Source organism: Frankia alni ACN14a (assembly GCF_000058485.1).
Lineage (GTDB): Bacteria > Actinomycetota > Actinomycetes > Frankiales > Frankiaceae > Frankia > Frankia alni.
In genome coordinates, this window is record NC_008278.1 from 3,847,796 (window position 1) to 3,959,251 (window position 111,456).

The 111,456-nt window shown below is 72.8% G+C and carries 110 protein-coding genes and 4 pseudogenes (1 of these 114 running past the window's edge); 62 read left to right on the plus strand and 52 right to left on the minus strand.

Annotation, left to right across the window (positions count from 1 at the left end; all coding sequences use genetic code 11):
• The 3 genes from FRAAL_RS15505 to FRAAL_RS15515 all read right to left on the minus strand — a co-directional run.
• On the minus strand, positions 1-118 hold the beginning of the coding sequence (locus FRAAL_RS15505) for an AzlD domain-containing protein (RefSeq protein ID WP_011604689.1). 206 nt of this gene lie to the left of the window's left edge; the window shows 118 of its 324 coding nt (coding positions 1-118); the start codon lies at positions 116-118; its stop codon lies beyond the left edge, outside the window.
• On the minus strand, positions 118-840 hold the full coding sequence (locus FRAAL_RS15510) for an AzlC family ABC transporter permease (RefSeq protein ID WP_231861014.1): 723 nt from the start codon (positions 838-840) through the stop codon (positions 118-120). The genes FRAAL_RS15505 and FRAAL_RS15510 overlap by 1 nt, the downstream gene beginning before the upstream one ends.
• Positions 841-1,098: 258 nt before the next feature.
• On the minus strand, positions 1,099-2,715 hold the full coding sequence (locus FRAAL_RS15515) for a TetR/AcrR family transcriptional regulator (RefSeq protein WP_157892110.1): 1,617 nt from the start codon (positions 2,713-2,715) through the stop codon (positions 1,099-1,101).
• A gap of 335 nt (positions 2,716-3,050) precedes the next feature.
• On the opposite strand from FRAAL_RS15515, the gene FRAAL_RS15520 reads away from it, so the two are divergent.
• The 3 genes from FRAAL_RS15520 (at position 3,051) to FRAAL_RS15530 (ending at position 6,926) form a co-directional block, all read left to right on the plus strand.
• Positions 3,051-3,878: a mycofactocin-coupled SDR family oxidoreductase gene (locus FRAAL_RS15520; protein WP_041939357.1), complete on the plus strand. Its 828-nt coding sequence runs from the start codon at positions 3,051-3,053 to the stop codon at positions 3,876-3,878.
• Positions 3,879-3,967: 89 nt separating this feature from the next.
• Positions 3,968-5,467, plus strand: coding sequence for an aldehyde dehydrogenase family protein (locus tag FRAAL_RS15525; RefSeq protein ID WP_011604693.1), 1,500 nt, complete (start codon positions 3,968-3,970; stop codon positions 5,465-5,467).
• The gene (locus tag FRAAL_RS15530) at positions 5,460-6,926 is read left to right on the plus strand and encodes a class I adenylate-forming enzyme family protein (protein WP_011604694.1); all 1,467 of its coding nucleotides are present in this window, start codon (positions 5,460-5,462) and stop codon (positions 6,924-6,926) included. Before FRAAL_RS15525 ends, FRAAL_RS15530 begins: the two co-directional genes overlap by 8 nt.
• A 25-nt stretch (positions 6,927-6,951) precedes the next feature.
• On the opposite strand, the gene FRAAL_RS15535 is transcribed toward FRAAL_RS15530, so the two are convergent.
• The 3 genes from FRAAL_RS15535 to FRAAL_RS15545 form a co-directional block, all read right to left on the minus strand.
• On the minus strand, positions 6,952-8,181 hold the full coding sequence (locus FRAAL_RS15535; protein WP_041939358.1) for an ABC transporter substrate-binding protein: 1,230 nt from the start codon (positions 8,179-8,181) through the stop codon (positions 6,952-6,954).
• A gap of 239 nt (positions 8,182-8,420) precedes the next feature.
• Positions 8,421-8,717 (minus strand): hypothetical protein, encoded by a 297-nt coding sequence (locus FRAAL_RS15540; protein WP_011604696.1) that lies wholly within the window; start codon positions 8,715-8,717, stop codon positions 8,421-8,423.
• 88 nt (positions 8,718-8,805) lie between these two features.
• On the minus strand, positions 8,806-9,888 hold the full coding sequence (locus FRAAL_RS15545; protein WP_011604697.1) for a Gfo/Idh/MocA family protein: 1,083 nt from the start codon (positions 9,886-9,888) through the stop codon (positions 8,806-8,808).
• Positions 9,889-10,379: 491 nt separating this feature from the next.
• Here FRAAL_RS15545 and FRAAL_RS35850 point away from each other — a divergent pair, with 491 nt between their 5' ends.
• Positions 10,380-11,846 (plus strand): TetR family transcriptional regulator, encoded by a 1,467-nt coding sequence (locus tag FRAAL_RS35850; protein WP_011604698.1) that lies wholly within the window; start codon positions 10,380-10,382, stop codon positions 11,844-11,846.
• Positions 11,847-11,893: 47 nt separating this feature from the next.
• Here FRAAL_RS35850 and FRAAL_RS15555 read toward each other — a convergent pair whose 3' ends face one another.
• A complete protein-coding gene (locus FRAAL_RS15555; protein WP_011604699.1) occupies positions 11,894-12,586 on the minus strand; it encodes a TetR/AcrR family transcriptional regulator in 693 nt (230 codons plus the stop codon).
• Positions 12,587-12,662: 76 nt separating this feature from the next.
• Between FRAAL_RS15555 and FRAAL_RS15560 the strand changes: the two genes are divergently transcribed.
• The 3 genes from FRAAL_RS15560 (at position 12,663) to FRAAL_RS15570 (ending at position 15,884) form a co-directional block, all read left to right on the plus strand.
• Positions 12,663-13,718 (plus strand): phosphotransferase family protein, encoded by a 1,056-nt coding sequence (locus FRAAL_RS15560; protein WP_011604700.1) that lies wholly within the window; start codon positions 12,663-12,665, stop codon positions 13,716-13,718.
• 2 nt (positions 13,719-13,720) lie between these two features.
• Positions 13,721-14,482, plus strand: a complete 762-nt coding sequence (locus tag FRAAL_RS15565) for an SDR family NAD(P)-dependent oxidoreductase (RefSeq protein WP_011604701.1) — start codon at positions 13,721-13,723, stop codon at positions 14,480-14,482.
• Between the two features lie 73 nt (positions 14,483-14,555).
• Entirely contained in the window at positions 14,556-15,884 is a 1,329-nt protein-coding gene (locus tag FRAAL_RS15570; protein WP_011604702.1) for an acyl-CoA dehydrogenase family protein, read from the plus strand.
• A 46-nt stretch (positions 15,885-15,930) separates the two neighbouring features.
• Here the strand turns inward: FRAAL_RS15570 and FRAAL_RS15575 are convergent, their stop codons facing one another.
• The gene (locus FRAAL_RS15575; protein WP_011604703.1) at positions 15,931-16,608 is read right to left on the minus strand and encodes a TetR/AcrR family transcriptional regulator; all 678 of its coding nucleotides are present in this window, start codon (positions 16,606-16,608) and stop codon (positions 15,931-15,933) included.
• A gap of 254 nt (positions 16,609-16,862) precedes the next feature.
• On the opposite strand from FRAAL_RS15575, the gene FRAAL_RS15580 reads away from it, so the two are divergent.
• The 3 genes from FRAAL_RS15580 to FRAAL_RS15590 all read left to right on the plus strand — a co-directional run bounded on the left by FRAAL_RS15580 (position 16,863) and on the right by FRAAL_RS15590 (position 19,458).
• Positions 16,863-17,510, plus strand: a complete 648-nt coding sequence (locus tag FRAAL_RS15580) for a TetR/AcrR family transcriptional regulator (protein WP_050997139.1) — start codon at positions 16,863-16,865, stop codon at positions 17,508-17,510.
• Between the two features lie 174 nt (positions 17,511-17,684).
• Positions 17,685-18,461: a polyprenyl diphosphate synthase gene (gene uppS / locus FRAAL_RS15585; protein WP_011604705.1), complete on the plus strand. Its 777-nt coding sequence runs from the start codon at positions 17,685-17,687 to the stop codon at positions 18,459-18,461.
• A gap of 97 nt (positions 18,462-18,558) precedes the next feature.
• Positions 18,559-19,458 carry a 3-keto-5-aminohexanoate cleavage protein gene (locus FRAAL_RS15590; RefSeq protein WP_157892111.1) on the plus strand — a complete coding sequence of 300 codons (900 nt, stop codon included), beginning with the start codon at positions 18,559-18,561 and terminating at the stop codon, positions 19,456-19,458.
• 33 nt (positions 19,459-19,491) lie between these two features.
• Here FRAAL_RS15590 and FRAAL_RS15595 read toward each other — a convergent pair whose 3' ends face one another.
• The gene (locus tag FRAAL_RS15595; RefSeq protein ID WP_011604707.1) at positions 19,492-20,172 is read right to left on the minus strand and encodes a TetR/AcrR family transcriptional regulator; all 681 of its coding nucleotides are present in this window, start codon (positions 20,170-20,172) and stop codon (positions 19,492-19,494) included.
• A 194-nt stretch (positions 20,173-20,366) separates the two neighbouring features.
• Between FRAAL_RS15595 and FRAAL_RS33060 the strand changes: the two genes are divergently transcribed.
• Together FRAAL_RS33060 and FRAAL_RS33070 are read left to right on the plus strand one after the other, a co-directional pair.
• A complete protein-coding gene (locus tag FRAAL_RS33060) occupies positions 20,367-20,507 on the plus strand; it encodes a putative leader peptide (RefSeq protein ID WP_157892112.1) in 141 nt (46 codons plus the stop codon).
• 278 nt (positions 20,508-20,785) lie between these two features.
• A pseudogene (locus FRAAL_RS33070) lies at positions 20,786-21,139 on the plus strand (ATP-binding cassette domain-containing protein); the annotation flags it as partial.
• Between the two features lie 35 nt (positions 21,140-21,174).
• On the opposite strand, the gene FRAAL_RS36370 reads toward FRAAL_RS33070, so the two are convergent.
• Positions 21,175-21,333 (minus strand): hypothetical protein, encoded by a 159-nt coding sequence (locus FRAAL_RS36370; RefSeq protein ID WP_231861777.1) that lies wholly within the window; start codon positions 21,331-21,333, stop codon positions 21,175-21,177.
• Between FRAAL_RS36370 and FRAAL_RS15600 the strand changes: the two genes are divergently transcribed.
• The 5 genes from FRAAL_RS15600 to FRAAL_RS15620 all read left to right on the plus strand — a co-directional run bounded on the left by FRAAL_RS15600 (position 21,268) and on the right by FRAAL_RS15620 (position 24,461).
• Positions 21,268-22,197 (plus strand): LLM class flavin-dependent oxidoreductase, encoded by a 930-nt coding sequence (locus FRAAL_RS15600; RefSeq protein WP_231861705.1) that lies wholly within the window; start codon positions 21,268-21,270, stop codon positions 22,195-22,197. The two genes, FRAAL_RS36370 and FRAAL_RS15600, sit on opposite strands and share 66 nt — an antisense overlap.
• A gap of 146 nt (positions 22,198-22,343) precedes the next feature.
• Positions 22,344-22,454: a mycofactocin precursor MftA gene (gene mftA / locus FRAAL_RS15605; protein ID WP_041940585.1), complete on the plus strand. Its 111-nt coding sequence runs from the start codon at positions 22,344-22,346 to the stop codon at positions 22,452-22,454.
• A gap of 8 nt (positions 22,455-22,462) precedes the next feature.
• Entirely contained in the window at positions 22,463-22,780 is a 318-nt protein-coding gene (mftB, locus tag FRAAL_RS15610; protein ID WP_011604712.1) for a mycofactocin biosynthesis chaperone MftB, read from the plus strand.
• Positions 22,777-24,051, plus strand: a complete 1,275-nt coding sequence (gene mftC / locus FRAAL_RS15615) for a mycofactocin radical SAM maturase (protein ID WP_011604713.1) — start codon at positions 22,777-22,779, stop codon at positions 24,049-24,051. The genes mftB and mftC overlap by 4 nt, the downstream gene beginning before the upstream one ends.
• Positions 24,052-24,104: 53 nt before the next feature.
• Positions 24,105-24,461 (plus strand): winged helix-turn-helix transcriptional regulator, encoded by a 357-nt coding sequence (locus FRAAL_RS15620; RefSeq protein ID WP_011604714.1) that lies wholly within the window; start codon positions 24,105-24,107, stop codon positions 24,459-24,461.
• A 142-nt stretch (positions 24,462-24,603) separates the two neighbouring features.
• Here FRAAL_RS15620 and FRAAL_RS15625 read toward each other — a convergent pair whose 3' ends face one another.
• Positions 24,604-25,167 carry a YceI family protein gene (locus FRAAL_RS15625; protein ID WP_011604715.1) on the minus strand — a complete coding sequence of 188 codons (564 nt, stop codon included), beginning with the start codon at positions 25,165-25,167 and terminating at the stop codon, positions 24,604-24,606.
• Positions 25,168-25,634: 467 nt separating this feature from the next.
• Here FRAAL_RS15625 and FRAAL_RS15630 point away from each other — a divergent pair, with 467 nt between their 5' ends.
• Complete coding sequence (locus tag FRAAL_RS15630) at positions 25,635-26,144, plus strand: hypothetical protein (RefSeq protein WP_197537197.1); 510 nt, start codon at positions 25,635-25,637, stop codon at positions 26,142-26,144.
• Between the two features lie 738 nt (positions 26,145-26,882).
• Here the strand turns inward: FRAAL_RS15630 and FRAAL_RS15635 are convergent.
• On the minus strand, positions 26,883-27,266 hold the full coding sequence (locus tag FRAAL_RS15635; RefSeq protein WP_231861016.1) for a hypothetical protein: 384 nt from the start codon (positions 27,264-27,266) through the stop codon (positions 26,883-26,885).
• Between the two features lie 188 nt (positions 27,267-27,454).
• Between FRAAL_RS15635 and mftD the strand changes: the two genes are divergently transcribed.
• The 4 genes from mftD to FRAAL_RS15660 all read left to right on the plus strand — a co-directional run bounded on the left by mftD (position 27,455) and on the right by FRAAL_RS15660 (position 33,176).
• Entirely contained in the window at positions 27,455-28,633 is a 1,179-nt protein-coding gene (gene mftD, locus FRAAL_RS15640) for a pre-mycofactocin synthase MftD (RefSeq protein WP_011604720.1), read from the plus strand.
• 663 nt (positions 28,634-29,296) lie between these two features.
• Entirely contained in the window at positions 29,297-30,496 is a 1,200-nt protein-coding gene (locus FRAAL_RS15645; RefSeq protein ID WP_041939361.1) for an ABC transporter substrate-binding protein, read from the plus strand.
• A gap of 713 nt (positions 30,497-31,209) precedes the next feature.
• Entirely contained in the window at positions 31,210-32,352 is a 1,143-nt protein-coding gene (locus FRAAL_RS15655; RefSeq protein WP_011604724.1) for an alpha/beta hydrolase, read from the plus strand.
• Positions 32,353-32,465: 113 nt separating this feature from the next.
• Entirely contained in the window at positions 32,466-33,176 is a 711-nt protein-coding gene (locus tag FRAAL_RS15660; protein WP_011604725.1) for an HAD family hydrolase, read from the plus strand.
• Positions 33,177-33,198: 22 nt separating this feature from the next.
• On the opposite strand, the gene FRAAL_RS15665 is transcribed toward FRAAL_RS15660, so the two are convergent.
• Complete coding sequence (locus tag FRAAL_RS15665) at positions 33,199-33,954, minus strand: alpha/beta fold hydrolase (protein ID WP_041939363.1); 756 nt, start codon at positions 33,952-33,954, stop codon at positions 33,199-33,201.
• A gap of 333 nt (positions 33,955-34,287) precedes the next feature.
• On the opposite strand from FRAAL_RS15665, the gene FRAAL_RS15670 reads away from it, so the two are divergent.
• Complete coding sequence (locus tag FRAAL_RS15670; protein WP_011604727.1) at positions 34,288-35,232, plus strand: phosphatase PAP2 family protein; 945 nt, start codon at positions 34,288-34,290, stop codon at positions 35,230-35,232.
• Between the two features lie 87 nt (positions 35,233-35,319).
• Here the strand turns inward: FRAAL_RS15670 and FRAAL_RS15675 are convergent, their stop codons facing one another.
• The 3 genes from FRAAL_RS15675 to FRAAL_RS15685 all read right to left on the minus strand — a co-directional run bounded on the left by FRAAL_RS15675 (position 35,320) and on the right by FRAAL_RS15685 (position 40,870).
• Positions 35,320-37,872, minus strand: a complete 2,553-nt coding sequence (locus FRAAL_RS15675) for a CaiB/BaiF CoA transferase family protein (protein ID WP_041939364.1) — start codon at positions 37,870-37,872, stop codon at positions 35,320-35,322.
• A gap of 178 nt (positions 37,873-38,050) precedes the next feature.
• The gene (locus FRAAL_RS15680) at positions 38,051-38,911 is read right to left on the minus strand and encodes a class II glutamine amidotransferase (RefSeq protein WP_011604729.1); all 861 of its coding nucleotides are present in this window, start codon (positions 38,909-38,911) and stop codon (positions 38,051-38,053) included.
• A gap of 108 nt (positions 38,912-39,019) precedes the next feature.
• Positions 39,020-40,870, minus strand: coding sequence for a sensor domain-containing protein (locus FRAAL_RS15685; RefSeq protein ID WP_050997140.1), 1,851 nt, complete (start codon positions 40,868-40,870; stop codon positions 39,020-39,022).
• 135 nt (positions 40,871-41,005) lie between these two features.
• On the opposite strand from FRAAL_RS15685, the gene FRAAL_RS15690 reads away from it, so the two are divergent.
• The 4 genes from FRAAL_RS15690 (at position 41,006) to FRAAL_RS15705 (ending at position 44,557) form a co-directional block, all read left to right on the plus strand.
• The gene (locus FRAAL_RS15690) at positions 41,006-41,530 is read left to right on the plus strand and encodes a MarR family winged helix-turn-helix transcriptional regulator (RefSeq protein WP_231861019.1); all 525 of its coding nucleotides are present in this window, start codon (positions 41,006-41,008) and stop codon (positions 41,528-41,530) included.
• Between the two features lie 12 nt (positions 41,531-41,542).
• Entirely contained in the window at positions 41,543-43,255 is a 1,713-nt protein-coding gene (locus FRAAL_RS15695) for an MFS transporter (RefSeq protein ID WP_011604732.1), read from the plus strand.
• A gap of 225 nt (positions 43,256-43,480) precedes the next feature.
• Positions 43,481-44,146: a hypothetical protein gene (locus tag FRAAL_RS15700; RefSeq protein ID WP_011604733.1), complete on the plus strand. Its 666-nt coding sequence runs from the start codon at positions 43,481-43,483 to the stop codon at positions 44,144-44,146.
• 162 nt (positions 44,147-44,308) lie between these two features.
• Positions 44,309-44,557, plus strand: coding sequence for a hypothetical protein (locus FRAAL_RS15705; RefSeq protein WP_011604734.1), 249 nt, complete (start codon positions 44,309-44,311; stop codon positions 44,555-44,557).
• Between the two features lie 21 nt (positions 44,558-44,578).
• Here FRAAL_RS15705 and FRAAL_RS15710 read toward each other — a convergent pair whose 3' ends face one another.
• Positions 44,579-44,980, minus strand: coding sequence for a PPOX class F420-dependent oxidoreductase (locus FRAAL_RS15710; RefSeq protein ID WP_011604735.1), 402 nt, complete (start codon positions 44,978-44,980; stop codon positions 44,579-44,581).
• A gap of 368 nt (positions 44,981-45,348) precedes the next feature.
• On the opposite strand from FRAAL_RS15710, the gene FRAAL_RS15715 reads away from it, so the two are divergent.
• Positions 45,349-46,554 carry a CaiB/BaiF CoA transferase family protein gene (locus FRAAL_RS15715; RefSeq protein WP_041940587.1) on the plus strand — a complete coding sequence of 402 codons (1,206 nt, stop codon included), beginning with the start codon at positions 45,349-45,351 and terminating at the stop codon, positions 46,552-46,554.
• Between the two features lie 88 nt (positions 46,555-46,642).
• Here the strand turns inward: FRAAL_RS15715 and FRAAL_RS15720 are convergent, their stop codons facing one another.
• The gene (locus FRAAL_RS15720) at positions 46,643-47,041 is read right to left on the minus strand and encodes a nuclear transport factor 2 family protein (protein ID WP_041940588.1); all 399 of its coding nucleotides are present in this window, start codon (positions 47,039-47,041) and stop codon (positions 46,643-46,645) included.
• 77 nt (positions 47,042-47,118) lie between these two features.
• Between FRAAL_RS15720 and FRAAL_RS15725 the strand changes: the two genes are divergently transcribed.
• The gene (locus FRAAL_RS15725; protein ID WP_173402692.1) at positions 47,119-48,207 is read left to right on the plus strand and encodes a LysR family transcriptional regulator; all 1,089 of its coding nucleotides are present in this window, start codon (positions 47,119-47,121) and stop codon (positions 48,205-48,207) included.
• A 105-nt stretch (positions 48,208-48,312) separates the two neighbouring features.
• Positions 48,313-48,495, plus strand: coding sequence for a hypothetical protein (locus tag FRAAL_RS36115; RefSeq protein ID WP_041939365.1), 183 nt, complete (start codon positions 48,313-48,315; stop codon positions 48,493-48,495).
• Positions 48,496-48,582: 87 nt separating this feature from the next.
• Here the strand turns inward: FRAAL_RS36115 and FRAAL_RS15735 are convergent, their stop codons facing one another.
• Positions 48,583-48,942, minus strand: a complete 360-nt coding sequence (locus tag FRAAL_RS15735; RefSeq protein WP_011604740.1) for a hypothetical protein — start codon at positions 48,940-48,942, stop codon at positions 48,583-48,585.
• Between the two features lie 344 nt (positions 48,943-49,286).
• Here FRAAL_RS15735 and FRAAL_RS15740 point away from each other — a divergent pair, with 344 nt between their 5' ends.
• The gene (locus FRAAL_RS15740) at positions 49,287-49,853 is read left to right on the plus strand and encodes a shikimate kinase (RefSeq protein ID WP_011604741.1); all 567 of its coding nucleotides are present in this window, start codon (positions 49,287-49,289) and stop codon (positions 49,851-49,853) included.
• Between the two features lie 151 nt (positions 49,854-50,004).
• On the opposite strand, the gene FRAAL_RS15745 is transcribed toward FRAAL_RS15740, so the two are convergent.
• Both FRAAL_RS15745 and FRAAL_RS33555 read right to left on the minus strand, forming a co-directional pair.
• Positions 50,005-50,883: an NAD(P)-dependent oxidoreductase gene (locus FRAAL_RS15745; protein WP_011604742.1), complete on the minus strand. Its 879-nt coding sequence runs from the start codon at positions 50,881-50,883 to the stop codon at positions 50,005-50,007.
• 526 nt (positions 50,884-51,409) lie between these two features.
• Positions 51,410-51,745, minus strand: a complete 336-nt coding sequence (locus tag FRAAL_RS33555) for a hypothetical protein (RefSeq protein WP_011604744.1) — start codon at positions 51,743-51,745, stop codon at positions 51,410-51,412.
• Positions 51,746-51,926: 181 nt separating this feature from the next.
• On the opposite strand from FRAAL_RS33555, the gene FRAAL_RS15755 reads away from it, so the two are divergent.
• Positions 51,927-52,481, plus strand: coding sequence for a Zn-ribbon domain-containing OB-fold protein (locus FRAAL_RS15755; RefSeq protein ID WP_231861706.1), 555 nt, complete (start codon positions 51,927-51,929; stop codon positions 52,479-52,481).
• A gap of 225 nt (positions 52,482-52,706) precedes the next feature.
• Positions 52,707-52,913 carry a hypothetical protein gene (locus tag FRAAL_RS33075; RefSeq protein ID WP_041939367.1) on the plus strand — a complete coding sequence of 69 codons (207 nt, stop codon included), beginning with the start codon at positions 52,707-52,709 and terminating at the stop codon, positions 52,911-52,913.
• Between the two features lie 13 nt (positions 52,914-52,926).
• On the opposite strand, the gene lpdA is transcribed toward FRAAL_RS33075, so the two are convergent.
• Together lpdA and FRAAL_RS15770 are read right to left on the minus strand one after the other, a co-directional pair.
• Entirely contained in the window at positions 52,927-54,330 is a 1,404-nt protein-coding gene (lpdA, locus tag FRAAL_RS15765) for a dihydrolipoyl dehydrogenase (protein WP_041940589.1), read from the minus strand.
• A gap of 78 nt (positions 54,331-54,408) precedes the next feature.
• Positions 54,409-54,915, minus strand: a pseudogene (locus tag FRAAL_RS15770) (MFS transporter); the annotation flags it as partial.
• Between the two features lie 381 nt (positions 54,916-55,296).
• Here FRAAL_RS15770 and FRAAL_RS15775 point away from each other — a divergent pair.
• Positions 55,297-55,743 (plus strand): MarR family winged helix-turn-helix transcriptional regulator, encoded by a 447-nt coding sequence (locus FRAAL_RS15775; RefSeq protein ID WP_041939368.1) that lies wholly within the window; start codon positions 55,297-55,299, stop codon positions 55,741-55,743.
• A 28-nt stretch (positions 55,744-55,771) separates the two neighbouring features.
• Here FRAAL_RS15775 and FRAAL_RS15780 read toward each other — a convergent pair whose 3' ends face one another.
• Both FRAAL_RS15780 and FRAAL_RS15785 read right to left on the minus strand, forming a co-directional pair.
• A complete protein-coding gene (locus FRAAL_RS15780) occupies positions 55,772-56,593 on the minus strand; it encodes an SDR family NAD(P)-dependent oxidoreductase (RefSeq protein WP_041939369.1) in 822 nt (273 codons plus the stop codon).
• 122 nt (positions 56,594-56,715) lie between these two features.
• The gene (locus FRAAL_RS15785; protein ID WP_011604750.1) at positions 56,716-57,234 is read right to left on the minus strand and encodes a MarR family winged helix-turn-helix transcriptional regulator; all 519 of its coding nucleotides are present in this window, start codon (positions 57,232-57,234) and stop codon (positions 56,716-56,718) included.
• A gap of 556 nt (positions 57,235-57,790) precedes the next feature.
• Here FRAAL_RS15785 and FRAAL_RS15790 point away from each other — a divergent pair.
• On the plus strand, positions 57,791-59,209 hold the full coding sequence (locus FRAAL_RS15790) for a WS/DGAT domain-containing protein (RefSeq protein WP_372665300.1): 1,419 nt from the start codon (positions 57,791-57,793) through the stop codon (positions 59,207-59,209).
• A 132-nt stretch (positions 59,210-59,341) separates the two neighbouring features.
• Here the strand turns inward: FRAAL_RS15790 and FRAAL_RS15795 are convergent, their stop codons facing one another.
• Complete coding sequence (locus tag FRAAL_RS15795) at positions 59,342-60,955, minus strand: MFS transporter (protein ID WP_041939370.1); 1,614 nt, start codon at positions 60,953-60,955, stop codon at positions 59,342-59,344.
• A 200-nt stretch (positions 60,956-61,155) separates the two neighbouring features.
• Between FRAAL_RS15795 and FRAAL_RS15800 the strand changes: the two genes are divergently transcribed.
• The 4 genes from FRAAL_RS15800 to FRAAL_RS15815 all read left to right on the plus strand — a co-directional run bounded on the left by FRAAL_RS15800 (position 61,156) and on the right by FRAAL_RS15815 (position 67,488).
• Positions 61,156-61,341, plus strand: coding sequence for a hypothetical protein (locus FRAAL_RS15800; protein WP_011604754.1), 186 nt, complete (start codon positions 61,156-61,158; stop codon positions 61,339-61,341).
• 183 nt (positions 61,342-61,524) lie between these two features.
• A complete protein-coding gene (locus tag FRAAL_RS15805; protein ID WP_041939371.1) occupies positions 61,525-62,472 on the plus strand; it encodes a class I SAM-dependent methyltransferase in 948 nt (315 codons plus the stop codon).
• A gap of 287 nt (positions 62,473-62,759) precedes the next feature.
• Positions 62,760-66,524, plus strand: coding sequence for a WD40 domain-containing protein (locus tag FRAAL_RS15810; RefSeq protein WP_041939372.1), 3,765 nt, complete (start codon positions 62,760-62,762; stop codon positions 66,522-66,524).
• A 244-nt stretch (positions 66,525-66,768) separates the two neighbouring features.
• Positions 66,769-67,488 carry an SDR family NAD(P)-dependent oxidoreductase gene (locus tag FRAAL_RS15815; RefSeq protein ID WP_050997141.1) on the plus strand — a complete coding sequence of 240 codons (720 nt, stop codon included), beginning with the start codon at positions 66,769-66,771 and terminating at the stop codon, positions 67,486-67,488.
• Positions 67,489-67,933: 445 nt separating this feature from the next.
• Here the strand turns inward: FRAAL_RS15815 and FRAAL_RS15820 are convergent, their stop codons facing one another.
• Positions 67,934-68,806 carry an NmrA family NAD(P)-binding protein gene (locus FRAAL_RS15820; RefSeq protein ID WP_041939374.1) on the minus strand — a complete coding sequence of 291 codons (873 nt, stop codon included), beginning with the start codon at positions 68,804-68,806 and terminating at the stop codon, positions 67,934-67,936.
• Between the two features lie 190 nt (positions 68,807-68,996).
• Here FRAAL_RS15820 and FRAAL_RS15825 point away from each other — a divergent pair, with 190 nt between their 5' ends.
• The 8 genes from FRAAL_RS15825 (at position 68,997) to FRAAL_RS33765 (ending at position 75,803) form a co-directional block, all read left to right on the plus strand.
• The gene (locus FRAAL_RS15825; RefSeq protein ID WP_011604760.1) at positions 68,997-69,566 is read left to right on the plus strand and encodes a TetR/AcrR family transcriptional regulator; all 570 of its coding nucleotides are present in this window, start codon (positions 68,997-68,999) and stop codon (positions 69,564-69,566) included.
• Positions 69,567-69,756: 190 nt separating this feature from the next.
• Positions 69,757-70,071, plus strand: a complete 315-nt coding sequence (locus tag FRAAL_RS15830; protein ID WP_041939375.1) for a hypothetical protein — start codon at positions 69,757-69,759, stop codon at positions 70,069-70,071.
• Positions 70,072-70,344: 273 nt separating this feature from the next.
• On the plus strand, positions 70,345-71,307 hold the full coding sequence (locus FRAAL_RS15835; RefSeq protein WP_083866807.1) for an ABC transporter ATP-binding protein: 963 nt from the start codon (positions 70,345-70,347) through the stop codon (positions 71,305-71,307).
• The gene (locus FRAAL_RS15840) at positions 71,300-72,589 is read left to right on the plus strand and encodes an ABC transporter permease (RefSeq protein WP_011604763.1); all 1,290 of its coding nucleotides are present in this window, start codon (positions 71,300-71,302) and stop codon (positions 72,587-72,589) included. Before FRAAL_RS15835 ends, FRAAL_RS15840 begins: the two co-directional genes overlap by 8 nt.
• 215 nt (positions 72,590-72,804) lie before the next feature.
• Entirely contained in the window at positions 72,805-73,746 is a 942-nt protein-coding gene (locus tag FRAAL_RS15845) for a ribose-phosphate diphosphokinase (protein WP_011604764.1), read from the plus strand.
• A gap of 244 nt (positions 73,747-73,990) precedes the next feature.
• Complete coding sequence (locus FRAAL_RS15850) at positions 73,991-74,374, plus strand: ArsR/SmtB family transcription factor (protein WP_011604765.1); 384 nt, start codon at positions 73,991-73,993, stop codon at positions 74,372-74,374.
• The gene (locus FRAAL_RS15855; RefSeq protein WP_050997142.1) at positions 74,371-75,543 is read left to right on the plus strand and encodes a cation diffusion facilitator family transporter; all 1,173 of its coding nucleotides are present in this window, start codon (positions 74,371-74,373) and stop codon (positions 75,541-75,543) included. Before FRAAL_RS15850 ends, FRAAL_RS15855 begins: the two co-directional genes overlap by 4 nt.
• 56 nt (positions 75,544-75,599) lie before the next feature.
• Positions 75,600-75,803 carry a hypothetical protein gene (locus FRAAL_RS33765; protein WP_011604768.1) on the plus strand — a complete coding sequence of 68 codons (204 nt, stop codon included), beginning with the start codon at positions 75,600-75,602 and terminating at the stop codon, positions 75,801-75,803.
• Between the two features lie 271 nt (positions 75,804-76,074).
• Here the strand turns inward: FRAAL_RS33765 and FRAAL_RS15865 are convergent, their stop codons facing one another.
• From FRAAL_RS15865 to FRAAL_RS15875, 3 genes are all read right to left on the minus strand, one after another.
• A complete protein-coding gene (locus FRAAL_RS15865) occupies positions 76,075-76,767 on the minus strand; it encodes a hypothetical protein (RefSeq protein WP_011604769.1) in 693 nt (230 codons plus the stop codon).
• 195 nt (positions 76,768-76,962) lie between these two features.
• Entirely contained in the window at positions 76,963-77,754 is a 792-nt protein-coding gene (locus FRAAL_RS15870) for an anti-sigma factor (protein ID WP_011604770.1), read from the minus strand.
• Positions 77,751-78,374, minus strand: coding sequence for a sigma-70 family RNA polymerase sigma factor (locus tag FRAAL_RS15875; protein ID WP_011604771.1), 624 nt, complete (start codon positions 78,372-78,374; stop codon positions 77,751-77,753). The genes FRAAL_RS15870 and FRAAL_RS15875 overlap by 4 nt, the downstream gene beginning before the upstream one ends.
• Positions 78,375-78,608: 234 nt before the next feature.
• Between FRAAL_RS15875 and FRAAL_RS15880 the strand changes: the two genes are divergently transcribed.
• Positions 78,609-79,097 (plus strand): multinuclear nonheme iron-dependent oxidase, encoded by a 489-nt coding sequence (locus FRAAL_RS15880; protein WP_063822638.1) that lies wholly within the window; start codon positions 78,609-78,611, stop codon positions 79,095-79,097.
• Positions 79,098-79,306: 209 nt separating this feature from the next.
• The gene (locus FRAAL_RS15885) at positions 79,307-79,750 is read left to right on the plus strand and encodes an SCO6045 C-terminal-like domain-containing protein (RefSeq protein ID WP_011604773.1); all 444 of its coding nucleotides are present in this window, start codon (positions 79,307-79,309) and stop codon (positions 79,748-79,750) included.
• Between the two features lie 291 nt (positions 79,751-80,041).
• Here FRAAL_RS15885 and FRAAL_RS15890 read toward each other — a convergent pair whose 3' ends face one another.
• From FRAAL_RS15890 to FRAAL_RS15905, 3 genes are all read right to left on the minus strand, one after another.
• Positions 80,042-80,893 (minus strand): class I SAM-dependent methyltransferase, encoded by an 852-nt coding sequence (locus FRAAL_RS15890; protein ID WP_011604774.1) that lies wholly within the window; start codon positions 80,891-80,893, stop codon positions 80,042-80,044.
• 383 nt (positions 80,894-81,276) lie between these two features.
• Positions 81,277-81,810, minus strand: coding sequence for an NUDIX domain-containing protein (locus tag FRAAL_RS15900; protein WP_011604776.1), 534 nt, complete (start codon positions 81,808-81,810; stop codon positions 81,277-81,279).
• A 72-nt stretch (positions 81,811-81,882) separates the two neighbouring features.
• The gene (locus FRAAL_RS15905) at positions 81,883-82,578 is read right to left on the minus strand and encodes an SDR family NAD(P)-dependent oxidoreductase (protein ID WP_041939376.1); all 696 of its coding nucleotides are present in this window, start codon (positions 82,576-82,578) and stop codon (positions 81,883-81,885) included.
• A 102-nt stretch (positions 82,579-82,680) separates the two neighbouring features.
• On the opposite strand from FRAAL_RS15905, the gene FRAAL_RS15910 reads away from it, so the two are divergent.
• A complete protein-coding gene (locus FRAAL_RS15910; protein ID WP_011604778.1) occupies positions 82,681-83,619 on the plus strand; it encodes a helix-turn-helix domain-containing protein in 939 nt (312 codons plus the stop codon).
• Positions 83,620-83,689: 70 nt separating this feature from the next.
• The gene (locus FRAAL_RS15915) at positions 83,690-84,331 is read left to right on the plus strand and encodes a class I SAM-dependent methyltransferase (RefSeq protein WP_011604779.1); all 642 of its coding nucleotides are present in this window, start codon (positions 83,690-83,692) and stop codon (positions 84,329-84,331) included.
• A 298-nt stretch (positions 84,332-84,629) separates the two neighbouring features.
• Here FRAAL_RS15915 and FRAAL_RS15920 read toward each other — a convergent pair whose 3' ends face one another.
• The 4 genes and pseudogenes from FRAAL_RS15920 to FRAAL_RS30475 form a co-directional block, all read right to left on the minus strand.
• The gene (locus FRAAL_RS15920) at positions 84,630-85,844 is read right to left on the minus strand and encodes an oxidoreductase (protein ID WP_011604781.1); all 1,215 of its coding nucleotides are present in this window, start codon (positions 85,842-85,844) and stop codon (positions 84,630-84,632) included.
• A 55-nt stretch (positions 85,845-85,899) separates the two neighbouring features.
• Positions 85,900-87,246: a DUF4158 domain-containing protein gene (locus tag FRAAL_RS36275; RefSeq protein WP_011604782.1), complete on the minus strand. Its 1,347-nt coding sequence runs from the start codon at positions 87,244-87,246 to the stop codon at positions 85,900-85,902.
• Between the two features lie 81 nt (positions 87,247-87,327).
• Positions 87,328-87,861 carry a hypothetical protein gene (locus tag FRAAL_RS15930; protein WP_011604783.1) on the minus strand — a complete coding sequence of 178 codons (534 nt, stop codon included), beginning with the start codon at positions 87,859-87,861 and terminating at the stop codon, positions 87,328-87,330.
• 236 nt (positions 87,862-88,097) lie between these two features.
• A pseudogene (locus FRAAL_RS30475) lies at positions 88,098-88,748 on the minus strand (alpha/beta fold hydrolase); the annotation flags it as partial.
• A gap of 14 nt (positions 88,749-88,762) precedes the next feature.
• Here FRAAL_RS30475 and FRAAL_RS15940 point away from each other — a divergent pair.
• Positions 88,763-89,146 (plus strand): annotated as a pseudogene (locus FRAAL_RS15940) (MarR family winged helix-turn-helix transcriptional regulator); the annotation flags it as partial.
• 104 nt (positions 89,147-89,250) lie between these two features.
• Here the strand turns inward: FRAAL_RS15940 and FRAAL_RS15945 are convergent.
• Entirely contained in the window at positions 89,251-89,706 is a 456-nt protein-coding gene (locus tag FRAAL_RS15945) for a nuclear transport factor 2 family protein (RefSeq protein WP_197537198.1), read from the minus strand.
• A 115-nt stretch (positions 89,707-89,821) separates the two neighbouring features.
• On the opposite strand from FRAAL_RS15945, the gene FRAAL_RS15950 reads away from it, so the two are divergent.
• Together FRAAL_RS15950 and FRAAL_RS15955 are read left to right on the plus strand one after the other, a co-directional pair.
• The gene (locus tag FRAAL_RS15950; RefSeq protein ID WP_011604788.1) at positions 89,822-90,652 is read left to right on the plus strand and encodes a LysR family transcriptional regulator; all 831 of its coding nucleotides are present in this window, start codon (positions 89,822-89,824) and stop codon (positions 90,650-90,652) included.
• Positions 90,653-90,767: 115 nt separating this feature from the next.
• Positions 90,768-91,277 carry a GNAT family N-acetyltransferase gene (locus FRAAL_RS15955; protein WP_011604789.1) on the plus strand — a complete coding sequence of 170 codons (510 nt, stop codon included), beginning with the start codon at positions 90,768-90,770 and terminating at the stop codon, positions 91,275-91,277.
• A 283-nt stretch (positions 91,278-91,560) separates the two neighbouring features.
• Here FRAAL_RS15955 and FRAAL_RS15960 read toward each other — a convergent pair whose 3' ends face one another.
• Both FRAAL_RS15960 and FRAAL_RS15965 read right to left on the minus strand, forming a co-directional pair.
• A complete protein-coding gene (locus tag FRAAL_RS15960) occupies positions 91,561-92,772 on the minus strand; it encodes a beta-ketoacyl-[acyl-carrier-protein] synthase family protein (RefSeq protein WP_041939377.1) in 1,212 nt (403 codons plus the stop codon).
• A 388-nt stretch (positions 92,773-93,160) separates the two neighbouring features.
• The gene (locus FRAAL_RS15965) at positions 93,161-93,796 is read right to left on the minus strand and encodes a TetR/AcrR family transcriptional regulator (RefSeq protein ID WP_011604792.1); all 636 of its coding nucleotides are present in this window, start codon (positions 93,794-93,796) and stop codon (positions 93,161-93,163) included.
• A 97-nt stretch (positions 93,797-93,893) separates the two neighbouring features.
• Here FRAAL_RS15965 and FRAAL_RS15970 point away from each other — a divergent pair, with 97 nt between their 5' ends.
• The 3 genes from FRAAL_RS15970 (at position 93,894) to FRAAL_RS33085 (ending at position 95,936) form a co-directional block, all read left to right on the plus strand.
• Positions 93,894-94,118, plus strand: coding sequence for a hypothetical protein (locus tag FRAAL_RS15970; protein WP_011604793.1), 225 nt, complete (start codon positions 93,894-93,896; stop codon positions 94,116-94,118).
• A 183-nt stretch (positions 94,119-94,301) separates the two neighbouring features.
• Entirely contained in the window at positions 94,302-94,457 is a 156-nt protein-coding gene (locus FRAAL_RS15975) for a transposase (RefSeq protein ID WP_011604794.1), read from the plus strand.
• Positions 94,458-95,540: 1,083 nt separating this feature from the next.
• Complete coding sequence (locus tag FRAAL_RS33085) at positions 95,541-95,936, plus strand: hypothetical protein (RefSeq protein WP_157734401.1); 396 nt, start codon at positions 95,541-95,543, stop codon at positions 95,934-95,936.
• A 239-nt stretch (positions 95,937-96,175) separates the two neighbouring features.
• Here FRAAL_RS33085 and FRAAL_RS15980 read toward each other — a convergent pair whose 3' ends face one another.
• Genes FRAAL_RS15980 through FRAAL_RS15990 form a run of 3 tightly spaced genes read right to left on the minus strand, consistent with a single transcriptional unit; the run spans position 96,176 to position 99,731 of the window.
• Complete coding sequence (locus FRAAL_RS15980; RefSeq protein ID WP_011604797.1) at positions 96,176-98,461, minus strand: FtsX-like permease family protein; 2,286 nt, start codon at positions 98,459-98,461, stop codon at positions 96,176-96,178.
• Positions 98,458-99,210 (minus strand): ABC transporter ATP-binding protein, encoded by a 753-nt coding sequence (locus FRAAL_RS15985; RefSeq protein WP_011604798.1) that lies wholly within the window; start codon positions 99,208-99,210, stop codon positions 98,458-98,460. The genes FRAAL_RS15980 and FRAAL_RS15985 overlap by 4 nt, the downstream gene beginning before the upstream one ends.
• A complete protein-coding gene (locus FRAAL_RS15990; protein WP_011604799.1) occupies positions 99,207-99,731 on the minus strand; it encodes a PadR family transcriptional regulator in 525 nt (174 codons plus the stop codon). Before FRAAL_RS15990 ends, FRAAL_RS15985 begins: the two co-directional genes overlap by 4 nt.
• Positions 99,732-99,864: 133 nt before the next feature.
• Here FRAAL_RS15990 and FRAAL_RS15995 point away from each other — a divergent pair, with 133 nt between their 5' ends.
• On the plus strand, positions 99,865-101,100 hold the full coding sequence (locus FRAAL_RS15995) for an epoxide hydrolase family protein (protein ID WP_011604800.1): 1,236 nt from the start codon (positions 99,865-99,867) through the stop codon (positions 101,098-101,100).
• Between the two features lie 23 nt (positions 101,101-101,123).
• Here the strand turns inward: FRAAL_RS15995 and FRAAL_RS16000 are convergent, their stop codons facing one another.
• Positions 101,124-101,615: a TIGR03618 family F420-dependent PPOX class oxidoreductase gene (locus FRAAL_RS16000; RefSeq protein WP_110431406.1), complete on the minus strand. Its 492-nt coding sequence runs from the start codon at positions 101,613-101,615 to the stop codon at positions 101,124-101,126.
• A 179-nt stretch (positions 101,616-101,794) separates the two neighbouring features.
• On the opposite strand from FRAAL_RS16000, the gene FRAAL_RS16005 reads away from it, so the two are divergent.
• A complete protein-coding gene (locus FRAAL_RS16005; RefSeq protein ID WP_083866809.1) occupies positions 101,795-102,493 on the plus strand; it encodes an MOSC domain-containing protein in 699 nt (232 codons plus the stop codon).
• 158 nt (positions 102,494-102,651) lie between these two features.
• Positions 102,652-103,539 carry a hypothetical protein gene (locus FRAAL_RS16010; protein WP_041940604.1) on the plus strand — a complete coding sequence of 296 codons (888 nt, stop codon included), beginning with the start codon at positions 102,652-102,654 and terminating at the stop codon, positions 103,537-103,539.
• A 102-nt stretch (positions 103,540-103,641) separates the two neighbouring features.
• Here FRAAL_RS16010 and FRAAL_RS16015 read toward each other — a convergent pair whose 3' ends face one another.
• Entirely contained in the window at positions 103,642-105,093 is a 1,452-nt protein-coding gene (locus FRAAL_RS16015; protein WP_011604804.1) for an amidase, read from the minus strand.
• A gap of 179 nt (positions 105,094-105,272) precedes the next feature.
• Between FRAAL_RS16015 and FRAAL_RS16020 the strand changes: the two genes are divergently transcribed.
• Positions 105,273-106,109: an SDR family oxidoreductase gene (locus FRAAL_RS16020; RefSeq protein WP_157734400.1), complete on the plus strand. Its 837-nt coding sequence runs from the start codon at positions 105,273-105,275 to the stop codon at positions 106,107-106,109.
• A 35-nt stretch (positions 106,110-106,144) separates the two neighbouring features.
• On the opposite strand, the gene FRAAL_RS16025 is transcribed toward FRAAL_RS16020, so the two are convergent.
• From FRAAL_RS16025 to FRAAL_RS16055, 7 genes are all read right to left on the minus strand, one after another.
• On the minus strand, positions 106,145-106,420 hold the full coding sequence (locus FRAAL_RS16025) for a streptomycin-6-phosphate phosphatase (RefSeq protein ID WP_231861022.1): 276 nt from the start codon (positions 106,418-106,420) through the stop codon (positions 106,145-106,147).
• A 159-nt stretch (positions 106,421-106,579) separates the two neighbouring features.
• Positions 106,580-107,179, minus strand: coding sequence for a hypothetical protein (locus tag FRAAL_RS16030; protein WP_011604808.1), 600 nt, complete (start codon positions 107,177-107,179; stop codon positions 106,580-106,582).
• A gap of 2 nt (positions 107,180-107,181) precedes the next feature.
• Positions 107,182-107,640 carry a PadR family transcriptional regulator gene (locus FRAAL_RS16035; RefSeq protein WP_011604809.1) on the minus strand — a complete coding sequence of 153 codons (459 nt, stop codon included), beginning with the start codon at positions 107,638-107,640 and terminating at the stop codon, positions 107,182-107,184.
• Positions 107,641-107,758: 118 nt separating this feature from the next.
• Positions 107,759-107,965 carry a hypothetical protein gene (locus tag FRAAL_RS16040; protein ID WP_011604811.1) on the minus strand — a complete coding sequence of 69 codons (207 nt, stop codon included), beginning with the start codon at positions 107,963-107,965 and terminating at the stop codon, positions 107,759-107,761.
• A 295-nt stretch (positions 107,966-108,260) separates the two neighbouring features.
• A complete protein-coding gene (locus FRAAL_RS16045) occupies positions 108,261-109,409 on the minus strand; it encodes an HAF repeat-containing protein (protein WP_050997143.1) in 1,149 nt (382 codons plus the stop codon).
• Between the two features lie 279 nt (positions 109,410-109,688).
• On the minus strand, positions 109,689-110,396 hold the full coding sequence (locus tag FRAAL_RS16050; RefSeq protein WP_011604813.1) for a nucleoside/nucleotide kinase family protein: 708 nt from the start codon (positions 110,394-110,396) through the stop codon (positions 109,689-109,691).
• On the minus strand, positions 110,393-110,842 hold the full coding sequence (locus FRAAL_RS16055; RefSeq protein ID WP_231861023.1) for a hypothetical protein: 450 nt from the start codon (positions 110,840-110,842) through the stop codon (positions 110,393-110,395). Before FRAAL_RS16055 ends, FRAAL_RS16050 begins: the two co-directional genes overlap by 4 nt.
• 183 nt (positions 110,843-111,025) lie before the next feature.
• Between FRAAL_RS16055 and FRAAL_RS16060 the strand changes: the two genes are divergently transcribed.
• A complete protein-coding gene (locus tag FRAAL_RS16060; RefSeq protein WP_063822640.1) occupies positions 111,026-111,412 on the plus strand; it encodes a DUF4158 domain-containing protein in 387 nt (128 codons plus the stop codon).
• Positions 111,413-111,456: the final 44 nt, after the last annotated feature.

Consider the following 111,456-nt stretch of genomic DNA (forward strand, 5'->3'; position numbering starts at 1 on the left):
GTTCGGCCTGCGGCGGGAAGGCCAGCCGGGACCGCAGCACCGGTCCCGTGAAGCGGAAGAGAAACGTGCCGGCCGCCAGGGCCAGCAGCGCGACGAGCACCGCGGGTCGGTAGGGCATCAGACCGCCCTCTCCTGCTTCTCCGGGGCCGAGTTGAGGAAGACCGCGCACAGGGCCAGCAGCTCCGGCAACCCGGACGGCAGGAAGGGCGTCGTGGCCAGCGTGATCGCCGCCCCGGTCAGCACCGCCCGGAGCATCCCGCGTTCGTACAGTGCCGGCAGGATGAGGGCCAGGATCACCGCAGGAAACATCGCGTCCAGCCCGAACGCGTCGGTGTCGTGGATGACGTTCCAGGCCAGCGCTCCGAAAAGCGCCCCGGCTGGCCAGCAGATCAGAATGCCTGCCCCACAGACCCAGTAGGCGCCGCGCTGTCGGGGCAGGTCCGGCTGGGCCAGGGACAGCACCACGCTCTCGTCGTTCATGAGGTGAGAGGCCACAATCCGGCGCCACCCGGGCTGAATTACCCGGGGCGGGATCGCCAGCCCGTAAGGCAGGTGCCTGGCGTTGACCAGCAGGCCGACCAGGACCGCGGCTACAGGGCTGCCGCCAGCGACGATCACCCCGACGAACAGGAACTCCGACGATGCCGCGAGTACGAGCGTGGCGGCGAGGACCGGAAACCACATAGGGAACCCAGAGGTGACGCAGACTGCGCCGTAGGAGATGCCGATGACGCCCACCGACAGGCAGGCCAGCACTATTCCGCGCAGTAAGTCCCGATTCAGAGTTCTCCACGTCGATCGCATGTTGAATATAATGAACACGCGGAATCTGTCGGTCAACAACAAGGGATGTCGATGTCGCCCCAAGTTCGCCCGCCGCCCGACGGCGCCGTCCCGTCCGTTTTCGGGCCCATGAGATGGTCCCCGTTCTTCGGAAAGGTGTGAATAGCCGAGGCGGCATGAAGTTGACATAGTGCAACTACGTCGTGTCCGTGCAATGGACGGCGCCTCAAGTATCGGTAAACGCCTCGTAACAACGCCCTGCCCGATGGAGTAATACATTCCCTGCGGCGGGAAGATCGGGTGTGAGAGGGGGGATCAGCCAGAGCGGGTGGATTCCGCCCGTCCGTTGGTGACCGTCGCGTCCTGCAGGCCGAGGACGCCGCGGGCCATGAGCAGGGTCAGGCAGTGCAGCACCTGTTCGCGGGTGAGCACCGGATGGCGCAGCCAGGCGTTGTAGGGGAACTCGGTGAGCACCGTCCACAACACGATCGTCATGGTGGTCGGCGTCGTGTTGGTGGGCTCCGTGTTGGTGGGCGTCGTGGCGGTGGGCCGGGGGGTGGGCAGGCGGGCGACGACGTCCTCGAGATGGAGGCGCACCGCGCGGGCCAGTGGCCACAGCGGCGGGTTGTCCAGGATCTCGCAGGTCCAGATGTGGAACACGGTGCCGTGCCGCTCGACGATGCGCAGCCAGTCGTCGAGCCAGCAGGTCAGCTCGTCGACGGTGCCCACGGCGAGCAGCGCGTCGAAGTGGTCGCAGATGTGCACCGCGGCGCGGTGCGCCAGCGTCGTGAAGATGGCCGTGCGGTCGGTCCAGTAACGGTAGAAGGTTCCGTGCGCGACGCCGGAGCGGGCGATGATGTCGTTGACGCTGGTGCCGGCGAGCCCGCGCTGCTCGAAGGCCGCGACCGCCGCCTCGGCGATCGTCTCCACGGTGGAGCGCCCCCGACCGGTGACAGACCTGCGCAGCCCCGGCGGCAGCGGCGCGTCCCGCTGCGCGGGGACCTCGCCGGATGACGGGCCGGCGGTGCGAGCCGTGCCGGTGGGACCGGCGATGCCGGCGGCGCGGGCCAGCGCGGCGAGATCCGGGCGGGGGACGGGGCCGGTGGGGGACGGGCCGGGGGAGTGCGGGGTCGGTTCGCAGGAGCGGGGGGCCGGTTCGGGGGGCGGGAAGAACGAGCGGTGGATCATGCCGGCGAGGGCGTCGTGCAGCGCCTCGTCCTCGCCGGGGTGCCGCGCGACCCTGCCGCGGGCGTCGGAGACGATGTGCGTCCACTCGACGATGCAGATCACGGCGACGGAGAGCACCCGGGTGTCCACCCCGCCGGTGTCGGCGCGGGCCAGCCGCGACGGCAGGCTCGCGGCGAGCACCTGCAGGTACTCCTCGGACGGGTTGTCGACGGACGCGTTGTCGACGAGGGCGGCCTCCGCGGTGGACAGCGGCCATTCGGCGAACACCGGTGAGTGGCGGCGCAGCACGGCGCCGAGCTCGCCCAGCCAGGCCCGGAACACCGCGAACCCCGCTGGTCCCGCGCTGAGCACCGGCAGCCGCTGGAAGTGGTCGACCAGGTCGACGCCGAGCTCCTCGAAGAAGATCCGAAAGACCTCCAGCTTGCCGCGGAAGTACTGGTAGAAGGCGGCGTCGGAACGGCCGGTGGCCTCGGCCACCGCCTGGACGCTCGTGCCGTGGTAGCCGCGTTCGACGAACAGTCGCCGCGCCGCGGCGATGATCTCCTGGCAGGCGCGGGCGCCCTCCGCGCCGATCGCCTGGCTGGCCGGATACGGGGCACGCCGGCGCTGCGGCAGCCACGCGTCCCCGCCAGGAGCGGGCGTGACCCTTTCGGCGGGGAGCGTGTCCCTCCCGGGGATGGGGGAGCCGGCGTCCGTGGCGTCCTGGCGCGGGCCGGGCGTGGGAAGCGGATCGGGCGTCGGCAACCCGGCCTCCCTCGGGCCTCGTCGCAACGAGCGATTCCCGGACGGTGATTCCGGCATCGCGTTGCGTGCGCAACGAGTGTATGCGGACGGGCATCACGCCAGGTGAAGAGGTGTCCGTGGCGGCCTGCGGCGATCGGGGACCACCCCGGGGTTCCAATATGACAGGTGTCTTACTAGTGTGGTGGCTCACAGGCGGCCGGCGCTCGGGGGGAGCGTGCGGCCCCGCCGGCCGGACCACCGGCCGGACCACCGGCCGGACCATCCGTGCCGTCCGACCGGACCCCGCCCCTGCGGGCCACCGGTCCGCGGCCGACAGAGGCGAGAGAAGAGCATCCATGGGCTTGTTGGACGACCGGGTCGTGTTCATCACCGGAGCGGCGCGCGGGCAGGGCCGCTCGCACGCGGTGACGTTCGCCGAGCAGGGGGCGAACATCGTCGGCGTCGACATCTGTCGCGACCTCGAAGCCGTGCCCTACAAGCTGGGCACCGCCGAGGACCTGGCCGAGACGGCCCAGCTGGTGGAGAAGGCCGGCGGGCAGATGCTCACCGCCGAGGCCGACGTGCGCGACAAGGCCGCGCTGCAGGCCGCCTTCGACGCCGGGGTCGAGCGCTTCGGCCACATCGACACCGTCCTCGCCAACGCCGGGGTCATCCTCAGCAACAGCGACGAGCGCGACGCCGACGAGGCCCTGCGCCTGGGTATCGACATCATGCAGATCGGCGTGTGGAACACCTTCCAGGTCGCCATCGGGCACCTGATCGAGCGCGGCCAGGGCGGCAACCTCGTCGCCACCAGCTCCATGGCCGCGCTGCTGCCGCTCACCGACGGCCGCGGCGGGTCCGACGCCTACGGGATGGCCAAGAACGCCGTCATCGCACTGGTCCGCTCGTACGCGAACTGGCTGGCCCCGCACCGCATCCGGGTCAACGCGGTGGCGCCGACGAACTGCGCGACGCCGATGGTCACCGAGAACCCGGCGCTGTTCGGCGTGATCGAGGCGAACCCCAACCTCGTCAACGCGATGCAGACGATGCTGCCCGACCTCCCCATGATCGAGCCCGGCGACGTCAGCCAGGCCATCCTGTTCCTCATCTCCGACGCCGCCCGCTCCTTCACCGGCAGCCTGCTCAAGGTCGACGCCGGCATGGACGTCCGTCGCTAACACGGGCGACGGCCAGGCCCGGCCGCCCGCTCACCCGATCGGATCACCGCCCCCCGGCGTGGTGGAGGCGGAGGACTTGCGGAGGACCCATGACGAGCGCGACCCCCACCACCCCCACCGCTCCCGCCGTGGTCGGCGAGGCCCGGATGCTCATCGACGGCCGGCTGGTCGAGGCCACCGGCGGCGCCGTCTACGACAACGTCAACCCGGCCACCGAACAGGTGCTGGGCCAGACCAGCGACGCCGCGGCCGTCGACCTGGACGCCGCGATCGCCGCGGCGCGCCGGGCCTTCGACGAGTCGGCCTGGTCGACCGACCGGGACCTGCGCCGCCGCTGCCTGACGCAGCTCCAGCAGGCACTCGAGGGCGAGCGCGAGCAGCTGCGCGCCGAGCTCGTCGCCGAGGCCGGCGCGCCCGTCGCCGTCACCGGCATCGCCCAGCTCGACTGGCCGCTGGCCGACGGGCTGCGCGGCCCGCTGGAGCTGATGGACAGCTTCCCCTGGGAGCGGTCCCTGCCGGACACCCACCTGATGGGCCCCAGCCACCGGGCCGTCTGGCAGGAGCCGGTCGGCGTGGTCGCGGCGATCGTGCCGTGGAACTTCCCGTTCGAGGTCACGATCAACAAGCTCGGCCCGGCGATGGCGACCGGGAACACGGTCGTGCTCAAGCCCGCGCCGGACACGCCGTGGAACGCCACCCGCATCGGCCGGCTCATCGCCGAGCAGACCGACATCCCGCCGGGTGTGGTCAACGTGGTGCCCTGCTCGGACAACGCCGTCGCCGGCCAGCTCCTCGTCGACCCGCGGGTCGACATGGTGTCGTTCACCGGGTCGACGGGGGTCGGCCGCCTCGTCGTGGAGAAGTCGGCGGCGACGATGAAGCGCACCCTGCTCGAACTCGGCGGCAAGTCGGCGATGATCATCCTCGACGACGCCGACCTCGCCGCGGTCCTGCCGCTGGCCGGGTTCGGCGCCTGCCTGCACTCCGGGCAGGGCTGCGCGCTGCTCACCCGGGTGCTCCTGCCGCGCGAGCGCTACGCCGAGGGCGTGGAGATCCTCGCCGGGGTGATCGGCGCCCTGCCCTACGGCGACCCGACCGATCCCGCGAACCTCGCCGGCCCGCTCATCAACGCCCGCCAGCGCGAGCGGGTCCTCGGCTACATCGAGGCCGGCCGGGCGCAGGGGGCGCGGGTCGTCGTCGGCGGCGGGCGGCCCGAGCACCTGCCGCACGGCTACTACGTGCAGCCGACGCTGCTCGCCGACGTGGACAACACGATGACCGTCGCCCGGGAGGAGATCTTCGGGCCGGTGGTGTGCGCGATCCCGTTCGACGGTGAGGCCGACGCGGTGCGCATCGCCAACGACAGCCCGTACGGCCTGTCCGGCGGGGTGTACTCGGCGTCGGTCGAGCGGGGGTTGGGCGTCGCCCGGCGCATCCGCACGGGCAGCATCAACGTCAACGGCGGGATGTTCTACGGCTCCGACGGCCCCTACGGGGGCTTCAAGCAGAGCGGCCTGGGGCGGCAGGGCGGCCTGGAGGGCTTCGCCTCCTACACGGAGGCCAAGACCGTCGGCTACGTCAGTGCCTGACGGGGGCTGGTGGGAGCGTGTCGTCGCGGCGCATGCGGGCAGCGCCCGCCCGGCGGTGCTCGACGCCGGCGGGCCGGTCAGCGGCGCCGAGCTCGTCGGGCGGGCGACGCACGCCGCCGAGTTCCTCACCGGGCTCGGCGGCCTGGCCGGCGCGCCGGTGCCGGCGCTGCTCACCAGCAACCCCGACGCGCTGGCGCTCCTGCTCGGCGGGGCGGCGGCCGACCGTCCGGTGGCCCCGCTCGGGCCCCGGCTGACCGCCGCCGAACTCGCCGGCCCGGTGCGCGCCACCGGCGCCGGCGTCCTGCTCACCGAACCCGCCTGGGCCGCCGTCGCGGCCGAGGCCGCGGCGCTGGCCGGGGCGCGGGTGGTACCCGTGCCGGCGCTGCGGGCGTCGGGCGCGGCCCCGCCGGTGCCGCGCGGACCGGTCGCGCTGTACCTGCACACCTCGGGGACGACGGGCGCGGCCAAGCGGGTGCCGGTCACCCAGGACGTGCTCGCCGCGCGCACCGAGCTGCTGTCCGGCCTGCTCGACCTCGGCCCGGACAGCCGCTACGCCACGGGTTCGCCGCTGCACCACATCGGCGGGCTCGGCAACACGCTCGTCGCGGTGACCGTCGGCGCGACCGTGCTGCCGACGTCCCGGTTCACCCACCGGTGGTGGGCCGGCCTGGCCGACCAGGGCGCCACGCACGGCCAGCTCGTCCCGACGATGATCGAGATGCTGCTGGCGGAGGGGACGCTCGACGCGGTCCCGCTGCGCACCCTGATCTACGGTGCGTCGCCGATCAGCCCGGAGACGCTGCGCCGGGTGCAGGCGGTGCTGCCCGGGGTGCGCCTGGTCAACCTGTTCGGCCAGACCGAGGGCAGCCCGCTGACCTGCCTGACCCCGGCCGACCACGACCGGGCCGCGGCCGGCGCCCCCGACCTGCTCGCCACCGTCGGGCGGGCCGTGCCCGGGCTGCGGCTGCGCATCGACGACCCGGACGACGCCGGGGTCGGCGAGGTGCTCGCCGCCGCGGCGCACCTGAGCGTGCACGCCGCCGACGGCTGGCTGCACAGCGGCGATCTCGGCTTCCTCGACGACGACGGCTACCTGCACCTCGTCGGCCGGCGCAACGACATGATCGTGCGCGGCGGGGAGAACGTCTACCCGCTGGAGATCGAGCACACCCTCGTCGAACATCCCGGGATCGCCGACGCCGGGATCGTCGGGGTGCCCGACGCCCGGCTGGGGGAGACGCTGGCCGCGTTCGTCGTCCCCGCCGACCCCGACCGGCCGCCGCCCGTCGACGAGCTGCGCCAGTTCGTCCGCGACCGGCTGGCCGGGTTCAAGGTGCCCGCCTACTGGTACGTCGTGGACGCGCTGCCGCTCAACGCCGCCGGCAAGCTCACCCGCCCCGCCCTGCGCGCCCGTCACGACGCCGCGACGGCCGAGACCGCCGCCAGCACGTCGCCGTAGCGCGAGGGCGGGTACGGGCCGGGCGTCAGGAGCCGGTGGTGGCGGGCAGCTCGTGGCCGCAGAGGTTCTCGCGGACCACGCTGAAGGCGTCACCGGTGTGGTTCGCCTGCACGAACGACCAGCAGGTGGTCTGCTTGCCCCGGTCGCGGGCGATGTCCATCGGCTGGATCAGCCCGCCGGCGTCGTAGTCGTGCACCGCGTTGAGGGCGTTGACGAAGCCCTCGCGGGTCGGGCAGGCGCCGGCCTCGGTCAGCCCGCGCAGGAACAGGTCGGTGTCGATGTAGGCGATCATCGCCAGTTCCTGCTGCGGGTTGGGGACCTGCGGGGCGTAGCGCGCCATCGACGTGCGGTAGTTCGCGATCGCCGGGCCGCCGGCCTCGAACGGGCGGTAGAACACCGGGATGGTCACGCCGGCCAGTGCGCCGCCGGAGTCGTGCAGGAGCTGGGTGTCGTAGCCGCTGACCGACAGGACCACGCGCAGGTTCACCCCGGCGGCGCGCACGGCGGTCAGGACCGCCGGCAGGTCGGGGGCGTTGATGACGGTCAGCAGGGTGTCGGCGCCGCTGTCGGCGATGCGCCGGGCGACGGACGCCGGGCTGTCCGCGTTCGCGGTGTAGGCGATCTCGCCGACGACGGGGATGCCGGCGGCCTGGGCGCTCTGGGTCATCTTGGCGCTGGTGTTGCCGACGCCGGCCGACAGCGCGGTCCGCAGCAGGACGGCCTTCGTCCCGCCCTGCGAGCGCAGGAAGGTGCCGTAGGTGTCGGTCGCGGCGCCGGTGGTGGAGGAGAACGAGAACATGCTGCGGTACTTCGCCCAGACGTCGCCGGTGGCCAGCCCGCCGACCGGGACGCCGTGGTCGGCGAGGTACTGGGCGCTGCCGTCGGCGGCCAGGGAGTACTCCAGGACGCCGAAGACCTGCTGGCGCTCGACCAGGTCCTTCGCGGCGACGCCGTTGGACCCGGGGTCGCCCTGGTCGTCCCGCCAGTCGTAGACGATCTTGCGTCCGTGGATGCCGCCGGCGGCGTTCACCTGGCCGATGCGGGCGTCGACCCCGGCGCGGGTGGCGGCCAGCGAGGCCGCCGTCGGCCCGGAGTCGGGATAAAGAAGCCCGAGCCTGACCTCCGACGAGGTCACGCCCGGGCTGTCACAGGGTCCCGCCGACGACGCCGCCGGGGACGAGCACGCGCTCACCCCCGCGGCGACTAACGCCAGCACGGCGGCAGCGCTGGATAACGACAAGGAACGGCGACGCATCGTGAACCCCCGTGGGAACGGTCAGGGAAGAGAGTGGAGAACGGCGGGAAAGAGAACGGCAGGAAAGGGAAACAGATGTGCCCCGGCGCCGTGGAACGCCGGGGTCGAGGGGTACGTGCGCGGAAGGGTTACAGGCGGTGAGGGCCGCCGGGCCCGGCGGCGGGCGGGGGTCGGCGCCGCTCACCGGGCGCGGACCGGCCGCCGGGAAGGCGGCGCGGTCCGGGGAACCTGGAGCGGTCTCAGGACTCGTAGCGGGGTGTGCCGCGGTAGCCGAAGAAACGCTCGAAGTTCTCGTCGTTGATCGGCCGCCGCGAGTTGCGCTCCTGGGCGTCGCGCAACGCCGCGAGCCGGGCGCGCTCGCGCGCGACGCGCTCGGCGTCCACCGGCTCGGCCCCTTCCAACTCGGTGACCAGGACGGCCTGCGCCCTGACCTCCTCGGCGAGGCGTACCGCCACCTCGCCGTAGGTGAGCAGATCCTGGTCGTCGGTGTCCTCGCGCTGCGGGACGGCGGCGGGGTTGGATTCTGCGTCGGTCATGCGTACACCGTCCTTTCTGCGATCCTCGCGGGGGACTGTGACCCCCGCGTCGGAGCTCGAACCCCGCGTCGGAGCTCGAACCCCTGCGTCAGAGCTCGATGGGAACCCAGCCGGCGCCCTCGGACGACCGGTGCGCCGCGTCGATGATCTCCAGGCTGAGCAGCCCATCGGTGAACGTGGGAACCGGGGTGGGCTGGCCGTCGAAGGCGGGCAGCCAGTCCTCGAGCATCAGCGCCATCGCCCGGCTGCCGTGCCCGGCCAGGCCCTCGGGCAGGTGCTGCGGGAAGGCGGGCTCGCGCTCGATCGGGGCCAGCGGCGCCAGCCCCTTCACGTTCGCCGGGCCGGCCTGGTAGGAGGTGTGGCGCAGGCTGCCGTCGGCGACGATGGTGCCGTCCCCGCCCAGCAGCTCGAGGCGGAAGTGGTCGACGTTCGCGCCGATCGTGGAGACGCTCAGGATCGCGATCGCGCCGGAGGCGAGCCGCAGCAGCACCGCGGAGGTGTCGTCCGCGGTCACGGCCAGCTCCCCGCCGTCGGGCAGCACCCGCGTCGGCACCGAGCTGCGCACGTCGGCGCACACCGCCACCGGCGGCCCCAGCAGCGAGCAGACGAAGTCCAGGTCGTGGACGAGCATGCCGGCGAGGTAGCCGCCGCCCTGGGCGCGGTCGTACATCCAGGCGGCCTGCAGCGGCCGGCTGGGGTGCCAGTAGGAGGCACTGCGGCTGACCCGGGCCACGTGCGGGGTGCCGAGCAGCCCGGCCCGCACCTGGTCGGTGATGGCCAGCCACTCCGGGTTCCAGCGGTTCTCGAAGCAGCAGCCGGTCGGCCGGCCCGACTCCTGCGCCGCGGTGACCATCTCCCGCGCCTGCGCCGAATCGGCGGCCAGCGGCTTCTCGCACAGCACGGCCTTGCCCGCGTCCAGCGCGGCGAGGGTGATCTCGTGGTGCAGCGCGGTCGGGGTGGCGACCGAGATCAGATCGAGGTCGTCGCGGCGCACGAACGAGCGCCAGTCGGTCGAGGTGTCGTCGATGCCGAGCCGGGCGGCCACCTTCCCGAGCCGCTCCGGCGTGCGTGCGCACAGGGCCACCGGCTCGTACCCCTGCGCAGCCCGATAGGCCGGAGCCTGGACGATCGCCCCCCAGCCGACCCCCACGATGCCCACCCGCAGCGTCATCGGACCACCCGCGCCGTCGCAACCATCCGCGCCGTCAGGACCACTCGCGCCGTCAGGACCACTCGCGCCGTCATGTCGCCTCCCAGGGGACGGCCGTCGGCCGCCCTGCCGCATCATTGCGTTACCCAAAAATCAAGGCTAATTCGCTAGACATCAGACACTAGTGCGGGAGCACTACGAGGGGCAACGCAGGCCCGGCGGTCGGCTCGGCTCCGCCCGGTCACGGGCGTCGGGGACGTCCGGCGCACGTCCGACGGCCTGGCGCGGTTCCGCGGAACACCAAGATCATCATCGTCGGGTTTCGGGCTGAAGGGGTTCCCGGCACCGGCCCACCGTTTCCCGCGAGCCGGGCACGCGGTCGCAGGTCCGACCCGATCGGGGCGGTGGGACGGCGGTCGCGGGTCTTCTGCCTGACCGGCGCCCTAGACTTGCAGGCGGGAATGCCCGGAGTGGGCCGTGGGCGACGGTGCGGCGGGCGACGGTGAGGACGCGTGAGGGGGCGCCGGGTGGAGGTCGAACCCGAGCGCGACCCGGTCCTGCCCTCGCGGCGGCGCGAGCCGTATCCGGTCAGCCCCGTGATCGGTCCGGAGGGCGAGCGGGCCTGTGCGGAGATCGTGGCGGCGGCCCGCGACCTGTTCGCCCAGCGCGGCTACCACGGCACCAGCATCCTGGCGATCACGGAGGCCACCGGCCGCTCGGACACGGCCTTCTACCAGTACTTCCAGAGCAAGATCGAGCTGTTCGCCCTCTTCTACGAGCAACTCGGGCGGGACCTCGTCCGCCATTTCCGACGTCAGCGGGTCGTCGAGCCCGGACCGGCGGGGCTGGCGGAGTTCCGCACCTGGCTCGAGGGCCTCGACGACGTCCTTCGCCGGCACTCGCCCGTCTTCGCCGCCTGGCCGCTGGTCGCGGACGACGCCCTGATGCCGGAGGACCCCTCCGAGCAGTACCTGCGCGAGCTCGCGGAGGAGATGCGCCCGCGGCTGGCGCTCGCCGGCGCCGGTCCGGTGGACACCCGCGTCCTCGCGATCGCGATCATCAGTCTCATGCAGTGGACGCACGTGGTGCTCGATCCACGCCGCCCCGGCGTCCTGCCGCCCGAATCGTCGGTGCACGCCACGCTCGCGACGATCATCCACTCCTCGTTGTTCCCACCGCTGGCCGGTCCCACGGGCACCGCCGGTCCCACGGGCACCGCCGGTCCCACGGGCACCGCCGGTCCCCTGGGTGCGGCCGGTCCCGTGGGCGCCGACGGCGGCCCCCCGCCCTGGCCGGGCCTGCTGCTGGACAGCTGCCCGGATCGCGCGGATCCGCTCGGCGCATGGCGCGAGACGGCCCCGCTCGGCCTGCGCCGGCGGGTCACCCGGCGGTCCGAACCGACGATCCGGCGCATCCTCGCCGCCGCCAACCAGGCGTTCGAGCGCGGTGGGCTGGCCGGCACGAGCGTCGACGACATCACCGCCGAGGCCGGCGTCGCTCACGGCACGTTCTACCAGTACTGGGAGGACCGGTACGCGGTCTTCGCCACGCTCGCCCACCAGGCGGCGGTCGACATCTGCACCCACCTCGACGACCTGCTGCGCGCCGAGGACGAGGACGACATCCTGGCCTGGATCGACCGCTGGCTGGACGTGCTGCGACAGCGCGGCCCCACCCTGCACGTGTGGACGACCGAGGTCCTGCCGACCGCGCCGCTGCAGCGGCTGAGCCGCCAGCTGCGCGGTTACCTCGACGCGGTCACCGCGCGGCTGATGGCGCGGTGGGCGCCGGGACGGTCGCTGGACCCGTCGGCGGCCGCCATCGTGCTGTGGGTGCTGCTCGGCGAGTTTCCCTACCACGCCTGGCAGCGCCATCCGGTGCTCGACCGCGACGACGTCCACCGCTCGCTCGCGCTCCTGCTCGTCGGGGGTCTGCTCGGCGCCCGCGCCCCCCTGCCCGCCGCCGACTCGCCCCGCTGAGCGACTCGCCCCGCTGAGCGACCCGCCTCGCCGGGCGGGCGGCGGGGTCAGGCCGGCCCGGCGACGGCCGTGCAGAACGTGACGAGATGGTCGCGTTCCACGGTGTCGGGTCCCGTGCCGGTGGCGACGTGGCGCTCGAGCGCGCCGAGCACCACGTCCAGGATCGCCCGTGCGTCCAGCTCCGGGTGGGGGCGCCCGGCCGCGGCCAGGGGCGTGACCAGCAGCTCGCCGAGCTGGTTGTCGAGGGTGGACCGCCCCGGTTCGGGGCCGCCCGAACGCAATGTGAGCCGGCTGATCGCAATGCTCTGGGTGGCGATCTCGGGAAGGGTGAGCTGCGTCAGCAGCCCCTGCACCCAGGCGGCGACCTGGTCGGCGGGGCTGGCCTCCTTGGCCATCTGGTGGGTCAGGTAGGAGCGGACCCGTAGGACGCCGCGCTCCATCACGGCGTGCAGCAGCTCGCCCTTGCCGGCGAAGTAGCGGTAGAAGGTCTGGTTGGAGGTGCCGGCTTCGGCGACGATGTCGCTCACCCGCGGCTCCGCCGGCGCGACCCGCACCGCCACCCGCAGGGCGGCGTCGAGGATCTGCTCGAGCTCGTCGAGGGCGTCGCGCTGGTGGCGGCGCAGGGCCCGATCGACGGCGGCGCGCACGGACGCGGGCGCTCCGTCCCACTCCAGTCGGGTCGACTCCATGGTTGCCAGTGTGCCGTGCGCCGCGGGCGGAGCGGGGCCGGATCCGGCCATGTCGCAGAATCTGGTTCTGAGGGGACCAGAATGCTATTCTGCGCAGCGTCCCGCTCCCGTCGACGAGGAGGTCCGGATGGGAAACCCGACTGAGCCAGCCAGGCAGGGCGTGGCGCTCGACGCTGCCCGGCTGGCCCGCTGGCTCGACGCCGAGCAGGTGCCCGGGGCGGGCGAGCTGCCCGTCATCGAACGGCTCACCGGCGGTTCGCAGAACGAGCTGTACTCGCTGACCCGGGGCGGCGAGCGCACGGTGCTGCGGATGCCCCCGGCGGCGGCGAGCGCGTCTCGCGTCGACGGGCTGCGCCGGGAGCTGCGGCTGCTGCGCGCGCTGCGCGGGACGGACGTGCCGCACGCCGAGCTCGTCGCCGGCGACCCCACCGGCGACGTGCTGGGAATGCCGTTCTACGTCATGCGGGCCATCGACGGCTGGAGTCCGACCGCGACCTGGCCGGCCCCGTTCGACACCGACCCGGCCGCCCGCCGCGGGCTGGCGTTCGAGCTCGTCGACGGCATCGCGAAGCTGTCCCGGGTCGACTGGCGGGCCCGCGGGCTGGAGGGGTTCGGCCGCCCGGAGAACTTCCACGACCGCCAGGTCGACCGCTGGCTGACGTTCCTCGGCGCCTACCGCTTCCGCGAGCTGCCCGGCCTCGACGAGGCGGCGGCCTGGCTGCGGGCGAACCGGCCGGCCACCTTCGAACCGGGGATCATGCACGGCGACTACCAGTTCGCCAACGTGATGTTCCAGCACGGCGCCCCGGCCCGGCTCGCCGCCATCATCGACTGGGAGATGACCACGGTCGGCGACCCGCTGCTCGACCTCGGCTGGGCGCTGCTCGGCTGGGACGGCGACGAGCCCCGCACCGAGGGCTTCTACCTCGACGTTTCCGGCATGCCGCGCCGGGCCGAGCTGCTGGAGCACTATGAGCGGGTGAGCGGACGCTCGACCGCGGACATCGACTACTACCTGGTGCTGGCCAACTGGAAGCTCGGCGTGGTGCTGGAAAAGAGCTATGCGGCCTTCACCGGCGGCGGGACGGTCGACCCCAAGGTCGAGACGTTCGGGCCGCTGGTGCTGCAACTGCTGGCCACCGCCGCCGACCTCGCCCGCTCGCTGCCGGCCCGGAGAGGCTGACCATGGGATACGCCGACACCCTGTTCGACCTGACCGACCGCGTCGTGCTCGTCACCGGCGGCAGCCGCGGGCTCGGTCGGGAGATCGCCTTCGGCGCGGCGCGCTGCGGGGCCGACGTCGTCGTCGCCAGCCGCGACCTCGACTCCTGCACGGCCACCGCCGCCGAGATCGAGGCCGAGACCGGCCGCAAGGCCCTGCCCTACGCGGTGCACGTCGGGCGCTGGGACGAGCTGCCCGGCCTCGTCGACGCCGCCTACGAGCGCTTCGGCAAGGTCGACGCGCTGATCAACAACGCCGGGATGTCGCCGCTGTACGACACCCTCGGCGACGTCAACGAGAAGCTGTTCGACGCGGTCGTCAACCTGAACCTCAAGGGTCCGTTCCGGTTGTCGGTGCTGGTGGGGGAGCGGATGGTGGCCGCGGGCCGCGGCTGCATCGTCAACGTCAGCTCCACCGGCTCCATCCGCCCGACGCCGGCGATCCTGCCCTACGCCGCGGCCAAGGCCGGCCTCAACGCGCTCACCGAGGGCCTCGCGCTCGCCCTCGGTCCGCACGTGCGCGTCAACACCCTCATGTCCGGCCCGTTCTACACCGACGTCAGCCGGCACTGGGACCTCGACGCCGTCGCCGAGGCGGCGAAGTCGCACGCGCTGCAGCGCGCCGGCGACCCGCCCGAGATCGTCGGCTCCGCGCTGTACCTGATCTCGGATGCGTCCAGCTACACCTCCGGCGCGACCCTGCGGGTCGACGGCGGCATCCCGTGAGCCGCCACCGTCGCCGAAGCCGCCGCCGGCACGGGTGCCGGCAGGAAACGCGAATGCTGGGAGGACGATAGCCATGGCGTGGGACTTCTCGACCGATGCCGAGTTCGAGGCCAAGCTGGCGTGGGTCCGCGCGTTCGTGCGCGACGAGGTGGCCCCGCTCGACGTGCTGTTCCCGGGCTGCGAGTACCTGCCCCTCGACGACGAACGGCGGAAGATCGTCGACCCACTCAAGCAGCGGGTGCGTGACGAGGGCCTGTGGGCGCCGCATCTGGGCCCGGAGCTCGGCGGGCAGGGTTTCGGCGCGGTGAAGCTGACCCTGCTCAACGAGATCCTCGGCCGCACCGACTGGGGGCCGATCGTGTTCGGCACCCAGGCGCCCGACACCGGCAACGCCGAGATCATCGCCCGCTTCGGCACCCCGGAGCAGAAGGAGCGCTACCTGGCGCCCCTGCTGGCCGGGGAGATCTTCTCCTGCTTCTCCATGACGGAGCCGCAGGGCGGCGCCGACCCGCGGGTGTTCACCACCCGGGCGCGTCGCGAGGGCGACGAGTGGGTGATCGACGGCCGCAAGTACTGGTCGTCCAACGCCGCCGTGGCCTCGTTCCTCATCATCGTCGCGATCACCAATCCCGACGTCCCCGTGCACCACGGCGCGTCGACCTTCCTCGTCCCGCGCGACACCCCGGGCGTGGTGATCGAGGACAGCCACCACGTCTACGGCGCGCACCGCCACGAGCCGGGCCACTCCCTCGTGCGCTACGAGGGGGTGCGGGTGCCGGCGGACGCGCTGCTCGGCCAGGAGGGGCGCGGCTTCGAGGTGGCCCAGTCCCGGCTGGCCGGCGGCCGGCTGCACCACGCCATGCGCGCGATCGGCGTCGCCCAGCGGGCGATCGACATGATGGGGCAGCGGGCGCGCAGCCGGTTCACCCAGGGCAGCTCGCTGGCCGACAAGCAGTTCGTGCAGGGGTTCGTCGCCGACTCCTACACCGAGCTGATGCCGTTCCGCCTCGCCGTGCTGCACGCCGCCTGGCTCATCGACACGCAGGGAGAGCACGCCGCCCGCACCGAGATCGCGGCCCTGAAGGTGCTCACCCCGAAGGTCATCCAGTCGATCGTGCTGCGGGCGATCCAGGTCCACGGCGGGCTCGGCATCACCGAGCAGCTGCCGCTGGTCGACATGTTCACCACCGGACTCGCCCTCGGCCTCGCCGACGGGCCCACCGAGGCGCACAAGGTCAACCTGGCCCGCCAGCTGCTGCGGCACTACGAGGCCGACGACCCGGCGTGGCCCGAGGAGTTCCTCGGCCGCCGCCTCGCCGCCGTGCGGGAGAAGTACGGCGACCGCGTCGCCACCGTCCCGTCGGTGCCCGCGGGGCCGCCGGCGGCGCCGTCGGGGGTGTGACGGCGCCGGGGGTGTGACGGTGTCGGGAGTGTGACGGCGCCGGGGCTCAGGCCTCGAGCACCGCGGTGATGAACCCGCCGATGGTGTTGACGACGTCGGCGTCGTCGACCGGCAGGTGCTGGGCGTGGCAGTGGTACCAGGTGCGGTCCATCATCGACTGCACCGCCAGGCCCAGCGCCTCGGGCGCGTCGGTCGGGGTGCGCTGGCGACCCCGCAGGTGCACCCCGAGCAGCCAGGCCACCCGCATCTGCATCTTGTTGCTCGCCGCGCCGACGCTCTCGTCGGCCGGGCCGGACTGCGCCGACAGGATGAACGCGCCGTGCTGGTCCATGAACGCGAAGTACTTCCACACCCAGGCCACGGCGTCGGCCCGGGTGCAGGGCCGCGGGATCGTCTCCCACTCGGCGATGACCTGGAGCAGCTCACGGAAGGTGGCCTGGCCCAGGGTGTCGAAGATCTCCCGCTTGTCGCGGAAGTAGGTGTAGAAACCGGCGCGGGAGATGCCGCAGGCGTCGGTGATGTTGTTGATGCGGGTGCCGGCGTACCCGCGCTCCAGGAACAGCTTCTTGGAGGCGTCGAGGATCGCGTTGCGGGTGCGCGCCGCGCGCCAGCCCAACCGGCCGGCCGCGGTCTCGGTGCCGGCCGGCTCGACCTGCAGGTCCCGGGGATCGTCGTCGGGGGCCGCGCCCTCGTCGACGATCTCCGCGGAGGTGGAGTCGCCCATGGTCAGCCCAGTGTAGGAGAGCGGGCCGACGCAACGGTGACGGACGCGTCAGAGGTTGCTCACACACGTGACCTGCTCGGCCACGCGGCCGGGTGCGCCGTGCGGCGCCTGGTCGGCGATCGGCGAATCCGGTCTCCCGTATCATCCGACCTGAGCGGGCTGCGCCGCCGACCCGTCGACGCCGTCGTGCGGTGGCCGGTGCGGGCAACCGGTCAGGACGAGCGCGAAGGGGTGTGCCGGCGGGATGGGCCCCAGTGGCTGAGGCGGTGCTCCGGCTTGCCGCCGACGACCCGGACCGCGCCGAGCGGGAGCGTCGCGCGATCATCCGTGCCGCCCACCGGCTGATCGGCCGGGAGGGGCGCGCGGCGACGCCGCTGGAGGACATCCTGCGCGGCGCCGGGGTGAACAGGCGCACCTTCTACCGGCACTTCCCGTCCAAGGACGCGCTGGTCCTGACCATGCAGCGGGAGGCCGCCGCCGGGGTGCGCGACAGCCTGCGGGCGGCGGTGCGCGAGGCCGGCGACGCCCGGGCCGCCGCCGTGGCGTGGATCGAGGAGCTGCTCGCGATCGGCTGGGACGAACGCGCCAGCCGGGACGGGCGGACGTTCATGACCCCGGAGGTCGGTCTCGTCGTCGGCATCGCCGACGCCCTGGAGGACATCTACGCCGAGCACCGGGGCATCCTCGCGGAGGTCCTCGCCGCCGGGCGCACCGACGGCAGCCTGCCCGCCGCGCAGCCGGAGTGGGACGCGCTGGCCATCCACGCCGTCGTCGTGCGCTACCTGGAGATGCGGGCGCGCGGGCGGCTGGACCGGCCCTACGCCGCGGTGGTGGACGACGTCGTCCGCCGGTTCCTCCCGCCGTCGCCCGAGGCCGCCGGGCTGACCGGCACGCCGGGCTGACGCGGCGCCGGGCTGACCGGCTGGCTGGGCTGACCGGGGGCTGGGCTGATCCCCCCTGGTCGCGAACCCGCCCCGGACGATGGTCACGTTGGGCGGGTATCGTCACCATCCCGGTCGGTACCGGCCGGGAGTCGAGCCGCGCCGCGCGCGGACGTCGACCGTAGGGGAGTACACATGACGCCGGGTCCTCTTCTCTACGCGCTCTACAGCCGGCGGCTGCGCCGGCAGGTCATGGCCGGCCCGCTGCCGGCCCACGTCGGCCTGGTCATGGACGGCAACCGCCGCTGGGCCCGCGAGATGGGCCTGGCCAACCCCAGCCTGGGCCACCGCTACGGCGCCGAGCACGCCGAGGACGTGCTGTCCTGGTGCGAGGCCGTCGGCATCCGCCACGTCACCGTGTTCGTCTGCTCGACCGAGAACCTCCAGCGCCGCGGCGACGCCGAGGTCGCCTTCCTCATGCAGGTCATCGAGCAGGTCGTCAGCGACCGGCTCGCCCGGCCCGACGCCCGCTGGCAGGTCCACCTCGCCGGCATGCTCGACGCGCTGCCCGACAGCACCGCGCGGGTGCTCAAGGACGCCGTCGAGACGACCCGCACCGTCACGACCGGGTTCCACGTCACCCTCGCCGTCGGCTACGGCGGGCGGCAGGAGGTCATCGAGGCGCTGCGCGAGCACCTGTACGAACGCGCCGAGGCCGGCGACTCCCTCGCCGACGCCGCCGCCTCGCTGAGGATGGACGACATCGCCCGCCACCTCTACACCGCCGGGCAACCCGACCCGGACCTGGTGATCCGGACCTCCGGCGAGCAGCGGATGTCGAACTTCCTGCTCTGGCAGAGCGCCTACTCGGAGCTGTACTTCTGCGAGGCCTACTGGCCCGCGTTCCGCGAGATCGACTTCCTGCGCGCCCTGCGCAGCTTCGCCGCCCGCGGCCGGCGCCACGGCGCCTGAGCAGCCGCCCGCCGGCCGGGCACCGGGCGGCACATATGGCAGAAACTGCCATGGGCTGCTAGCGTCACCATCCTTCGTGAACTGAAGGAGAGTGGCCATGACTCCCACGTCCCATCCGGCTCCGGTCGTCCTCGAGGCGGCGATCTCCCCCCTGCGCGACGGCCGGCAGCTGCAGACCACCGAGGAGCTCATCGACGAGGCCCGGCAGTCCCTGGCCGCCGGGGCCGGCGTCATCCACCATCACCACAACTTCCGGCTGACCCGCGACGAGGCCGTCGCCCAGGTCCTGCGCATCCAGCGCGAGGTGCTCGCGACCTTCCCGCACGCCTGCCTCTACAACGACTACCTGCGCGGCGAGCAGGTCATGGCCGAGAAGAACGCCCACCTGCCGGCGCTGGCCCACGCCGGCCTGCTCACCATGGCGGCGCTGGACCCGGGGCTGACGCAGTTCGCCGTGCTCGACGAGGACGGGCTGCCGTCGCGCCACCGGCAGGGCGGCGCCGACTACGCGGCCGCGCACGAGGTCGTCGCGTTCGCCCGTCGCACCGGCGCCGCGCTGAGCATCGGGATCTACGACCCGAGCAACCTGCGCTGGACCCTCGCCTACGAGGCCAGGGGCATGTTCCCGGCCGGCTCCGTCATCAAGCTGTACTTCGGCGGCCAGTACCTGATCAACGGGGCGCCGACCGCGGGTTTCGGCCTGCCCCCCACCAGACAGTCCCTCGACATGTACCTGTCGATGATGGCGGGCTCCACCCTGCCGTGGGTGGTCAGCATCCAGGGCGGTGTGCTGCTCGAGTCCGAGCTGGCCCGCTACGCCCTGGAACGCGGCGGCCATCTCCGGGTCGGCATCGAGGACATGGCCGGGCTCAACCCGATGACCAACCGGGAGACCGTCGAGGCCGCGGCCGCGCTGGCGGCCGAGGTCGGCCGGCCGGTGGCGACCGGCGCCGAGGCGAAGGCCGTCCTGCGGGGCATCCGGGCCGCGGCGGCCTGACCTCTCATCCCCCGTCCCTGTCCGCCGTCCCTGTCAGGCCCTCCCCGCGTCCGTGCTCTCCCGGACCGGGGCCGGAGGCGGTGAGCCGGGGGCGGTGAACAGCCCGGGACCCACCATCGCCAGGGCGGTGGCGAACAGCTCGGCGGGACTCTCGCCGTGGCCCGCCTCGCCGTAGTCCACGGTCGACAGCCGGGCGGCCGCCGAGACCACCGCGGCGGCCAACGCGGCCTGGTGGGAGCGCGGGTCGAGGCCCAGCCGCGCCGCGATGGCGTCCGCCCACAGCCGCTCGCTGTCGGCCATGATCTGGAACCACTGGGCCCGGAAGCCTTCGGAGGTGCGCAGCACCCGGTACAGCTGCCGGAGCTGCTCGACGTGGGTGGCCGCCCAGGAGGCGGCCCAGATGACCGCCAGCGAGGTCTGCAGCGGCTCGCCGGGTGGCCGCTCGGTCAGCTCGGTGGCGATCCGCGCGGCCCCCGCGGTCAGGAAGGGCCGCACGACGTCCTCCTTGCGGGGGAAGTAGCGGTAGAAGGACCGCTCCGAGACGCCGGCGTGCGCGGCGAGCTCCCGGATGGTGAAGTCGTTCGTGCCGCGCTCGACGAACAGCTCGACGACGGCCCGGGAGGCGGCCAGCATCGCCTGTTCCTTGGCCTCGACCACCTCACGGGCCGTGCGGGCCGGCGGCTGTGTCTCGGCGCCTCGCTGGGGCCGGCTCATCCGTGTTCACCTCCGCGTCTCGTAGGCAGCGACGGTAACAAGTCGGTCCGCGGGCCAGGACGGGCCGCGGCCCGCGACGGTGGACTGCGCGAGGTTCGAGCCCGTTGACAGGCTTCCGGGGCCCATGGTTGTCTCTGCGTCCTTGCGGTGTCCGTCCGAAGGGCCGGGCCCCCGATCGCGGGGAAGGAGGCAGCGTGGCGCAGCCGTCCCGCCGCCCCACCGCGACCGCACGCCGCCGCGCGCTCATGATGTTCTCGCGTCGGCACATCGACCTGCAGCGGGTCACCAGCTGCCTGTGTCCCGGCGGGTGTCGCGAGGAGCGGCCCGGCGCCTGAGCGGACCGGCCGTCCTCGTGACGGCCGTCCCGGACCCGCCGGCCACTCTCCCCGCCTCATTCCCGCCCGCCGCCAGGCCGCCGCCACGGCACCGACGCCGCGACGCCCTCGATCCACCGGCCCGCCCTGCCTGCGCCGATCCGCACCGGCCTGCGCGGCCGCGGCGGTGGCGGACCCGGCGGTGGCGGACTCGGCGGTGGCGGGCCGGGCCGTGGCGGGCCTGTTGGCCCTGCGTGGGCTGCGGGTGTCGTACCGCGCGCGGCGGCGCGGTCGAGGCGGTGCGCGGCGTCGACCTCGACGTCCACCCCGGCGAGATCGTCGCCCTGGTCGGCGAGTCGGGGTCGGGCAAGTCGACCACGGCCCGGCTCGTGCTGCGCCTGGCCGAGCCGGGTGCCGGGCGGATCGTCTTCGACAGCGAGGACGTCACCGCCGCCCGCGGCGCCCGCCTGCGCGCCCTGCGCCGCCGGGCACAGCTGATCTACCAGAACCCCTACGCCTCGCTGAACCCGCGGTTCTCCGTCGCCGAGGTGATCACCGAGCCGCTGCGGGTGTTCCGCGTCGGCGACCGGGCCTCGCGCCTGGCTCGCGCCCGCGCGCTGCTCGACCGGGTCGCGCTGCCGGCCGCGACGCTGCACCGCCGCCCCCCGGAGCTCTCCGGCGGGCAGCGTCAGCGGGTCGCGATCGCCCGGGGCTGTCGTTCCTCACGCCGGGCAACTATCCGGACGACGACCCCCGCGCGGGCCTGGAGGACACCCTGCGGCTGTTCGAGTTCGCCGAACGGCTCGGCTTCGACGGCGCCTGGATCCGCCAGCGGCACCTCGAGCACGGGGTGTCCTCGGCGGCGGTGTTCCTCGCGGCCGCCGGCCAGCGGACCCGGCGGATCCAGCTCGGCACCGCGGTCATCCCGATCGGGTACGAAAGCCCGTTCCGGCTGGCCGAGGATCTCTCCCTCGCCGACGTGCTGTCCGGCGGGCGGCTACAGGTGGGACTCAGCGCCGGTACCCCGCCGCACGCCGAGCTGCTCGCCGACCTCGTCTTCGACGGCGACTGGCGTGGTTTCGACCTGTCCTACGGGCGCATCGCCCGGCTGCGCGACAACCTGCTCGGCGGCCGTCTCGGCGACGCCGACACCGTCATCCAGTCCCCGGGCAACGGCCAGCGTCCCCGTCTGCAGCCGCACGCACCCGGCCTCGCCGACCGGCTCTGGTACGGCGGGGGCAGCCTGCGCTCGGTGCGCTGGACCGGCGAGAACGGCCTGAACCTGCTCTCGGGAAACATCGTGTCCGGTGAGGGGACGGACGACTTCGTGACCGCGCAGCGGACCCTCATCCGTGAGTACCGCCGCCTGATCGGCGCCGACCGGCCGGCGCGGGTGGCCCTCGGCCGGGTCGTCGTGCCCTTCGACAGCGCCGACCGCGCCACCCGGGAGCGTTACCGGGTGTACGCCGCCGCCCGCCACGAGCGCACCCTGCGCCCGCACGGCGAGCGACGGACCCTGTTCGCCCCCGACCTCGTCGGCGACGCGCAGCGGATCCTCGACGGGCTGCGGGCCGACGCGGCGGTGGGGGAGGTGACCGAGCTGCGGGTGGAGCTGCCGTACGAGTTCGACCGCCGCGACTACGAGCAGGTCCTCCACGACGTGGCGCACACCGTCGCCCCGGCCCTCGGCTGGCGCCCCCCACCGGCCTGACCGTCCCCCCACCTCGACCCGGGCCGACCTGCCCGTTCTGGTCCGACATCTTCCCTTTGGCACTCGGTGCCATTACAGTCGTCTGCGCGGCGGGACCACGCGACACCGGTTCCGGACCCGGTCAGCTCTAGCGATGGGGAGTGCTCATGGAGGAGTCAGTGCAGGTCGACCAGGCCGTCGAGGCGTCCGCGGAGCCGGTCGTGGCGGACCTCCTCGTCGAGGAGGTCTCCATCGACGGCATGTGCGGCGTCTACTGAGCGCCGACGTGACGGACGAGCGCGGCGCGGCCGGCCTCCCGCCGGCCGCCGCCGCGTTCGACCTGGACCGGGCCTGGCGGCTGCATCCCCAGGTGTCCGTGCGGCCGGAGTCGTTCGGGGCGCTGCTCTACCACTTCGGCACCCGCAAGCTGTCGTTCCTCAAGGAACCCGGGCTGCTGGCGCTGGTGGAGGCCCTGCCGGCGCATGCCAGCGCGCGGGCCGCGGCGGACGCCGTCGGGCTGCCCGCCGCGGATCTCGGCCGCTACCAGCGGGCGCTGGCGACCCTCGCCGCGTCCTCCATGATCGTCGAGGGGAGCACCCCGTGACCTCCGCCGCCCCGGCGCGTCTCGTCGACCACTTCGCCCGCGGACTCGCCGCTCCCATCTGTCTGACGTGGGAGCTCACCTACGCCTGCAACCTGGCCTGCCGGCACTGCCTGTCCAGCTCCGGACGGCGTGACCCCCGCGAGCTGACGACCGCAGAGTGCCGCGCGGTCATCGACGAGCTCGAACGCATGCAGGTCTTCTACGTCAACATCGGCGGCGGTGAACCGACCGTGCGCGCCGACTTCTGGGAGCTGGTCGACTACGCCACCGCCCACCACGTCGGCGTGAAGTTCTCCACCAACGGCGTGCGGATCACCCCCGAGGTCGCCACCCGGCTCGCCGCCAGCGACTACGTCGACGTGCAGATCTCCCTCGACGGTGCGACCGCCGAGATCAACGACGCGGTGCGCGGCGCCGGCTCGTACGACACCGCCGTGCGCGCGATGGCGAACCTGGCCGAGGCGGGCTTCCGCGGGTTCAAGCTGTCCGTCGTCGTCACCCGGGCGAACGTCGGCCAGCTCGACGCCTTCGCCGCGCTGGCGGACCGCTACGGCGCCCAGCTGCGGCTGACCCGGCTGCGTCCGTCCGGGCGCGGCGCCGACGTGTGGGACGAGCTGCACCCGACCGCCGCCCAGCAGCGTGAACTCTACGACTGGCTCGTCGCCGCCGGCGAGAACGTCCTGACCGGCGACTCCTTCTTCCACCTGTCCGCCTACGGCCAGGCGCTGCCGGGGCTGAACCTCTGCGGAGCCGGCCGGGTGGTGTGCCTGATCGACCCGGTCGGCGACGTCTACGCCTGCCCGTTCGCCATCCACGACGAGTTCCTCGCCGGCAACGTGCGCGACGCCGGCGGCTTCACCGGGGTGTGGCGGACCTCGGAGCTGTTCGCGGCGCTGCGCGAGCCGCAGTCCGCCGGGGCGTGCGCGTCCTGCGGGCACTTCGACGCCTGCCAGGGCGGCTGCATGGCGGCGAAGTTCTTCACCGGCCTGCCGCTCGACGGCCCCGACCCGGAGTGCGTGGTCGGCCACGGCGTCGACGCGCTGCTCGCCCGAGGGGACACCGCCCCGCCGAAGCCGTCGGTCGACCACTCCCGCACGGTCGTGCGGGCCGCCGGGCGCCGCGGCGGCAGCGGGCCGGTGCCGGTGACGATCGGCCGCGCGCCGAGCGTGCTGTCCCCGGCGCTGCCGCCGGTCAGCGCCTGCCAGGAGGATCCCCTCGCCGGCTTCGACCCGGCCGCCGCCGGCCTGCCCGCTGCCGGAGCCGCGCGTTGACGGGTGTCAACCGAACGGGTGGTCGTCGTCGCCGGGCTCGTTAGCATGACCGCATGGTCCCGATGCCGCCGGACGCGGTGAGCTGCCAGGCGCTCACCCCGGTCTTCGCCCTGCTGGGCAAGCGGTGGAGCGGGCTGATCATCGGCACGCTGCTGGCCGGGCCGGCCCGCTTCTCCGAGATCGCGAAGCTGGTGCCCGGGGTGAGCGAGCGGATGCTGTCCGGGCGCCTGGCCGAGCTGTCCCAGGCCGGGCTGGTGGAGCGCGAGGTCCTCGACGGCCCGCCGCTGGCCACCCGCTATCGGCTGACCTCCTGCGGCGAGGCGCTGCGCCCGGCGCTGCACGCCCTGGAACTGTGGGCGCAGGAGCATCTCGTCCACGCCGACCCGCGGGCGGCCTCCGGTTGCGGCTGAGCCACGACGTCCGGGCATGCGAACGCCGGGTCCGGGCATGCGAACGCCGGGGCGGACCGGGGACGTCCCGGCCGGCCCCGGTGCCGTGGCGTGCTGGGGCTTGTGGTGCTGTGGTGCTGTGCAGCGTGGCTTTGCGGGTGGGTCAGGGAGCGATGAACTGCAGGTCGAGCTCGATCTTCACCTTGTCGGCCAGGGCGAGCTTGCCGGCACCGAGCGGCATGTTGAAGTTGATGCCGTAGTCACTGCGCTTGATCTCGCCGGTCGCCGAGAACCCGGAGCGGACGCGGCCGTCGGCCGGGTGGGTGTCGACGCCGTAGAACTCCACCGCGAACGTGACCGGCTTGGTGACGCCGTTGATGCTCAGGTCGCCGGTGAGCTCGTACTCCTCGCCGCTACCGGAGATCGAGGTCGAGACGAAGGTCATCGCCGGGTGCGCGGCCAGGTCGAAGAAGTCGGTGGAACGCAGGTGCGCGTCCCGGTCGGCCTGGTTGGTGTTGATCGACGCCAGGTCGATCGAGGCGTCGACGGCGACCGACTGGAGCGACTCGCCGACGGCGAGGGTCGCCGAGAACGTGTCGAACCGGCCGCGGACGTTGGTGACGCCGAGGTGGCGGATCTGGAAGGTGACACTGGAGTGGGCCGTGTCGAGCGTCCAGGTACCGGGGACGAGCGGCAGCGGTGCGAGCTCGGACGAGGGGGCGGTCACGGGACCTCCAGGGGCGGTCGGGCCGGAACACCGTTGCGGCTGCAACGGTGGGCGTACGAAACGATAGTGGCTAACGAAATGCAAGTCACCGGGGGGCCGGGCTCGAGCCGCCCTGGCGCCCGGCGCCGACCCGCGAGAGGGTCGGCGCCGTGAGCACCGAACCCCGGCCCCTGCCGCCGCCCGCTCCCGCCCCTGCTCGTGGTACCGGCTCTAGCTCCGGTCCTGGTCCTGCTCGTGGTTCCGGCTCTACCTCCGGTCCTGGTCCTGCTCGTGGTTCTGGTCCTGGTCCTGCAACGAATCCCAGCGCCGAGCCCGACGGACTCGCCCGGACCCGCCGCGCGCTGCACGCCGTCGCCGAGCATGTCCTCGCGGCGGCGCGTTACCGGGCCACCGGCCGCATCGGCCTGGCCGTCACCCCCGGCGGGTTCGCCACGCCTGCGTTCGGTCCCGCCGGGCGCACCGTGGCCGTGGCCGGCACCGACCTGGTCGTGCGCGACGGGGACGCCGAGACGGCGCGGAGTCCGCTGACGACGCTGCGGGAGGCGGCGCACCTGGCCGGCGTCGAACCGGGCGGCCCGGCGGCGGTCTACCGGCTGGCCACCCCCTGCCACCCCGACGAGCCGCTGGACATCGACCCCGACGCCGCCCGCCTCCTCGCCGACTGGTTCGCCCTGGGCGCCGCCGCGCTGCGCCGCTGGTCGGTCGAGATCGCCGCCGACGCGCCGAGCCCGCCCACGCTGTGGCCGGAGCACTTCGACCTCGCGATCCGCGCCGGGCAGATCAACTACGGCCTGTCGCCGGGCGACGAGGCGTTCGCGGCGCCCTACGCCTACGTCGGCCCGCCGCTGCCGCCGCCGAGCCTTCCCACCGGCTTCTGGAACGCCTCCTTCGGTGCCGCCCGCACCTGGACCGACGTCGGGTCGGTCGATGCCGTCGTCGACCTGTTCCGCCAGGCGCGCCGCCACGCCTCCACCTGACGATCCCCGCCGCGCCTGCCCCGCAGCCCGCCTGCCCCGCGGCCCGCAGCCCTCGCACTCTAGCCACTGTGCGTGATCGGTGAGGTGCGAAACTGCTTCAGCCCGAACCCAACTCTGGTGATCTTGCGGTTCCGCGGAACCGCCTCCCGGCCCCCGCGCCGGCGCGACCGTTCGGCGCCCGGGCCGAGCCTCGGTCGCCTAGTCACTGAGGGCGACGGCAGGCAGGGTGGTTGCTGCGGTGTGCGGGGGACCGGCGCCGAACACCCACCAGCCGCCAGCACGCTGCGCGATCGCCGCCGCCGCGAGCACGTGACACGGTCATGCGGATTCCACGCAACCGCGCCGCGCCGTCGGACGTCAGCCCGACGTCCCTGACGATCCCGAGCGCCGGGACCACCGCGTGTGCCCACGTCCTCGCCCCGACGGGATCCGGATCGGGTGGCGCAGACGAGCTGTCTGATCGCCGTCGGCGACGCGGCCTGGGAGCCGTCCACCGACTCCGCCTGCTGCGCGCGACCACTGCCGCCGGCGCTCCCGGCCGCCGCCCCGGCCAGAACGCGGCCAGAACACGGCCACATCATGCCGAGGCTTGGGCACGGTTTTCAGGTCGAAAAGCGTGTCCATCCCTCGGCACGATTCCGTGCGCGAACGACTGCAGAGGGGGACGAAGAATGTCGTAGCGCCCTCGGTCGTAGCGCCCTCGTTCGTAGCGCCCTCGGCCAATTCGGTCCGCGGCGGTCAGCCGGCCACGAGGCGCCGGGCATGCTCGGCCTCGTCCGGGCGGACCTCGCTCGGCCGGCCTGTCACGAGCCGCCACCGCGTGCGCGGTGTCGCGGCGGCGGGCTCGCCGGGCGGGTGAGCCACGGGCAGGTGACCGGCGGCCAGGGCGGTCGTCATGCGGGCGCGGACCTCGTCGGCCCGGTCCGGTTCGGTGGCGAACAGGGTGCGCAGCCGCAGCGTCCCGTGCTCGTTCGCGATCGCGGTGTGGTGGGAGGCCAGCGGGCACGGTGGGGGATGGTCCCAGTGCCCGCACAGCGCCGCCGTGATCGCGGCGCCGGGCGCGCGCTCGTCGCCGCCGGGCGCCAGGACCAGGACGAACTCGTGGGCGAACGGCCGGCGCACACCTCGGATTGTCCCGTCCGGTCGACCGGTGCGTACCGTCACCGGCATCGCTATAGTGGCACTCGGTGCCAAATCGTGCCCGACCCTGCCGTCCGATGTCCCGACACCCGCGGCTGCCCGGCCGGGCGAGGCATCCGGGGCCCGTCTCGCCGGTCGGCGGCGGGCGGACACGACGAGGTGGGAGTGCGATGGCCAGCACAAGGACATGGTTCGAAACGGTTGCCGAGGCCCAGCGCAGGGCGCGTAAGCGGCTGCCGCGGGGGGTGTACCAGGCGCTCGTCGCCGGGACCGAGGCCGGCGTGACGATGAACGACAACGTCGACGCGTTCGGTGAGCTCAAGATCCGGCCCCGCGTCGCCGACCTGCCGGCGACCCGCGACCTGTCGACGACGGTGATGGGGCAGCAGATCAGCTTCCCGGTGCTCATCTCGCCGACCGGGGTGCAGGCGGTCCATCCCGACGGCGAGGTCGCCGTCGCCCGGGCCGCCGCCGGCGCGGGCACGGCGATGGGCCTGTCCTCGTTCGCCTCCAAGCCGGTCGAGGAGGTCGGCGCGGTCAACGACAAGCTGCTGTTCCAGACCTACTGGGTGGGGTCGCGCGAGGAGATTCTCGCCCGTGCCGAGCGCGCCCGGTCGGCGGGCGCCAAGGGCCTGATCGTGACGCTGGACTGGGTGTTCGACTCGCGGCGGGACTGGGGCAGCCCGTTCATCCCGGAGAAGCTCGACCTCAGGGCGATGGCCCGCTACGCCCCGCAGGTCGCCCTGCGCCCGGGCTATCTCGCCCGCTGGCTGCGCAGCCGCTCGCTGCCCGACCTCGGTGTGCCCAACCTCGGCCCGCGTGAGGCCACTCCGCCGACCTTCTTCGGTGCCTACGGTCAGTGGATCGGCACGCCCCCGCCCACCTGGTCGGACCTGGCCTGGCTGCGCGAGCAGTGGGGCGGCCCCTTCATGATCAAGGGGATCACCCGGCCGGACGACGCCCGCCGCGCGGTGGACGTCGGCGCGAGCGCGATCTCGGTGTCGAACCACGGCGGTAACAACCTCGACTCCACCCCGGCGTCGATCCGCTGCCTGCCCGGCGTCGTCGACGCGGTGGGTGACCAGGTGGAGGTGCTGCTCGACGGCGGGATCCGCCGCGGCAGCGACGTCGTCAAGGCGCTCGCGCTCGGCGCGCGTGCGGTGCTGATCGGCCGCGCCGCCCTGTTCGGCATGGCTGCCGGCGGCGAGCGGGGGGTGACGAACGTGCTGGAGATCCTCCGGCAGGGCGTGAGCGAGACGCTGCTGGGGCTCGGCCATGCGTCACTGCACGAACTGTCGCCCGAGGACATCCTCGTCCCGGCCGGCTTCGCGATCGACCGGAAAGTCTAACCGTCCACGGTCGACCGGATGGGTAGAGAAACCATCCGGATACAAACTGGAAACGGATTACCGGTGACGCGGTTCGGGGTGCAACTTCTTGTTGCACCCCGAACCGCGTTTCTCTTGCATATTGCTTCGGGGGCCCGGTGCCGTGCACCATCGTGCCATGCCGTGTCGTCATCGCAATGTGACCCCAGGTGCTGGATGGCTTAGTACTGTCGTTTCACCGACCGGAAACCGCATTCGGTTCCGGCCGGCGGCGGCCCGACCGAGACGTGCCGGGCAGTCTGGACAGGTCAATGCTTTCGGTGGTCGTCTTCTCCGCTCCGGATCGGACGGCCCCTCGGCGGCGGCGCGCACCGACGACGGTTCCGCGCCGAAGCCGCCCGACCGCAGTGACCATTCTGGCTGAATGATTCCGAACCGTTTTGCGGAGCCGTTCGTGGTGGCGGTGCGCCGCGTCAGCATGGGGGTCACCTTCGAATGCGTCGCTGTGCCGTGAAACTGAGCAGGCCTGCGAAACAGAGCAGGCCTGCGAAACAGAGCAGGCCTGCGAAACAGAGCAGGCCTGCGAAACTGGGCAGGCCCGCGAAACTGGGCAGGCCTGTGAAAGTGCGAGCTCCGGCGAGACCGAGAGTTCCGGTGAAGCCGAGGTTGCCGGCGATACTGGGAATGTCGACGGTCCTGCTGGGGCTGGTCGTCGGGACCGGGTGCTCGGGGACGACCTCCTCGGCGGCGTCCTGCACCGGGGGCAGGGCGGCGCCGGGGGTGACGCCCGACGAGGTCCGGGTCGGCCTGCTCTACCCCGACTCGGGCCTGCTCGCCGGCGCGTTTCCAGGGCTGCGGGCCGGTGTGGACGCCCGCCTCGGCGAGATCAACGCCGCCGGCGGGATCAACGGGCGGAAGGTCGTCTACGACTGGCGTGACGACGCCGGCACCGCCCAGGGGAACCTCAACGGTGCCCGGGAGCTGGTCGACCAGCGCGGCGCGTTCGGCCTGCTGGAGTTCACCGTCGCCGCCACCGGCAGCGCGAAGTACCTCGCCGACCGGGGAATCCCCACGGTGGGCCTCGCCGCCGAGGACGTCTGGGCGCGGTACGGCAACATGTTCTCGTTCTCCAACACCCTCGGCGCGCCGATCGACACCTACGGCCGCTTCGTCCATGACCGCGGCGGCACGTCCGCCTTCCTGCTGTACAGCGCGATGTCCGCGGGGGTCTCCGGCGCGACCCTGCGGGTCGGGCAGAGCCTGCAGGCGCTCGGCGTGCAGGTTGCCGGCAGCCACGCCTACACCCCCGGCGCGGACAGCGTGAGCGACGTCGCCCGCCAGATCGTCGACTCCGGCGCGGACACCATCGTCACGATGCTCACCCCCACGGCCCTGCCGCCGGTGCTGCGCGCGGTCCGCGACGTCGGGGGGAGCCCGAAGGTGGTGCTGTCGATGAGCGGCTACGACCACAGCCTGCTGCGCCGCCACGGCCCCGACCTGGCCGGGGTGTACGTCCCGGTGTTCTACCGGCCGTTCGAGGCCGGGGGCGTCCCGGTGGCGCACTACCTCGACGTGATGGCGCGCTACTCGCCGCAGACCGACGACCCCGAGCAGGAGTTCGGCCTGATCGGCTACATCGACACCGACCTGCTCCTGCGCGGGTTGCAGGCCTCGGGACCCTGCCCCACCCGGCAGTCCTTCGTCGCCGGGATGCGCACGCTGACCCGCTACGACGCCGGCGGCCTCATCCAACCGACCAACATCGGTGCGACCCGGGGTCGCCCGCCGACCTGCTTCGCGCTGATGCAGGTCAACCCGTCGGGCAGCGCCTTCTCCGTCGCGCAGGACAACCTGTGCGGCAAGGCGCTCGGCCCGACCCTCTGACGGCTCCGCGCGGCGGCCCGGCCCCGGCCGTCGCGCGGGCCGCCCCGGTCCGGCGGGGGGCGCCGCCGCCCCCCGCCGGACAGATCCGCCGTAGCGATACCGCCGCGCCGCCGCGCCGCCGCGCCGCCGCGCCGACCGCGCGCCCTGCCGGGTTGCGATGCACGCGCTGCGGTGCGGTGCGGCGCGGACGTTTCACCGTCCCAGACCGCGCGCAGCGCACCGCAGAACCGACCTCGCCGGCGGGCCGTCGCCGGCCAGTGGCTCGGTGACGGCCTGCCGGGTTCGAGACGACACGTGAGGGCATCCCCAGGAAACGGACGGGGGCAGGCCCCCGCCACGGTCGGCCGCTGGCCGGATGGGGGCGGGGCGCCGGGCTCCCTAGCGTGATCGACATGGCGCTACGTCCTCACGACAGACACCTCCGTCACGAAACGATCATCCCGTCCGGGCGCTTCCCGAGGAACCGGCGGGCGGCCGCCGCCGCGTTCGCCGCCCTCGCGCTGACGGCCACCGGCGCCCTTGGTAGCGCCGCAGCTCCCGCCACCGCGTCTGCCGGCGCCACCGCGTCTGCCGGGACCGCGTCTGCCGGGACCGCGTCTCGGGCCATCGCGGCTTCCGTCGCGGCGTCTCCCACTGTCGTCGCATCGTCCGGCGCCGCGACATCGCCGTTGCGGTTGCCGTTGCCGACTGCGGGACCTTCGGACCGCGGCGGGGTGGTCTCGTCCGAGCGGCTGGACGTCCTGTCCGTGGCGCGGGTGCGGGCGGTGCTGACCGCGAGCGGATTCGACGCGGACCCGGCGGTCGTGCGCGCCGGCGTGGTCACCTACCGGCTCGTCTACCGCACGATCGACCCGCGCGGGCAGGCAACCACCGCCAGCGGCTTGCTGGCCCTGCCCGCCACCGACGACCGCCGGCTGCGTGTCGTCTCCTACACCCACGGTACCGAGATCGCCCGCGTCGACGCCCCGTCGACGGCGACGGACCTGGCCGCCGACGGCTGGGGCCAGGCCCCGGCCCTCACCTACGCCGCGGCCGGTTTCGCCGCGGCCGCCCCCGACTACCTCGGCCTCGGCGTCGGGCCCGGTCCGCATCCGTGGATGGACGTGCCCTCCGAGGTGTCGGCGTCGCTCGACCTGCTGCGCGCCACCCGGGCGTTCCTCGCCGCGCAGGGGCGCACGGTCGACCCGCGGGTCCTGGTGACGGGGTTCTCCCAGGGCGCCTCGGCGGCGACCGGCCTCGGCGCGGCGCTGCAGGCCGGCGCCGAGGCGTCGCTGCGCCTCGGCGCGCTGGCGCCGGTCAGCGGCGCCTACGACTTCCGCTCGGTGGAGCTGCCCGCCCTGCTGGCCGGCCGGGTCGAACAGCCCTACGGCGTCGGCTACACCGCCTACCTGCTCGTCGCGTTCAACCGGCTGCACCACCTGTACGACGCGCCCGCGGAGGTCTTCCGCGACCCGTCGGTCGAGGCGCTGTTCGACGGCGAGCACTCCGGCCAGCAGTTCGTCGCCGGCCTGCCGGCGAGCATCGACGCCCTGCTCACCCCGCGCGGCGCCGAGCTGCTGCGCCATCCACGGGGTCGGTTCGCGGCGGCGCTGGCGGTGGCCGACGCGACCTGCTCCGCGCCGCCGGGCCTGCGGTCGCTGCCACAGCCGCTGCCCGCGCCGGTGCGGCTCTACGCCGGCGGCGCCGACACCCAGGTGCCCCGGGCGAACAGCGAGCACTGTGCCGCGGCGCTGCGCGGGCACGGCGTCGACGCCCCGATCGTCGACCTCGGCGCGGGCGTCGACCATCTGGGCTCCAACCGGGCCGGCACCGCGGCCGTCGTTCGCTGGTTCCTGACGCCCGGTGGCCCGCGCTGAGCTCGCGCCTGCGACGGGCCGTGGATCGGCGGCGCCTGGGCGGGACCTGCGCCGGCCACGCCGGGGGAGCGATCGAGGCCCGCGGGGGCCGCCGGGTGTGCCAGGCTCCACCCATGACGTCTGCCGTCGCGGAGTCGGGTGGAGCGCGGACGCCGGCCGCGGTGCTGTTCGACATGGACGGCCTGCTCGTCGACACCGAGCGGCTGTGGACGCGGGCGCAGGAGGACCTCGCCGCCCACCTCGGCGGCGTGTTCACCCCCGAGATCAAGGCGGCGCTCATGGGCCGCGGCCCGGACACCGCGCTGCACCTCATGCTGTCGCTGCTCGGGGTGGACGGTTCGCGCTTCGACGAGGCGGCGCGGTTCGTCATGGGTCGCATCGTCGAGCTGTTCGCCGCGCCGGGGGCGATCGTGGCCCGGCCCGGGGCCGTCGACCTGCTCGACGCGCTCGCGGCGCAGGGCGTGCCGCTGGCGCTGGTGTCGTCGTCGGCCCGGGTGCTCATGGACCACGTGCTCGGCGCGGTGGGCGCGGCCCGCTTCCAGGTGTCGGTCGCCGGGGACGAGGTGGTGCACGGCAAGCCGGATCCCGAGCCGTACCTGCGGGCCAGCCGGCTGCTCGCCGCGCCGCCGGCGCGCTGCGTCGTGCTGGAGGACAGCGCCTCGGGCGCGACGGCGGGCCTGGCCGCGGGCTGCGTGACCGTCCTCGTCCCCTCGACGCCACGGCCGCCGGACGTCCCCGCCGACGCCGTCGTGCCGAGCCTCGCCGACGTCACCCCGGCGTGGCTCGCCGCCCTGGTCGACCGTCGGACTCCCCGGGAAGGATGACGTCGGGCTCGGACAGCCGCAGTCAGGCGGTGGGGTGGGCGAGGGGGTGGCCGGCGCGGTCGAGGAGGAGGCGGGCCAGCTCGGCGGGGTGGCTGATCATGGCGTTGTGGCCGGTGTCGAGGTCGACGATCTCGTCGACGCCGCCCAACGCCTCGATGGAGCGGCGCTGGGTGGCCGGCGTCTGGGCGCGGTCGCGCAGGGTCAGCAGCCAGGTGCGGGGCACGGAGCGGTCGAGGCCGGTGCGGTCGGTGGGTTCGGTCGTCACCGCGGTGGACTCGCCGTAGAGCCGGGACAGGCTGAACGCCCGCTGCTCGCGGGTCATGCCGTTGCAGAACGAGTAGCGCGCCAGCAGGCGGGGCATCGGCGCGGCGGGGCGGCCGGTCGCGGCCTTGCGGCGGGCGACCCAGCCCAGGATGCCGGGCACCGTGTCGACGATCGAGCGGCCCTGCGGCGGTACGGCGGCGCCCAGCAGGATCATCCGGCGCACGCGCGTCGGCCCCAGCCGCGCGACGACGCCGGGCACGGTCAGGCCGGCCATCGAATGGCCGACGATGACGAACTCGCCGATGCCGGCGGCGTCGATCTGCGCGATCGTGCTCGTCACCCAGTCGTCGACGGTGACCGTGGCCAGGTCCGCGGGCACCGAGCGCCGGCCGGGCAGGTCGACGGCGAGGACCGGCGTGCCCGGTGCCTGTAACCCGATCTCGGCGACGGTGGGTTCCCAACAGTCCCCGGCGTGCTGACCGCCGTGCACGAGCACGATGCCGACCTCCGCCATCACAGACCTCCCGCATTCGTCTATCTCGGTCAAACGTGAGAAGACGTTAGATGATCTGACGATCGCGTCAAGAGGTGCGGCGCGCGCCCGTCGTCGGCATCGGCGGGTTCCGCGGCGTGGGCGGGCCGGTGGCGGCATCCGGCGCGAACGGGTCGTAACGTGACGGCCGGGGCGGCCGCATCGCCGACCGGGCTGGCCGCCGTGGCTGGCCGCACCTCGCACGACGACGCACGACGAACGCAGGACGACGCACGACGAACGCAGGACGACGCACGACGAACGCAGGACGACGCACGACGAACGCAGGACGACGGGACGAGAACGGGGGCGCCGATGCCGCTGTGGCAGCAGGCCGCGGTCGGGGCGGGGGCGCTGCTGGCGCTGGCCGTGGTGGCCCGGGTGGTGCACCGGTGGTGGCCGCGGCGCGGCGTCGAGCTGGTCGCCGCCGCGTCCCGGGAGGCCGGCATCATCCTCGGCCTGTTCACGCTGTGGCAGGTCGCCCGCATCCTCGGGGTGACCCGCGTCGCCGGTGGGATCGAACACGCCGAGTGGATCTGGCGGGCCGAGCAGTGGCTGCACCTGCCGAGCGAGGTCACGCTCGAACGGTTCATGCTGCGCCACGAGACCCTGCTGCGGGCCGCGAACGACTTCTACTCCTGGGTGCACTTCCCGGCGATGAACCTCTTCCTGGTGTGGGTGTTCGCCCGCCACCGCCGCGCCTACCCGTCGGTGCGCACGACGATCGTGCTGTTCACCGGCTCGTCGCTCCTGTTCCACATGTTCCTGCCGGTGGCGCCGCCGCGGATGCTGACGTCGGTCGGCTTCGTCGACGAGGCGGTGCTGCTCGGCCAGTCGGTGTACGGCGAGTTCGGCGGCGGGGTCGCCGCGCAGCTCTCGGCGCTGCCCTCGGTGCACGTGGGCTGGGCGTTCCTCATCGCCTACGAGGTCATCCGGATCAGCCCGAGCCGCTGGCGTTGGCTGATCGTCGTGCATCCGATCGTGACGACCCTCGTCGTCGTCGTCACCGCGAACCACTTCTGGGCCGACGGCATCGTCGCGGTCGTGCTGCTGGTGCTGGCCGAGGTGGTCGGCCGGGCCCTGACCCGCGCGCTGCGCCGGCTGCGCGAGGGCATCCGCGCCCGCCGCGGCGGCGCCGAGTCCGGGCGGGGACGCCCGCAGGCCGTCCCCGCCCTGGTCACGGTCCCGTCAGCCGCCGCCGGGGCCGCGCGCCGCGACGTGCCGGCCGCGGGCTGCGACCCGTCGCCCCTGCCCCGGTAGCCCGGCTGGCCTGACCGGCGGCGCTGCCAGCCGGTGGGGCCAGCCGGTGGGGCGGGAGGCCGGTGGGGCGGGAGGCGTGACGGGTGGTCAGCCGCCGACGATGCCGCGCTCGCGCAGGTCGGCGATGGCGGCCGCGTCGTGGCCGAGTTCGGTGAGGATGGCGTCGGTGTGCGCGCCGGCGTAGGCGAAACCCTTCGGGCTCGTCGCGGAGCGGGAGAAGCGGGTGGCGGGACCGGGGCGCAGGTGCTCGTCGAACACGTCGCTGTGCACGGTCACGCAGTACTCCTCCGCCGCGGCCGGCTCCACCTGGATGATCGTCTGCTGGGAGCGCTCGGCGACCTCGACACAGCCCACGCCGGCCGCGGTGAGGTCGCGTTCCCAGTCGGCGGCCGGCCGGGTGCCGAACGCCTTCGCCAGCACGTCGGCGAGGGCCGCGTCGTGCTCGACCCGGCCCGCGGCGGTCGCGAACCTCGGGTCGGCGCCGAGATCGGCGTCGAGGTCGGCGTGGGCGGCGAGCACCGCGGCCAGGCGCGGCCACTCCTTGTCCGCGGGGGCGGCGAGGAACACCCAGCCGGACGCGGCCGGATAGATCCGGTACAGGGCGGACAGCCCCCAGGCGTCGTCGTCGACCTCCCGCGGCGCCGGCCTGCCGGGATAGTCGACGACCTGGTCGAGGATGGCGTGGGTGGCGGTCGCGAGCATCGTCGTCGTCAGCGCGCCCGTGGCCCGGCCCCGGCGGCGGGCGACCAGGCCCAGCAGGATCGCGGAGGCGGCGCCGAGGGCGGCGATGCCGTCGGCCTGCACGGGCACGGCGGCCGCGGCGGCGAAGCAGCGCACCGCGCCGGTCTTCTTCTGCCCCACGGTGGTCACCGCGCTGCGCACACCGGGGGCGTCGGTGAGTGCCAGCCCGCTGGCCGCGCCGATCGCCGGGGCGTACGCCGGGCGGTGGCCGTAGGGGCCGTCGGTGCCGTAGCCGGGGGCGTTGACGTAGACGAGGTCGGGGTTGAGGGCGCGCAGCGTCGCCGCGTCGATGCCGGCGCGTTCGGCGGCGCCCGCCCGGAACGCCTGCAGCACCACGTCGGCCCGCCGCACGAGGTCGTGGACGATCGCGCGGCCCTCGTCGGTGGCCAGGTCGACGCACAGGCTCTCCTTGCCCTGCATGACCTTCGCGCCGCCGGACTCGGGGAAGCCGGCGACCCGGCGGATCGTGTCACCCTCCAGCGTCTCGATTTTGATGACGCGGGCGCCGAGGTCGGCGAGCAGGGTCGCGGCGAACGGCCCGGCGAACATCAGCCCGAAGTCCAGCACGGTGATCCCCGCGAGCGGCTGCCCGCCCGCACCGCCCGCCGCCGCCGTGGTGGCCGCCGTGGTGGCCGCCGACGAGTCGAGAGCCGGCGACGCAGCAGCGGCGGTCGAGGGAGAGGCGGTCGACGGGGCGGCGGCGGCCCCCGGAGCTGTGGCGGGCGCCGGCTGGCCGAGGCGGGGTGCGGGCGCGAGCTCGCGCAGCGGGTGGCCGTCGGCGTGGACGAGGGTGGAGGGCTGCACGACCGGGCCGAGCTCGGGGTCGGTGACGGTGACGCGCCGGCCCTCGTGGACGAGCTGCGGGTGGACCAGTGCGTCGGCGCCGCGGCGGAACGGCTCGGCGGAGATGTCGCCGTTGGCGGCGAAGACCTCCTCCCATTCCGCGAGGGTCCGCTGCCCGACCCGTTCGATCATCAGCTCCCACAGCTCGGTGCGCAGTTCCTGTGTCGGCAGGGCGGGGACACCGGCCCACTTCGGGTCGGTGAACACCTCCGCCAGGCCTAACTCCCGCATCAGCGCGACGAACAGCCGCGGCTCGACCTGCGCGAACTGCAGCCAGGTGCCGTCCTTCGTCGGTGCGGTCAGCAGCGGGTACACCAGCGGCCCCTGGACCTCTCCGGCGGCGTTGAACGCTTTGACGACGGTGAACGCGTCGGGCCAGCGGATGCCGACGATCTCGGTGTAGAAGTTCCAGGTGTCCAGGGCGCCGACGCCGCGGGCGAGGTCGGCGGCGACCTGCTGGCCCAGCCCGCTGGCGTCGCGTTCGAGCAGCGCGGCGAGGATGCCGTGCACGGCGGTGTGCGCCGCGCCCCAGGAGGCGAAGGGCACCGACACGTAGGCCGGCCCGCGCCGCGCCGTGATCGCCTCCTTGACGTGGAAGACGCCGAGCTTGGCCAGCACCAGGCCCTCGTAGCCGGGCAGGTCGCGCCACGGCCCGCCCGGCCCGAAGCCGGTGATCGACGCGCTGACCAGCCGCGGGTGGTCGGCGGCGAGGTCGGCCGCGGTCAGCCGCAGCGCCGCGAGCGTCGCCGGCCGGTACGTGGTGACCAGGACGTCGGCGTCGGCGAGCAGGGCGTCGAGCTCGTCGCGGCCGCCGTCGGCGCGCAGGTCCACCACGACGCTGCGCCGGCCGCGGCCGAGGACCGGCCAGTCGACCCGCCGGCGCAGCGCGCTGCCGCCGGGCGGTTCGACCAGCACGACGTCGGCCCCGGCGTCGGCGAGGAACAGCGTCGCCAGCGCCCCGGGCAGGCTGCCCGACAGATCGACGACGCGCAGCCCCGCCAGCGGCGCCTGACCCGCAGGTCCGGCCGGCCCTCCATCGGAAGTGATCTCCGTCACGCCGTACTCCCTCGTCCCCGCGATCACTCGGCACCTTGTGATGGGGATCCTAGTGCACTAGGTCAGCGAGGAGAACTATCTCGTCCTGTGCGCGGTGCGATGCGGTGCGATGCGGGAGCGGCGTGCGGTTCCGCAGGGAAACATCAGGATCACCAAACCGGGGTTCGGGTCGAGGGGTTCAGTGGGGCTGTTGCTGCGAGGTCGCCGCCTCGGGGCGCAGATCGGCGAGGGTGAGCGGGTGTGCCGGGGGATCGGGCAGGACGGTCACCGAGGTGACCTGCCCGCCGGCGCCGACGTGGACGAGGTCGCCGGGGGGCAGCGGGCGCCAGTCGGGATGGTCGTCCATGGGTTCGCTCGCCACGATGACGGCGGGCGCGCTCGCCAGCTCGTCGGCGTGCACCCGCGTCGCTCCCGCGGCGTCGCTGTGCCGCAACGGCTGGCCGCCGGCGGGCCGGTCCAGCAGGAACAGGCGGTTGGTCTCCGGGTACCGCAGCGCCCACAGGTCGTCGGGCGTGATCAGCAGCAGGTTGATGCTGTAGAGCGGCAGGTTGGCGGCCACCCAGCGGACCGCGGCGGCGATCCCGCGCCCGACGTCGCCGCCGGCGGCGTGGATCTCCCGGGTGATCAGGGCGAAGAGGCGTTCGGAGTCGGTGTCGCCGGCCACCTGCGCCATCGCGGTGCCCAGCTGCGCCTGTAGGACGTCGAGGCCCTCGATCACCCCGTTGTGCGCGAAGAGCCGGCCGTCCTGGCGGAACGGGTGGGTGTTGCGCGGCGCGAGCCCGCCGGTGGAGGCGTGGCGGACGTGGGCGACGAACGTCGTCGACTGCGCCTGGCGCGCCCGCGCGGCGAACTGGCGGTCCTCCCAGGCGGCGATCGGCTGGCGGAACAGCTCCGCCCGGCCGTCGGCGTCGAAGTAGCCCAGGCCCGTGCCGTCCGGGTTGCGGTGGCTCTGCTCGTCGAGGCTGTCGGGGGCGTCGAGCAGCCAGAACGTGGCCCGGGTCCGTCGCGGGGCCCCGGTCAGCCCGAAAAGTCGGCACATCGGCGTACACCCTTCCTCGTTCCGTCTCCCTGCCCGGTCCGGACCGCCGCCTGCCCGATCCGTTCTCGCGTCGACCGTTCTCGCGTCGACCGTTCTCGCGTCGTCGTCCTACCCGGGTGTCGCGGGTGTCGGACCCGTGCTCAGGCGCATCCAGTCCTGGTGGACGACGCAGCGCCCGGCGCCGGCGCGCTTGGCGGCGTACATCGCGATGTCCGAGGCGTTGAGCAGGCGGTCGGGGTCGGTGAGGCCGGGCCCGGAGACCGCGACGCCGGCGCTGGCGGTGACGGTCACCGTGGTGGCGTCGATCGTCACCGGTTCGGCCAGGCCGGCGAGGATCCGCGCGGCGACCCGCTCGACGGTCTCGACCGACTCGACCTGCGTGCAGAGCACGGCGAACTCGTCGCCGGCGAGGCGGGCGACCACGTCACACGGTCGCACCGCGGCGCGCAGTCGGCCGGCGACCGTGCGCAGGAGCACGTCGCCGGCCAGATGCCCGTAGGTGTCGTTGACCGACTTGAAGCTGTCCAGGTCGACGAACACGACGCCGGTGCGCCCCGCGCCCGCCCGGCCCTCGCCGGCCCCCGCCCGGTGGTCCGCGGCCAGGCTGCTGCGCAGCCGCTCCAGCAGCGAGGCCCGGTTCGGCAGGCCGGTGAGCATGTCGTGCTGCGAGCGGTAGCGGATCTCCCGCTCGGCGGCGAAGCGGGCCGCGGCCGCGCCGAGCACGCCTGCCACCGCCGCCACGAAGCTGCGTTCGGAGTCGGTGAAGGCCCCGACCCCCGCCGGCAGGACGGTCCCGGGGGAGGTGTACGGGGGCCCGGCGGCGCCCGGGGGGCGCTGGACGGCGACGACCGCCGAAGGTTCGCCGCGCAGACCGATCGGCTCGGCGAGAGCGAACCAGCCGTCCGGGCACGGGTCCACCTCGCCGCCGGCGGTCGCCGACTCGCCGCCGTCGGTGGCCGACCGTGACCCCGCGGGTCGGCGCAGGGCCTGCTGGGCGACCGCGGCAGCCGTGGATCGCGACACCGACGGCCCGGCGACGGCCACCAGGCCCAGCGCGCCGGTGTCCCCGTCGACCTCGTGCAGGGTCGCCGTCGCTCCGAGATGCTCGGCGAGCACCGCCGTCGCCCGGCGCCACAGCACGGCCGGCTCGAGGGTGACCAGGGCCTGGCGGGCCAGGTCGGCGAGGTGGGCCTGCGCGGCGCGGGCGCTCTCCCGCTCGGTGATGTCGATCGTGATGGCCGCGGCCAGGCTGACCTGGCCCTGGGCGTCGCGGATCGGCATCACGTGCAGGTCGAGGTAGCGGCCGAACGCGCCGACGATCCGCGCGCCGGACTCACCGGCGAGACCTCGGCGCAGCATGTCCATCGCCTGCGGATGATCGGCGAACACCTCGAACACCGACGCCGACTCGGCGGCGGCAAGTCCCGCGGCCTCCTCGGCCGTGTGCCTGCCCAGCCCGAACACCGAGCGGCCCGACTGGTCGATCAGCAGCATCGACACCGGGCTGTGGTCCAGCACGAGCCGCAGATACCGGTTGGCCTGTTCCCGCTCGGTGATGTCCTGCACCCGGCTGACGACCTGCACCCCGTCGTCGGTGACGACGGCCGTGGAGACGATCAACACCGGCGCCGGTGACCCGTCCGGCCGGGTCAGGCGGACGGCCAGCGGCTGCTCCACAGCTTCCCCGGCCTCGGCGAGTTCCCCGGCCTCGGCGAGCGCCGGCCCGCGGCCGGGGCGCACCGCCGTCAGCCGGGCGAGCGCGCGGGACTGGTAGGCCGACAGCCGGTCCGCGTCGCCGGGCGGCAGGTAGGCCGTCAACGGCGAGCCCACGAGCGCACCCCGGTCGCGGCCGAGGATCCGGCAGGCGGTGTCGTTGACGTAACTGATCCGCCCGCCGGACGCGGCGGTGGCGACCAGGCCGATCTCCAGCCGGTCCAGCACGCAGTCGGTCACATCCATGACGGCCCAGGCCGACCTCCCTCCGCCCCCCGACGGCTTACCGAGGGACCTACCCGATGGCACCGGGTGGAATCGCCGGTCAGCGGCCGATGCCGGCACTGGCGAGGACAAAAGATAAGTGCTTAATATAAAGAAGTGATAGATCGCGTAGCTGGGACGGACGGCCCGGAGCTCGCGCTGCGGGTTGGTTCGGCCCTCGAACGTCTCGCCCGGGTGGTGCGCCAGCTTGCCCAGCCCAGCGACCTGTCGTTCGGCGCCGTGGTCACGCTGTCGACCCTGGAGCGCCTCGGGCCGCACCGGCTGACCGACCTCGCCGCCCGGGAGGGCGTCACCCAGCCGGCGATGACCCAGCTCGTCACCCGGCTGGCCGACGCCGGCCTGGTGGCCCGGGCCACCGACCCGACCGACGGCCGGGTGGTGCGCGTCCACCTCACCGAGGCGGGCCGAGCCACGCTGGCCGCCCGGCGCGCGAAGCGGGTCGAACGGGTTGCCGGGCTGCTCGCCGAGCTCAGCCCGCAGGAGCGGGCGGCGCTGAGCGCTGCGCTGCCCGCCGTCGACGCCCTGGTCGACCTGGCCTCGGGCGAGCGGACACCGGCACAGCAGGAAACACCGGCACAGCAGACAACACCGGCACGTCGGGCAACACCGGCAGGTGAGTAGGGGAGCCGCCGCATGAGTGCGTCCGCGCACGCGCAGACCGCCAGTCCGTTCCGTCAGCCGAAGGCCGTGTTCGCGGTGGCCTTCGCCTGTGTGGTGTCGTTCATGGGAATCGGGCTGGTCGATCCGGTGCTGCCCGCGATCTCCAACCAGCTCCACGCCTCGCCGAGCCAGGTGACGCTGCTGTTCACCAGCTACCTGGTGATCACGGCCGTGGCGATGCTGCTGGTCGGCTGGATCTCCAGCCGGATCGGCGCGAAGCGGACGCTGATCGTCGGCCTCGCCGTCATCGTCGTGTTCAGCGCGCTCGCCGGCTCCGCGTCGAGCATCAACGGCATCGTCGGGTTCCGGGCCGGCTGGGGGGTCGGCAACGCCCTGTTCATCGCGACCTCGCTGGCGGTGATCGTGGCGTCGGCCAGCGGCGGGTTCGCCGGGGCGATCGTGCTGTACGAGACGGCGCTCGGGGTCGGCATCGCCTGCGGTCCGCTGCTCGGCGGCGTGCTCGGCGAGGTGAGCTGGCGGGGCCCGTTCTACGGCGTGGCGGTGCTCATGGCGGTCGCGCTGCTGGCCACGATCGTGCTCGTCGAGCCGATGCCGCTACCGGCGCGCCGCACCGGCCTGCGCGAGCCGTTGGCCGCGCTGCGCCACCGCGGGCTGCTCACCCTGTCGTTGACCGCGCTCTGCTACAACTGGGGCTTCTTCACCCTGCTCGGGTACGCGCCGTTCCCGATGCATCTGAGCGCCATCCAGCTCGGGCTGGTCTTCACCGGCTGGGGCGTCCTCGTCGCCGTGTTCGCCGTGGCGGGCGCGCCGTGGTTGCAGGCCCGCCTGGGCCTCGCCCGCACGCTCTACGGCAACCTCGCCCTGTTCGCCGCGGTGATCGCAGTGATCGCGATCTGGACGACGCACCGGGCGGTGCTGATTCCCGCGGTCATCGTCACCGGTGTTTTCATCGGCGTGAACAACACCGTCACCACCCAGGCGGTCATGAGCGTCGCCCCCGTCGAGCGGTCGATCGCCTCCTCCGCGTACGGCTTCGTCCGCTTCATCGGCGGAGGTCTCGCCCCCTACGCCGCCGGCAAGCTCGTCGACGCGTTCAACGTCCACGTGCCGTTCTACCTCGCCGCCGGCGTGGTCGCGCTGGGGATCGCCGTGCTCGCCACCGCCCACGACCTGCTGGCCCGCGCCGAGGCCGGGCAGGCGGTGGAGGTCACCGCCGCCGCGCCGCCGGCCTCCCTGCGGCTGGAGGAGGTCGAGCCGGTGGCCGGTCCGGCGCGGCGGACGATCGTGGCCGCCGTCGACGGGTCGGCCGTCGCCGACCTGGTGACGGCCGCCGCCGGCCGCCTCGCCGGCATCCACGGCGCGACGGTGGACGTGGTCCACGTCCAGGAGGCGGCGGTGACCGCGGACGCGGCGGCCGACGTCGACCCTGTCGCGGCCGCGCACGCCGGGGTGCGCCGCCACCTCGACCGGCTGCGGGCGCAGGGGGTGCCGGTGGCCGGGCACGTCCTGCTCCACGCCGCCGACCACGCAGCGGTGGGGCGGCTGCTGGCCGAGCACGCCCGGGCGAGCGCCGCGCGCACGATCGTCCTCGGCGCCCCCACCCGCGGCGGCGGGCTGCTGGACGAAAGTGCCAGCCGGGAACTGTGGCGTCACGCCCAGAGCAACATCGTCCTCGTCAACCCGGCCGCCGCCGACGAGGCGGCTCCGCTGGTCAGCGTGTCCTGACCGCCCGCCCGCTCGGCGTCGGCCGCCGTGGGCGGTCGCGCTGGGTGCTGACATACGTCACAAACACCTGATTACCGCCCCCCGGGCTTCCCATACTGTGACGGTGCGAGAGCGTCGTTGCGGGCCCGGTGCGCGCCGCCGGCCCCGGCAGGGCGACGCCCGCGGGAGGCCGACGGTCGCCCGCGGGGCCGCCGCGGGCGCGCCGGCGGGCTGCGGGGCGGCCCGATGAGCGGACCGGCGCCCGCCGGGCGGACGGACCCGGCCCGGTCGGTCGGGCCCGAGCTGGTCTGGTATGCAAGCTACGGCTCCAACATGCGCATGGCCCGGCTGACGTACTACCTCGCCGGCGGCTGCCCGCCGGGCAGCGACCACCGTCATCCGGGCTGCCGCGATCCGCGCCCGCCGAGGTTGGCGGTCCCGGTCATGCTGCCCGGTGACGTGTACTTCGCGCTGGAGTCACAGATCTGGACGGGTGGGATCGCCTTCTACGACCCGGCTGCCCGCGGGGAGGTTGCCGGCCGGGCCTACCTGCTCACCGCGGGCCAGTTCGCCGACGTCGCCGCCCAGGAGATGCACCGCGCCCCCGACGTCGACCTCGACCTGGCCGCCGTGCTGCGCACCGGCCGGGCCCGGGTCGGTCCGGGCCGCTACGAGACGCTGGTGCTCGTCGGCCATCGCGGCGGCGTTCCCGTCCTGACGTTCACCGCGCCATGGTCGCTGGCCGACGTGCGCCCCACCGTGCCGTCGGCCGGCTACCTGGCCATGCTCGCCGGCGGCCTGCGCGAGGCGCACGGCTGGTCGCCGGCCCGGATCGCCGCCTACCTCGCCGCCCGGCCCGGCGCCGCCGGGGTGTGGCGGCCCGCGGACATCGAACGCCTCGTCGCCGAGTAACTCGCCGGCCGAGCCGGCCGGGGCGACCGGCGACCGCGGACCGGCGCCACGGACGGCCGGGGACGCCCGCGGGGGGCGGGGAGTTTTGCCGGCGGCGGGGCGGGGAGGCGTCCGTCATCGACGCGGATGGCCGTCATCCGCCGCAACGAGAGGAAGACGCCGATGTCGACCGACAGCCGCCGACCGAGCGACACCGCGAGCCGCGTCTCCGCCGGCTGGCGCGACCAGGCGCGCCACGGCGGCGTCCGCGGACCGCTGGACGACGACGTGCTCGCCGCCCGCACCGAGCGGGAACGCGTGGACGCCGGCGTCGAGGACCGCCCGGAACCCGCCGCGGCGGTCACCGACACCCCGCCGCGCGCCGACGCGGACCAGGACGGGGGCCGGCACCGGGACGAACCGCGCCGATAGCGCGACCGCTCACGCCACCACTCACGCCACCGTGCGCCGCGAGCCCTCCCGACCGCCGGCGCCGAGGTTCCAGCTGATGATCCGGCGCGGGTGCACGCGGATGACCTCGGGGCTCAGGTGCGCGGCCGGGGGATCCCAGCCGGTCAGGGCCTCGGCGGTCCCGCGGATCTCCAGGCCGCGCACCGTCCACGGCTCCAGCGAGGCGATGTCGTCGACGACGTACGCCACCTGGCCGTTCGCGGCGATGTTGTGGAACTTGCGGCTGTTGCCGAGGTCGTAGCCGTAGATACTGATCACTCCGGTCGCGTCGTCGACGGCGTGGGCGACCGGGCTGTTCTGCAACGTCCCGTCCGGGGCGAGCGTGGCGAGCCGGCCCAGGCGCTGGGAGTGCAGGTAGTCGAGTTCGGCCGGGGTGAAGACCACAAGGGCTCCCTCTGGCGAGTCCCGGTCTGTCCGGGAGCGACGGCGGGCCGTGACCGGGCGCGGCCGCGGCGGACGGGCGGCGGCGACCACGGGCGGGCCCGTCCGTGATCGACCCTAGAGGCTGAACCCGTGGTGAGGTCAACACTCGGAGTCCCGGCCTGTCTCCAAGATAATCAACGCTGTTGACGAAATGGCGGGCGACGTTAATGATCTTGAAATTCCCGTCGTGCTCCATCACGGCCAGCAGAGGTAACCGGCTGATTGCTCGCCGTCAGGAAAGTGATCTGGCTGACATGGCTAACTGTTCCTACTAGGTTCACGGGCTGGGGGAGTGCGGGCAGCGGGTGCGCAGCGAGGAGGAGCGGACGATGAGCAGACCGTTCGAGGGCGTGAGCGTCGTCGAGATCGCCGGGTGGACGTTCGTGCCGGCCGCGGGCGCGATCCTCGCCGATCTCGGTGCCGACGTCGTCAAGGTCGAACCGCCCACCGGCGACCCGCAGCGCCTGCTGCGCAACCTGCTCAACCAGGACGACAGCGGTCCCAACCCGTTCCTGGAGATCCCCAACCACGGCAAGCGCAGCGTCACCCTCGACCTGACCACCCCCGCCGGCCGGGAGGTGCTGCTGCGCCTCGTCGCCGACGCCGACGTGTTCCTCACCAGCTACCTGCCGGCGTTACGCGCCCGCCTCGGCATCGACGTCGACGACCTGCGGGCGGTGAACCCCCGGCTGGTCTACGTGCGCGGCAGCGGCTGGGGCAGCCGGGGCCCGATGGTCAACACCGGCGGCTACGACTCGGCGGCGGCCTGGTGCAGCTCGGGGACCCTGCACAAGCTCACCGGCGCCGGTGACGACGAACCGGTCGCCCAGCCGGCCGCCTTCTACGACCTGCAGGGCAGCAACACCATCGCCGGCGCCGTCGCGATGGCCCTCTACCGCCGGGAGCGGACGGGCGAGACCGCCGTCGTCGACGTCTCCCTGCTCAACACCGGCATGTGGGCGCTGGGCGCGGACATCGCCGCCGCGCCGTTCTCCGGCGAGGTGCCGCGGGCCGACCGCCGCGCCCCGGGAAACCCGATCGCCAACTACTACCGGACCAAGGACGGACGCTGGATCAACCTGGTCTGCCTGCAGGCCGACCGGTTCTGGGACGAGCTGTGCCTGGTCCTCGACCGTCCCGAGCTCGTCGCCGACCCGCGGTTCCTCGACGCCGCCGCCCGCTTCACCCACAACCGGGCCTGCGTCGAGGTGCTCGACGGCATCTTCGCCGAACGCACCCTCGACGAGTGGCGCGAGACCCTGGCCGGGTTCTCCGGGGTGTGGGCGCCCGCGCTGACGCCCGCCGAGGTTCACGACCACGTGCAGGTCCGGGAGAACGGCTACCTTTCCGAGCTGACCGCCGAGGACGGCACGCCGTTTCGGGTCGTCGCCCCGCCCTACCAGTTCGACGGCGAACCCGCCCGCGCCCGCAGCCGCGCCCCCGAACTCGGGGCCGACACCGCCGAGGTGCTGCGCGGCCTCGGCCTCGACGCCGCCACCGTCGACGACTACCGCGCCCAGGGCGCCTTCGGCTGAGTCCCCGCTGCCCGATCGGGTGACCGCGCCCGGACGGGGCGGGCGTGGCGTCCGGCGGTCCGGCGTCCGGCGGTCAGGCGTCCGGTGGTCAGGCGAACAGGACGCGGGCCACGTGGTCGGTGTCGGCGTACTCCCGGACGGAGACGATGCGGCCGTCGCGGACCTCGAAGATGCCCAGGCACCGGTTGTCGTACGGCGCGCCGCCGGCAGCGGTGCCGCGGGAGATCCAGGTGGCCACGACCCGCGGGCCCTCGGCGAGGACGTCGGTCAGCTCGATGTGCAGCGGCGCGCCGGGCTGCAACCGGCTGCCCATCCCACCGAGGAAGTCGTCGACGATGCGGTCGCGTCCCCGCCACTCACCCGAGATCGGCAGGCTGCCCGGGTAGTGCCAGACGGCGTCCGCGGCGAAGCTGTCACGGATCACCGCGGCGTCGCCGTCGCGGACGGCCTCCACATAGCGGACCACGACCGCGCGTGCATCATCCATGCCGGCCAGCATGCCGCCCGGGCGCCGTCGTCGACCAACAGCCGTCCGTCCGCCTTGACAACCGATGGTGGTCGGCCATGGTGGAGGCCGTGGATCTCGACCTGGGCCAGGCGCGGGCCTTCGTGGCGGCGGCCGAGGAGCTGCACTTCGGCCGGGCCGCCCGGCGGCTGTTCCTCACCCAGCAGGCGCTGTCCAAGCGGATCGCCCGGCTGGAGGACGCGCTCGGCGTCTCGCTGTTCCACCGGTCCGGGCACGCGGTGGAGCTGACCGACGCGGGCCGGCGGTTCCTGGAGCCGGGCCGGGCGGCGCTGCGGGCCGCGGACCGTGCTGTCGCCGCGGCCAGAACGGAGATCCGTCCGCTGCGCGTCGACGTGTGGGGCCACCTCTACGGTCCGATGCGCACCCTGCGGGCAGTCCTCGACGACGCCCCGGCGCTCGGCGTGGAACTCGGCGCCAGCCGCGACCTGCCCACGGCCGTCGACGCGCTGACCCGCGGATCCATCGACCTCGGCTTCGGGCGCGTGCACGCGACCGCCGACCATGCCTTCACCGACCATGCCTTCACCGACGACGCCCTCACCGACCATGCCCCCGGGGAGGACGCCCCCGGGGAGGATGCCCCCGGAGTGGATGCGGGTGCCGGCGGGGAGTTCGCACCGGCTTTCGCCCACCGGCTCGTCCGCCTGGAGCCTCTCGACGTGGTCCTGCACCCCGCCCATCCGCTGGCCGGCGGCGCGCGGGTGCGGCCCGCGGATCTGCGCGGCAGCGTGCTGTGGTGTCCCGCGGCCCTCGACCGGCTCGACTTCCTGCGCCGCTTCGCCGGCAGGTTCGGGATCGCGGCCGAGGCGGCCGCGGTCAACCTCGGCCTCGAACCGCTGCTGGAGCGTCCGCGCGCGGACCCCCGCTACGTCTGCGTGCTGCCCGCGGAGATGGTGCTGCCCGCCGACGCCGGCCTGCGGGGGGTGCGGCTGGTGGAGCCGACCCCGCTGTACGCGTGGTCGCTGCTGTGGCGGGGCGAGCCGTGCGCCGCGGGGCGCAGCCTGCTGCGCGCCTTCGCCGAGACCGCCGCCCGCCGTCGCTGGCTCGAGTACGCTCCCGGCCGCCACTGGCTTCCCGCCGCCGACCACGCGTGGCTCACGGGGTCAGCTGGGCGCCACGGACCGTGACATCACGGGCCGGACCCTCACTCCCCGTGCCGGGATCGGTGGAAGATTTAACGCGGAGGAATCCTGAGTTAATTTTGAGTGAATGCCCGTGTGCAACTCTGAGGCATGCAGACAGGAGCTTGTCCCGACGCCGAAATCGTGGCGATAGCCGCGTCCGTTGACGATATTCCCAGCATGGCGCAGACCGACGCGATGCTGGAAGAACTCCGCCGGCTTCCCCGGAACGCGGAGACGGCCAAGCTGATCGACGATCTGCTGGAGCTCAGATCGCTACTCGGCGCGCGCTGAGCATGCGCGCCGAGTAGCGAAAGGAAAGCTGCGCGACGCGCCGGTTACTGAACGGCGCGCCAGGATTGGTCGGACCGGGTTACCAGATTACTGCTGGGCACCGAACGGCTGGCCCTGGTTCCCCTGGTTTCCGAGGTTGCCCTGGTTACCCTGCTGGCCGCCGCCGAAGCGCTCGCCGGAGCCGCCGATTCCGCCCTGGCCGCCGATTCCGCCCTGGCCGCCACCGACGCCCGCCAGCTCGCGCAGGCGGTTCTCGACGTAGCGCTCGCTGTGGTGCGTCTTGTCGGCAATGCGCGCGACGAGGTCCTCGATGTCGGTCGCGGCGTCGAGATCCGCCGTGCTGACCTGACCGAACTGGTCAAGGATGCGGTAGCGGATCTGCCGCCAGTTCTGGCGCAGCTGCTGCTCCACCTGCTGGCGCTGCTGCTGCTGGTCCTGCTGGGTCATTCTTGTGATCCTTCCGGTCATTATCCGAACGCGCTGAGGGCGCGAGAGGGACGCTACCGCAGCTGGTTCGGCCAGCGCCAAGCCGACGTTGAATGAGAATGTCTGCACCCAGCTCCGGGCATCAGACACCACAATCGGAAGCGTCCCGAATGGGCGTCGGCGGCACAATGTAATACGGAAAAACGAGCCATAAGGAATCGCCGGTCACCCCTTTGTGGTTGTCCTGGCCGCGTCTCATCGGGTGACGCCCCGTCCCGGCCGGTCTCGCCCCGCCCCGGCCACTTAGCGCGGTCGATGCCCTCGTGCCGTGTTCACCCGCTTCCGCGGGTGGGTACACGGGTCCCATGTCGTCGTCATCCCGGTCCGTACCGGCTGCCGAGCGGAGCGCCGCCGCCGGCGGCGACGGCAGCGAGCGGATCTTCCTCGTCGGGCTGATGGGATCGGGCAAGTCGACGGTGGGCCGGGCGCTCGCGGCCCGGCTCGGCCGGCCCTACCTGGACAACGACGCCCTGCTCCAGCAGCGGACCGGACTCGACGCGCCCGCCCTGGCCGACCTGGGCCGCGCGGCCCTGCACGACCAGGAGTCGCGCCAGCTTCACGCCCTGCTCGACACCCCGGCGCCGTATGTCGCCGGGGTCGCGGCCAGCATCGCCGACAACCCCGACGACCTGGGCCGCATCGTCGACGCCGGCCGCGTCGTCTACCTGCGGGCGACCCCGCGGACCCTGGCTCGCCGGGTCGGCCGCGGCCAGGGCCGGCCCTGGCTCGACGGCGACCTGCTGAGCACCCTGAACGAGATGTTCGCCGCCCGCGACGACGTCTACCGCCGCGTCGGGCACGTCGTGGACACCGACGGCCGCGAACCGCACGAGATCGCTGCCGAGCTCGCCCGCCTCGTCGGCGCCGGCTGAACTCCGACGCGCGGACGCGGCGCCGGCTGTGCACGTCGTGCCCGCACCCACCGCGCGGGTTGCGGGTCCGGGCGCCGGGGTGGGACAGCCAGCCGGTCTCGGTCTCGGTCTCGGTTCGGGGTCGGGCTCGGTTCGCGTTCGGGTTCGGTTCTCAGGTCTCGGGCGGGAACCCGGCGGCGGGCAGGCCGAGGGCGCGGATCACCGCGGCGGCGTCCGTCACGCCGGCGGCCTGCTCCGGGCTCAGCGCACCGAGCGGCGAGCCCGCGACCCGCTCCCACACCACGGCCATCGCCTCGAACAGCTCCGACGGCAGGCCCGCGGCGGCCTGGGTCGCGGCGATCTCCCGCATCTCGGTGACGTAGCGGTCCGCCTTGCTCGCCGACAGCGCGAGCCACGATCCGAGCTCGGCGACCTGGGCCGGGAACGTCGGCGCCACGTCGTCGAGCATCGCGTCGAGCACCCCGGCCCGCTGCGCCGCCGCGGTCGCCTGCAGGAAGAGGGCGGCGAGTCCCTTGTAGAGGCTCGCCGTGCTCATCTTCAGCGCGCTCGCGGCACCCACGGGACCCGCCAGGACGCGCGGTTCGAGCCGAGGATGGGCCAGCGCGGCGATCTCACCGGCCCGCGGACCACTCAGGTACAGCCGGGTGCGCGCCCGCGTGGAGGCGGCCCGCGGCGGCGGCCCGGAAATCGACCCATCGACGAGGTCCAGCCCGCCCAGGGCCTGCCCCACCCGCGCGAGCGTCGCCGGGGAGACCGCGTTGAGGTCGGCGACCAGCGGGGTCACCCCCGCCGCGGCGGCCGACCGGCGGATCGCCCCGGCCACGGCGAGGGCCTCGCCCGGCGGCACCACCGACAGCACGACGTCCGCCGCCTCGACCGCCGCGTCGAGAGAGTCGACGAGATCCAGCCCGTCCGCGAGCGCGCGGGTCCGCTGCGAGCGGCCCGCCACGCAGGCCAGGACCCGGGCGCCGCCTTCGGCGTAGCCGCGCCCCAGCGCCGAGCCCATCGCGCCGGGGCTCACAATCGCCACCGCCACCACCCCGGCATCCCCCTTCGCGGCGCCACCCGGGCGGTGTACCCGGCGTCCTGCCGGCAACCCGGGCCCTGACGCACGTGACGTCGGCGACGCAATACGATCCGAAATCGTGACTCGAACACCCTGATCCACGCTGTGTGAACCGCAAGCTGTGACCCGCAAGCTGTGACCCGAAAGCTGTGACCCGAAAACCGTGAACCGAAAGCCGTGAACCGAAAGCCGCGGTCCAGGATCTGTGATCCAGGATAGACGGTCGACCGGGTCGACCTGCCCGCCACCGGCGGGCCCTTCTTGCGGCACGCCCGCGTGCCTGCCCGATCGGATTCGCACGGGGAGTCCGTGTTTGAGGCGTAGCTCCATCGGATGAACCACCATGGTGTGGTGGGCGTGGTCGGGCGTTGGCCGCCGGCAGGGGCGGCGAGCCCGCGGCGACGCTCGTCACCGGCGGGGATGGGCCCCGACGGCGCCGGCGACAGTCGGAGGATCGTGAGAACGGCGGTGCGGAGCAGATGATCAGCGGTCAACCCCATGTGCGCGTCCTTCGCCCGGTCGCCCGCCCGCCGGACCCGTCCTCGGCCGGCTCTCCGCCCGCCATCCACCCGTCCACCAGAGTCCCGTCGGTCAGGATCATCCCTTCGACCCGAACCACGACCCCGCCGTCTCCCACACCCGCCCCACCCCCCGCGACCGCCGACACCCGCGGCGGGTCGCCGGCAGCCCCACCGAACGCGGCGCCACCGAACGCGGCGCCACCGAACGCGGACCCGCCGATCGGGGCCCTACCGAGCGCGGACCCGCCGACCGCGGCCTCGCTGACCGTGGCCGCACCCAGGGTGGATTCGCCGAGTGTGGTCACGCCGAGTGCGGATTCGTGGAACGCGCAATCGCCGCCGCCAGCGGACCGGGCGGAACCGCGGCAGGCCGCGGACCCCCCGGACCGCCCGGACGCGGGGGACAGCGGCGCGCCTGCCAGGACCGCCCGCTCTGCCACCGGGGCGGACCTCGACGGGGATGTGCGGGCCGCGGTTCTGCCGGCGGTGGCAGACCGTTCCGGGGAGGCCGCGGCCGGGACGGCACCGGCAGCAGCGGAAGGCGCGCCAGTCACGTCGGGTGAGGACGCCGAACGCGGGGACGCGGCGGGTGAAGGGGATCGCGCGGTATCGCCCGGGCCACCATCCGAGAATGAGGACGAGGAGGACGGCACCGGCCCGTTGTGGGCCGCGCTGCGCGAGGACCGGTTCGTGCTGTCCCGCTGCCTCGACTGCCGGAGCTGGCTGCCACCGCGCCCGGAACGCTGCCGGCACTGCGCGGGGCCGACCGACTTCGCGCCGGCGGCCGGCACCGGCGTCGTCGAGAGCTACCTCGTCATCCGCCATCCCAGCGTGCCCGCCTTCGCCGGCCGCCCGCCGTACGTCCTCGCGCTGGTCACCCTGGACGAGGGGATCCGGCTGCCCGGCCGGCTCGACGGGGTTGCGCCGGGGGAGGCGAAGGTCGGCCAACCCGTCCGTGCGGCCTTCCACGCCCGCCCCGGCGCGGACACCCCCACCGTCCTCTTCCGCCCGCGCCGACCGGCGGCCACCGGGGCTCGTTAGTCCGAGCATCTTCCTGTGATCAAGTTGGCGGAGTGCGGAAGGCCCGCGTCGGCCGCTGTCGCCTATCCGGAGGGATAAATCGGACACCGATGCCCTCTGGACAGCCGGCATGCCGCGCTCGGCGGGACGCGGCACCAGGGCCTCTCCCCTGACGGCGAGCGGTCCACGCGGTCACCAGGGACAGGTGCCACCCTTCTCGCTCAGGAACAGGCCTGAACCTTCCTCGTGGCGGGCGAGCACCTGGGCGGCGATGCGGGCGCCGCCCTCGTCGGCGGTGTCGTGGCCGGTGTGGCCGTTGAGGTCGGTGGAGCAGAAGCCGGGGGACAGGGCGTTCGCGGTGATGCCGTCGGCGCGCAGGTGACGCGCGTCGACGAGGGTGATCGCGTTGAGGCGGTCGGCGTCTCCGCCGAGCCGCCGCCACCGCTGCGCTGAGGGACCGGCCGGATCAGAAGTTGATCATGTGGCCGGCGAGGCCGTGCAGCGCCTCCTTGACCGATTCGCCGAGCGTCGGGTGGGCGTGGACGTTGCGGGCGAGCTCGGCGACGGTGAGGTCCCAGCGCTGGGCGAGGGTGAGCTCGGGCAGCAGCTCGGTGACGTCCGGGCCGATGAGGTGCGCGCCGAGCAGCTCGCCGTACTTCGCGTCGCTGAGGATCTTCACGAAGCCGGCGGTCTCGCCGAGGCCGTGCGCCTTGCCGTTGGCCGAGAACGGGAACTTGGCGACCTTCACGTCGTAGCCGGCGTCGCGGGCCTGCGCCTCGGTGTAGCCGAAGCTGGCGACCTGCGGCTGGCAGTACGTCGCCCGCGGGATCATCACGTAGTCCAGCGGGTAGGTCTCGGCGTCGCCGATCGTCTCCGCGGCGATGATGCCCATGGCCTCGGCGGCGTGGGCGAGCATGAGCTTGGCCGTCACGTCGCCGATGGCGAAGATGTGCGGGACGTTGGTGCGGCAGTAGCCGTCGACGTCGATGGCGCCGCGCTCGGTCAGCGCCACGCCGGTGTTCTCCAGCCCGTAGCCGGTGACGTTCGGCCCGAAGCCGATCGCCTGGAGCACCTTCTCCGTCTCCAGCACCTTCGACACGCCGTCGGAGCCGGTCACGGTGACCTTCACCGTGTCGCCGGAGTCGTCGATCGAGTCGACCCGGGTCGAGGTCAGGATCGTGATGCCGGCCTTCTTGTAGTGCTTGGCGAGTTCGGCGGAGACCTCGGCGTCCTCCAGCGGCACCACCCGGTCGAGGAACTCGACGATCGTGACGTCGACGCCGTAGTTGCGCAGCACATAGCCGAACTCGACGCCGATCGCCCCGGCGCCCGCGATGACGATGCTGCGCGGCAGTTCGGAGCTGAGGATCTGCTGCTCGTAGGTGACCACCCGCTCGGACAGCGACGTGCCCGGCAGCAGTCGCGGCGTGGCGCCGGCGGCGATGATGACGTGGTCGAAGGTCACCGTGCTGGTCGCGCCGTCCGCGCCGGTGACCGACAGGGTGTGGTCGTCGACGAACGTGCCGCGCCCGGAGTACTCGGTGATGTTGTTCTTCTTCATCAGGAAGTGGACGCCCTTGACCCGGCCGTCCGCGACCTTCCGGCTGCGTTGGAACGCCGCGCCGTAGTCGACCGTGATCGATCCGTCGACGGAGATGCCGAACGTCTTGGCCTCGTGGGTGAGGGTGTGCACGAGCTCGGCGTTGCGCAGCAGCGCCTTCGACGGGATGCAGCCCACGTTCAGGCACACCCCGCCCCAGTACCGCTCCTCGACCACGGCCGTGGTCAGACCGAGCTGGGCGGCCCGGATCGCGGCCACATACCCGCCCGGACCCGCACCGAGCACCACTACGTCGAAATGTTCGCTCACAAGGGCAGCGTAACGATGCCGGCCGGCCCCCGGATTCCCGCCCACCCGGCGTTCGGTCACACCCGTCGGCCGCCCGGGTCAGCCATCCTCGGCGGCTCGTCCGGGAAGCGCGAGGGCGGGCAGCAGCCCGACCAGGATGCTGGCGATCAGCAGCCAGAACGTGTGCGCGAAGGCGACGTGGGTCGGCGCCCCGGGGGAGCCGAGCTGGCCGGCGAGGAGCGTCGTGACTCCGGCGACGCCGAGAGCGCCGCCGAGCTGGATCAGGATCCGGCTCGCCCCGCTGGCGTGGCCGATCTCGTGGCGGCTCAGGCCGTGGTAGGCCGCTGCGAGGGTGAGGACCGTGACGATGCCGATTCCCGCGCCGCGCACGAGCAGGCCGGCCGCGAGCAGTACTGCGTCGGCCGGCCCGTCGGTGACGCCGAAGGGAAGGGTGCCGGCGGCGGCCAGGGCGAGCCCGGCCAGCACCACTGTCCGGGTACCCAGCCGCGAGGTCAGTCGCCTGCTGGCGGAACGGGCGGCGAACGCGCCGACTCCCTGCAGGGCGAGCACCGTGCCGGTGGCGAGTGGGAAGTAGCCGACGACCTGGAGGTAGCGCGGCCATCCAGACCTGGCGTCCGCCGCAGCGGCGCACGGCCCAGCCGGTGCCGGGGATGGCGACGGCGGCGGCCATCGCGTAGCCCGTCACTACCCAGCCGATGGTCGTGACCGACACGTCGAAGGCGGTGGCGAGGCGATCGAGGGCGACGTTGACGATGGTGCTGTCGAGCAGCGGCAGCACGGCGCCGAGCAGCAGTGCGGCGACCAGGCGACTGTCGGCCTTCCCCGGCTCCGCCGTCACCAGCGGCGGGCTGGCCTGCTGGACCATGGCGACTCCCCGCGACGTGTCTGCACGTTCGGGCGTGCAAATCGCACGCTTCGAGGGGAGGCTAGCCGATTCCCGTGCGACTTGCACGCTAACCTGGGCGAGTGGAGACGGAACGCGGAGAACGCCTCGAGGCAGCCCTCGGTGAGCTGCTCCAGCGGCGGACGAGGCTCGGGTTGTATGCCGACCTCGTCGCCGGGATCGGCCGCGGGCTCGACATCTCGTCGTATCCGCTGCTCAGCGGACTGGCCAGGATGGGCCCGGCGAACGCGGTGCAGCTCGGTCGGGAGATCGGCCTGGACCGGTCGGGTACCAGCAGGTATGCCAGCCGGCTGGAGGCCGGGGGCCTGCTGCGGCGCAGTCCCGACCCGGACGCGCGCGGCACCCTGCTCAGCCTCACCGAGGACGGCGAGGAGGTGGTCGGCCTGCTGCGCCGGCGTCTCGCCGAGCTGCTCGGCCGCCGCCTGGTCGGCTGGTCGGCGCCCGAGGCCGAGGCCTTCGTCGCCGGGTTGGAGCGCTTCGTCTGGGAGCTGCGCGACGAGCTCGGATGAGTGGGTCGCCGCCGTGTGCGCGGGTGGATCAGGCGCTGAGCAGCTTCTCGGTGATCTGGTGGAGGCGGGCCGCGTCATCGCGGTCGAAGTACGGGGTGTCCACGTCGAGGCGCCTGCCCTCCACGAAGGCGCTCAGGGGCTCGGCCGGGGGACGGTCGAGGCAGGGCAGAATCTGGTCGATGCTCTGGGCCACCGACTTGCCGGACACCTTCAGCCCGGCGACCTGCGCGGCGGTGACCCGGTCGTACTCCCCGGCGAAGCTGGTCGACACGACGCCCGGATGGAACAGGATGTACCTGATCCGGCTGTCCGGGTGCACGGTGGCGAATCCGGCGCCCAGCAGGTCGTTGAGCCGACCGCCGTGGCCCAGTGCCCCCGTTCCGAGGTAGTGCCGGCGCAGCTGCAGGTCGTCCCACTGGACCGGTCCCGTTCCCCCCGGCCCCGCGACGTTGAGGACGATCGGTGTCTCGGCGCGTTCCTGCGACGCCGCCAGCCCGTGGCTGAGCAGGAAGCGGCTCAGGTAGAACAGCGCGAAATTGCTTTCCAGGCCCTCGGGCGTCTCCGTGCGCACCGACCGGTGGTAGCGCGCACCCAGCACCAGGACGTCGACAGCGGGGAAGACCCGACCGATCTCCTCGAGCAGCCGGGTGTTCTCGCTGATCAGACTCAGATCCGCCCGCACGAAGTGGGCCCGGTCGCCGGCGCCGAGCTCGCGTGCGGCGTCGAGGAACCGCTGACCCTTCTCGGCGCTCTGGCCCACGACGAGCACGGCGTGGCCACGGTGGAGATGGACGTCCGCCAGGGCCCGACCGATGCCGTCGGTTCCGCCGGTGATCACCATCGTCCTCATCGCGTCCCCTCTCCGGCTGCGCCCATCGCCTTCCCGACAATTTTGATGAATAAAAGCATCCCGGCCCGACGTCGTGCAACCGTGCCGGTCATCGGACCGCGCAACCGTGGACGACGCGCAGGTCAGGCCGGGGACGACCCGCCGCCGGCACCGTCGATCACGCCCTGGCGCATGTGGGTCTGGACCTGCAGCAGGACCCGCGCCGCCTGGTCGAGGTCGACCGTCCCGGTCTGGGCGAAGACCTCGCCGAGCAGCTCGCGGCGGGCCAGTCGTACCCGGCGCACCACCTCGCGCCCCTTCGCGGTGATGATGATCACGGCCACCCGGCGGTCCTGCGCGTCGGCGAGCCGCTCCACCAGGTGGTCGCGGCGCAGCGCGCGCAGCTGGAGCGAGACGGTGGAGATGTCGATGTGCAGGCACGAGGCGATGTCCGAGACCCGCATGGGCCCGGCGGCGTCGAAGTGCTCCAGCAGCCGCAGCTCGCTGGCGGACAGCTCGCAGCCGGACCGCCGCGTCACCTGCAGCCGGATGTGCCTGCTCTCGCTCCAGCGCACCAGGGCCGACAGCGCCACCTCGAGGCGGGCCAACGGCGAGTCGCCGGCCTCGTCGTGCCCGGAGGGGGTCGCCGGGGCTGCGTCCATCCCGCCACGCTACCGGCACCGCGAGGGTGGCTCGTCCCACCTCGCCTTCTCACGGCGCATCCGCACGGCGCCTCTCACTGTGCATCCGCACGGCGCCTCTCACGGCGCCTCTCACGGCGCATCCGCACGACGCACCATGGCCACGCACCATCGCGACGCATCTTCACGACGGCCACCTCGCAAGGGTCCGGGTATCCCCCGATCGCACCGGCCAGGAATGGGCACGCGTCTATCGAGGGAATTCGTGTAACCCCGGTCGCGGTAGCACCGTAGCCCATTCGTGTTGATGTCCCGGCCCGGTGTCGGTACCGTTCCGGACCCGCGCCCACCTGCATTTATCGTGCTGGTCGTGCCCTCCGGCGGGATCGTTCTCGCCCATCCTGCCCATCCGTGTGGAGACGTACGACACAAGGCTGGATGGGCTGATCGGCCCGCGGATAAACAGGTACATGGGTACAGGTATCCACGACGCATCCGTGCGTCGATCTGCTAACATTGTTGATCGCGTTGTCAAGGCCTGCACCCAATGCCCGGCGACGGGCTGGGGGCGCGCCTGATGACCCTCCTCGACACGGTCTCGAAGACCGGCTACAACCGGGCGTTCGCCCGCCCGCTGACCGCGGGGGACCGCGCCTATCTTGCCTTCCACCGGCTCAATCCCGGTGAATACCAGGATGTCGGCGCGGTGCTGTTCCTCGACGGGCCGGTGGAGCTGACGGACCTGCGGGCCCACGTCGCCGAACGGCTGCGGGCACCACGGGCGCGGATGCTGACCGACCGGTTGGAGACGGTCACGGTCCGCCCGGCCGACCGCCGCTCCACGGTGCACGAGACCCACTGGGTCAGCGACCCGGAGATGAAGGTCGACGAGCGCGTCGTCGCCATGGAGCTGCCGAGTGCCGCGGAGGTCGCCGGCCTGCTCGGCGGCGACGCGATCGGTGACCGGCGCATCCGTGCCGCCATCGACGCGATCGCCAGGCGTCCCGTCGACACCAGCGCCCAGCCGTGGATGCTCTATCTGCTGTGCGAGCGGGGGACCGCGGGCGCCGTGGTCGTCTACCGGACCAGCCACATCGCCCAGGACGGCGCGGCCCTCTACCGGTCGCTGCACCTGCTGTTCGGTGGCGAGGACGAGCCCGACCTGGGACTGCCCGCGTCGATTCCCCGTCCGCAGGCCGGCGACTACCTGCGTTTCGTCAGCCGGGGTCTGAGCTGCCTGTCGCCGACGCGCGTCCTGGACGCCTGGGGCGGTCAGCCGGTGGGTCCGGCGCGCCACACCTGGATCACCACCGAGCTCGGGCCGATGCGGGACGTCGCCCGCCGGCACGACGCCTCGGTCAACGACGTTTACCTGGCCGCCCTCGCCGGGGCGGTGCGATCGTGGTCGCTGCCGGAGTGGCGGGAGGACTCCCGGCCCGTCCACGCGCTGATGCCCGTCAGTATCCGCATCGCCGCCGACCAGAACGTGCTGTCGAACTACACCTCGGGAGTGCGGATCGCGCTGCCGTGCGGAGAACCGGAGCCGGCCCGGCGGCTGGCCCGTATCGCCAAGGTGACCCGTCGACTCAAGGAGGGCGGGATGGGCGTGGTGGAGCATCACCACTTCCCCGCCGTGGCGGCGCGGGCCACCCCCCGCATGCTGTCGTATGCGGCGAGCTTCGGGGGTCGCACCCGGGAGCTGGCCATGGTGGCGACCAACGCCCGCACGATCCGCGGGCCGCTGGCCGTCGCCGGACGCACGGTCACCGACCTGATCGGCACGGGGCCGCTGCTCGTCGGACGCCAGCACCTGTCGGTGGCGCTGTTCGGTCTTGGGGACCGCATCGGGATCACGTTCGCGGCCAGCGACAGTGTGCCGAACCACGAGCGTCTCGCCCAGTTGTGGCTGGCGGAGCTCACCGAGCTCGGCCGATCGACGCCGCCCGGCGGCGTGCGGGTGCCGGTTCAGCGCGACGCGGGGCCGCGGGCCCGGTAGGTCTGGTGTGTGTGGCCCGCATCCCCGCCGCCGGGATGCGGGCGCTTCCTGGGGCGGGCGTGCGCGGCGTGTCGGCACATGCCCGCCCCTGGAAGCGAGGGCGGCGCGACGGCGGCCGACGCGCCCGGGCCGCTACGCGGACCCGGCCCTCCCGGGAGATGCCAGGGCCGCGCCCGGCAGCCCGGACCGGTCCGCGCCGCCGGCACGGGTCGGCTCGTCGGGGTACGGCTCGCCGCCGTTCTCACCCTTCTCACCCTTCTCACCGGCCGCGGCGTCGACGTCGGCGTCGGCGGCGTCGGGGGCGGCGGTGAGCGGAGCGGCGATGTCCTCCAGGGAACGGCCGGCCGCGTCCACGCCGAACAGCAGCTCGGCGACACCGCCGACCGCCATCACCGCCGCGCCGACGAGGAAACCGACCATCACCGGCCCGGTGCGGCCGGTGTCGATGAGGTGACCGAACAGCAGCGGGCCGGTGATGCCGCCGACGGCGGTGCCCACGGCGTAGAAGAACGCGATCGCCAGCGCCCGGGTCTCCATCGGGAAGATCTCGCTGACCGTCAGGTACGCCGAACTCGCCCCCGCCGAGGCGAAGAAGAACGTGACCGCCACCAGCAGCAGGAACGTCCACGCGGTCAGCGCGCCGCCGGCGAACAGCACGGCGAGCAGCACCGCCAGCGCGGCCGCGGCCAGATAGGTCGCCGCGATCATCGGTTTGCGTCCGACGGTGTCGAACAGCCGGCCGAGCAGCAGCGGGCCGGCGCAGTTGCCCAGGGCGTAGACGACGAGGAACACCGGCACCGCCGACGAGCTCACCCCGTAGAACGTCGTCAGCATCGTGCCCAGGTCGAAGGTGAACGCGTTGTAGAGAAAGGCCTGGCCGACGAACAGCGCCAGTCCCAGTACCGCGCGGCGGGGATAGGTGCGAAACGCCGTCGAGGCGATCGTCCGCAGCGGGATGACCGTGCGCTGGCGGACGGTGATCTGCCTGTCCGGGCTGGCGAGCCGGGTGCCCGTCTCGGCCTCGACGGTGTGTTCGATGTCGCCGACGATCCGTTCGGCGTCGTCGGCGTGGCCGTGGATGAACAGCCAGCGCGGGCTTTCCGGCACGTGCCGGCGCACGACGAGGATGACCAGTCCGAGCACTGCGCCGAGGCCGAAGCTGAGCCGCCAGCCGATCTCGGTCGGGAAGAGGCGCTCGGACAGGAAGAACACGGTCAGCGCCGAGCCCGCCGCGGAACCCAGCCAGTAGGAGCCGTTGATGAGCAGGTCGACCCGTCCCCGCACCCGCGCCGGGATCAGCTCGTCGACCGCCGAGTTGATGGCCGCGTATTCACCGCCGATTCCGGCGCCGGTGAGGAACCGGGTCAGGAAGAAGAACCACGGCGCCCACGAGAACGCGGTCGCCGTCGTCGCCACGATGTAGACGCCCAGGGTCAGCAAGAACAGCTTTTTCCGGCCGAAACGGTCGGTGAGCTGACCGAAGAACAAGGCGCCCAGGCAGCTGCCGAGCACGTAGATCGCGGCCGCGGTGCCGATGTCGGAGGCGGACAGCGAGATTCCGCTGCCCGATTCGGTGAGCCGCGAACCCACCGCGCCCACCATCGTCACCTCGAGCCCGTCGAGGATCCACACCGTTCCCAGCCCGATGACGATCATCCAGTGGAACCGGGCCCAGGGAAGACGGTCGAGTCGGGCCGGAATCGCCGTGCGGATCGTCCCCAACCCGCCGCTGTCCTTGCCGGGCATGCCACCTCCACACCGTCGCGGTTGCGTGCGCGCCGTCCGCCGCCGCCGGTTCCGACCGCCCCTGCCGGCCCCGCGGATGACGTTGGCCTTCGGCTCTCTGCCCGCTTCCGCCGCCGATATCCCACGCTCCGCCGACCAGGCACCGCGGTCGGGAAGGCACCGCCGTCTAGTGATCATCGCCGTCGAGAAGCACCGCGGTCGTGCAGATCTTCGATGCCATCGGTGGGATCTTCGACGACACCGCCGGGCGGATCGTCGCCATCGTCCTCGCCGTGGCCAGTGGAATCTTCGTGCTGGCCGGCGGAGACCACCGCCGCCATCCGCAGCCCGACGGCCGCGGGCCCGCGGCGGGCGGTGAGCGGGACGGGCCGCCCGAGGTGGTGTGAAGGGACCCTGACCGGGCCGGCGGGTCGTGCAAGCTGCGACGATGAGGGCCGGAACTCCCGCGTCGTCGATGCGCGGGCCGCCTGGCGGAGTGGGCCGCGGACGGCGGGGGAGGGCGAGGGAGGTGCGCGATGAGGGCACAGGGCTCTGCCGCGGGACGGCCGCGGGGGAGAGGCCATCGGCCGATGGGCGGCACGGGCGGCGCCAGCCGCACGGCGGTGATGGTCTGCCAGGGACGGGCCGTCGCCCACGAGCGGCTCGCCCCCGGCCGGTTCGACGATCCGACGGCGATGGCGTTCCTGCTCGCCGCCGAGCGGGGCATCGTCGAGGAGGTGCGGTCCGGGGCCACGCCGGCGGGCTGGGGGCCGCGGCTGACCTTCGAGATGGTGCGCGCCTGTGGCGAGGTGATGGCGCCGCGCACCGTCGCGATCGACGACGCCGTGCGCCAGGCGTTACCCGCCTCTGATGCGGCCCTCGGCGTGGTCGGCGCGGCCGACCCGGTGCCCGCTGGCGCGGCGCAGGTCGTGATCCTGGGGGCGGGGCTGGACGGGCGGGCGTGGCGGATGGCGGAGCTCGCCGCCACGCCGGTGTTCGAGGTCGACCATCCGGCGTCGCAGCGCGACAAACGCGAGCGGGCCGGGGAGCTGGCGCCGGCGGGGACGCCGCCGTTTTTCGTGCCCGTGGACTTCAGCCGGGACGACCTCGCCGCGGCGCTGGCCGCCGCGGGCCACCGCCGGTCGGTCCCGACGATCTGGATCTGGGAGGGCGTCGTCCCCTACCTCACCCGCGGCGAGGTCGCCCGCACCCTGCGGATCGTCGGCGACCGCTCCGCCGCGGGCAGCCGGCTGATCGTGCACTACCACACCCCGGCACCCTCGGCGCCGCTCGGCCGAGGGGCGGCGCGCCTGCTCAGCGCCCTGTCCAGGCAGGCGAATCCGATGACCCGCGAGCCGAACCGCTCGGTGTGGACACCGGCGGCGCTGCGCCGCGCCGTCGGCGTCCGCGGCTTCGCGGTCACCCGGGACGACTCCCTGCTCACCCTCGCCCAGGACCTCGGCACCCCGATCCAGCACCGCCGCTCGCTGCGCAACGGCCGCATCCTCGTGGCCGACCGCGTCCCGCCCCCCGCATGAGCTCCGCGGGCCGCCCCGGCTGGGCCCGGCACCCGCCCCCGCCGCTTCCGGCGAAAGGCGATCAGGGACCGCAGGCCGCCGATTGATGGTGTCGGTGAGTGGGGGCGGGACAGGGCGCGGGCGAGCCACGTGTCCAGTGCGGGCAGGACAGCGTCCTCGCGGACGTAGACGTTGGTGGGGAAGCCCTCCCCGCTCTCGAGGGGGTGATTCGCCGGATATCCCTGGACTCATCGAGCTGCGGCGATCACGGTAATCTGCCGGTTGTGGTCTCTGTGGGTAGCGTCTTTGTGAGTCACACCAGCGAGCTGGCCGAGTACCCGCAGGTCCGGTCGTTTGTGCGGGCGGCGGTTGATGCGGTCCTGCGGGCCGGCGCGCGGCCGGTGCAGATGGCGCAGTTTCCGGCGGGGGAGCAGCCCCCGGCAGAGTACTGTCGACAGCAGGTGCGGCAGTGTGATGTCTACCTGGCGGTCGTGGGTTTCCGCTATGGCTCGCTCGTACCTGACGATCTGGCGCCGAACGACCCGGTGGGTGTGTCGTACACGGAGCTGGAGTTTCGTACCGCCACGGCGGCCGGGTTGCCGCGGCTCGTCTTTCTGCTGGACGAGAATGCGGTGGTGCCACGGTCGCTCATGGACCGAAACGCGGACGCGGTGGATGGGTTCCGTGAGCGTCTTCGCCAGTCGAATGTAGTGGTCAGGGCGGTGTCCACGGCCGACGAACTGGGCGAGGCGGTGCTGCAGTCGCTGTACGAGCTGCGTACGCAGCTGCCGGCGGATGCCGTGCGGGTCTACCCGTCGGGGCGCGGTGAAGTGACTGCTCGGCCACGTCCGTGGATGGCGCCGCCGCTGGACCGGATGGTGGAGCGTCCCGAGCTGGGCGACCGGTTGATCGGTGCTTTGCTCGCGACCGGTCCGGTCGGTCCCGGGCGGACCACCGTGTTGGTGGGCGCGGGCGGGTTCGGTAAGACGACGTTGGCAACCTGGGCGGCCCATCACGAGGAGATCGACCGCCGCTTCCCTGGCGGCCTTTTGTGGGTGACGTTGGGCCAACAGGCACGGGGCGCGGACCTCGCCGGACGGATCAACGATCTGGCGTTCATTCTCGCGGGCCGCCGGCCGGAGATCTCCGATCCGGAGGCGGCTGGCGCGGAGCTGGGCCGTCTACTCGACGACGTGCGGGAACCAGTACTTCTCGTGATGGACGATGCCTGGGACGCAGCCCAGCTGCGGCCGTTCCGGTTTGGTGGTCGCGCCTGCTCCCGGCTGGTGACCACCCGCGTTGCGGATGCGCTGTCGCCGGACTGGGCGCTGGTCGCGGTGGATGTCATGTCCGGGGACCAGGCCCGCATGCTGGTCGGTAACGAGATCGAGGCCATGGCCGCCGCGGTGGCGGATCGGCTGGCGGCGGTGGCCGGGCGGTGGCCGGTGTTGTTGAACCTGGTCAACGGCATGCTGCGCAGGCAGGTGGCGCGTGGACGAGGGCCCGACGATGCTGCCGAGGACGTGCTGGACATGCTTGCCACGCACGGGCCGGCCGCGCTCGACCCGGCACGGCCGGAGACCCGGGGGCGTGCGGTCGCCGCGACCATCGAGGCAAGCCTGAGCCTGCTCACGCCGCGCGACCGCGAGCGCTACCTCGGCCTGGCCGTCTTCCCGGAGGACGTGGACATTCCCCTGGACGTCCTGGCACTGCTCTGGCCGGATTGCAGGGTCGACGCGCTGTGCGAGAACCTTGCTGGCCTCGGCCTGGTCGCCGACTACCGGCTGGACTCACCTGGCCCGCGGCTGATCCTGCACGATGTGATCCGCGCCTACCTGCGCCAGCATGTTCAGGAGGAGCCCCGCGTGCATGCGCGGCTCGTCGACGCGGCCGCCGGTCTGTTGAGCGAACCGGCCGAGGACGGCCGTCCGGCCTGGTGGACTCTTCCAGGTGATCTTGGCTATCTGTGGCGGTATCTACCCCACCACCTGGCGGAGGCCGGCCGCAGGGACGCCTTCGTCGCGCTCGTCGCCGACCTGCGGTGGACCGAGGCCAAAACCCGGCAGATGGGCACCGTCGTCGGCGTCGAGGCCGACCTCGCTCTGGCGGCCACTGAGCCGACCGCTGTCCTGGCCCGGCGACTGCGACAGTCCGCCCACCTGATGGGCCCGATCGACCCGCCGCATGCCCTCGGCGCAATCCTGGCCAGCAGGCTGTATGGGCTACCCGAGCTGGGCAGCATGCTGGATCGCTACCGCGCCGCGCTGGCCCGACCGCGACTCGAACCCGCCTGGCCGCCACCTGACCTGCCCGACCAGTCGGCCGTTTCACCTCCCACCGGTCATGCGGGCGGCATCTACAGTTGCGCCCTCTCGCCGGACGGCAGCGTCCTGGCAACCGCCAGTGACGATGGCACGGTGCAGATCCGGGATCTCGCTGCTATGACCGTCCGCGCAGTGTTGGCAGGGCATACCGCCGCGATCTGGAGGTGCACGTTCTCCCCGGACGGCACGTCGCTCGCGACAGCCGGCAACGACGGCGTCGTTCGTCTGTGGGACGTCGAGTCCGGTGCGACGCGGTCGGTGCTGTCTCATCGAGCCGCGGTGACCTGCTGTGCCTTCTCGCCCGACGGCGCGGTCCTCGCCACCACAGCTCAGAACGGCATCGTTCGGCTGTGGGGCGTCGCCGACGCTCAGGCACGCTGGTCCGTCGAGGGGCACTCCGGCGGTGCGTGGAGCTGCGCCTTCGCACCGGACGGCCGATGGTTGGCGACGGCCGGTAGCGATGGGCTTGTCCGGATCTGGGACAGCGCCGACGGCACACCGGCTGGCGTGCTGAGCGGCCACGGCGCCACTGTCCGAGCCTGCTCCATCTCCCCGGACGGAACACTGGTCGCCACGGTCAGTGACGACCAGACCGCCCGGCTTTGGGACCTGGCCGAACGCTCGGAGAAGGCGGTGCTGACCGGGCACAGCGGCCGGCTGTGGGAGTGCGTCTTCTCCCCGGACGGCCAGATCCTGGCCACCGGCGGCCATGACGGAACAGCCAGGCTCTGGAACGTCTGCGAGACGACCGAACATGCAGCCCTGGCCGGTCACGGCGGTGCCGTGCGTGGTTGCGCGTTCTCGGCGGACAGCCGCACGCTGATCACCGTTGGTCACGACCAGACGATCCGGGCCTGGAGCGTCGCCGCGGCCTCGCTGCGATTCTCGGTCACCGGCCGCACCTCCCGGATGAACCGGTGTGCGTTTTCCCCGGACGGTACCCTGCTGGCCGCCAGCATGGTCAACGGCGCCGTCCGGGTGATGCAGGTTTCCGACCGGACCGAGATCCGCGACTTCGACGGCCAGGCCGGCGGAATTCGCGGGTGCGCCTTCTCTCCAGATGGCACGCTGCTGGCCACCACCGGAAACGACGGCACCACCCGGCTGTGGGAGATACGTACAGGCGAGGAACGACTTCGCCTGCGCGGCCACACCGGCTGGGTGCGCAGCTGCGCATTCTCCCCGGATGGCGCCCTGCTCGCCACCTGCGGCCTCGACCGGACGACGCGTCTGTGGCAGGTAACCGACGGTGTTCTGGTGGCCGTGCTGGACGGCCACCAGAACACCGTTCACTGTTGCGACTTCTCCCCGGACGGAACGGTGCTCGCCACCTGCAGCGGGGATGGAATGACACGCCTGTGGAACGTGTCGGACGGCACCAAACGCGCGCAGCTGATCGGACACACGGACGCGGTGACGGCCTGCGCGTTCTCTCCCGACGGCTCCCTGCTCGCCACCACCAGCGACGACACGACCGTACGCCTGTGGCAGGTCGACACCGGCGAGGTCAGCCACGTCCTCATGGGTCACACGCACTGGGTGGAAAGCTGCGCGTTCTCCCCAGATGGCACCATTCTCGCCACCGCCGGCAGCGACGGGGTGATCCGACTCTGGAACGTCACGAATGGCACCTACCACTGCGCGCTACGCGTCACCGGCCCACTCGTCGGCGTCGCCTGGCACCCCACCGGCGCCCTCCTCGCCGCCGCCGGTGGCGCCGGCATCCACCTCCTCACCTACCTGGCCTGAACCTGCGCCTCCGGGCGAGCGCTGACAACCCGACGGCCTTCCCCCCATACGGCTACGAGATCGATCGGGTCGCCGACCCTATACCCGTACGGCAGTTGACGAACGAGGTACGACAGTGGTGTTGGCTCGGTCATCCGCGCGCTCCACGAAGAGCCTGCTCCTGGGCGACGATTGCCCAGCTGTGAAAGGATCTCGACCGAGAAGCCGAATGTCACTTCTGGCCTGGTGATCGAGGAATATTCGAATGCGTATTGTGGTGATCGGCGGCGGGGGTACCGGGATTGGTGCGGCCACTGCCGAGCTGTTCGTGGCCGAAGGAGCGGAGGTGTACCTTCTGGGTCGGCGCGAAGCGGTCGTCGCCGCCACGGCCGACCAGCTCGGGCCTCAGGCGCACCCGGTCGTGTGTGACCTGCGCTCCCCACTCAGTGTCCAGACCGCGGTCGGCGACCTGCCCGAGGTTGTCGACGTCCTGGTGAACAATGCCGGCGCCCGGGGCGTGGGGCTCACCGGCAGCGATCTGACGGCGGTGGCCGAGCGCTGGACGGCCGACTTTCACAACAACGTGTTGGTGGCTGTCTTGTTGACCACCGCCCTGAGCGACCGCCTGCGGTCGCCCGGCGGGCGGGTCGTGACCGTGAGCAGCCTCGCCGCGATACGCGGCAACGGCTCCTACGGGGCGGCGAAGGCGATGCTGCACGGGTGGAATCTCGCCCTCGCGAGCGAACTCGGCCCGCGCGGGGTGACGGCGAACGTTGTCGTCCCCGGGTTCGTTGCGGGGACCGAGTTCTTCGGCGCCGACGTCGATGACGACGAGCGGAAACGGCGCGCGGCGCAGACGCTGGTGAACCGGGTCGGTGAGCCCCTCGACGTCGCCACGGCGATCCGGTACCTGGCCTTGCCGGAGGCCGGCTACGTCACCGGCCAGTTCCTGCACGTCAACGGCGGCGCCCTGCTGGGTCGGTGAGAGCGGATGGCGGATTTGGGCGCGCCGCACGCGCAGCTCCTTCAGGTCCTCGGCGAGATTGTCAGCGGGTAGTCGCGGACCGGATCCTGCCGATTCACGCCGCAACAAGCTCGAGATACCGGCGGCAGGTCGGACGCTTCTTGCTCGGCTCGACAGCTCCTTCCGGGCTATGCAGGACGACCTTCTCGCTTCTCTTCCACCCAAAGACCGGGTCGAGCTCGATCGGCTCTTCGCGCTGATGAGCCGAGCCGGCACCCGCATCGACGCGACCGGGTCGGGAGCGGTAGCAGCCGATGACCATGCTCCAGGCTCCAAGTTCTGACCAAGATAATCAACGATGTTGACGACACCCGCGGGCGTTCTGTGTACCGAGCCCTCGGCACGATCTGGCCCCTGTCTGGCCGGGATTCTGCGGGTCGGCCAGACGGGGCACCGGCGAGGCCGGTCAGCGGCGCGACGCTGAGGCGAGGGCGGTCAGCGCCCCGTGGTGGGCGGCCAGGAACTCGTCGAAGGTGCGGGGGGAGTGGCCGGTGAGGTCGCGCACCGCCGTGGTCGTCGGCGCGGCGATGCCGCCGGCCAGCCCCTGGGTGAGGACGGCGACGTCCTCGGCGAACTGGGGTGGCAGCCCCTGGGCGGTCAGCGCGGCGATCAGTTCGTCGACGGTCAGGTTCACGTAGCGCACGGTCCGGCCCAGCGCGACGGAGAGTTTCTCGGCGATCTGCGCATAGGTCAGGGCCTCGGGCCCGGAGAGCAGGAAGGTCTCGCCGTCGCCGGCTCGGCCGGTCAGCAGCGCGGCGGCGCAGGCGGCGATGTCCGCGCAGTCGATGTAGGAGACCGCGGCGTCGCCGTAGGCGCCGACGAGGTTCCCGTCGGCGGTGAAGGAGCCCTGCCCGGTGATGAAGTTCTGCATGAAGCCGTTGGGCTGCAGGATCGACCAGCCCAGCCCCGACGCCTTGAGGTGCTGCTCGATCTGCCAGTGGGCGCCCCCGGCGAGCCGTTCGCCCTCGCGGGCCTGCCAGACCGACACCTTCACCACCCGTTCGACGCCGGCGGCGACCGCCGCATCGATGATCGACTTCTGCTGGCGGACCATCGGCTGCTCCCCGTCGGCCGGCTGCGCCCCCGCGCCGTTGAGGAACAGGCGGTCGACCCCGGCCAGAGCGGCGACGATCGACGCCGGGTCGTCGAAGTCGCCGACGAGGAACTCGCGACCCTTCGCCTCGTCGCGGACCAGCGCCCGCACCGCCGCCCCGTCCTGCCGAAGCTGGTGCACGAGGGGTCGTCCGATGGAGCCGGTCGCACCGGTTACCAGGATCATCCGTGTCTCCCGAAGGTCTCGTCCGTTAATCTGAGGCTGCCTCATGAATAATATTCTGAGGCGGCCTCAAGTTCCGTCGGGGCGGCTGGCCCACCGAGATCGGATGGTCGCTCGAGGTGGATGTTTTGTTCGAGGTCCGACGCTCGTTCGAGGTGGATGGTCGTTCGAGGTGGATGGTCGGGGAGGGCGGATGACCGAGTCCGGGCGGCGGCCGCGCGCCGACGCACGGCGCAACCGCGAGCGGCTGCTGGCCGAGGCCGACGCGGTGTTCCGCGCCCAGGGCACGAACGCCTCGCTGGAGGGCGTCGCCCGCCGCGCCGGCGTGGCGATCGGCACGCTCTACGCGCACTTCCCCAACCGGCGCGCACTGCTCGGCGCGCTGCTGCGCCACCGCAACGACGCCCTGTTCGCGCGCGGGGCGGACCTGCTCGACCAGCCCGGTGCCGCCGCGGCGCTCACCGCGTGGGTGCACGCCGTCATCGCGCATGCCGCGGCCTACCAGGGGCTCGCCGCCGTGCTCGCCGAGGGCGTCGACGACGAGGCCTCCGAGCTGCACCAGGCGTGCGTCGAGATGACCGGCATCGGTGACCGGCTCATCGCGCGGGCACGCGAGGCCGGCGTGCTGCGCCGCGAGGCGACGGGCGCCGACATCTTCGCCCTGATGAACGCCGCCGCCTGGATCGCCGAGCAGATGTCCGCCGAGCAGGCCGGCCGACTCGTCGACCTCACCCTGGCGGGACTGCTCGCCCCGCCGAGCTGACGGCGCACGGCACCGGCCGGGGGAGTGGCCAGCAGAACATCAGATGGTTGCACCGAATCGTCGGCGGACGGCCGCGGTGCCCAGGCCTGAAAATAGGTCGCCAGGGCCGCAGTCGGGGACAATCGTCGCTGTGGCTCGCATCCCGGACCACCGTACGAGCACGGCGTCCCAGCAGAGGAGTCCTCGCGGCATGGTGTGGCAGTGGATCGGCCTGGCGACGTTCTCCCTCACCCTGCTGCCCGCGGGACTGGCCCTGGCCACCAACCATGTGCCTCGCCGCCTGCGTACATGGTTGGCGCCGATTCGCACGCGCGGCTGGGTCATGCTGCTGTACTACAGCGCCGTGCCCCTGTACACGATTCCGCGCCTCGCCGGCTTCTCCGCCGCCACTCGCACCTGCACCACGGCCGGCGGCATCCTGTGGCTCGCCGGCTTCCTGCTGCTGGTTATCGCCACCCACCGGCACCAGAATCGTGCCGCAGAAACACCGCAATCGACTAGCTGACCCTTCGGCGCGGGGTACCGGTAGGAACTGCCCCGGTGGTTCTTGCGTGCGGATCAGCGTCGAACAAGATAATCAACGGCGTTGACGAAGTCGGTCGACCAAAATTGATCATGAACAACACCCACCACCACAAGCACCTGACCACCAACCAGCAGACCCCTCCGGCAACGGATCGGGGGTGCGGGCGGACATGCCGACCAGACTGCTGGGAGGATGATCGTCCGAGTGGTCCCCGGTGGAGGTCCAGGCGCGGGATCGCGGGAGGGGGGTGGGATGGGCGGCGGAGCGTTGGAGGTCGACGGCGTGTCCAAGCGCTACGGCGACGTGGTGGCGCTGAACGCGATGTCGTTCGAGGTGCGGGCCGGTGAGCTGTTCGGGTTCGTCGGCAGCAACGGTGCCGGCAAGACGACCGCGATGCGGATCATCCTCGGGGTGGTCACGGCCGACGCGGGTCAGGTCCGCTACGACGGTGCGCCGCTGACCCTGCGTACCCGTCGGCGGATCGGCTACATGCCCGAGGAGCGCGGGCTCTATCCGAAGATGAAGGTCGCCGAGCAGTTGCACTACCTCGCCCAGCTCCACGGCCTGGGGCCGGCGGCCGCGCGCCGGGCGGTGACGCAGTGGACCGAGCGGCTCGGGGTGGCCGCGCGGCGCGACGACGAGGTGCAGAAGCTCAGTCTCGGCAACCAGCAGCGGGTCCAGCTCGCCGCGGCGCTCGTGCACGATCCGGTGGCCCTGGTGCTCGACGAGCCGTTCTCCGGGTTGGACCCGGTCGCGGTCGACGTGATGAGCGAGGTGCTGCGGGAGCGGCGCGCCGCCGGGGTGCCGGTGGTGTTCTCCAGCCATCAGCTCGACCTCGTCGAGCGGCTGTGCGATCGGGTCGGGATCGTGCGGGCGGGCCGGATGGTCGCCTGCGGACCGGTCGACGAGCTGCGGGCCACCGGCGGCGGGCGGCTCGTCGTGGACGCCCCGGACGCGCCGACGGGCTGGGCGGACGGGCTGGCCGGGGTGCGGGTGCGTGGGCGGGACGGGTCTCGCACGGTGCTCGAGCTCGCGCCGGGCGCCGACGACCAGGCGGTGCTGCGTGCGGCGCTGGCGAGCGGTCCGGTGCGCGAGTTCCATCCCCGTCGGCCGTCGCTGGCGGAGCTGTTCCGTGACGTGGTCGGCGCTGGTCTCGGCGCCGAACTTGATCTTGGCGATGGCGTCGGCGATGGGGTCGGCGATGGCGATGGCTGAGGCGGACGGTGAGCTGGCGGCGTGGCGGGTGCTGCGCCTGGTCGCCGGCCGGGAGGTCCGCACGCGGGTGCGCTCGCGGGCGTTCCAGATCACCACGGCGCTGTTCGTCGTCGCGATCGCCGCGAGCGTGCTGGTGACCAGCTCCGTGGGTGGTTCGTCCCCGCGGCGGGTGGCGGTGACGGCGGCGGACGGCACGCAGGCGGCGGCCATCGTGACGGCGGCGCGTTCGCTCGACGTCGACGTCGCGGTGCGCACCTACGCCGACGCCGCGGCCGGGCGGCAGGCGGTGCTCGACGGAGACGTCGACGCCCTCGTGCTGGTGGCGCCGCCGACGGCGGGCGGCGCTGTAGGGACAGATGGCGCTGCAGGGACGGATGGCGGCGCGGGGACGGATGGCGGCGCGGGGACGGGCGGTGGCTACCGGGTGGTGGTGGACTCCGAGCTCGGCGACTCGCTGACGTCCGTGCTGACCGTCGCGGCCCGGCAGGCGGCGTTGGAGGGGCAGATCTCCGCCCTCGGCGGGGATCCGGCGACAGTGGGCCGGGCGGTCGCGACGGCGGGGGTCGCCGTCACCGCGCTGCGCCCGCGGCCCGAGCGGGACGGCGCGCGGCTGGTGCTCGGGCTGCTCGCCGGTGGGCTGATCTACGTCTCGTTGCTGATCTTCGGCCCGGTGGTGGCGCAGAGCGTGATCGAGGAGAAGACGAGCCGGGTGGTGGAGCTGCTGCTGGCCGTCCTGCGCCCGTGGCAGCTCATGGCGGGCAAGGTGCTGGGGATCGGCGTGGTGGCCCTCGGCCAGCTCGCGCTGATCGGCGCGGTCGGGATCGGGCTGGGGCTGGCCACCGGGGGACTCGACATCCCGGCGGGGGTCGCCGTGGGATCGGTGGCGCTGGCGCTGCTGTGGTACCTCGTCGGGTTCGCGATGTACGCGCTGATGTTCGCCGCCGCCGGGGCGCTGGTGTCGCGTCAGGAGGACGCCGGCGGGGTGACCGCCCCGATGATCGCCATGATCCTCATCCCGTACGTGCTGGGCATCTCGGTGCTGCCGTCGTCGCCCGACAGCGGGTTGATCCTGACCCTGGCGATCGTCCCGCTGTTCGCGCCGATCCTGATGCCGATGGTGATCGGGATCGGCAGTGTGGCGGTCTGGCAGGTGCTGGTCGCGTTGGCGTTGAGCCTGGCGTGGATCGCGGTGCTGGTCTGGCTGGCCGGTCGGGTGTACGGCAACGCGGTGAAGCGGTCGGGGACGCGGGTGGCGCTGCGCGACGCCCTGCGCGCGGCCTGAGCTCGGCGCCCGGCGTGAGTCCCGTGCCCGGCCTGAGCTCGCGCCCGGCGTGAGCCCGGCGTCCGAGGCCGCCGTCGGCGCGCCGCGGTCGGTAGCATCCGGAGCGATCGACCGGGCGTCGGCCATCGCGGCGGCGCCCAGGCCAGCGACGACCGACGCCGGCCGGCCGGGCGCCGTCGCCGGCCGGTCAGGGAAAAGAGAACAGGGAGCGGTTCGTGCGAGACATCGCCGTCTTCAGCGGCAGTGCCCATCCCATCCTCGCCGAGGAGATCTGCGCGCACCTCGACGTGCCGCTGCACCGGGTGCGGGTCCAGCGGTTCGCGAACGACTGCCTGGAGGTGCAGCTGCCGGCGAACTGCCGGGAGCGCGACGTGTTCCTCATCCAGCCGCTGGTCACCCCGGTCCAGGAGAACCTCGTCGAGCTGCTGCTGATGCTGGACGCGGCGCGCGGGGCGTCGGCGGCGCGCACGACGGTGGTCCTGCCGCACTACGCCTACGCGCGTTCCGACAAGAAGGACGCGCCGCGGATCTCGATCGGCGGGCGGCTCGTCGCGGACCTGCTCGTGGCCGCCGGGGCGAGCCGGGTGCTGGCGATGACGCTGCACTCCCCGCAGGTGCACGGCTTCTTCAGCGTGCCGGTGGACCATCTGCACGCGCTGCGGGAGCTCGCCAAGCACTTCCGCCGCCACGACCTGTCGAACACGACGGTGGTGTCGCCGGACCTGGGTAACGCCAAGGAGGCGGCGGCGTTCGCGCGGATGCTCGGGGTGCGGGTCGCGGCCGGGGCCAAGCAGCGTTTCGCCGACGACCGGGTGAGCATCTCGACCGTCATCGGGGATGTGGCCGGCCGGGACGTCATCGTCCTCGACGACGAGATCGCCAAGGGCAGCACGGTGCTGGAGCTGCTCGAACGGCTGCGGGAGCTCGACGTGCGCTCGGTGCGGGTGGCGTGCACGCACGGGCTGTTCTCCGCCGGGGCGCTCAAGCGGATCTCCGACCAGCCGGACGTCGTGGAGATCGTCTGCACGAACACGGTGCCGATCCCGCTGGACGACCGGGTGCCGAAGCTGGAGGTGCTCACGGTCGCCCCGCCGCTGGCCGAGGCGATCCGCCGCATCCACAACGGCGAGTCCGTCAGCGCCCTGTTCGACGCCTGACCCCTCTCGGCACCCCCTGCTTATCCAGAGGGACGAAACGGACACGGAGGCCTCTGGATAAGCAGCGGGCCAGGCCGGGCAGGGGAGGGACCAGGGCCGGGCAGGGGGCCGGGCTGGGCCGGGGCAGGGGGCCGGGCTGGGGCGGAAGGGTAGGACGGCGGTAACGGGCGGGACCTGTGGCCCGCGGCGCGGCGGGGAACAGGTCAGGATTGGCTGATGTCAGCGTCCGCTGTACCGTTGAAGCATGGTCAAGGTCGCGTCGCAGGCTGAGGTGCTCGCCCGGTTCGGTCACGCGCTGTCCGATCCGACGCGGGCGCGGCTGCTGCTGGTGCTGCGGGCCGGCGGGGCGTACCCGTCGGAGCTGGCGGAGATCCTCGGCGTGGGCCGCACCAACCTGTCCAACCATCTCGCCTGCCTGCGTGGCTGCGGGCTGGTCGTCGCGACCCCGGAGGGTCGCCGCCAGCGTTACGAACTCGCCGACGACAAGCTCCGCCACGCGCTCGGTGACCTGCTCGACGTCGTCCTCGCCGTCGACACCGAGCACGTGCACCCCGCCGGCGACGCCGTCGTCGCAGGGGCTGCGGTGGCACCGGCCGGGTCCTCCCTGGCGGGGGTGGGTGAGTCATGACCACGCCCGACCACGGCCACGACCACGAGCCGCACGTCGGTCACGTCGGTCACGACACGGACCATGCCCACGACGCCAGCCAGGCGCACGGGGCTCGGTCTGCGCACGACCCCGGCCACGATCACCCTCTCGGCCACCCGCCTGGGAACGGCCACGTGCACGCCCACGCCCATGGTCACGGGCACAGTCACGGGGTGGCGGCGGGGCGGGGGAGCGCGCGGCAGCGGCGCCGGTTGTGGCTGGCGGCCGGGCTGAACCTGGCGATCGTCGTCGGGCAGGCGGTGGCCGGGTTCGCCGCGGGGTCCGTCGGCCTGCTCGCCGACGCCGGGCACAACCTGACCGACACCGCCGGGGTGGTCCTCGCGCTGGTGGCGCTGACGTTGTCGCAGCGTCCGCCGTCGGCGCGGCGCACGTTCGGCGGGGTGCGCTGGCCGGTGCTCGCCGCGCAGGCGAACGCCGCGGCGGTGCTGGTGGTGACGGCGCTGCTGGCCGTCGAGTCGCTGCGCCGCCTCGGCGCGCACGGCTCGGTCGACGGCCCGGTGGTCGTCGCCGTCGCGCTCGTCGCGGCGGTCGTCAACGCGGCCAGCGCCCTGGCCGTCCACGAACGCGACGCCGATCTGAACACCCGCGCCGCCGTGCTGCACCTGGCCGGAGACGCGGCGGTGTCGGTGGCGGTCGCCGCGTCCGGTCTGGTGATCTGGCTGGTCGGCGGCTGGAACTGGCTGGACCCGCTGGTCTCCCTGCTGATCGCCGTGTTGATCGCCGGGCAGGGGATGAAGCTGCTGGTCAGCGCGTCGCGGGTGCTGCTGGAGGCGACGCCGGAGAGCCTGGACGTCGCAGCGGTGCGCGCGGACATCCTGCGCGACACCCATGTCCTCGACGTGCACGACCTGCATGTGTGGAGCCTGTCCGACCGGGTCTTCGCCGCCTCGGTGCACCTGGAACTCGGTCATCTCGACGGCGTGCAGGATGGTCATCCCAGCCTGGCGCAGGCGCGGGCGGTGTCCGACGGGATCAAGGCGATGCTCGCGGAGCGGTACGCCATCACCCACGTGACGATCGAGTCCGAGTGCGAGCCGTGCACCCCCCCGCACGACGACCCGTGCGGCATCGCCCGTGACCGCGCGGCGGCCGGCGAGCCGAGGATGTCCGGGGCCGGCCGCGACTGATCGGCTGCCGTTACCGGCCACGCCCGCGGATCGACCTGCCCGAGCTGCTGTTCGAGGTGCATGCCTGGACCGGGTTCCTCGACGCCTACGTCCACGTCTCCGGTGCGCAGGCCCGCTTCACCGACCACGAACAGCCCGGCACTCACTCGCGGCCGGTCCAGCTCGACGTCACCGACGACGCCTCCGTGCAGGCCGCGGCGGCCGCCATCGACGCCGACGGCATCCTCCCTGGTGATCTTCACTTCCCTTGCGCACGATGAAGGCGACGGCCCCGTGCAGGCCGGCCTCGGGGAGCTCCATGTAGCAGACGCCGATCGCGTCGAGGGTGGCGTTCGGAACCCCACCGGTATCGCCTGGCCACAGGTGCGGGAACTGCTGGCGGCAGGCGCGGAATGTTCGGCCCATCCCTCACCACCGGCGCACGCCGCCACCAGCAGCATGCAGACCACACCCGCCGCAGTCCGCATCGAAGGATGCGAGGATCGCCTGCGCACCATTCCCTGCCCTGACACTATTACGTAGCCAGTCGGCTCAGTCGGCGGTGATGTGCGCGATGCCGATGGGCATGCGGTCGGTGAAGGCGGTGACGCCGAAGGTCTTGTTCAGGGCGCCCGCGGCGGTGTCGGTCAGCTGCACCTGGGTTCCGTCGAGCTTGGCGCGGCCCGCGCTGTCCTTGCTGATCTTCAGGTTGGTGCCGTCGAGGTGGAACAGCGGGACCTTGGCGTTACCCATCTCGACAACCTCGGCGTTGAGCATGGAGGTGCCCGGGTCGACGGTGAAGTTCTGCACGGTCAGGGTCTTCGTCCCGGCGGAGAACCGCAATCCGCTGCCCTGATGCTCGATGTGTCCCTGGACGTATGGGGTGACCTGCGTCCGGTCGAAGATCTTCACTGCGCCGCCGGTGATCGGGAAGTCGAGGGTCGGCCCGTACTGCTGGGTGAGTTTTCCGGTGCCGGTCGGGGCGACCGCGACACCGAGCGACTTCAGTGCGGTCAGGACGGCCGGGTCCACCGCGACGGCGGTGTCGCTGCCGGTGAGTGCGGCAATCGCGGCCTGCGGGGCGGGCGACGCGCTGGCCGCCGGGGTTGCCGGGGCTGCGGCTGCGGCGCTGCCACCACTGCCGCCGTTGCTGTCGCCGCTGTCGCCGCAGGCGGCGAGGCCGAGCAGGAGCGGGCCGGCGAGGAACGCGCTGGCGGTGGCGGCGGCGAGGCGAGGACGGCGCATGAGATCTCCCGAGGTCGTGGTGAGCTGACACCAGGAGTTCGGACCGTTGCGCCCCGCGGATTGGTCCCCACCTCGGTTTTCCGAGCCGGCGTCGCAGTTTTCGGCCGGCGTCGTAGTTTCCTGGCCGGCATTGCAGTTTCCTGGCCGGCATCGCGGTCGCGGTCGCGGGTGGCGCATGAGCCGGGGCCGGGACGGTCAGCTGGGCAACGGCGTCGTGCCGACGGGCGGTGTCGTCGGCACGGGTGAGCCGCCGGATGGTTCGACGGTGAGCGCGAGGGAGCGGGCACCGCGGACGTCGTCGAGCTGCCAGATCCCCGCACCCGCCCGGCCGTCCACGAAGCCGGCCGAGCGGGGTCCCGCCGCCGAGATCAACCAGAGCTGGTAGGTCCGGCCGGCGGGCAGCGTGGGCAGTCCCCGGGCGGACACCACGGCGATGTGTCCGACGCTTGCGGTGCGCAGCGTCCCCCCGCCGTGCAGGGACGCGGCGTCGGTGGCGACGAGGGCGGCGGCGGCCAGCCTCCGGGCCTGCTCGGTCTGGGCTCGGGCGGCGCTGAGCTGGTGGCGCTCGTCGAGGGCGACGCCCCCGAGCACACCGCAGGCGACGACCGCGGCCGCAGCCACCGCGGCGATCGCGCGGGCCGCAGGGGACGGGCGGGATGCGCGGTCGCCGTGGTGGCCCGCACGCCGGGTCGAGAGCCGGGTGGGATGGCGGGTCGTCGGCGGATCCGCGGGGGGTGGCGCCGGCGGCACGGCGGGGGGGCGTTGGCGGGTCACCGAGATCGCGTCGAGGACGGCGTCGCGCAGGGCCGGCGGCGGTGCCTCGGCCGTCAGTTGGGCGAGGTTCGCCGCGGCGCGGGAGAGCCGGTCCGCCTCGGCGGCGCACGCCGGGCAGGCGGCAATGTGCTCCTCGGCGGCCGACCGGTCGGCGGCATCGAGGGCGTCGAGGGCGTAGGCGGCGGTCAGAGTGTGCGCGTCGGCGGTGTTCATGAGTCCATCCCCAGGCAGTCCGACAGCCGGCTGAGCCCGTCGCGCATGCGGGTCTTGACCGTCCCGACCGGCACGGTGAGCAGCTCGGCGACCTCACGGTAGGTGAAACCCGAGTAGTAGGCGAGGGTGATCGACTCCCGCTGGCGGGGCGTGAGGCTGTCGAGGCACCCGCGGACCCGCTCGTGTTCGAGGTGCAGTTCCACCTGCTCGGCGACCTGGTCGTGGGCGCGGGCGGCGTACATTCCGGCCGCCCGGTGCTCGCGGGCCTTCTCGGCCTCGACGGATCGGACCCGGTCGACGGCGCGGCGGTGGGTCATTGTCGATACCCAGCCGGTGACGCTGCCCCGGTCCGGGTCGAATCGGCAGGCGTCACGCCACACCGCGACGAAGACCTCCTGCGCGACCTCCTCGGCCTGGGCGGGATCGCGCAGGACCCGGCGGGCCAGGCCGAACACCAGGGGGGCGAGCCGGTCGTAGAGGGCCGCGAACCCGTCCCGGTCGCCTCGCGCGACCCCGATGAGCAGCGCCTCGAGTGTCGGTGCCGGGGGAACGCCCCTGGGGACGTCCTGCCCGCCGCGCACGGCGTGCAACGCCCGCGCCCGGCCGTCCTTGGTTCCCATGCCCTGCCCGCCTTCCGGCCGCCTGCGGCTCCTGCCAGGGCTGCCCCGCCCCCGGCCCCCGCGCGTCCGGTGGACGCGCCGGGATCACGACCTGCCGGGCGCCGGGCCCGCCGGGCAACTCGGCGGACGGCCCGGCGTCGGTGGGTCCTGAGGGGGTTCGCAGCTGCCGGCGCGGCGGATTGGTCGGACAGGGCGGCACGCTACCGCCGGCGCAATACCCGCGACGCGCTCGACGTGCTGGTGGCCAACGTCAGGATCGCCTGTGCGCAGCTGCCGGTCCCGCTGGCGCTGGAGAACCCGGCCGCGTTGCTGCGCTGGCCGGACGGCGAGCTGGCCCCCGCCGATTTTCTGGCCGAGCTGGCCGAGCGGACGGGCGCGCTGCTGCTCGTCGACGTCGCGAACCTCCACGGCGACGCGGTCAACCACGGCCTCGACCCGGTCGCCGCCTTCGACCGGCTGCCCTGGGAGCGGGTCGCCTACCTGCACGTCGCCGGCGGGTCGATGCACGAGGGCCGCTACCACGACACCCATCTGCACCCGGTCGGGGCGCCGCAGCTGGAGTTGCTGGCGGACGCTGTCCGGCGATGTCCGCCGGGGCGGGCCGCCTACCTTCTCGAACGTGACGGCCGCTATCCGCCGGCCGCCGAGTTCCACGCCGAGTGCGACCGTGTCCAGCCCGCCGCGGCGCACGCAGAGAGGCAGCTGCCATGGCAACCGCAGTGAAGATCGTGCTGGTGGTTCTGGTGGTGGTCGTCGGCGCACTGCTGCGCTGAGAGGGTTGCTCGACTTCGTGGTGAGGCGCGTCGGCGGCAGCTCCGTCGGCCGGTGGCATGACGGGGGGAGCTGGGGCTACGGCGAGAGCGGAGGGTCCGGAGGGGGCGACTTCGGCTTCGGTGGCGGGTCCGATGGTGGCGGGTCCGACGGAGGCGGCGGTGGGGACGGCGCCGGTGGATCCTGACGCGGCGCGGGCACGGCTGGCGGTGGGGCAGAGCGCGCTGGTCGCGGCGCTGGTCGCCGGCGGTGCCGATCCGGCGGGTTTCGACCCGGGGGCAATGGAGGCGACCCGGCGGGCGCTGGTCGACAAGCGCCGGGCCGGGGTCGCACGCCGGTGGCCGACGCTCGCGGCCGAACCCGAGTTCGGCGTCCGGTTCCAGGCCTGGGCCGCCGGGCGGCCCCCCGCCGGCGCCTACGCCGACGGTGTCGCCTTCGGGCAGGCGAACCGCGACGAGCTGTCCGAGGGCGCCCGGGTCGAGGTGCTCCGGGCCCGCTGCGTGCGGCGCCGCCTGGCGGTGCTGGTCGACCGTGCGGCCGGGGGCACGCTGCTCGCGGTGCGCGCACCCGGCCTGGGCACCCTCATCCTGGGTGCCCCACGCTGAGGCGGTGGTGGCCAGCAGGTCCGCGCGCAACCCGACAGTCGGACTTCGGTGTCTGGGGGCGAGCAGGATTCGTACAGCCGTTGGCGGGCGGTAGTCCGTCAGGATGGTGGACGGGATACCCGTTGAGTTGCCCGACAGGTGTGTAGGGATCGCGAACGGATGACCACTCGCTGTGACGTTGGCCAGTAGATGGCCAAAAGCCGCGATAGTTGGCCAGTCTGCGGCTAGCGCTGGACGCTGCCAAACTGGACGCTGTCAGGTGTACGTAGCAGTCGCGGCCAGCGGTCACGCTCAGTCTCGGTGGGCCTGGATGAGCCAGGCTGCCGAGTCGTACAGGACGCCTCGTGCGGTGTGGTGCTCGGCCAGGTTGGTTCGCAGTTCGTCGAGCGCGCGGCTCTTGATGTCGGGGTCGAGGTCGCGTACCAGTCCGGAGTGCTGGGCGGAGACGAACCGGAAGGCGTCGTCGGGATCGGGACCGAAGTACATGGGCTCGGTGAGGCCCTCCACCCGGACGTCGCAGAACCCGGCAGTGTTCAGCAGCGACCGGATCCGGTCGGGGTCGCTGAAGGCGAACGGGCTCGGCGCGTCCGACGGTGGGACGGGTATATCCCGGCCGGCGGCCAGGCAGGTGAAGAAGGCCTGGAGCCACTCGTTGCGCTCGAAGGGCTGCCAGGTCAGCAGGACGATGCGCGCGGCGGGGCGCAGGGCGCGCGCGAGGTTGGTGAAGGCGGCGACGGGATCGCCAAAGAACATCACCCCGTGCCGGCTGACGGCAACGTCGAAGGCTTCGGCGGGAAAGGGGTGGATCTGTGCGTCGGCCTGCTCGAAGGTCACGTTCGTGACGTGCTCGCGTTCGGCGCGTCGACGGGCCAGCTCGAGCATCTGTGCGGACAGGTCCACACCCAGGACTGATCCGGCGGTGGCGCGGCGGGCGGCGTCCAGGGTCGTCCGTCCACTGCCGCACCCGACATCGAGCACGGCTGCCGTCTCGTCGATCGCGGCCGCGGCCAGAAACCGATCACGGTAGGCCGCGACCCCCTCATCGAAGCGGTCGGCGTGGGCGACCCAGAAAGCGCCTCCGCTGCCGTCCCAGCTGGCGAGCTGGGTGGCGTTCGACGCGTCGACGCGGAGCTCGGTGACCATGGCGCCCACTCTGCCAGAGCGCCAAGTGGCCCCCCGACCCTGGCTGAACAGGAGTTCGGGGAGCGAGGGGAAGGTTTCGGCGGCCGTCATCGTGGACCGGGATCGTTGGTCGCCGGCTGCGACGCTGCCGGTCCGCTGAGCGGAGTGCAGGAAGGCATCAGAGATGCGCTGACCCCGCAGCTGCGCGTGGCGGCGGCGGTCTTCGCACCGGGACGGCTCGCCGACGCCGCCCTCCGCAATGTCGCGACCCCGACCCCGACCCCGACCCTGGATCCGAATCCGGACTCTCCGATCCCGAACTCGACGTAGTCATCCGCCGGGCACTCCTCGTCGACGGCACCGGTCTCCCGGAGCCGGGCTCGTCGACGCGGCGGTCTCGGCGGCTACTCGATCTGCCGGCCCAGCCGTTCTGCGTACCGTCGGATCCGGGCCGGGTCGTCGGCGACATAGCTGGTCCACTCCTCGGCCAGCGCCTGCCATCGGACGGGTTGCCCCGGCTCACCGCGCAAAGGTGTCGAGCCGTCGACGATCGTCACGTAGGACAGGCCGAGCGTGGCTGGCCAGTCGTGGTGATAGGCCCGCACGACGACCATGGCAGGTGTGGGCAGCAGCGCGGCGTGCACTCCGGTCTCCTCGAGGAGCTCTCGCGCCGCCGCCTGCCGCGGTGTCTCCCCGTGTTCGACTTCTCCGCCCGGCGGTACCCATCCACGCCAGCGGTGTCGCACCAGGAGCACGTGGGTGAACGACCGGTCGTAGACCCACACCTCGGCACCCAGAGGCGGCATCGGCGCCCCCCGGGCGTCCGTCAGCCATCGCCGGGCCTCGTCGAGCTCCCAGCACGCCAACGAGGCGTCCGCCATCGCCGCCTGCCAGGTGCGGGCCGACTCGCCGACAGGACCACCGTCACCCTCCTGCATCGGAACATTCTGGGTCGGAACATTCCGGGGTCGAGGGAGCCTCCCCAAGGGAACGCTCAGGCGGCCCGGGGCTCACCAGGACAGGGGGCCGTCGGCGTCGACGTAGGCGCCGGTGGGGCCGTCGGGGCCGACCAGCGCCAGGCGGACGATGATCTCGGCGCCCTGTTCGACGGTCTGGGTGCCGGTGTTGGCGTTGAGGTCGGTCCTGGTGAAGCCGGGTTCCACGGCGTTGATCCGCATGGTTGGGAACGCCTTCGCGTACTGCACGGTGATCATGTTGAGGGCGGCCTTCGAGGCGGGGTAGGCGACGCCCGGGTAGGCGTACCTGGGGGTGCCCGGGGTGGTGACCGCGGTCAGCGAGGCCAGGCCGCTGCTGACGTTGACCACGACCGGGGCGGCGGACCGGGCCAGCAGGGGCAGAAACGCGTGGGTGACGCGCACCGCGCCGACGACGTTCGTCTCGAACGCCGCGCGCGTCACCTCGGCGGTGACGTCCGCGGCGCCGGGGTCCCCGCTCGGCGCGATGCCGGCGTTGTTGACCAGCACGTCGAGCCCTCCGTCGGCGGCGACGGCGCTCGCCGCGGCCTGCACGGAGGCGTCGTCGGTGACGTCGAGCTGGACCATCCGCGCGCCCAGCCGCTCGGCGGCGAGGCGTCCCCGTTCGGCGTCCCGGCTTGCCAGGTAGACGGTGTGGCCCGCGGCGAGCAGGCGACGGGCGGTCTCGAAGCCGAGACCCTTGTTCGCTCCGGTGATCAGTGTGGTGGTCATGCCCTCAGGGTGCGGGCCGGCGCGGCGGTCAGCCAGGCGTCGGATCGTCCTGGGACTGCCGGTACCAGGACGATCCACCGGGGTGCGGTGCACAGTGGCGTCATGGCGCGTCCGGAGTCCCAGCACCGGCAGGCCGAGTACCGGCAGGCCGGGCGCAGCGAGTTCGGGCGCACGGTGCGGCGCTGGCGCGACCGGGTCTGCCCGCAGGCGGCCGGGCTGCCCGTCGGCGGCCATCGGCGCGCGCCCGGGCTGCGCCGCGAGGAGCTCGCCCTGCTGGCCGGGATCTCGGTCGACTATGTCAGCCGGCTTGAGCAGGGCCGGGCGACCAATCCGTCGGACCAGGTCGTCGAGGCGTTGGGGCGGGCGTTGCGCGTGTCCGCGGCCGAGCGTGAGCATCTGTTCCGCCTCGCCGGGCTCGTGCCCCCGGGGCGGGGCTCGGTGCCCGCTTACATCACCCCGGGGGTGCAGCGGATGCTGGACCGGCTGTCCGGGACGCCGGTGGCGGTCAGCGACGCGGCGTGGACGCTGCTGCTGGCCAACCCGCTGTACACGGCGTTGATGGGGCAGCGCCGCGGCAGCGAGCGCAACGCGGTGTGGCGCACCTTCCTCGGCGCGCCCAGCCGCGTGCGCCACAGCCCGCAGTCCCAGGACGACCTCGAGGTCTCGCAGGTCTGCGCGTTGCGGGCGGCGGCGCGCCGGTATCCGGCGGACCAGCGGCTGCGTCGCCTGGTCGCCGAGCTGCGCGCGCGCAGTGACCGGTTCGCGCAGCTGTGGGATTCCGCTGCGGTGGGCCGGGCCGAGGCGGGGCGCAAGACCGTCGATCATCCGCGGGTGGGCGCCGTGACGCTGGACTGCGACGTGCTCAGCGTCGCGGGCAGTGACCTGCGCATCCTGGTCCACACGGCCGAGCCCGGCTCGCCCGACGCCGAACGTCTCGCCCTGCTCGCCGTCCTCGGCACCCGGACCCTGGCTCCTGCAGAGGACAGGGAACAGCCGCGCGGGAGCGCAACGATGGGCGACGGCCGCTCGGGAGGCGCGTGAACGCCGATGCCGGGCCGGGAACGGGTGGGGTCAGCGCCCGCGCCTACGTACAGCTGGATAGCGTACGGCCGTGTTCGACTGGAGTCACAACGCCTACTACCACCGGCTGCTGCTGCGCCAACTGCCGCAGCCAGGCCGACGGGTGCTGGATGTCGGCTGTGGCGCCGGGGCGTTCGCGGCCCGGCTCGCCCAGCGCAGTGAGCAGGTCGACGCCGTCGACCGCTCCGCCGAGATGATCGAGCAGGCGAGGCGAGGCACCCCGCGCAACGTGCACTGCGTGCTCGCCGATGTGCTGGCCGACCCGCTGCCAGGCAAGGACTACGACGCGATCTTCTCGATCAGCGCGCTGCACCACATGCCGTTGCCGGAGGCGCTCGGGGTGCTCGCGGCCGCCCTGCGGCCCGGTGGGGTCCTTGCCGCCGTCGTCCTGCCCCGGAGGGACCTGCGCCACGAACTGCCCGTCGAGATCGTCGCGGCGCTCGGACACCGCCTGCTGGGCGTGGTGTTCTTCGCGAACAGGCTGCTGGGACGGGGGAGCTCCTTCGCGAAGGACCCCGCGCACGCAAGCATGCCCGTGGTCATGAATCCGCCGCTGACCACCCGAGAGGCCGCCCGCCAGGCCGCCGCCGTGCTGCCTGGCGTGCGCGTGCGACGACTGCTGTTCTGGCGTTACCTCCTGATCTGGCAGAAGCCGATCACCCCGGCCGGCTGACAGATCGGGCTCGGCCGCCGCCGCAGAGAGACCACCTTGTCGGCCCGGCGCAGGACGCGCATGCGCCAACGCATGCGGTTGGGCGTGCCGCGGTCATGATCGTCGTGGGTGTCTCCGTGCGCCCAGATCACGGCGCCTTGCCAGGAACCAGGCGAGGCTGCGGCGGCACGACTGATCACCATGGTCTTTGGAGGAGTGCTCCTGGACGGTGGCGGGGAGACGGGCTCTCAGGACGGCGGGCCGACCTGCCCGAATGGCACGGATTGCGGGATCTTCTGCCTTGCGCTGCACGGGACTGTCACGGCGTGTCGAAGTCCGTCCCCCGGGAGACCGTCTCCCAGGCGGCGAGCTCAGCTCGTACCGAGTCCAGGTGCCCAACGAGGAAGTCCACCGCGTCACCGCCGAGAGCGAGTCGCAGCGGGGTGTTCTCGGCATCCAAGGCCAGCCGGATCGCCCTTGCGGCCTTGGCCGGGTCCCCCGGCTGGGTGCCGTCGCCATCCTGTACCAGCTTGCGGGTGGCACCGACTTTCTCCGCGTATGCCGGGTGCTCCTCAGAGAAGTAGGCCGCGCCCTGGCCGAACAGGTTGGTGCGGAAAGCGCCGGGCTCCACGATCAGCACCTTGATACCGAACGGCGCCACCTCGTCGGCCAGGCCCTCCGACAGTTGCTCCAGCGCCGCCTTGGTCGCGCTGTACGCGGAGAACCCGGCGAAAGACAGCTGTCCACCGAAACTGCTGATGTTCACGACCGAACCGCTGCCCCGCTCCCGCATCTGCGGCAGGAGCGCCCGGGTCAGCCGCGCCGGACCGAACACGTGTAGCTCGAACAGGTCGCGAAGCTCCCGGTCTGTGGTCTCCTCGAACGCCCCGACCTGCGTGCGCCCGGCGTTGTTCACCAGCACGTCCACTCGGCCGTAGCGGGCCAGAACGTCGGCGGTCACCGCGTCGATCCGGCCGCCGTCGGTGACGTCCAGACTGATCGCCTCCACCCTGTCGGGGTACGCGGCAAGCAGGTCGGCCAGCGCCTCGGTTCGTCGGGCCGTGCCGATCACTGTGTCGCCGGCGGTGACCGCCGCCTCAGCGATCGCCCGCCCGAAACCGCTGCTCGCGCCAGTAACCAGCCAGACCTTGCCGTTCTCAGTCATCTCTTCGACTCCTCTGTCGACTTCCATTCGGGATCTCCCCGCCGACGCCCCATCCTTCGCCGGGATTCCAGGTCGTGTCCAAGACCTGTCGTGATAGCCACGAGTTATGTGAGAGCAGCGCACCAGAAGGTCGGCCGTGACCAGCTTGGTGATCGAGCCGATCCGGAAACGGGTGCCGGCGTGCACCGGTTCCCCGGTCTCCACGTCGGACACTCCCGCCGCGCCGACGCTCAGCGCACCGTCGACAATGCCGGCGACCTGCACACCCGCGACCGACGGCAGCGTGGCGAGCCGCTGCGCCGTCGCCTGCGGGTCGACCGCAAGCGCGCCGATGGGGTTGTCCGCGGGCTCGGTCACGGGGTTGGTCATCCGGCATTCTCGACGCCTTCGACATCGACGCCTTCGACATCACCGAAGGACCCGACTATCCACGGCGGATCCGACGTCGGCCGACCAGATTCGGCAGTCGGCGGACCGCGTCCAGGACCGGCTGGCCGTCTCCGGTCGCTGCCAGCGGCAGCGCCTCGGCGAGCAGGGGGAGGAAAGGGCGGACCGTGCCATAGCGGCGGGCCAGCTCGGCGCGCATCACCGTCTCCAGGCTGGCGTCGTCGGGCACCAGCTCCTCGACCAGCGCGGCGGCCTCCAGCACCCGTTCCCGCGGCGCGACCTGCTCCACGACCGCCCAGGCTGCGGCGACGTCGAGCGCCTCGCCGTCCGTGCCGGCCAGCAGGCCCAGCAGCGCGGATGCCGCGCCGGCGAGGGTGACCGACGCCTTCTCCAGCTTCGGCAGGACGGCGAGCCGTTCCTGCTGCGCGGCGCGGCGCGCCGGGTTGAGCAGCCGGGTCGCCATCAGCACGTCGAACAGATCCAGGGCGTCGTCGACCGCCGCCGCTTCCAGACCGCGCACCGTCGCCAGCAGGGTCGCGGTACGCCGCGGCTCGGCGAGCTCACGCAGCAGCGGCGCCTTGGCCGCCAGGCCGTAGCGGGCCAGCATCGCCAGCCGGTTCGCCGGCACTCCCGACACGTCCACCTCGCCGGCGCCCACCACGATGACCTCGGCGGCCCGGGCCAACGCCCGCTCCAAGCCCGGGCCCGACGTCCGCGTCGGCCCCCGCCGCAGCCGCTCCAGCTCGCTCACCCGGGCACCCGGCGCCACCTCGAGGAGATTCCGCAGCCGTCCGGCCAGCTGCCGGTCGGCCTGCTCAGCCGCGACGGCGAGCTCCTGGTGCACCCGGTCGGTGGCCTCGCTGCGCACGGAGACCACCAGACGAGCCAGAACACTCACTCCCGGCAAGAGCACCCGGCTACGGCGCAGCCACGCGGTGGCCTGGCCGAACAGCGCCACCGGGCCCTCTGCCTGCGTCCACGCCCGGCTCGCCAGGAACGCCTGCAGCTCCGCGGCTGCCTGCGGGTCGGTGAAGTCTCGGTAGCCGTAGACCGACCGGATCTCCCGGGCATGCTCATGCTGCGTCGGCAGCCGCTCGGTGTACCGCTTCACCACCGACGAGTCCGCAACGTCCAGCTGGCCCGCGAGGTAGTCCACCACCACCCACGGCACCTCCAGCGGATCGCTCAGGAACGTCCCCAGGAAACGCACCGTCCCGAGCTGAACGGCGAACCCCAGCCGCGAGTGCTCGCCCCGGTGCCGGCCCACGAGCTCCCGGTCGGCGTCATCCAAGAAGAAGAACCGCTCCAGCTCAGCCCGCACAGGCTCACCATCGAACCGCCCGTACGCCGCAACCTGCTCATCTGCGAGGAACTCCACCGGCACACACAGAACATCGACCCTGCGGCCGCCGACGACCGAGCCGCCCTAACCGTTCAATCCTGCGCGGTTCTCCCTCGGACCCCTCTACGGCCGCGCGAACGGGCACCGCGGGGAGAAGATCGTTTCTTGGTGCCGGCAGGCCACGTCGGCATTCTCGACGCAGGATGTGTCGCTTGCCTGTCCCCCGGCTGCCCGGGTCTCCGCCACGCACTGGTGCAGTCGGTGCAGATAGGTCTGCCGGTAGGCGAGGATCAGGCCGGCCGTCAGCAGCCCGACGGCCAACGCCACCGTCCACCGTCGCGCGGCCTGCCGGTCCTGGCCCCACCAGGCCAGCAGCAGCGCGGCCAAGGGCGCGCCGGCCGCCAGGCCGGCGGCCCATTGCAGGATCCGAGCGATTCCGGACCCCAGAGTTCGGACCGTCGGTTCGCCGGGTGCGGCCCAGGTGTCCAAGACCAGCGCGCCGTACATCATTGCGGCCGTCCCGAGCACCCAGCCGAGGGCCAGCATCACCCGCAGGAAAACGAGCGGTTCCCCCTCGCGCCCCGCCGGGCCGTCCATCACGAGGGACTCGTCGGTCTGGCTGTCGTCGCGCCAGACGGGCCGCCGGAGCCAGCCCAACCCAACACCCCCTGAACCTCCGCGGCCGCACCGGAACCCACCCCGGGCACGAGCCTCCCACGGATGGTACGAAAACGTCCACGGCGGGTAACAGGGCGAAACGCGACTTCTGAAACGAAAACGAACGTAACTGTGGGCGCGCCAACCTGACCCGAGCTGCCGCTTGCCGCTGGGACGTGGGTCGCGGCGGCTGACGGCCGTGAGGTCAGCGGAGGAACTCCACCGGCACACACAGATCATCGACCCTGCGGCCGCCGACGACCGAGCCGCCCTAACCGTTCAATCCTGCGCGGTTCTTCCTCGGACCCCTCGACGTGCGTCGCACCGGGGATGATCGAGGCGAGGCCGGTCGCGGCCGTGCGTAGGAACGGCCGGGTGGCGGTGCCGTTGATGAGCAGTACGGGTGTGGTGATCGCGGCGAAGTCCGCGATGCGGTCGGCGTTTTCGCGAACGATGGCGAAGTCCACCGGGAGTGCTTCGGCCTGCGCACGTCTCTGTGCGGAGGTGAGCATGCGGCGGGAGAACGCCGCGAGGATCGGGACCGGCGGGCCGAACATCCACGGCGGGCCCATCTGCGAGATCTTCATGCCGAGCCCCATCGCGGTCGCGAGGTCACCCGCGGCGACCGCGGCGTCCATCCGCGGGGCGAGGTCCAGGCGCATCGAGCCGTCGAGGGAGAGGGGCGGCTCGAACAGGGCCAGGCGTTCGATGATCTCAGGGCGGGCCAGGGCAGCCCTCGCGGCGATGATCGCGCCGGAGCTGACGCCCAGGATCCGGCGGGCGCCGGTCGCGTCGAGCACGGCGAGGAGGTCGCCGACGTCCACGGCGGTCGTGACCGCGTCAGGGTAGGGTCCGCTCGCGCCGCGCCCGCGACGGTCGATCAGGTGGGGGCCTCGGGGTAACCGATATGAAGGCGCTGAGCATCCTGCTGCACGACGGGCCGCAGACCGCGGGCTCCCTGATGGCGCGGCTGGCCGTGACCTCGGGAGCCGTCACCGGCGTCATCAACCGCCTCGAGGACCACCGGCTTGCCCGCAGGCAGGCAGACCCGCGGGACGGGCGCAAGGTCGTTGTCACAGTGGACCTCGCCGGGCTGGCCGCTCGCGAGAATGTCTATCTCAGCATCGGGGCCGCCTTCGACCGGCTCCACGCCACCTACTCCACCCAGGAGCTGCGTTTCCTCACCCGGCACCTGGAAGCCTCCATCGAGATCACCCGCCAGGAGACAGCCGCCCTCAACCGTGCCAGGGACAGTCCCGCGCGCGACCTTCGCCGACGACCGTGACCGCACCCAGCGGCACCGCGCCGCGATCCGACGCCGTCGGGGTCCAGGACCGAGTCGTGGCGCCAGACGAACCCGACCGTCGACGTCCACACCCGCCCCAGCCGTCAGCCCAGGGCGGTGGCGGCGCGCCCGGCGGCGTCCGCCGCAGCCAGGACGTCGACGTAGTCGCGCAGGTGGGCGATCTGCCCATCGCGGACGGTGAGGACGACGATGTTGGGCAGCGCGAACGCCCGACCGCTGGACGTGTTCCTCCCGAGGGCCTCCTGCTCCACGATGATCGTCTGAGGGTCGCCGGTGTCGTGGCTGGCGATGGTGCGGTACCGCTCGTACCGCAGCGGGAGAGTGCGCCAGCCCGTGGCTATCCAGCCCACGATCTCGTCCCGGCCCGTGAGCCGGGACGGCACGCCGGGCGGGGTGAACGGAAACTCATGGATCGCGTCGGCCGCGTAGAGGCCCCGCATGTCATCGGCGGCCTGCCTGATTGCCGCGCCGCGATAAAGCTCCAGGACTTCACGTAGGCCCGCCGTCGGCTCGGTCGGTTCCATCTCGATCGGTTCCATGTCGAATGCGCACCTTTCTCACTGCGGACGGAAAGGACGTGCGATGGCCTTCACGTCACCATCGTTGGCGGTGCGCGTCCAAGACCCGCCGAGTCACGATCGATAATCTGCCGGCATGGATCGACCGCTGGAGACCCGCGAACTGGTGCACTTCCTGGCGGTGGCCGACGAGCTGCATTTCAGCCGGGCCGCCGCCCGGCTTGGCATCGCCCAGCCGGCGCTGTCGAAGTCAATCCAGAAGCTGGAGCGCCGCCTGGGTGTCGTCCTGTTCGAGCGCAACAGCCGGGCGGTGACGCTGACCTCGGCCGGGCAGGTGCTGGCCCGCGAGGCGCGCCACGCTCTGGACGCGGTGGATGCCGCGGTCCGGCGTACCCGGCGGGCGGACGCCGGTGACCCGCACCTGATCCTGGCGATGAAGGCAGGCGGGGACGCGGGCCTGCTGTCGGCGATCCTCACCGCCTGCGACCGCGAGCCGTGCTCACTGCCGGTGCGGGTGATCTTCCATACCGACCGCGTCCGGCTGCTGCGCGACGGACTCGCCGACGCCGCCCTGCTGTACAGCCCGGCCGAGGACCTCAGCGGGCTCGACACCGAGCCGCTGCTGACCGAACCTCTGATGGCCGTGCTCCCCGCCTCGCACCCACTCGCCGCCCGAGCGAGCCTGCGCACGGCCGATCTCCGCGACGAGAACGTCCACGGGCAGCGTGGGCCGACCACCGGCCCCGAGGCGCGCAGCCTCACCGAACTGCTGCAACTCGTCGCGCTAGGCCAGACGGTTGCCATGGTCCCGCGGTTCGTGACCACACCACTACGCCACGATCTCGCCTGTGTGCCGGTGACAGACGCCCAGCCCGTCACCCTGCTGCTCGCCTGGCCCGCCCACAGCACGTCGCCGGCCCTCGCAGCCCTCGTGCGAGCCGCCAGCGCAGCCAGTCCCGGGCGGTGAGGCGGCCGGCGCTGTCTGATCCAGAACGAGCCCCGAGGCTGCGGTCTGACGGTGAACTCGGTAGTGGGTAAAGCTGGCGCGCAATTCCATCCGGGGGAGCGGTGATCCTGAGCCCATGGAACCTGTGCTGGAACCGGCCCCGGTGGTGGTGCGTCTCGCCCGCGCCGACGATTTTCCCGCTGCGCTGGACGTCTGGCGCCGGGCCAATGGTGCCCGTGGACGACCTCCCGACGCTCAGCGGATCATCAGGGTGCGGGCGAAACTCACCGCCCCCGATGCACTTCTGGTCATCGCCGGCGCCGACACGAAGGTTCTCGGCATGCTGCTGGCCGAGCCGGGCCGCGATCAGGACGGGCGGGGGCCGAGACTGACCGGGCTGTGCCATATCTCGATGGTCTTCGTCCACCCCGAGCACTGGGGGCGACGAGTCGGAGAGCTGCTGATCGGCTATCTCGTGGACCAGGCCGGCAGTCACGGGTTCACTCGGCTGCAGCTGTGGACCGGGGCTGACAACGACCGGGCGCTGCGCCTCTACCGTCGGGTCGGCTTCGTTCCGAGCGGACGGGTATCCCGGACGGCCGATGCAGTGGCCATCGTGCAGATGGTGCGCTCGGTCGCGTCATAGCGGTCCCGTCACGGCGGCCGAAGCAAGGCTCGGCGGCCGGCGCGGGCCGCGTTCGCGCAACGCCCTGGAGCTGTGCGGCGGGTCGCGGCGTGCGGTGCGCGGGATCGGGGGCAGGGAAGGCGCACGGCACGCCGCAACGGACCCGTCGGCACCGTGACCGGTGGGACGGACGGCGGGGGCGGGGGCGGCGTCGTGGCGCGGCCGGCCCCGATGGTCGTTCGGCGGTGCTGGGTCACGCGGCAGTGCGGGTCACGCGGCAGTGCGGGTCGGACGGCGGTGCGGGTCAGGCGGCGGTGAAGACGAGGGTGGCGTTGTGGCCGCCGAAGCCGAACGCGTTGGCGACGGCGGCGTGGACGGTGTCGTGGCGGGCGGTGCCGGTGACCACGTCGAGTTTGATCGCCGGATCGAGGCGGTCGAGGTTGCGCACGGGGGGGATCGCGCCGTCGCGCAGGGCGCAGATCGCCGCGATCGCCCCGATGGCGCCGGCGGCGCCGAGGGTGTGACCGGTCATCGACTTCGTCGCGGTGACCGCCGGGTGGGTGCCGATGGTCTCGGCGATCGCCTCGGCCTCCAGCGGGTCGCCGACCGGGGTGGAGGTGGCGTGGGCGTGCACGAGGCCGATGTCGGTGGGCACGACGCCCGCGCGGGCCAGGGCGGTGCTGATGGCGCGGGACTGTCCGGCGGGGTCGGCGGTGACGATGTCGAGGGCGTCGGAGTTGACCGCGGCGCCGGCGGCGACGGCGTGCACCCGGGCGCCGCGGGCGGCGGCGAAGGAGGCCCGTTCGAGGACGACGATGCCGGCGCCCTCACCGAGGACGAAGCCGTCGCGGTCGGCGTCGAAGGGGCGGGAGGCGGCCGCGGGATCGTCGTGGCGGGTCGACAGCGCCCTCATCTGCGCGAACGCGGCCAACGGCAGGTTGTCGACGGCGGCCTCGACGCCGCCGGCGACGACGACGTCGGCGAGGTCGTGCTGGATCATCTCCATGCCGACGGCGATCGCCTCGGCGCCTGAGGCGCAGGCGCTGACCGGGGTGCGGGCGCCGGCGCGGGCGCCGAGGTCGATGCTGACCCAGGCGGCCGGCCCGTTGGCCATCAGCATGATGATCGCGTGGGGGGACATCTTGCGGGCGTTGCCGGCCTCGACGATGCGGTGCTGGCTGAGGGTGGAGGCCACCCCGCCGTAGCCCGTGCCGATGACGACGGCGAGGCGCTGCGGGTCGACGTCGGGCCGGCCGGCCTGCGCCCACGCCTCGCGGGCGGTGACGATCGCCATCTGCTCGCAGCGGTCGAGGCGGCGGCTTTCCTTGCGGGGCAGTGACGCCCCCGGGTCGACGGGAAGCCGGGCGGCGAGGCGGACGGGCAGGTCCGCCGCCCAGTCGTCCTCGAGGACAGTGACGCCGGAGCGGCCCGCAAGCAGCCCGCTCCACGTGGCGTCGAGGTCACCTCCGAGCGGGGTCATCGCGCCGATCCCCGTGACCACGATCTTCTCGTGCACCGCCCTGTCTCCCTTTCGCCGCGTGGTGGAGCGGGACGGCCGTGTCAAGGTCTCGCTCCGTTGTCGGGTTCACCTTCGCAGCCGCGCCGCGCCGCGCCCAGCACTGACGCTGCCGAGGTCGGAGGCCTGTCGTTGTGGCTTTCCGACAATGACGCCGGTGAGCACCGGCGTCGGCGGGGTCCTTCGCGGCGGTTGGTGCTGCCGGTCCGTGTCGTGCACGCTGTGTCCCGGGGCGGGTGAGCGCTGGTCCGCGTAGGACGGCGCGGGCGTGCGCGGCCCGTTCACGCGCGAAGACCCGCTCCATGTGGGCGAACAGGGCGACGGCGAGTTCGGCCCTGGGTGAGGTGTCGGTGGTGTCGATATGGATGACGTTGAGGAAAGATCCGGGTCAGGCCTCTGTCCGCTCCCAAACCGCGGACACCGGCGGCAGCGGAGGACCGTCGCTCCTCCAGGCCGCGAGGAAGGTGGCCACGAGCCGTGGCCACGCCTCTGTAGCCGTTTCGGCGTCAGCTGCGATGAGGCCGTTGACCGAGCGGAAGAGCATGAGCAGGTCGCTGCAGTGCATGTCCGGTCGCACAACCTTGGCGTCCAGTGCGTTCTGAACGATGGCCTGCAAGTCTCGGTAGGTCCGATCGAGGTCTTCTCGAAACGCGGCGGTGCCCAGCCCGGGCGAGGAGAGGACCTCGGCGAAGGCGCGATCGGCGATCTGGCGTTCCACCACGAAGTGGGTGTACGACGTCAGGGCCCCCCACGGGTCGTCCTGGGACCGGGCCAGTTCTGCTTCGGTCCGGGCGACGTACTCGGCCATCTGTTGCCCGAGGACGTCCGACGCGAGCTCGTCTCTGCTGCTGAAGCGCCGGTAGAGAGTCGCGCTTCCGACTCCGGCCGCTGCGGCCACGTCGTCCAGTGACACCGACAAGCCGTTCTTGGCCAGCAGCCGCGCCGCGGCAGCCAGGATGGCGGACCGGTTGCGTTCCGCGTCGGCCCGCAGCGGCTTGCTCGGGCTGCTGCTGCCAGTCGTCATGCGTTCATCCTAACCTAAACGGACGATCTTCCCCACTTCGCGGTAGCCTCCTATGTGGGGGAAGTTCCCCGCATAGGAGGGGAGCGATAGGAGGACTGTGCGCATCGACACCAGCGTGGAAGCCGCCGACGCGACCTCCCTGGTGATCGGGATGCCCCAGTACAACCGGGGACCGCTCTCGCAGCTCAGGGCATGGTTCGACCACATCATCGCCTCCCCGCTGGCCCGCGCCCCCCAGACGATGGCGCCGGGCCTGAGCCTCGACCACGAGGAGAGCCTCGCGAACATCTGGACCGACCGCCTCTTGGAGCGCACGAGCTGAGTGGGCTCGAAGCTCGAACGAGATCGATGAGCAGGCGCTGGGCGCGTCCGTAGTCCGCCCGGTTACGGCCGCCGAGGGTGAGGAACGCGATGAGCTGCCGCGTCACCGCAGGCCAGCGAGATCGTCGCCGTTTGCACCTGGTGCCACGTTCCTTACCGACATCCCAAAGCCGAGGCCTACCCGGTGCGCGAGGAGGACATGGCCAGGCTGTCGCCGTTCGTCAACCGGCACCTCGGAATGTATGGCACCTACAGCTTCGTCCTGCCGGACCTCGCGCAGGGAGCGATCCGCGAGCTGCGCGACCCCGATGCGCCGGATGACGATGAGGGCGACGTGTGAACCAGTTCGTGCGGGCAGCCGGGCAGGTGCCGTCCGGCCGCCGGCGTCCGCATCCGCACCCGGGGCAGGTCCGGCACTGGGTTGCCGACCGCCGCAGTGCTCGCGAGGCCGCGTAGAGCCTGAGTAGATCCCCATCGGGCTGATCCTGCTTGCGGGGAGAAGGTAGGCGCTCTCTCGTGGTGCCTGGGGTTGAGGAATGTTGTCCCTTCGCGCGCCGCCACTTCGTCACACCGAGTGATTATATATTCACTTGCCGGCTCGATATCTACCGTTAGGTATACATAACGCCTTGTGTTCTGTTGAACGTCAGCGGACTGCATGATATTCGGCGTCATTCGGTTGTCTGCGCGAGGCGGGTGAAGCCGCAGTTTCGCGGCTCCTCCCCTGAACAGGGGTAGGGGGCGGGTTAGACACACTCGGTGACGAGTTCGGCCTGAATCGGGCCCCCTGGGTTCGGTGGGCGGCCAGGCCGACGACCTAGTCGATCTCAAAGCCTTGAGCGGACGGTGAGATTTTCTCGCCCATCAGGCGATCGTTCCACTTTCAACTACACAACCGCCCGAAACCCCCGCGGTACGAAATTGACGAGGGTTTGTGCCACATGGATTGACCTGTTCCGCCATGGACCTCTTGGCTAGGGGTAGCCAACACCTTCCCAGTAGAAAGGTCTGTGCGTGTGAAAAGGCTTGCAGTATCCTTGGCGGCGCTTTTTCTGACGCTAGCCGCGACTCTTGTCGGGTCCGCTGGCACAGCATCCGCCATCGTTCCCGTTTCCACGCCAAGCTGCAAGAATAACCCGTCGTTCCCCGGAGACTCGGGAGTCATTCGTCTCGGCGAGACGGCCCAGGGAACCTTTGTTTGGACCGGAGCCATGACCCCGGTCTCGCGCGAACCGGGTTTCTATAAAATCTCGGTGTACGGGGGGAAGAGGGTGTTGGATGGGAAGAATGCACACTATCCCTACTTCCCGCACGGCTCCCTACCTGCGAAGCTCGCTTTTCCTGGTCGGCGGATGTCGATATCTGTTACCCTGACATCGGATAGTGGCAGTGTCTATCATTCGGTGCAAAATGGGTGTGTGATGTGACCAACTCTCTCGATCTAGCCAGAACGGCCACGGAATTTCTTATCGACAATTTGTCCGAGAACCTGCCGCATGGAATTTCGCTGATCTCGACTTCCGGTATCGATCTTGCGATTCAGGAAGGCGCTGAAGTCATTCCGTGTGTGGATCTGGGACTTATCTCTCACCCCGAGCACGCCGACGATTACGCCGACCTGATTCATGTCGCGCTAGACAGTATCCAGACCGCGGTGTCGAGGGTCACGAAACTCCCTTGGCCTCGGGTGGGAAAGTCCCTGGAGGTGGTAAACGCGTACAGCGTTGTAGCCGGGAGGTCAATCTCGTCCGGATATGGAACGATAGACAATCCACTACTTCCCTTGCGACCTCTCCCGCTGCCGAAGAATTTCGGCTGACCCTGGAAAGCGAATCTCATTGAGGTGTCACTGAGAAACGCATCGGAAGGCTGTGACCCGCGACGGTTCCTCGCGGGTCACAGCCCTGGCGCCTCAGCGCTGACCCGCTCACGACGCCTGACACCCGCGACCGGCAACAGCCAGCCGCAGAGGCAGACGATCTACCGTGTCGGAGCGCGGCGAAGCGGCGGGTGCGTGGCCGGTCAGACGCTTGCAGGTCCGGCCGCTTGCGTGGCCGGTCAGTCGCTGCGGGCGGCGGCGGGTCCGGTGATGCGGCGCAGCAGCGGGAGGGTCGAGGCGAGGACCGCGAGCGCGGCGAGCAGGCCGGCGGCGACGATGAGGTAGTACTCGCCCCCGGGTGGCTGAAGTGTCTCGTGCAGCTGGGAACGCAGGAACAGGCCCGCGGCGAGGAATCCGGTGGCGATCGACACGACGGTGAGGACCAGCAGCGGCAGCGCGCTTTCCAACACGATGACGCGGCGCAGCATCCCCAGGGGCGCGCCGGCGAGCCGCAGCAGGCTGAAGGGCCGTCGGCGGTCGTTGAGCCCGGCCACCACGCTGACGGCGAGGCTGCACCCGGCGATCGGCAGGCTGGTGAGGATCACGACGTTCGCCAGCTGCCGGTAGGCGGTGGTCAGCCGCAGGCCGCGGTCGAGGTCCTCGGCGATGGTGACCGACGGGTAGGAGAGGTAGGCGAGGTCGAGCACGGTGCGGGCCCGCTCGACCGCCGCCGGCCCGTCGGTGTCCACGGCGAGGGACTGGACCGGAAGGTGGCGCAGACCGTCGGGGGACAGGGCCGCCGGCCCGACCGTCCCGGCGTGGTCGCCGAACCTGGCCTCGAAGTCGGTGCTGAGGGTGGCGGTGGTGGCCGGGTCCGATCCGGCCGCGCAGCGGCCGAGCGCCGGGGTGCCGGACAGCTCGGCGCAGGAGACGACGCCGATCAGCGGGTCGACGCGCCCCGCGCCGGGAGGCCGATGGATCACGGTCACGCCGCGCACGCCGGGGACCCGGCGCAGATCGCCCAGCAGGGAGGCCGGGATCGAGGCGATGTCCTGCGGTCCTGCGGGGGTGTAGGTGGTGAAGCGGTCGATGAGGGTGTGGCGTTGCGCCGGGCCACGCGCGGCGGCGTGGTCGCGCGTGCCGGTGGTGCCGTAGGCGTTGATCGTGGTGATGATTCCGACGGCGACGCTGGTGACGAACAGGGCCAGGGCGAGACCGGCGACGGCGCGGAAGCCTGCCTGCGGGTTGTCGGCCAGGCGGCGCCCGGCGATGAGCGCGGCGGGTCGCCGGGTGCGCCGGGCCACCAGGCGGGCCCCGGCGAGGGTCAGCCACGGCCCGACGACGATCAGCCCGATCATGGTCAGCAGGATCCCGGACAGGTAGGCCCGGACCTGCCCGGCGGTGCCGGCGGGCTGGCCGGCGTGGACGAACCAGGCCAGTTCCCCCAGGCCCGCCAGCAGCGGCAGGATCCGCCATGCGCGTGGCGGGCGGGCGGTCGTCTGCCGGGTGACGCCGAGCGGGGAGCGGGTCACCCGGCGCAGTGCCAGGCGGGCCGCCGCCGCGGCGGCGATCGGCACGCCGAGCGCGACCAGCACGACGTCGGGCAGGTTCAGCGACAGGTCGCCGGGGAAGAACGGTTCCCCGGTGAAGGGGATCGGTGCCAGCGCCGGGCGCAGCAGGACGAACAGTGCGAATCCGGCGGCGACGCCGCCGACGGCCGCGACACTCGACTCGACCGCGGCGATCACCGCGATCTGCCGCGGGGTCGCGCCGATCAGGCGCAGGGCGGCGAAGCGCTGCTCGCGGCGGGCCGCGGACAGCCGGGTCGCGGTCCCGATGAAGATCAGCACCGGGAACAGCAGGGCGGCGGTGACGACGGACAGGACGAGGTCGATGCCGCGGGCGTTGATGCCGACGTCGAGGCACTGCCCGCTGCAGGCACTGGGCGGGGTGGTGGCGATCGCGGTGACCCGGGCGGCCTGTGGTGTCCGCGCGAGCTGGTCGGCGCGGCGACCGACGACGATGATCAGCGAGTCCGGGGCCGGCAGCGCCGCGGGGCCGAGGGTGCCGACCTGCCGTCCCGGGTAGCGGGCGGCGAGTTGCGCGGGCGGGGTGGTGCGCAGCAGGGTGGCCAGCGCCGGGGAGGCGTAGAACTGGCCCGGGCCGGGCAGGCGGGACAGGCCCGGGGGCAGCGGTGCGTGCGGACCGGTGGGGGCGAGGTCGATCCGGCCGATCTGCCGGCCGTGGAATGCGTCGACGCTGAGCAGCCACCACAGCGGATCCGCCGCACGGCCGGCCGACGGTGTCGCCGCGTTCGCCGCGGTGCCGGTGCCGGTGCCGGTGGCGCTGGGGGTGCCGGTGGCGAGCCAGGAGTAGCGGGCGTTCTGGGCGTTGACGGCGTTGATCCCGGCGAGGGTGGCCAGCAGCAGGGCGACGCCGAGGGCGACGGCGGCGGCGATGAGCACGAGGCGCCCGGCCGTCTCCCGGCCGCCGCGCAGGGCCAGGCGCAGACCGAGCCGGATCACGACGCCACCGGCGCGGGCGTCGACGAGGTGACCCTGCCGTCGCGGACGATGATCTCGCGGTCGGCGTAGGCGGCCACCCGCGGCTCGTGGGTGACGAGGACGACGGTCGTGCCCTGCTCGCGGGCGGCGGCGACCAGCAGGTCCATGACGTGCTCGCCGGTCAGCGAGTCCAGCGCGCCCGTCGGCTCGTCGGCGAACAGGATCTCGGGGCGGGCGACCAGGGCGCGGGCCAGGGCGACGCGTTGCGCCTGCCCGCCGGAGAGCTCACCGCAGCGTCGGGTCCGGGTGTCGTCGAGGTCGAGCCGGGTGAACCAGCTCCGGGCGCGGGCCAGCGCCTCGGCGCGGGGGATGGCGCGCAGCAGCAGGGGCAGCGCGACGTTCTCCTCGGCGCTGAGCTCGCCGACGAGCTGGCCGAACTGGAACACGAACCCGAAGCGGTCGCGGCGCAGCGCGCTGCGGGCGTTCTCGCGCATCGTGTCCACCCGCCGCCCGTCGAACAGGATCGCGCCGCTGTCGGGGGTCAGGATGCCGGCCAGGCAGTGCAGCAGCGTCGACTTGCCCGAGCCGCTGGGCCCCATGACGGCCAGGATCTCCCCGGCGCACACGGTGACACTCGCGCCGCGCAGCGCCGGCGTCGGCCCGAACGCCAACGTCACCTCCCGCGCCTCGAGCAGCGGGCCGGCCGCCTCGGACCGCCCCCGACCGGCGGTTCCAGCGTTCGCAGCGGTTCCAGCGTTCGCAGCGGTCATGGGCGTACTACCGCGGCGAGCGCGTCTAGGCGGGCGGTGGTCAGCTCGATCCAGCGCAGGTCCGCCTCCAGGTGGAACAGGCCGTGGTCGGCCAGCAGCGCGTCGACGAGGCCGCCGGTGCGTTTGCGCGCGGTCAGCTCGCGCATTCGCTGCAGGTGGGCGGCGCGTTGGCGGTCCAGGTAGCCCGCGGCGGAGCGTCCCGACATCAGGGCCAGCACGACCTTGACGAACAGCACCGTCTGCAGGTGCGGTTCGGGTTCGACCGGTTCGTGCAGCCACGCCTCGACCTCGCTGACGCCCTGCTCGGTGATGACGTAGCGCTTGCGGTCGGGCCCGGCGCCGGGTTCGGCCTCGCCGACGAGGACCTTGCCGTCGCGGGCCAGCCGGCCGAGGGTGGCGTAGACCTGGCCGAACGGCAGCGGCTTGCCCCGGCCGAAGTAGGCGTCGTAGTCGCGTTTGAGGTCATAGCCGTGGCTCGGCTCTCGCTCGAGCAGGCCCAGCAGGGCCATGGGGACCGTCACACCCCCGTGTCTACATCGGGTGTATACCCGGGGTCAATAGAGGACCGACCCGATCGACGTCCACCGGCTCGCCACCGGGCCCTCCGACGTGCCGACGGCACCGCTTCCCGCTGCCCGGTAGGACAATCACGCCATGGCATCCCCGCACGCCTTCCCCCTGGAGCCCGCCCCGGTTCAGGTGTCCGACGAGGTCCTCGACGACCTGCGCGTCCGTCTCACACTGACCCGTGCGCCGGTGGACGAGGGGAACGAGGACTGGTCCTACGGCGTCCCGGCCAGCTATCTGCGTGAGCTGGTCGCCTACTGGCGCGACGGCTACGACTGGCGCAAGGCCGAAACCGCCATCAACGCCTACGAGCACTACCAGGTCAGCGTTACCGGTGTCCCGGTGCACTTCCTGCGCAGGGCCGGCCGCGGCCCCCGCCCGATTCCGTTGATCCTCACCCACGGCTGGCCGTGGACGTTCTGGCACTGGTCGAAGGTGATCGACCCGCTCGCCGACCCGGCCGCGTTCGGCGCCGACCCCGCCGACGCGTTCGACGTGATCGTGCCGTCCCTGCCCGGCTTCGGTTTCCCCGGCCCGCTCACCGGCTTTCCCGACGTCAACTTCTGGAAGGTCGCCGACCTCTGGCACACCCTGATGACCGAGACCCTGGGCTACGAGAAGTACGCCGCCGGGGGCTGCGACATCGGCGGGATCGTCGCAAGCCAGCTCGGCCACAAGTACGCCGACCACCTGTACGGCATCCACATCGGCTCCGGGCTGCCACTGGACTTCTTCACCGGCCCCCGCGCCTGGGACCTCGCCCGCAACCGGCCCCTCACCGACGACCAGCCCGCCGACGTCCGCGCCCGGATCATCGAGATGGACCGACGCTCGGCGTCCCACCTCGCGGTGCACATGCTCGACGGCGCCACCCTGGCCCACGGCCTCGCCGACTCACCCGCCGGACTGCTCGCCTGGCTGCTGGAACGCTGGAACGCCTGGAGCGACAACGGCGGCGACGTCGAGTCCGTCTTCACCAGGGACGACCTGCTCACCCACGCCACGATCTACTGGGTGAACAACTCCATCGCCACGTCGATGCGGTACTACGCCAACGCCAACCGCTACCCCTGGACCCCCGCCCACGACCGCACCCCCGTCGTGCAGGCCCCGGTCGGCCTCACCTTCGTCACCTACGAGAACCCGCCGGGCATCCACACCGCCGACGAGCGCGTCCAGGCGTTCACCACCGGCCCGCAGGCCGCCTGGTTCAACCACGTCAACGTCAACGCCCACGACCACGGCGGCCACTTCATCCCCTGGGAGAACCCCGACGCCTGGATCGGCGACCTGCGCCGCACCTTCCACAACCGCAGGCCCTGACCGACCCTGTGGGCTCGTGCGGGTCAGGGGCCGTAGATGCGGGTGGGGGTGAGGAACACCGCGGTGCGGCGCTGTTCGGCCATCACCCGGTCGTAGGTGTGCCAGTCGTCGTGGGTGCCGCCGGCGGCGAGGAAGACCTCGCGCAGCAGCAGCCGCAGCCGCACCGCGTCGACCCCCGGGCGGGGGTCGTCCGGGCCGATGATCTCGGCGACGCCCTCGACGGTGGCCCACCGCCACCCCGAGCGCACGGTGGCGCTGGCCTGCGGGCGGGCCCGCAGGTGGGCGAGCTTGACCGCGCCGTACGTCACGAACGCGACGACCTCGATGTCGGTCAGCGGATGGCGCATGAAGGCGATGTTGACGACGGATGCCTGGATGCCGCCGTCGTCGCGCAGCGTCGAGATGACGGCGAGGCCGCTCTCGGCGCGGCTGAGGGCGGCGGCGTCCTCGAAGCTGGTCACGGCTTGTTCGCCCTTCGTCGCGATGGCCCGGATCCGACCGTGCGGCCTCGTCACTGTCCGTCCTTGTGGTAACGATTTCCACCGTATAGCTCTGCCCGGGGTGACCGGTGTCGCTTGCAGGTCGCGGGGTGCGGGGTGCGGGTGGCGACGGCGGGCGGGATGTGCCGGTGCCTGCGGCGACGTAGAAACGCCCTGGTGGAAAGTTCCGCGGGGGGCGGGGTCGGGAGGCTGGGATGAGTGGTGCGCACGGCCCGATCGGTGGGGTGCGAGGCCCACGGGTGGTGTCGGTCAACGTGGGTCTACCCCGCGCCGTCCCCCGCGGCACCGGCGGCGACGGCGGCGAGGTGATGACGGCGATCTGGAAGGAGCCGGTGGCCGGGCGGATCGCGGTGCGCCGGCACAATCTCGACGGCGACCGGCAGGCCGACCTGGTCAACCACGGTGGTCCGGACAAGGCCGTCTACGCCTACACCCTGGAGGATCTCGCCTGGTGGGCGGGGGAGTTGGGCCGCGACGTGCCGGTGGGGGCGTTCGGGGAGAACCTGACCATCGCCGGGCTGGACGCGGCCGGGGTCGTCGTCGGCGAGGTGTGGTCGATCGGGTCGGCGCGGCTGCAGGTCGCCCAGCCGCGCATCCCGTGCTTCAAGCTCGGGATCCGCTTCGCCGATCGCAGCCTGCCGCGGCGGTTCGCCGCCGCCGGGCGGCCGGGGATCTACCTGCGGGTGCTCACCGAGGGAGAGCTGGGCGCCGGCGACGCCATCGACGTCACGCCGGGTGCGCCGACGGCGGTCGGGGTCAGCGCGCTCGCCCGCGCCTACCATGGGCACGATGCGGCGCTGGCCACGGCGGTGCTGGGCGCCCCCGACCTGCCGGCGTCCTGGTACGACTGGGCCCGCGAGCGCACGGCTCCGCCGCGCCGCCGCCGTTCCTGACGCCCGACGTCGGTCAGCCCCGCCCCGCCAGCGCCAAGCGTGACGGCTGCGGCGGTGACGCCCGTGACGGCGAACAATCGCGCACGGCGGCAAGGGTTCATCGGACATTCACGGTGACGATCCGCATTCCGCCTGGGCCGCAGGGGAATGTGTGGTCCATGCCTCTGACTTTGATCGCCGGAACCTTCCGGGTGGTGGGCGCCTCCCCGGACGGCGACTCGGTCCGCTTCTACCCGCACAACTCGCAGGCGTTCCGCCGGGCGGGCATCACGGTGAAGGCCAACCGGGCGGGTGGGGTGCAGCTTCGCCTGGACGCCATCGACGCGCTGGAGACGCACTACACCCCGCCGCACGGCCGGGAATGGCATCAGCGTGCCGAGTTCGGTCGCGGCGCCGGCGACGCCCTGCTGCACGAACTGGGGTTCACCGAGGTCACCCGCGACGCCCGCGGCACCGTCACCGCCGCCACCCCCACCCAGACCGACGGGTACATCCTGACCCGGTTCGCCGACAAGTACGGCCGCGCCGTGGCGATGGCCTTCGCCGGCGCGCCGCCGGCGGGGCAGACCGACGGCGCGGCGGTGTTCCTCGACGTCGACGGGCTGCACCGGTCGGTCAACCACCGGCTGCTGGCCGCCGGCTGGGTGTATCCGACGTTCTATTCGAAGCTGTACGTCGACCTGCGCGCCGATCTCGCCGCGACCACCACCGCGGTGCGCGCCGCGGCGAGCGGCCTCTGGAAACTCGACGCCACCACGTCCGGGTTCACCGTCACCTCCCGCGCGCAGCTCACCGATGATCTGGTCATCCTGCCGAAGCTGTTCCGCCGGCTGGCGGAGTACCTGACCCTGGATGAGACCGGCGGGGTGGATCTGGCCGGTTTCGCGGATTTCCTCGCTGCCGGCGACGACCGGCTGTTCACCGTTCCGGCGGGTCACGCCACCGCCCTGGACACCCTGGTCCGGGTGCGCACCGATCCCGCCAGCGGGCAGGAGAAGGTCACCCTGACCGTCCCCCCGGAGGACATCGTCTTCCTCGAGGCCTGACCGCTGCCGTGACGTCGCGGACGGCGGAGGTGGGGCGGGGACCGGACACCCACCGGAAGGGGGCCGTGGCGGGTGTTCCCGCCGGTACGCCCGACGTACGCCCTACGTCGGTGCCTGGAAGCCGCCGATCCTCTGCTCGAGCAGTTCGGCCAGCCGCAGCGGGGTGCGGTCCTCGAACATCGGGCCGATGAGCTGCACTCCCACCGGCAGGCCCACGGGGGACCGACCCGCGGGTATCGCGGTGGCCGGCAGGCCCGCCATGGTGGCCAGGCCGGCCAGGACGAGCTGGTCGAAGTACGGGTACTCGACGCCGTCGACGTCGATCCGGCGTTCCAGGGGATCGGGGTTGTGGTCGTGGCCGAACGCGGGAGTCGGCGTGATCGGACACACCACGGCGTCGAACTCGGCGAACAGCTGCCGCCAGCCGTGGCGGTGGAGCTCGCGACGGTTGTTCGCCTCGATCCAGTCGCGGTGGCTGAACACCATGGCGCGCAGCCGCGTCGCGTCGAGACTGCGGTCGTCCGCGCTCAGCCCGGCGGCGCGGGTCCGCAGCTGCTCGTACGCCTCGACGGGAAAACGCGCGACGGAACCCGAGAACAGCAACTGCGTGTAGAGCGTCGCGGCGTCGGTCAGATCGGGCAGCAGCGCCGTGTGCCGTTCGACGCGGGCTCCTGCGTCGACGAGCGCGTCGGCCACCCGGTGCACGCCCGCCCGCACGGCGGACCCGGTCGCCAGCAGCGGGTGCTCGTCGAGGACCAGGACCCGGAAGTCGGCGAGGCGCTCGTGGCGCGCGGGCGGCAGCGCCACGGTGTGCGCCACGCCGCCCGTCAGCGGGTCCGGTCCGGCCATGACGTCGAGCAGGAGGGCGAGGTCGCGGGCGGTGCGCGCCATCGGACCGACGACGGCGAGGTCGAGGTCGGTCGGCAGTGCCGGCGCGCCAGGCGCGACCATGCCGCGGGTTGCCGCCAGCCCGAGTGTCGGCTTGTGTGCGTAGACGCCGCAGAAATGGGCGGGGGTACGCAGCGAGCCGGCGAGGTCGGAGCCGATGGACAGCGCGCCGAACCCGCACGCCAGGGCCGCCGCCGACCCACCGGAGGAGCCGCCCGGCGTGCGACCGTGATCCCACGGGTTGTTGGTGGTGCCGTAGATCTCGTTGAAGCTCTGGATGTCCTGCAGCCCCACCGGGACGTTGGTCTTGCCGAGCACCACCGCGCCCGCGGCCTTGAGCCGCGACACCTGTACCGCGTCCTGGGCCGGCAGGTAGTTCGCGTGCTGCGGCATGCCCCAGGTCGTGGGCAGTCCGGCGATGTTGTAGGACTCCTTGACCGTCACCGGGATGCCGAGCAGCGGCCGGTCCTCGCCGCGGGCGCGCGCCTGGTCGGCGCCGCGCGCGGCGTCCCGCGCGCGGTCGAAGTCCGGCACGCAGATCGCGTTGATCACCTTGTCGTCCCGTTCGATACGGGCGATCGCCTCGTCGGTCAGCTCCGCCGAGGTCACGTCACCGGCACGCAGTGCGGCCGCGAGCCTTTCGGCCGACTGAAAACTCCATTCCATGATTCTGACGCTACCGGCCCCTGAAATAGGTCAGGAAATGCCGAGGCGCGCAACAGGGTCAGGCAAATTCCCCCCGGTTGTGACGGAGTTTCTTCCCATCCCGAGGGAAGTAGGCGACGCCGCGCCACCCGCGCGCCGATCCGTGGCGCGTAACCATCCCGGCACCGAGAATGACGATCATGTCTCTCGTCGAACCCGACCCGGTCCAGCCCCGCCACGAAGCGCTGCCGCTGCGCGGCAGGGCGGCGCTGGTCACCGGCGTCAGCCGACGTGCGGGCATCGGATACGCCACCGCCCGACGCCTCGCCGCCCTGGGCGCGACACTGTTCCTGCACCACTACACGCCGCACGACCGGGACCAGCCCTGGGGGGCCGATCCCGGCGGGCCCCAGGCGGTCATCGACGGTGTGGCCGCCGCCCGCGGCGACGGCCAGGCGGCCGTCCACCACCTGGAGCTCGACCTCGCCGTTGCCGAAGCACCCGAACAGGTGGTCAACAGTGCCCGCGACGCCGTCGGGCACCTCGACATCCTCGTGTGCAACCACGCTCGCAGCGGCGGTGACGGTCCGCTGGGCACCCTGGACGCCGCCATGCTCGACGCCCACTGGGCCGTCAACACCCGCTCGACCATTCTGCTGGCGCAGGCCTTCGCCGCGCAGCACGACGGCCGGCGAGGCGGACGGATCATCGTCATGACCTCGGGGCAGGACCTCGGACCGATGCGCGACGAGGTCGCCTACGCAGCCAGCAAGGGGGCCCTCGCGTCCATCACGCGCACCCTCGCGGACCATCTCGCCGACCAGGCCATCACCGTCAACGCGGTCAATCCGGGGCCCGTGGACACCGGCTACGCCGCACCCGAGCTCTACGCCGCCGTCCGCCGCCGATTCCCCCGGCAACGCTGGGGCACCCCGGACGACCCCGCCCGCCTCGTCGCCTGGCTCGCGACCGACGACGCCGCCTGGATCACCGGGCAGACCATCAACACCGAGGGCGGTTTCCGCCGCTCGGACTGACGTTTCCCACGACCTCGACCCCTGGAGTGCGACAGTTACGACGGGGAGGACCGCGCGGGCGGTTCCCCCTGCGTCGTGTCCGGCCCCCAGATCGCCGGCACCGGTGCGATGGCGGCGCCGCCGTATTCGATGCGCCAGGCGCGAGCCCGTGCGAACGCGGTCGCCTCGCGCACGGCCTGCGGCCGGGTCGGCCAGGTGCGCGCCTCGTGCGGATCGTCGGTCAGCCGCCAGCCGAGCTCGTCGGCGATGTAGCGATGCTCGCCGTCCCAGGCGACGTCGATGCGCCACCGTACGTCCTGCTCCACAGCCACCAGCACAGCACACGCACCCCCATCGTGTCGAACGCCCGTTCGACGCCCTGGTCCTGGGTTTGCTTTCGCGTCTGCACTGATTCTGCGCGGACCGCCCGGCGCGCCGCCAGCCCCCTGCCCGCGGGGAACGAACTCGAGCCGCGTATAGGGGTTCGGACGTCAGACCCGGCCGCCGTTTCCGTCCCCGTGGACGGCGGGTGGGGCCTCGACGGACAGGGGCGTGCCGGGGCGCTGGCGGGCGAACAGCAGCCGCCACATGCGCCCGGCGACGAAGGCCCCGCCGAGCATGAGCACGTAGACCAGCGGCGTCCACGCCCCACCGACCGAGGTGTGGGATCCGTGCTGGTAGGTGAAGGTGGCGTCGCTGGTCAGGTAGGGGACCCCCGCCCAGCGGAAGGTGCCGGTGGCGTCGGGCGTCGCGGTGATCCCGGCGTCGAAGGCGGTCCTGGCGACATAGTCGACCAGCATCATGACGCCCTCGACGACGAAGATCGTGACGGCGGCCGCAGTCCAGGACGGGCGGCGCGCCAGCTCGCCGTACTCGGCGGCGAGGTAGCCGGCGGCGAGGACACGCAGGTCCCCGAGCTGGCGCACGGCCTGGCGGGCGCCGACGTCCGCGGCCGCGGCATGCAGGTCGGCGCGCAGCTCCCGGCGCAGGGCGGTCCGGGAGCGGCGCGGCAGGTCCTGCAGCCGGGTGTTCATCGTCCACACGGTGCGTTCGATCCGCAGCCGGTCGAGGGTGCTCGGCGAGGTGGCCATCGTCAGGTGTCCTCCGTAACGGTGGGCGAGGCGCCGGTGGGCGGGGTGCCGGTGGGCGGGGCGGCCTCGGGCGGGATGGCGGTCGGTGGGGTGGCCGGCGACTCGGGCGGGGTGGCGCTGGGCGGATCGGGGAGGCTGCGGACCAGCACGGGGTGGACCACCGCGGCCAGCGACAACCAGCTTGCGGTGCCCTGCGCCAACGCCTGGGATCCGGCCGGAGTCGGCCGGTAGTACTTGCGGGCCGGCCCGGAGCGGGAGGCGACCAGCCGCCCGTGGAGCCGACCCTCACGTTCCAGGCGGGCCAGCGCCGGATAGACGCTGCCCTCGCCGATGTCGGTCAGCCCGAGCTCGCGCAGCCGCTGGACGACCTCGTAGCCGTAGGACTCCCGCTCGGCGAGCAGCCGCAGCAGCAGCAGCGACAGGACGCCCTTGAGCAGCTGAGGATCATGCGTCGGCGCCATGCGTCCAGACTAAGCCGGGTACCTTGCATTGTCTAGTAGTGGCGCCGCGAACAGGCACCGCGCTGCGGCGACCTGGACGTGCCGGGCCGACCCACCACCCGCATGCCCGGACGCAGCCCTACGCGGCGGTGTCCGCCGAGGCGGCGAGGATGCGCGAGGCGGCGCGGTGCGTGAGCCATCCAAGGCAGCCGCAGGCGAGGACGACGAAGGCGCCGACCGCCAGGACCGGATCGGACAGCAGGACGGCGCCCGCGGCGAGCACCAGCCCGAACGCGGTGAGCGTCCAGGCGGGAACGCGGTTCCACCAGACCGGGCGAAGGATCATCCGTGCCCATCCGTCGGCGGCCTCGGCGACCGTCTGGTCCGGGTGACGCCGGCCGCGTCCCGCGAGCTGAACGGCCTCGCGCCGTGATCGGCTCGCGATGGCGCGCCACGCCGCTGCCGTGGCCTTCCTCGTGGCGGGATCAGACATGTCCGGGGTCGTCACAGGGTCATGGTCGCAGGCACGCGACGCGGCGTGGTCGCCGCAGGGCAGGAGCAGGGGAAACCGGTTCCCGTCCGCCGGGGCGGGTGGGAGACGCTGAGGGCCCAGGGCAGAGGAAGCCCGGCGGTCGGGGCGCTCAGGGCCGGCCGATCCGCCAGATGATCGCGTGGTGGTGGGTGCTGTCGGGCACGTCGGCGCCGCCCACGACGAGCCCGGTGGTGTTGAGGTCGTAGGCCTCGCTCTCGGCCACGTCCGCGCCGCTGAGGTCGAGGATCGAGCCCTCGGACCAGCGGAACGCGTGAGTGCGCCCGTCGGGCAGCGTGGCCTTGCCGGCGACCTCACCGCGGCTGTTCAACGCCGCCGGCACGGTGTCACGGCCGCCCAGGCCACCCAGGTCCCCGCGTCGTCCGCCGCGCCAGAGGAAGCCGTGGGTGGCGGTGCCGTCGCTGCTGCTCACGAGGACCTCACCGCGGTCGTTGATCGCGATGGCCGTGCTGGTCGTGTCGCGGCGGGCCGTGCCGAGGTCGATCAGCCGCCCGTGGTCCCACAGGAACGCGTGTGAGGCGCCGCCGGCGGTGTCGCTGGTGCCGATCACCTGGCCGGCGTTGTTGATGTCGACGGCGTGGCTGTTACGGCCGCCCAGCGTGCCGAGATCGGTCAGCCGGCCCCTGCTCCAGAGAAACGCGTGGGTGTCCCCGTTGGCGAGGGTGCTCGACCCGACCACCTGGTTGCGATCGTTGATCCCGGCGGCGGAGCTCTGCGTGCCGCCGAGTGTCCCGACGTTCACCGCGGAATTGCCGAACCAGACGGCTCCTCCGCCGCGCACACCGTCGTTCACGGTGCTGAATCCGACGATGGTTCCCGCGGCGTTGATGTCGTCGGCGCCGCTGCGATATCCCCCCAGCTCGGGCCGGCCCCCCAGGTAGGGCAGGCCCGTTCCGTCCCGGTGCGCGGTGGTGTCGTAATGCTGCACGATGGTGCCCGTGACGGTCCCGGAGCCGTTGATGGCGTTCGCCGTGCCGCCGATGGCCTGCACCGTCCCCTGGCGCCAGATGAATCCGTGGTAGCCATAGGCCGGGTCGGGCCCGCCGCCGGCCACGACGCCCTGGTCGTTGACGACGGTGGCGTTGGAGCGCAGGAAGGCCCCGGCGGGCAGGCCGAGGTCGGTGACCTGCACCGGCGGCCGGGTCGCCGCGGTCGCCGGTGTGGCCGCGGTGGTCGCGGCCAGCGCAGCCGGGGCCGAGAGCAGGCCGCAGACACCCGCCACGGCAGCGGCGATCACCATCGGTGCACGCCCACGTGTCACGGACATTGTCGGCCCCTTCGAACCCGCGCACGACCGCCCGGCGCGACGGCCCCGAATGGTAGACGTCGTCGGCTCGACGGCGGCGTTCCCAGGCACTCGTCTGCGTGTTATCCGTCCTGTGCACGCAGCGCAAACACGGAAACAGGGAAACCGGCGTAGGAACCGGTACATTTCCCGCGGACTCTCGCGCGGAACGGGGCGAACAATGTGGATCGGAGAAGCACGGGGCGATGCGTTCCGCGCGCGCCCCGGCGCGGTTCAGGCGGGCCGGCGCGCAACAGGCCAGCGCAGCACGACGGGGTGGTCCGGGCGCTCGTTGTCGATCAGTACGTCGGCGTGGTCCCGGGGTGCGGCCTGGGCGTGGTAGAGCTCCTGCGCCGGCAGGTAGCGCGCCGCGTAACGCGTCCGGACGGCGGCGTCCGAGCCGAACAGCGTGACGTCGCGTCGCAGCGCGCGGCGCAGCGACTCGGCCGGGCTGATCTGGAGGAACAGGCCGAGATCCCAGCAGTCGCGCAGTTGCGCGCGCAGGAGGAACACACCGTCGACGACCAGCACGGCGTCGTCGGCCGCCCGCTGGACCGGCCGGTCCAGTGGGGTGTCGCCGCGGTGGTCGAAGCAGGCGTCGCGGTAGCGACGGTCACCGGTCGGCCCGAGCGGGTCGAGCAGCAGGCGCCGCAGGGCGGGGTAGTCGAACGCGTCGAGGAAGTATCCCTCGGCCGACATCGATCCTCGTCGCCGACGCACGTGGGTGGGCTGGTGGAAGCCGTCGACACCGGCGCGCACGACGGGTCGGCCCCGGCGGGTGACCGCGTCGGCGAGTTCGTCGGCCAACGTCGTCTTGCCCGCGGCGTCCGGTCCGTCGATCGCGACGCGTAGTACCCGGTCGGGGGCCGAGGTCACCAGCAGGTCGGCCAGGCGGCTCACGACGTGGCCGCGCAGCGGCGGCGGACCGGGCGCGGTGATCACGACGTTCGACCGTGGTGACGGATCGGCGGGACTGCGCGCTCGCCGTCGCTGTCGCCGTGCGAGCCCACACGCATCGCAGTCAGGTCGGCCAGTCGAGTTGGGAGTCGGGTATGCCCAGGGCGCGGCCGTGCTCCTCGGCTTCGGTGCGGCCCTGCGGGGTCACCGCGCGGGTAGCGGAAGACGCGACCGGGGAACGCGATGAGGCTCTCCTCGGCGGTGTGCAGGTCCACGTACCACCCGGACTCGTCCAGAACCTCGCTCAGCCGCGCGGACAGAGCCTCGGCCTGAGCGTCCGCGACGTCGAAGGAGATCAGCGTCCAGACGGGCGGCTGGTCGGCGGTGGCGTTTCCCGACGCCGATCGTTGGATCTTCCGCACGAGCAGCGGCAGGTCGTCCAGGACCGTTCCCACGCGCAGGCTCTCGGCGATCAGTACTCCGGTGGCCATCGGCAGCTCCCTCGCGGCAGGCAGGGCAGGCAGGTCGGGCACGGCGTTCGAGCCCATCCAGTGTAGGGAGCGACCGGGTCGCGGGTGTCGCAGGGACGGCCACGGTGGGCGACGCAACCAGGCTGAGATCACGATGTCGGACAGTGAGTGACTTGCTACGGCGACGACGGGGGACCGACAAGCGTGACAACGGATGACGAGGCGGCGGCGTACGGCCGGTACGCGGGAGCGCCCTCGCGGGCTGACCTGGAGCGTGTGTTCTTCGTCGATGACGAGGATCGGGCGCTGGTCGAGCGTCACCGTGGCGAGCACATGAAGCTCGGGTTCAGTCTCCACCTCGTCACGGTCCGCTGGGTGGGGATGTTCCTGGAAGACCCGCTCGACGTCCCGACCGCGGTGCTGGACTTCATGGCCGAGCAGCTCGGCGTGGCCGATCCCTCCTGCCCGAGCTCGCCGCCCTCCGCGAGCAGACCGCACGGCCCGCACCGCGCCCGGCGCCCCGCCGACACGACAGCGGCCCCGGTCCGGCATCCCACCAGCTCGATGCACTCTGGCGAGGAACCCGAGTGACTGCAATTGCTGTCCCGGCTGTACGGAAGGCGGTGAATGTCTGG

Bases quoted from the DNA above. Each gene is read 5' to 3' on its own strand.
- FRAAL_RS15570 (WP_011604702.1), top strand. From the start codon at position 14,556: ATGGCGTGGGACTTCTCGACCGATGCCGAGTTCGAGGCCAAGCTGGCG.
- FRAAL_RS15870 (WP_011604770.1), bottom strand. From the start codon at position 77,754: ATGAACACCGCCGACGCGCACACTCTGACCGCCGCCTACGCCCTCGAC.
- FRAAL_RS15855 (WP_050997142.1), top strand. From the start codon at position 74,371: ATGACCACGCCCGACCACGGCCACGACCACGAGCCGCACGTCGGTCAC.
- FRAAL_RS15535 (WP_041939358.1), bottom strand. From the start codon at position 8,181: ATGCGTCGCCGTTCCTTGTCGTTATCCAGCGCTGCCGCCGTGCTGGCG.
- FRAAL_RS15540 (WP_011604696.1), bottom strand. From the start codon at position 8,717: ATGACCGACGCAGAATCCAACCCCGCCGCCGTCCCGCAGCGCGAGGAC.
- FRAAL_RS15865 (WP_011604769.1), bottom strand. From the start codon at position 76,767: ATGCGCCGTCCTCGCCTCGCCGCCGCCACCGCCAGCGCGTTCCTCGCC.
- FRAAL_RS15995 (WP_011604800.1), top strand. From the start codon at position 99,865: ATGGCATCCCCGCACGCCTTCCCCCTGGAGCCCGCCCCGGTTCAGGTG.
- FRAAL_RS16045 (WP_050997143.1), bottom strand. From the start codon at position 109,409: ATGGTGATCGCCGCTGCCGTGGCGGGTGTCTGCGGCCTGCTCTCGGCC.
- FRAAL_RS15815 (WP_050997141.1), top strand. From the start codon at position 66,769: ATGCGTATTGTGGTGATCGGCGGCGGGGGTACCGGGATTGGTGCGGCC.
- FRAAL_RS15590 (WP_157892111.1), top strand. From the start codon at position 18,559: ATGACTCCCACGTCCCATCCGGCTCCGGTCGTCCTCGAGGCGGCGATC.
- FRAAL_RS15695 (WP_011604732.1), top strand. From the start codon at position 41,543: ATGAGTGCGTCCGCGCACGCGCAGACCGCCAGTCCGTTCCGTCAGCCG.
- FRAAL_RS16035 (WP_011604809.1), bottom strand. From the start codon at position 107,640: ATGGCGCCGACGCATGATCCTCAGCTGCTCAAGGGCGTCCTGTCGCTG.
- FRAAL_RS15560 (WP_011604700.1), top strand. From the start codon at position 12,663: ATGGGAAACCCGACTGAGCCAGCCAGGCAGGGCGTGGCGCTCGACGCT.
- FRAAL_RS15985 (WP_011604798.1), bottom strand. From the start codon at position 99,210: ATGACCGCTGCGAACGCTGGAACCGCTGCGAACGCTGGAACCGCCGGT.
- FRAAL_RS15620 (WP_011604714.1), top strand. From the start codon at position 24,105: ATGGTCCCGATGCCGCCGGACGCGGTGAGCTGCCAGGCGCTCACCCCG.
- FRAAL_RS15715 (WP_041940587.1), top strand. From the start codon at position 45,349: ATGAGCAGACCGTTCGAGGGCGTGAGCGTCGTCGAGATCGCCGGGTGG.
- FRAAL_RS15840 (WP_011604763.1), top strand. From the start codon at position 71,300: ATGGCTGAGGCGGACGGTGAGCTGGCGGCGTGGCGGGTGCTGCGCCTG.
- FRAAL_RS15520 (WP_041939357.1), top strand. From the start codon at position 3,051: ATGGGCTTGTTGGACGACCGGGTCGTGTTCATCACCGGAGCGGCGCGC.
- FRAAL_RS15945 (WP_197537198.1), bottom strand. From the start codon at position 89,706: ATGGAACCGATCGAGATGGAACCGACCGAGCCGACGGCGGGCCTACGT.
- uppS (WP_011604705.1), top strand. From the start codon at position 17,685: ATGACGCCGGGTCCTCTTCTCTACGCGCTCTACAGCCGGCGGCTGCGC.
- FRAAL_RS15720 (WP_041940588.1), bottom strand. From the start codon at position 47,041: ATGGATGATGCACGCGCGGTCGTGGTCCGCTATGTGGAGGCCGTCCGC.
- FRAAL_RS15680 (WP_011604729.1), bottom strand. From the start codon at position 38,911: ATGTGCCGACTTTTCGGGCTGACCGGGGCCCCGCGACGGACCCGGGCC.
- FRAAL_RS15835 (WP_083866807.1), top strand. From the start codon at position 70,345: ATGGGCGGCGGAGCGTTGGAGGTCGACGGCGTGTCCAAGCGCTACGGC.
- FRAAL_RS36115 (WP_041939365.1), top strand. From the start codon at position 48,313: ATGCAGACAGGAGCTTGTCCCGACGCCGAAATCGTGGCGATAGCCGCG.
- FRAAL_RS15575 (WP_011604703.1), bottom strand. From the start codon at position 16,608: ATGGGCGACTCCACCTCCGCGGAGATCGTCGACGAGGGCGCGGCCCCC.
- FRAAL_RS15525 (WP_011604693.1), top strand. From the start codon at position 3,968: ATGACGAGCGCGACCCCCACCACCCCCACCGCTCCCGCCGTGGTCGGC.
- FRAAL_RS15910 (WP_011604778.1), top strand. From the start codon at position 82,681: ATGGCGCGTCCGGAGTCCCAGCACCGGCAGGCCGAGTACCGGCAGGCC.
- FRAAL_RS15725 (WP_173402692.1), top strand. From the start codon at position 47,119: ATGGTGGAGGCCGTGGATCTCGACCTGGGCCAGGCGCGGGCCTTCGTG.
- mftD (WP_011604720.1), top strand. From the start codon at position 27,455: ATGGCCAGCACAAGGACATGGTTCGAAACGGTTGCCGAGGCCCAGCGC.
- FRAAL_RS15785 (WP_011604750.1), bottom strand. From the start codon at position 57,234: ATGGACGCAGCCCCGGCGACCCCCTCCGGGCACGACGAGGCCGGCGAC.
- FRAAL_RS15665 (WP_041939363.1), bottom strand. From the start codon at position 33,954: ATGGCGGAGGTCGGCATCGTGCTCGTGCACGGCGGTCAGCACGCCGGG.
- FRAAL_RS15830 (WP_041939375.1), top strand. From the start codon at position 69,757: ATGGTGTGGCAGTGGATCGGCCTGGCGACGTTCTCCCTCACCCTGCTG.
- FRAAL_RS15950 (WP_011604788.1), top strand. From the start codon at position 89,822: ATGGATCGACCGCTGGAGACCCGCGAACTGGTGCACTTCCTGGCGGTG.
- FRAAL_RS15740 (WP_011604741.1), top strand. From the start codon at position 49,287: ATGTCGTCGTCATCCCGGTCCGTACCGGCTGCCGAGCGGAGCGCCGCC.
- FRAAL_RS15795 (WP_041939370.1), bottom strand. From the start codon at position 60,955: ATGCCCGGCAAGGACAGCGGCGGGTTGGGGACGATCCGCACGGCGATT.
- FRAAL_RS16015 (WP_011604804.1), bottom strand. From the start codon at position 105,093: ATGGAATGGAGTTTTCAGTCGGCCGAAAGGCTCGCGGCCGCACTGCGT.
- FRAAL_RS15805 (WP_041939371.1), top strand. From the start codon at position 61,525: ATGGGCGGCACGGGCGGCGCCAGCCGCACGGCGGTGATGGTCTGCCAG.
- FRAAL_RS15565 (WP_011604701.1), top strand. From the start codon at position 13,721: ATGGGATACGCCGACACCCTGTTCGACCTGACCGACCGCGTCGTGCTC.
- FRAAL_RS15890 (WP_011604774.1), bottom strand. From the start codon at position 80,893: ATGGTCACCGAGCTCCGCGTCGACGCGTCGAACGCCACCCAGCTCGCC.
- FRAAL_RS15685 (WP_050997140.1), bottom strand. From the start codon at position 40,870: ATGGATGTGACCGACTGCGTGCTGGACCGGCTGGAGATCGGCCTGGTC.
- FRAAL_RS16020 (WP_157734400.1), top strand. From the start codon at position 105,273: ATGTCTCTCGTCGAACCCGACCCGGTCCAGCCCCGCCACGAAGCGCTG.
- FRAAL_RS16055 (WP_231861023.1), bottom strand. From the start codon at position 110,842: ATGGCCACCGGAGTACTGATCGCCGAGAGCCTGCGCGTGGGAACGGTC.
- FRAAL_RS15705 (WP_011604734.1), top strand. From the start codon at position 44,309: ATGTCGACCGACAGCCGCCGACCGAGCGACACCGCGAGCCGCGTCTCC.
- FRAAL_RS15735 (WP_011604740.1), bottom strand. From the start codon at position 48,942: ATGACCCAGCAGGACCAGCAGCAGCAGCGCCAGCAGGTGGAGCAGCAG.
- FRAAL_RS16005 (WP_083866809.1), top strand. From the start codon at position 101,795: ATGAGTGGTGCGCACGGCCCGATCGGTGGGGTGCGAGGCCCACGGGTG.
- FRAAL_RS15875 (WP_011604771.1), bottom strand. From the start codon at position 78,374: ATGGGAACCAAGGACGGCCGGGCGCGGGCGTTGCACGCCGTGCGCGGC.
- FRAAL_RS15920 (WP_011604781.1), bottom strand. From the start codon at position 85,844: ATGACCAACCCCGTGACCGAGCCCGCGGACAACCCCATCGGCGCGCTT.
- FRAAL_RS15900 (WP_011604776.1), bottom strand. From the start codon at position 81,810: ATGCAGGAGGGTGACGGTGGTCCTGTCGGCGAGTCGGCCCGCACCTGG.
- FRAAL_RS15545 (WP_011604697.1), bottom strand. From the start codon at position 9,888: ATGACGCTGCGGGTGGGCATCGTGGGGGTCGGCTGGGGGGCGATCGTC.
- FRAAL_RS15555 (WP_011604699.1), bottom strand. From the start codon at position 12,586: ATGGCCGGATCCGGCCCCGCTCCGCCCGCGGCGCACGGCACACTGGCA.
- FRAAL_RS16040 (WP_011604811.1), bottom strand. From the start codon at position 107,965: ATGATCCTTCGCCCGGTCTGGTGGAACCGCGTTCCCGCCTGGACGCTC.
- FRAAL_RS15780 (WP_041939369.1), bottom strand. From the start codon at position 56,593: ATGAGGACGATGGTGATCACCGGCGGAACCGACGGCATCGGTCGGGCC.
- FRAAL_RS15820 (WP_041939374.1), bottom strand. From the start codon at position 68,806: ATGATCCTGGTAACCGGTGCGACCGGCTCCATCGGACGACCCCTCGTG.
- mftA (WP_041940585.1), top strand. From the start codon at position 22,344: ATGGAGGAGTCAGTGCAGGTCGACCAGGCCGTCGAGGCGTCCGCGGAG.
- FRAAL_RS16010 (WP_041940604.1), top strand. From the start codon at position 102,652: ATGCCTCTGACTTTGATCGCCGGAACCTTCCGGGTGGTGGGCGCCTCC.
- FRAAL_RS15825 (WP_011604760.1), top strand. From the start codon at position 68,997: ATGACCGAGTCCGGGCGGCGGCCGCGCGCCGACGCACGGCGCAACCGC.
- FRAAL_RS15660 (WP_011604725.1), top strand. From the start codon at position 32,466: ATGACGTCTGCCGTCGCGGAGTCGGGTGGAGCGCGGACGCCGGCCGCG.
- FRAAL_RS15850 (WP_011604765.1), top strand. From the start codon at position 73,991: ATGGTCAAGGTCGCGTCGCAGGCTGAGGTGCTCGCCCGGTTCGGTCAC.
- FRAAL_RS15645 (WP_041939361.1), top strand. From the start codon at position 29,297: ATGTCGACGGTCCTGCTGGGGCTGGTCGTCGGGACCGGGTGCTCGGGG.
- FRAAL_RS15955 (WP_011604789.1), top strand. From the start codon at position 90,768: ATGGAACCTGTGCTGGAACCGGCCCCGGTGGTGGTGCGTCTCGCCCGC.
- FRAAL_RS15965 (WP_011604792.1), bottom strand. From the start codon at position 93,796: ATGACGACTGGCAGCAGCAGCCCGAGCAAGCCGCTGCGGGCCGACGCG.
- FRAAL_RS16030 (WP_011604808.1), bottom strand. From the start codon at position 107,179: ATGGCCACCTCGCCGAGCACCCTCGACCGGCTGCGGATCGAACGCACC.
- FRAAL_RS15905 (WP_041939376.1), bottom strand. From the start codon at position 82,578: ATGACCACCACACTGATCACCGGAGCGAACAAGGGTCTCGGCTTCGAG.
- FRAAL_RS15790 (WP_372665300.1), top strand. From the start codon at position 57,791: ATGACCCTCCTCGACACGGTCTCGAAGACCGGCTACAACCGGGCGTTC.
- FRAAL_RS15700 (WP_011604733.1), top strand. From the start codon at position 43,481: ATGAGCGGACCGGCGCCCGCCGGGCGGACGGACCCGGCCCGGTCGGTC.
- FRAAL_RS15670 (WP_011604727.1), top strand. From the start codon at position 34,288: ATGCCGCTGTGGCAGCAGGCCGCGGTCGGGGCGGGGGCGCTGCTGGCG.
- FRAAL_RS15595 (WP_011604707.1), bottom strand. From the start codon at position 20,172: ATGAGCCGGCCCCAGCGAGGCGCCGAGACACAGCCGCCGGCCCGCACG.